Below are 111,799 nucleotides of genomic sequence, written 5' to 3'. Positions count from 1 at the left end.
CGACCAGACGGTAGAGGGGGGAGGGGAGGCCGTCAACGCTGCTGACGTGATTGGCCGGTGAGGATCCGTCGGACAGGCCGCCGTACCCGGCGCGCCCCTTCCGTCACTTGCCGGTCGTGCGGCCGATCGACTCCACCAGCGGCAGCAGGCGGTACGGCACCCGCTCGCGCAGGGCGACCTCGGTGCGGGTGCGGACCACGCCCGGGAGGCTGATCAGCTTCTGGATCACGTCCTCCAGGTGCGCGTTGTCACGCGCCACGACCCGGGTGAGGAGATCACCGCCACCGGTGATCGAGAACGCCTCGACGATCTCCGGTACGGCGGCCAGCGCGTCGCCCACGTCGTCGAGGTGGCCCTGGGTGACCTCGATGTGCACGAACGCCAGCACGGGGTGGCCGAGCGCGGCGGGGGAGAGCGAGGGCCCCGTCCCGGTGATCACGCCGTCGCGTTCCAGCCGGTCCAGGCGGGCCTGGAGGGTGCCGCGGGCGATGCCGAGGACCCGGGCGTACTCCCGCACGCTGGTGCGGGGCTGCTCGAGCAGCAGCCGCAGGATGCGGGTGTCGAGCTCGTCCACGGCCATGGTGCCCGGCCTCCTCGTGCCCTGGTGTGCCTGCGTCCGCGGGGGACCGTCGCCGACTGTACCAATGGCCCAGCCGTACGCGCTCCGGGTGGTCCGGTCGCTCACGGCCCGGTCTCCGACCGGTGCGCGGCGGCGGGGTGCGCCAGGGCGAGCGTGCCGTCCGCGTCCAGGGCGACGTGCGCCCCGTCGCTGATCCGGTCGAGCACGTTGCGCAGCCAGGCGCGGTCCCCGTCCGGCGCCGGCTCGAGCCGCATGCGCCGGGCCCGCAGCGGCAGCATGCGCAGACCGCTCAGCCGACCCGTGTCCCCCTCCACCGTGACGAGGTACGCGATCCGCAGGTCGTCGCGGTACTCCTCGTAGCCGGAGATGCCCTCGTAGTCGTCGATGAAGTCGCCGCAGCCGTGCAGCACGAGCCGGTCGCGGTACACCTCGACGGGGCGGGGGTGGTGCGAGGAGTGCCCGTGCACGAGATCGACGCCGCCGTCCACCAGGAGACGGGCGAAGCGGACCTGGTCGCGGGGCACCCGGTAGCCCCAGTTGGAGCCCCAGTGCACGGACACGACCGCGAGGTCGCCGGGGCGCCTCACCTCCCGCACGTGGCGCACCACCGAGGCGGCCGTGTCCGCCGACAGTTCGGGGACGTGGGCGACGCCGGCCGTACTCGGCGTGGCCGCCCACTCGAGCGGTACGCCGCCGGACCGCGCCCCGAGGGCGAACACGAGCACCCGGCCGCCACCGGGGACGGACACCGCGACGGGCGCGTAGGCCTCGGCGGCGCTCCGCCCCGCCCCCGCCGCCCGCAGCCCCGCACGGCTCAGGGAGTCGAGCGTCTCCTCCAGCCCCGGACGGCCGAAGTCGAGCACGTGGTTGTTGGCCAGGACGCACACGTCGGGGCGGGCGACGGTCAGAGCGGGCAGGTTGGCCGGGTGCATCCGGTAGTGGATCGCCTTGCCGGGCGCGAAGGCGCCGCCCCGCGTGACGGACGTCTCCAGATTCACGATCCGGACGTGCGGGGCGTACTCGTCCAGCCACCGCAGAGCGTCGCCCCACGGCCACGAGGGATCGACGGGGGCGGGGACGGGCCCGTTGACCGACTCCGCCAGCCGGACGTAGGCCCGGGCGTCGCGGACGTAGTCCTCTCGCAGTTCCGGACTGCCGGGATGCGGGAGGATCTGGTCGACACCGCGCCCCAGCATCACATCGCCGCACAGGAACAGCGTCACCGCGCCGCCACCCATGTCCCCACGGTAACCCTCGCCCGACCGGCGCGGACGCGGTGCCGCCGCACGGCCACCCGTCGACGCACGTCCTCGGGAGTCACATGTCGACGGTCACCGCGCACGACCAGCCGTACGGATCCGGCGCCATGCGCAGCTCGTGCCACGAGACCTCCCTCGGCACGGCGCCGACGATCTCCACGTCCGCCAGCCCGGCGACCGCCAGCCGCACGTCCATCCCGTCGTCCGTGGTCTCGGCCTCCACGTCGACGGGCACCTGACCGTACGCCTCCAGCCGGTGGGCCACCTCGTCCAGCAACGCGATCAGCAGATCCTCGTCGCTGCCCTCGCCCAGGTGGAACCGCTCGACGGCGGTGGGCCGCACCGCCGTCACGTCGGCGAAGCACTCCACCATCCCCAGCGCCGCCTCCACCAGACAGCGCTCACGACTCGTCCCCCAGGCGTCGATGCGGATGTCGTCCGCGTGCGGCACCGTCCGATGACCGCTCGAGCCCTGCCGTCGTGCCTGCCTGTCGTCGTCGGTGTCGCCGACCATGCCCACCATCCTCGGTCGCCTTCGCCGATACGGGTACCCGGGTCCCGGTGGACCAATGAGGCGAAAGCCACTCACGGCAAGAGGAAGAAGGTGAGGGCGACGCTCTCCCAGCTGGTTCGGGTGCCCGTCGCCGACGGGGCGCTCACGGGCGAACTCGTCGTACCGACGTCGGCGCGGGCGGTCGTGCTGTTCGCCCACGGCAGTGGCAGCTCACGGCACAGCCCGCGCAACCGCATGGTCGCCGCCGAGCTGCGCACCGCCGGCCTGGGCACCGTGTTGATCGATCTTCTCACCGAGCGCGAGGACCGGGAGGACGCGTCGACGGGCGTGCACCGTTTCGACATACCGCTGCTGGGCCGCCGGGTGGTCGCCGTCGCCGACTGGCTGACGGCACAGCCCGGCACCAGGGCACTTCCCGTTGTCCTGTTCGGCGCCAGCACCGGCGCGGCAGCGGCTCTCGTGGCCGCCGCCGAACGCCCCGACCGGATCCTGACCGTGGTGTCCCGGGGCGGCCGGCCCGACCTGGCGGAAGCCGCGCTGGGACGCGTACGGGCACCGGTGCTGCTCATCGTCGGCGGCCGCGATCCCGAGGTGCTGCGGCTGAACCAGGAGGCCGCGCGCCGACTGCGCGTCCCGCATTCCCTCCACGTGGTGCCGGGAGCCACCCACCTGTTCGAGGAGCCCGGCGCACTGGAGCAGGTCGCCGAAGCGGCGAAGGTGTGGTGCGACGACTGCCTGGAGCACGCACGTCAGCAGACCGAGGAGAGATGACCGGCGGCGCCTGCCCGGCGCACTGCCGTCGTGCCGTCGGGTACCGGCGAGGAAGGAGTGGCAGCCGCCATGCAGTTCCGTGATCGAAGGCAGGCCGGACGCAAGCTGGCCGACCTGCTGCGGACCCAGCAGGAGGAGGGCGCCCTGCCCGACCCCGTCGTCCTCGCCCTGCCCCGCGGTGGCGTCGCCGTGGCCGCGGAGGTCGCCCGGGTGCTCGACGCCCCGCTCGACGTGCTCGTCGTGCGCAAGATCGGCGCCCCGTTCCAGGAGGAGTTCGGCGTCGGCGCGATCGCCGGCGAGCAGGAGGCGCTCTTCGACGAGGACGCCCTCGACAGGCTCGGCATCAGCAAGAGCGAGCTCACCCCGGTCGTGGAGCGGGAACGCAGGGAACTCCACCGCCGTGAGCAGCTCTACCGGCAGGGCCGCCCCGCCCCCGACCTGCGCGGACGTACCGCGATCCTCGTCGACGACGGGCTGGCGACCGGCGGCACGGCCCGTGCCGCGCTGCACGCCGTACGGCGTCTGGGGCCCCGCCGGATCGTGCTGGCCGTGCCGGTCGGCTCGCCCGAGGCGGTGAACCTGCTGCGCGGTGAGGCCGACGACGTGATCTGCCTGCATCGTCCGGCGTCCTTCATGGCCGTCGGCCTCTGGTACGAGGACTTCGAGCAGCTCTCGGACAACGACGTGCTGGAAGACCTGCGCGCGGCCGCCGAGCGGCGCGCCAGCCGGACGTGACACGACCCGTACGACAACCCCGTCCGCGACCCTGCGGTGACCGAGACCTCCGGTGAGTGGTCCGTTGGCCACGCGGGGGAGATCGAGGACGTCTCCCGACTGTGCCAATGGACCAGGATTTCCGAGCTCTGTTGAACCAACAGCCGTCCAGGTGCTGAGATGGTCGTGTCGATGGCGCTGCGGACTCCGCGGCGCCTTTTTCATGCCGGTGTAGCAGAGGGGCGGGAAGCAGTGCTGAAGAGGGTGTTCGTGGCTCCGGACCCGGGGCGGGCGCGGCTGCGGTTCGCCGCGCGGGCCGTCCTTGGCGTCGGACTGGCGGTCGCGGCCTGCGGCCTCGCCGGGCACTCCCTGGTCGGCGCCGTCACCGGCGGGCTCGCCGCGCTGCTCGCCCTGTTCACCGTCACCGACAGCGCCGTGCGCGGCCAGGCGGTCACCACCGCGCTGCTGCCCGCCGTCGGCATGCCCGTACTCGCGGCCGCCGCCGTGCTGCACGACCACCCCGTGGCCCGCGACCTCACCTTCCTCGCCGTCATCGGCGCCGGCGTGTACGCGCGCCGCTGGGGGCCGCGCGGGCACAGCCTGGGCGTGTTCGCGTTCATGATGTTCTTCGTCGCGCAGTTCCTGCACGCGACGAGGGCACAGCTGCCCGAGCTGTACGCGGCCGTCGCGCTGTCCGTGCTGGCCGCGGCGGTGGTGCGGTTCGGGCTCTGGTGCTACGAACGCCGGCTGCCCCCGGCCCCGGTGCCCGCCCCGCCGGGCGGCCGCGGCCTCGCCCGCGTCACCACCCGGCAGGCGGTCCAGGCCACCGCCGGCGCGGGCTTCGCCCTCGTCGCGGGCCAACTGGTGTCCGGGCAGCGCTGGTACTGGGCCGTCGGCGCCACCTGGTGGATCTTCGTCAACACCACCTCGCGCGGCGAGACGCTGGTGCGCGGCTTCCGCCGGGTCCTCGGCACGGTCATCGGCATCGGACTCGGCCTGCTCGTCGCCGTCCCCGTGCACGGCGCCGGCCTGCCCACCGCCGCCCTCGTCGCCGTCTGCGTCTTCGGCATCTTCTACACGGCCGCGGTGTCCTACACCTGGATGATGCTCTGGGTGACCCTGCTCGCCGAGCTGCTCTACGGCCTCCTCGGCGTCCTCAGCCCCGGGCTGCTGGCGCTGCGGCTCGCGGAGACCGGCGTCGGGGCGGTCGGCGCCGTCCTGGCCGTGCTGTTCGTGCTGCCCGTCACCACGCACACCGTCACCGACGCCTGGATCCAGCGCGCCCTGCGCTGCGTCCACGCGTGCACCGCGGAGGCCGCCGCACGCCTCGCGGGCGACCCGGCCGCCGACCCCGCCGCACGCGTCACCGAGCTGGAGCAGCTCCTCGGCCGGGTACGGCTCTCCGTCGCCCCGCTCGTGCACCCGCTGAACCCCGCGCTCGGCCGCAAGCGGCGGGCCCGCCGGGTCCTCGCCCTGCTGGACGACTGCGCCCGCGAGATCCGCGGCCTCGTCGCCGTGGCCGCCGACCCCGAGGCCTCCCACGACGCCCGCCTCGCCGCCGCCTGCTGGCGGGTGCAGGGCGCGGTGGAGGCGCTGACCGAGGGCGGACCGGAGCCGATGACGCCCGCCGAGCTGCCGTCGGAGCACACCGAGCGCCCGCCGGCGCACGGCGAGCCCGCGCTGGCCCATCTGCACGGGCTGGAGCGGGCACTGGCGGAACTGGCACAGCCGTTGCGGGCGACCCCGGGCTCGCCGCTGGTGGGCGCCTGACGGCAGGTGGGGGCCGGGGGCCCGGGGGATCGTGCGAGGTCTGTGGTGGCAAGGGGAGCGGGGTGCCGGGCGGCCGTCGCCACGCCCGGACCGGCGATGCTGCGGACCCGCTCCCGACTCCCCGCATGCCGCCGAAGAGCCCTCGATCCGGGGCGGTTCCGGTGCCTTCCTTGGTCTAGACCGATCGTGATCGACTGCTACCGTCAGCCGGACAGCGGCGACACGAGAGGGGACAGCGGTGGCAGACGTCGGCAGACGGCGGAAGCGGGCGTTCATCGGGTCGTTCACGGCGGCCGGCGGGCCCGGGATCGTGGCGGCGGCCGTGGATCCGGTCAGCGGCGCGCTGACCGTCCTGAGCAGCGTCAACGGCATTCCCGACCCCTCGTACCTGGCGCTCTCGCCGACCGGGGAGACGCTGTACGCGCTGAGCGAGACCGCCGAGGGTGCGGTGGCGGCGTACAACGTGGCCGGGGACGTGCCCGAACCGGTGGGGCCGCCCGTGCCGGTCGACGGCAGCGGGCCCACGCACCTCAGCGTGTGCGACGGCCACGTCCTCACCGCCAACTACGGTTCCGGAAGCGTCAGCGCCATCCCCGTCCGGACGGACGGCACCCTGGCCCGGGCCGCCTCCGGCGTGCTGCGGCACAGCGGCTCCGGCCCGCACACCCGGCGCCAGCAGGGGCCGCACGCCCACCAGGTGCAGCCCGACCCCACCGGACGCTGGGCGGTCAGCGTGGACCTCGGGACGGACTCCGTGCGTGTGTGCGACCTGCGCGACGGCATCCCCGTCCTGCACGGCGAGTTCGCCCTGCGCCCCGGGTCCGGCCCGCGCCACCTGGCCTTCCATCCGGGCGGCTCCTACGCGTACGTGGTCAACGAACTCACGCCGACCGTCACCGTCTGCCGCTGGGACGCCCCGGAGGGCTCGCTGAAGCCGCTGGCGGAGATCCCGGTACTGCCCGGGGCGCCCGCCGCGGACGCCTACCCGTCGGGCATCGTCGTCTCGCCCGACGGCCGGTTCGTGTGGACGGCCACCCGCGGCGAGGACGTGCTGTCCGTGTTCACCGTGCAGGGCGACGGCGAGGGGCTGCGGCTGATCGGCACCGTGTCCTGCGCCGGCCACTGGCCGCGGGCGCTCGCCGAGTCCGCGGGCCACCTCTACGTCGCCAACGAACGCTCCGGAGACGTCACCTGGTTCGCCCTCGACCCGGCCACGGGGCTGCCCCACCGCACCGGTTCGATCGAGGTGACGGCGGCGTCGTGCGTGGTGTTCGGCTGACGGCGCCTGCCCGGTGCGGACGCCGCTGACGGCGTCACCGGGGGTGGGCTGCGGGCCGGTCCGGTGCCGCCTTTCCTGCCCGGTGAGGCACTTGGGGTGAGCGGCGGTGGGGCTTCGGTGGGTCGGCGTTTGCGGGGGTGGGCTGCGGGCCGGTCTGGTGCCGTCTTTGCCTGCCCGGTGAGGGGCGGTGGGGCTTCGGTGGGTCGGCGTTTGCGGGGGTGGGCCGCGGGCCGGTCCGGTGCCGTCTTTCCCTGCCCGATCAGGCACCCGGGGTGACCGGCCGCAGCGCCTCGGCTGGCCGCCGCCCGCAGGGCTCGGGGGCTGATCCGGAGGAGCAGGCCTGATCACCCCGGCCCGTCGGCCGGCTCGGCCAGCGCCCGCGCTCGGCCAGCGCCCGCGCTCGGTGAACAGCGGGTCCGCCGTGCTGCCGACGACCGCAGCGCCTGTCGGCTTGCCCTGCCGGCAGTCGTGGGGGCGACGTGGGCAGACCCTGGGAGGGCGCTCAGCCGACGCGGTGTCGGGAGACCCGGCGCGACCCGCGTCCGACCCAGCCCACCCGTGTCGCCCGGTCGTGACGGCCCTGCCCGGCCCGTACGACCGGCTGCACAGCCTCGGTCGGTCGGCGCTCGCAGGTGGGGCGGCTGGTCCGGAGCGGCCCGCCTGATCGCCGGCCCCGGCCCGCGTCCGAGCCCGGCAAGCGGCGTCCCCGGCAAGCGGCGTCCCCGGCAAGCGGCGTCCCCGGCAAGCGGCGGTTCCGGCAAACGGCGGGCGCGGGCCCGGCGTGCCGTCGACGAACCGCAGGTCGTGCCGGTGCCCTGCCCGTGGTCGCGGGGAGGAAGGCGAGGCGGCGATGCACAAGGCGCTAAGTCGACCGGACGTCGGCTGCGCGCTCCCCTCGACCGGCCCCGCACCCCCGTCCCGGCCGGTCGTGACGCCCCGGCCCGCACGACGAAGGGCCCGCTCCTCGTCGGGAGCGGGCCCTTTCGTGGTGCTGCGGGCGCGCACGGCGTCGTGCTGCGGGCTTGTGCGCGCGTCGTACGGCCGCCGGTCCGGCTGGGGCTAGCGGACCGGCGTCCCCTGCGGCTGCTGCGGGGCGATGCCCAGGGCCGTCGTGTACTTGGCCAGGGCGAGCTTGCCGATGGCCGGGTACGGGCCGAGGGCCTCGGCGGCGGGGCAGCCCGCTTCCCTGGCCGCCTCCTCGAGCAGCGTGGCGTCGATCTCCGGGCCGATGAGGTACGGCGCCAGGGCCAGTTGCTGGGAGCCGGAGGAGCGCAGCTGCTCGGCGACGGAGGTGATGGAGCCCTCCTGGTCGAGCGCCGCGGCCATCACCGGCACGGCGAGGCGCGCGGCGAGCAGCATGCCGGTGATCCCGGCGGCCTGCACGGCCTCGTCGCCGCCCACGGAGGCCAGGATGATGCCGTCCGCGGCCGTGGCCACGGTGAACAGCCGGGCGCGGTCCGCGCGCGCCAGGCCCGCCTCGGACAGCCGCACGTGCAGCGCCTCGGCGAGCAGCGGGTGCGGGCCGAGGACATCGGTCAGGTCGGCGGCGACCCGGCTGTCCATGACGGCCTGACGGACCTGGCGCAGCAGCGCGCTGTCCGGGCCGGCCAGCAGCGGCACGACGACGGCGACGGGGCCGTCGGGCTCCCTGACGTCCATCCCGGCGGCCAGGGCCTGCTCGTAGCGGGCGGTGCGCTCGTCGGCGGCGTACGCCAGCACGGACTGGAGGGTGGGGAAATCGGTGTTGTCCCCGTCGAGGTACCCGATGCGCGCGTCGAGGCCGGGGAGTTCGGAGCGGGCGATGCTCACGATCTCCTCGGCGAGGCCGCGGGTGGCGGCGCTCGGCGTGCCAGGCACCGCGAGGACGAGCGCGGGCGCGCCCTCGGGAGCCGCCAGCGGCTCGGGTCGGCGGTGCCGCCCGGGCTGGCGGGGGCGCGGCATTCGTACAGGCAGGCCGGACGCGGGCCCAGTGGGGGAGCTCATGGCGCCGCATGTTACTGGCTTCCTGGGCTCTGCTGTTCGGGGAGGGTGCAGGTGAGCGGTATCCGTCCGGTTTTGTCTGATGAGTTACGTACGGATCAGAAGTGATCAGCATGTTTTCCGGGCGACTTGCCCTTGAAGGGGTCAATCCCCCCTTTTGCGGGACGGCGGATTGTTCACCACGTACAGCATCGAATCGTCACGCGGGAGGGTGAGCGTGCCCACCGCCAGCTGAAGGGCGATACGGACCGCGCCGTCCACCGGATCGCCGGCGGCCGCGACCCGTCGCGCGTACGGCAGCCGCTGGGTCAGTTCCTCTGCCAAGGGCACGAGCAGAGGGCCGCCCAACTCGCACAGGCCCCCGGTGACGGCGACTTGGGGTTCTCCGTCGGCCGGGCAGACGGCGGCGGCCGAGTCGGCCATGTGCCGGGCCGCCGCCCGCAGGATGCCGGCGGCGACCGGATCGTGCGGTGCGCACGCGGCGACCTGGGGCGCGAAGGAGGCGAGGACGGCCGGGCGGTCGGGGCGTGGGTAGAGGCGGCCGGGCAGGCCGGGCATCGGCCCGAACCGCTCCTCGGCGCGGGTGAGAAGAGCCACCGAGCCGCCGGGCCGGCCGTCATGGGCGCGCAGTGCGGCTTCCAGTCCCGCCCGTCCGATCCAGGCGCCGCCACCGCAGTCGCCCAGCAGATGTCCCCAGCCGTCGGCCCGGCGCCAGGCCGTCAGGTCCGTGCCGATCGCGATGAGGCCCGTGCCGGCGGCGATCACGGCACCCGGCCGCGACCCGAGGGCGCCGACGTAGGCGGTGACGGCGTCGGCGGCGAGGGCGACGGTGCGCACGCCGAACTCCCGTGCCAGAGCGGCCGGGAGCTCGGCGCGCAGTGCCCCACCCAGGGTGCCGAAACCGGCCGCGCCGACCACCGCGGTGAGGGGTCGGCCGATACCGGTCTCGGCCGACAACGCCCGGACCATGGGCGTCAGTTGCTCCATCAGATGCTCTGGGTCGATGCCCCGCGCGCCGGTGCGTACGGGCACCCGGGACGAGCGATGTGCCGGCGCGCGCCGTTCGGTGGTGCCGAGGGCGACCCGCAGGCCGGAGCCGCCCGAGTCCACGGCGAGGATGCCGGGCGAGGGCTCCGGAGGCGCGGGAACGGTCACGGCAGGCGCCGGTCCAGGGGTTGGCCCTCTTGACGGATCGGCAGGTCGTCGGCCCGCCCGAAGGGGCGCGAGCCGAAGTCGCGCGCGGCGGGCGCCCGGATCGCCTGCTGGCCGCCGTGGGACGGCTGGGGCAGGCCCGGGCTGATGTCCGGCTCCCGGTGCCAAGGGTGGAGACCACGGCGGAGTGGCTTGATCGCTGGACGCAACAAGCTCCCCTCCTTTCCGGCGACCGGCTGCGCGATCTGCGCGATCTGCTCGACCGGCTCGCGGACCACGAACGAGGAGGAAGACTAGCGCCTGAGAGGCGGCCCCTGTGCGAAGGATTCCCTGCGTAGGGAGGCGCCTGTGTGTGCCAGTAGAGTGACGCGCCGTGGCACCACGACCCTTGCATGAACTTGTCGAAGCAGGCTGGGCGAAGGCTCTCGACCCCGTGTCCGAACGCATCGCGGCCATGGGGGACTTCCTCCGGGCCGAGATAGCGGCCGGCCGGACCTATCTTCCGGCCGGAGCGAATGTCCTGAGGGCCTTCCAGCAGCCCTTCGACGACGTCCGCGTCCTGATCGTCGGCCAGGATCCCTACCCGACGCCGGGAATGGCGATCGGGTTGAGTTTCGCGGTCTCGCCAGAGGTGCGTTCCTTGCCGGGCAGTCTGGAGAACATCTTCCGGGAGATGCACTCCGATCTCGGGCTGCCCAGGCCGTCGACCGGCGATCTGACGCCGTGGACGCAGCAGGGCGTACTGCTGCTCAACAGAGCGCTGACGACCGCGCCGCGCAAGCCGGGCGCGCATCGGGGCAAGGGCTGGGAGGAGGTCACCGAGCAGGCCATCCGGGCGCTCGCCGCGCGCGGGAAGCCGCTGGTGTCCATCCTGTGGGGGCGTGACGCCCGCAATCTGCGGCCGCTGCTCGGGGATCTTCCGGCGATCGAGTCGGCCCATCCCTCGCCGATGTCGGCGGACCGGGGCTTCTTCGGCTCGCGTCCGTTCAGCCGGGCCAACGACCTGCTGCTGCGGCAGGGTGCGCAGCCGGTGGACTGGCGACTGCCGTAGGCCGGGGACGAGAGCCGGCGACGTACAGAACGGCTCTCCGTGTGGTGGCCCGCGAGGGTCGCGCGCCGCAAAAAAGGGCGGCACCGGCCGGGATCCGTGGTTCTGCGGTCCCGGCCGGCGCCGCGTGGTGCGGTCCGCCCACTGTCGTGGTGGCCGTGGGCGGTCCGCCTGTGACGAGGTGAACGGACTGCAACCGTCCTCCTGCGCCCCCGATGCTCCGCAGATGGTCGGCGGTGCCGTTGCGGCATGTTCACCCACGTGCCGTCCTTGACGTACTCGTACTGGACGGTGCGGCTCGCAGGGACGCGGCTGTTGGCGCCGTAGCCGTGTCATCCGCTGGGGCTGCGCGGGCGTGATGGGTGCGGGCACCTTGACCGTGGTGCTGCCCAAGGTCGAGGACCGCTCGACGCGTTGGCCGTCCTGAAAGATCTGCTGGTCGCTGCCCTTGCCGTCGGGCCTTCCGTGAAGGTCCCGGTGCGAGGGCGTCATGGCCGGCCACGTGCGACCGGAGCCCGGTGCACGTCGGTGGCCGGAACCCGCCGGTGACCGCTTCGGCATCCTCGTCACGTTCACACCCTTGACACGCATCCGCCACAGGCAGTCTGATGTGCGACGCCGTTGGAATCAGTCATTTTTTGCTCGTTCTCGGGCAGTTCTGTCGTCCTGTCGTGGGTGACGGCGCGGGCGGCCCGGAGTGAAGGGAACCTCCCTCATGCGTCGCGTCTGGCTCTTGGTGCTTGCCGTGCTGACAGCGCTACTCCCGCAAACCCTTCTGATGGGTACCGCACACGCGGCCACCGTCACGGTCCCCAACGCCACCCAGTTCACGGACACCACGGGTGCGGTGGTGCACGCCCACGGCGGTGGCGTGATCAAGGTCGGCTCGTACTACTACTGGTTCGGCGAGAACCGCAACGAGGACAACTCCTTCCGGTACGTGTCCGCCTACCGCTCGACCGACCTCAAGAGCTGGGAGTTCAGGCGTCATGTCCTGACCCAGGCCAGCGATCCGGAGCTGGTGTCCGCCAACATCGAGCGTCCCAAGGTCATCTTCAACAAGGCCACCGGCAAGTTCGTCATGTGGATGCACAAGGAACTGGCCACCGACTACACCCAGGCCCGCGCCGCCGTCGCCGTCTCCGACACCGTCGACGGCGACTACACCTGGCAGGGCAGCTTCCGTCCGCTGGGCCACATGTCCCGCGACATCACCGCCTACGTCGACGACGACGGCACCGGCTACATGATCTCGGCCGCCCGCGAGAACCGAGACCTGCACATCTACCGCCTCAGCCCCGACTACCTCACCGTCGAGAGCCGCGTACAGCTGCTCTGGGCGGGGCAGTTGCGCGAGGCTCCGGCGCTGTTCAAGCGCAACGGTGTCTACTTCCTGCTCACCTCCGGCGCCACCGGCTGGAATCCCAACCAGCAGAAGTACGCCACCGCCGCCAGCATCACGGGAACCTGGAGCGACCTGCGGGACGTGGGTGACGCCACCGCATACGGCTCGCAGACCACCTTCGTCCTGCCCGTCCAGGGCAGTACGGGCACCGAGTACCTGTACATGGGCGACCGCTGGGGCAACTCCTTCAAGCAGAACGTCAACGCCTCCAAGTACGTCTGGCTGCCGCTGGAGTTCCCCACCGACACCACGATGACCATGGACTGGTTCCCGCAGATCAGCATCGACACCGCCGCGGGCAAGGTCGACGGCGTCGGCGGACCCTGGGAGACGCTCACCGCGCGCCACAGCGGCAAGTGCGTCGACGTACCGGGAAAGTCGGTGGAGGACGGCGTCCAGCTCACGCAGTACACCTGCAACGGAGGGATGAACCAGGCCTGGTGGATCAGGGACCTCGGCAACGGATACGCGCAGCTCATGGCCAAGCACAGCGGCAAGTGCGTCGACGTGGCCAACAACTCCACCGCCAACGGCAACCCGGTCATCCAGTGGGCCTGCAGCAGCGGCTCCAACCAGCAGTGGCAGCTCCAGGACGCCGGTGACGGCCACGTCCGCCTGGTCTCCCGACTCAGCGGCAAGTGCCTGGACGTCAACGCCTCCTCCACCGCCGACGGCGCCAAGCTGATCCAGTGGACCTGCGGAACCGGCACCAACCAGCAGTTCAAGCGCGGAGCCTGACCACCCGGCCGCTTTACCGCATGGCCCGTGCATGCGCGGCGTCACGGTGACGCGGGAGAGGTCCGGGCGGTCCGCCGCCCGGACCTCTCCCGTCCCCGATCCGGCCCGCGGCGTCCACGCGGTGAGGGGGCCGGCCGCGCCCTCGGCGCGGTCGACGGTGATGGTGTGGCCGTCGCGTTCGGTGATGCCGGTCAGCCAGGCGGTTCCGGCGCGGGGGGACCGGATGCGGATGCGGACAGGTGGCCCGCGCGGCGCCGGCGGCCTCTGCCGTCACCAGTCACCGTAGTCCTCTACCAGGTTGGCGATGAGCGAGAGCAGGGCGTCGGCCCGGTGCCGGTCCCCGCGCCGGCTGCGCAGGGCCTCGTCGATTTCCCGGAGTCGGGCCAGGGCGGCAGGGTCTCGGCGTTTCACCTCGTCGAGCAGCGGTGTGGTGATCAGGTCCAGGCATGCGGTGAGCAGGAGCCGGGTGGCATGGGCGGGGGGAGCCGGGTCGGGGACGGCGAAGCCGGTGGTCAGGTATCGCGCCGGGTCGGTGAGGCTCCAGCCGACGACGGTGCCGTGCTGGACGAGGAGCGCCACGTCGGGGGCGATGCCGATGCGGGCGTCGAGTGGCTCGTCGAGGACGTCGAGGTCGCGCAGACAGGTGAGGACGGTGTCTGCCGGGGCGCGGCAGAGTTCCGTGGTCACCTCCAGGCGGAAGTCCCGGGCCTCGTCCGCGCGGAGGCCGCCCGGGTGGACGGGGGGTGTGGCGGGAAGGCGGGCGGAGTCCTCGGGGTCGGCGGCCTCACCGGCGATCTGGAACTCGGCGCCGACCAGGTCCCGGCCTTCCTTGTCGAACCGGAGCTCGTCAGGCGTGTCCCACAGCCACGGCCGGCTGCCGAAGGTGTCCAGAAGGAACCGGCCGCGTTCCTTGACGTTCGCGTACTCCGCGATGCGCACGCGGAAGTCCCGGAAGTCGAAACGCGGGGTGAGGCGCAGCGGATCGCCCGTCACCGTCGCGGTCCAGTCGTCGTCGAGGGTGATTCTCATGGTGGATGCCACCTCATCCCCGGCGCCTTCACGGCACGGAAACGCCCCCGTGCCGAACTCGGTCACCAGTTTCCGTAGTCCTCGACCATGGTGGCGATGAGGTCGAGCAGGGCGTCGGCCCGGTGCCGGTCCTCTTGTTGGTTACGCAGGGTTTCGTCGGCGGCCCGGAGGCGGGCCAGGGCGGCCGGTTCGCCGTCCACCAGGTCGTCGACCACCGGCGTGGTGATCAGGTCCAGGCACTCGGTGAGCAGCCGGCGCGTGGTGTCGGACGGCGGGGTGGGATCGGGTTCGGCGAACCCAGTCGTCAAGTACCGGACCGGGTCGGTCAGATTCCAGCCGACGACGGCGCCGTGCTGGGCGAGGAGTGCCACGTCGGGGGCGATGCCGATGCGGGCCTCCAGCGGCTCGTTGAGGACGTCGAGGTCGCGCAGACAGGTCAGCACGGCGTCCCCGGGAGCGCGGCACAGCACCGTGCACATCTCGTGCCGGAAGTCCCTGACCTCGTCCGCGCGAAGGCCGCCCGGGTGGACGGGGGGCATGACGGGAGCGCGAACGGACGTCTCGTGGTACGCGGAGACGTACGGCAGCTGGAGTTCGACCCCGACCAGCATCCGGCTGTCCGGGTCGAACCGGAGGGTGTCAGGGGCGTCCCACAGCCACTCCTGGCTGCCGAAGGTGGCCACGAGGAAGCGCTCACGTTCCTTCACGTTCGCGTAGTGCGCGACGTACACGGAGTTGCCCGCGAAGCGGGGGGCGATGTGCAGCGAATCGTCCGTCACTGTTGTGCGCCAGCCGCCGTCGAACGACAGTCTCATGGTCATTCCTGCCTCATCCGATCTGCACTGCTGGGGCCGGATAGCCGTCCTTGGCACGAATCCTGCCCTCCACGATGTCCTCGTGGGTCACCGGTGCACCGGGGTCTGTGGGTCTACCGCCGAGTGCCTCAGCCCCGGAATCGCCCTTGATGCCCGACCGTCAGCGGCAGGCCGTCCTCGGTGCGGTCGACGGTGGACGACGCCGATGGCGGCGATCTCCAGACGCTCGTCCACGGTGGACGTCCAGGCGGGCCCCGGGAAGCGGCCGACCGTGCAGCCGGACTCGGTGGGTGAGACCAGCGGCAGGATGCCGGGCAGTTCGACGTCGGTCTGGGGCAGGTACATCCGGCCCGTGGCCAGGTCCACCGGGTCGCGGGCGGCGGTGCGGTCGCCGTCCGGGGCGTCGTCGACCAGCTTGCGCAGCCGTGCGGCGTCGGCGGCCTCCTCCGTGATGCGGATGCCCTTCGCCGAGGCACCGCCCCCGCCGGTGGCTGCGGTCGGCGCGAGGTCGGGAATCAGTCGGCCGAAGCCCTCGGCGGGGTCCTGCATGAAGTCGCTGATCATCTGCTTGCCGGTGCCAAGTGCAGGTCACCGAGCAGCCGATCCGGGCGTTGGCCGCGCGCGGTGAACCGCCGGCAGGCCAGCCGGAGGAGGCCCCGACCCGTATCCGGCGTCCGAATTCCGGCCCCGCGGGAACGGCGCCGCGGGTACGGTCCCGGGGGCGTCGACCCGGCGGCGGCGTCGTCCCGGGGCCGACGCCGCCGGCGCTCCCCGTGACCCTCCGTCGGATACCGGTCCCACTGTGGTCCACACGGCGGCGATCAACCGGTGGCCGAGGCCGGACGGTCCCCCCGTCGCCGGTCCCGCTCAGCCGACCACCGCGGCTCGCACGCAGAGCACGTCCGGCAGGTGCGAGGCCAACTGCCGCCAGCTGTCGCCGTCGTCGGCGGAGGCGAACACCTCGCCGTTGCGGTTGCCGAAGTACACGCCCGCGGGGTCCGCGTCGTCCGTACAGAGCGCGTCACGCAGCACGGTGCCGTAGTGGTCCTCCTGGGGCAGGCCCGCCGCCAGCGGCTCCCAGCTCTTGCCCGCGTCCGCCGTACGGAAGACCCGGCAGCGGTGGTCGGCGGGCACCCGGTCCGCGTCGGCGTTGATCGGGAAGACGTACGCCGTGTCGCCGCGGTGGGGGTGCGCGGCGGCGGCGAAGCCGAAGGTGGACGGCAGGCCCTCGCCGATGTCCGTCCAGTGCCCGCCCGAGTCGTCGCTGCGGTACACGCCCCAGTGGTTCTGCAGGTACAGGCGGTCCGGGTTCGCCGCGTCCCGCGCGACCTTGTGCACGCACTGCCCGAACTCGGGGTTGGGGTCCGGCAGGAACACCGCGGAGACACCGGAGTTGGACGGTGTCCAGCTGGCGCCGCCGTCGGTGGTACGGAAGACGCCGGCCGTCGACACCGCCACCGTCACCGCCCGCGGGTCGCGCTTGTCGGTGAGCACCGTGTGCAGTCCCTCTCCGCCGCCGCCCGGCACCCACTGCGCGCGCGTCGGGTGCTCCCACAGCGGGCGGACCAGCTCGAAGCTCTCCCCGCGGTCCTCGGAGCGGTACAGCGCGGCCGGTTCCGTGCCCGCGTACACCACGTCCGGCTCGGCGGCCGCCGGGTGCAGCTGCCACACCCGCTCCAGCGAGGCCTTCGTGTCCTGCGGGAACTTCACGGCCGGCTTCGCCGGTTCGGTCCAGGTCCGGCCGAGGTCGTCGGAGTGGAACACCGACGGGCCCCAGTGCGCGCTGTCACCCCCGGCGAGGAGCCGCGGGCGGTCGCCGCGGGTGTCGATGGCGACCGAGTAGATCGCCTGAGCGTTGAAACAGGGGGATTCGTCGAACTGCCATGCGCCACCGTGCCTGCGCCCGATGAACAGGCCTTTGCGCGTGCCCACGGCGAGTAGTACCTCGGTCATGCCGGTCACCTCCGCGACGTCTTTGTCCCAGCACCGGCCAGTCTGCACCCCGCCACTGACAGTCACCCCTGGAAAGGGCATCGCCGCAGGTCACAGCGGCGGTGACGGACGGGAACCGGCGTCCGTCGGCCACTTTCGGCGGGACGCCTGCGCGGGCGGTGGGAGGCGTGCGACCGTCGGGACGGAGGACTCGCCCTGAGCATCCGGACCGCCCGCCGCGTATGGGAGGGCGCCGGGATGTTCACGCGCTCATGAGGAGGAAGCCTTCGATGGCGTTCCGTGGTCCGAAGGTGTGGCTGTGGCGCTGGCGGCGCAACCCGCTGAAGCGTCGCGCCGACACGGTGGAGGCCTGGGTCGTGCTCGGTGCCTGGGCGCTGACCGTCCTCGCCGGAGTGCTGGCCGGCTGGGCGGCGGCCCGTTCCGTCGAGCACGGGCTGGCCCGGGAACGCGTCGAGTGGCGCCCCACCACCGGGCGGCTCACCGAGCAGGCGCCCGGGAAGCCCCCCGCGCGCCTGGGCAGCTCCAGCGGGGACCATGTGTGGGCGAAGGTCGGCTGGACCGGCCCCGACGGCTCCGCCCACACCGGCCAGGTCCGCGTCGCCCCGGGCAGCGCCGCCGGGACCCGGGTCACGGTCTGGACGGACCGCGAAGGCCGCCTGGTCACCGAGCCGGCCGGTGTCGGCCAGGCCCGCCTGCGTGCCGCCCTGGTCGGCGGCCTGGCGGGCGTGACGGCGGCGGCCGTGCCCTTCGCGGGCGGCCGGATGCTGCGTGGACGTCTGGAGCGTCGCCGCGTGGAGCAGTGGGACACGGAGTGGGCGCGGTTCGACGCGCTGTGGGGGAGGCCGGCGGGGTGAGGGCCGGGCGGTCCGGTTTCGACGGCGACGGAGAGCCGGTCCTCGCTGCCTGTCAGGCGCCCCCGATGCTGCCTGTCAGGCGCTCACGATCCGGGTAGGGCGGAGGCCGTCTCCCTCTCCGCCGCGCCCCCTGTCAGGTGCGGCGAAACGCTCCGCAGCGGCCGGCATCGGCCATGACCACACCGTTGCCGGTCAACAGATCATTCGCCCAAGGCGATTGATCAGTCACCGCCGGGCAGTGCCCGTCCCAGGATCCCGTCGAGGTCCGCGCCGTCCGGAAGCGTGCCGAAGGCGTACCCCCCGTCGCCGCCGAGCCGGGTCGCGCAGAAGGCGTCGGCGACCGCGGCCGGGGCGTGCCGGATGAGGAGGGACGCCTGGAGGGTGAGGGCCATCCGCTCCACCAGACGGCGGGCCGCGGCCTGCGTCGCCTCGCCGAGCCGGGACTTCAGGCGGGTGACCGCCGCGTCCAGCCGGGGGTCGGCCCCCTGCGCCAGGGCCAGTTCGCCGAAGAGGGCGTCCACGGTGGCGGGCTCGCGGGTCACCGCCCGCAGCACGTCGAGCGCGTTGACATTGCCCGAGCCCTCCCAGATCGACAGCAGCGGGGCCTCGCGGTAGTGCCGGGGCATGCCGGAGTCCTCCACGTAGCCGTTGCCGCCCAGGCACTCCAGGGCCTCCGCGGTGAAGGCCGGACCCCGCTTGGTCACCCAGTACTTGCCGACGGCGGTCGCGATCCGCCGGAAGGCCTGCTCACCGGTGTCGCCGCGCACCGCCCGGTCGGCCGCCCCGGCCAGCCGCAGCGTGAGCGTGGTGGCGGCCTCCGACTCCAGCGCGAGGTCCGCCAGCACGTTGCGCATCAGCGGCTGGTCGAGCAGCCGCGCCCCGAAGGCGCTGCGGTGCCGCACGTGATGGCCCGCCTCGACGAGCGTCTTGCGCATCAGCGCCGCCGACATCATCACGCAGTCCAGCCGGGTGCAGTTGACCATCTCGATGATGGTCTTCACGCCCTGCCCCTCGGGCCCGACCAGCCAGGCGACCGTCCCGTCGAACTCCGGCTCGGAGGAGGCGTTGGAGCGGTTGCCCAGCTTGTCCTTCAGCCGCTGGATGCGGAACGGGTTGCGGGTGCCGTCGGGCAGGACGCGCGGCACCAGGAAGCACGACGGACTCCCTCCCGCCCCGGGCGGGGCCACCTGGGCCAGCACCAGGAACACGTCGCACATCGGCGCCGACGTGAACCACTTGTGCCCGCGCAGCGTGTACACCCCGGGCTCGGCCGTGGGCGTGGCCGTCGTCGCGTTGGTCCGGACGTCCGAGCCGCCCTGCTTCTCGGTCATCCCCATGCCCGCGAGCAGCCCGCGCTTCTCGGTCGGCACCCGCAGTCCCGGGTCGTACTCCCGGCCGGTCAGCAGGGGCTCGTACACCGCGGCGAGGTCCGGCTGCCGGCGCAGGGCGGGGACGGCCGCGTACGTCATCGACGTGGGGCAGCCGTGACCCGCCTCGGTGTGGCCCCACACCAGGCCGCCCGCCGTCCGGGCGACATGGACGCCGGGCCGGTCGTCCGCCCAGGGCGCCCCGGCCAGGCCCTCGGCAACGGCGACCCGCATCAGGTGGTGCCAGCTGGGGTGGAAGTCCACCTCGTCCACACGGTGCCCGTACCGGTCGTGCGTGCGCAGCACGGGCTCGTGCCGGTTGGCCAGCTCGCCCCACTCCTGCGCCTCGGGACCGCCGGCCCGCAGCCCGAGCCGCCGGACGTCTCCCTCCGCCCATCCGGCGCCCTCCCGCCGCAGCCCTTCCAGCAGGGCGGCGTCGTCGGAGGCGTCGTACGGGGTCAGGGGAGGTGGCTGGTTGGTGACCTCGTGCGTCGTGTGGGCGGCGACGGGTGACTGCCCGAAGGAGAGGGTCATGCGGTCAAATGTTGCACGGCTCCTACGGTCGCAGCAATAGTGCAATATCACGGGTCGACGTACAGTACGGCCTCATGCGCAGGAACGTGTCGGCGGAGCCCGGTGAGGTGGAGCTGCGGCCGCTGTCGGCCCGGTCGGTGGTGCTGAGCCTGCTGCTCGGCACCCATCCGCCGGAGCTGCCGGTGAAGGACCTGGTCCGCCTGGTGGAGCCCTTCGGAGTCGGCGGCTCCACACTGCGGGCCGCCCTCAGCCGGATGGTGGCGGCCGGCGACCTGCGGCGCACCGGGGCCGTCTACGGCCTCAGCGACCGTCTGCTGGAGCGCCAGCGCCGGCAGGACGACGCCGTCCATCCGGCGACCCGGCCCTGGGACGGCGACTGGGAGATGGCCGTGGTGACGGCCACCGGCCGCGGCCCGGCCGAACGCGCCGAGCTGCGCGCCGAGTTGACCCGGCTGCGGCTGGCCGAACTGCGCGAGGGGGTGTGGCTGCGCCCCGCCACCCTGCTCCGCCCCTGGCCGGCCGGGCTCGCCGGGGTCACCCGGTACTTCACCGCCCGTCCAGAGGCGTCGGCCCGCGAACTGGCCGCCGAGCTGTGGCCGTTGCGGGAGTGGGCCGCCACGGCCCGTGCCCTGCTCGCGCACATCGCGCGGGCCCGGCGGCCCGCCGACCGCTTCACCGCCTTCGCGGCCGTCGTGCGGCATCTCCTCGCCGACCCGGTCCTGCCGGCCGAACTCCTGCCCGCCGACTGGCCCGGTCCCGCCCTGCGCGCCGCCTACACCGACTACCAGCGCGAGGTGACCGACGCGGTGCGCGGACGGGAACACGCCTGACGGCCGGAGGAAGCGGGTGCGGGCCGCTTCCTCCGGCCGCCCGTGGGGGGAAGGGGGAGGAGGGGATCAGCGGTAGGTGATGTCCGAGGTGGAGTACAGGCAGTTGGTGCTGTCGGGGCCCACCCCGACCGCCGTGTTGTTGTTGTACTTCTGGCAGGGGACGACCTTGCGGCTCGCGTCGTTGCGGATCGTGATGTTGCGCAGCGTCGCCACGTCGTTGCGGTTGACGTTGATGCCGACGATCCGTGCCGTGGAGCCGGTGCCGGTCACCTCGATGGTGTTGAGGTTGACCTTGCGGGTGTACGACGTGGAGCAGTCACCGCAGGAGCGGTAGAGGGTCTTGAACTCCTGCACGGCGAAGTTGGAGATGTTGACCGTGCCGCCGCCGTTGTGCTGGAAGACCTTGTCGGTCGCCTTCTTGGCGCCGCCGCCGACGACGTTGTACGTCGCGCTGCTGCCGCCCCGGAAGGTCGCGGCGTCCTCGCCGACGTCCTCCCACCAGACGTTCTGCAGCGTGCAGCTGCCCAGGCAGTGGATGCCGTCGGCGCCGGGCGCGCCGATGATGACGTTCTTCAGCGTCACGCCGTTCGCGAGGGTGAGGATCGGCTGCTGGTCCTCGGCCTGGTCCCCGGTGCCCAGGGCGCCGCTGCCGTAGAGGCGCAGCATCCCGTAGTCCTTCGAGCTGGTCAGGTTGATGGTGGCACTGACCGGCTGGCTGCCGGAGGCGGACGGCCAGGTGGCGGCGCCGGCCGGAGTCGTTCCGGTGGTCATGATCATGCCAAACGAGAGGCCGAGGGTGGCCACCGCGCCGGTCAGTGCGCGCCCGCGGGCGCGCGGTCGTGTCGCAGAAGTCATGTCCCGTTGTCCTTCTGTCGTGGGGGTTGGCGTCAGAGCTTTCCGGCGCCCGCGCCGGACGTCACCGAGGCGACGACGGACGAGGCGGGCTCGGCGGTGCGGTTGTACGGCGGCTGCACCTCGGTAGCGGCTCCACCGAGGTCGTTGCCGGTCGGGTTGGCGTCACCGTCCACGCCGCTGCTGCGGTCGGTCGCCACCGCGACCCGGGGGTCGCGGAAGACGCTGTTCAAACTTTGCGCGTGTGTACATGGGGGGCCTGTACGCATGCGGTGCGATCCCTTCGAGAGGGAGTGGTTGATCAGATATGCAGATGATGTGCGCAGTGCTGAACAACACGGTGCGGGCAATGCGGCCTCTTGGGGTCAGGGTGAGCGGCTCGGTCACACTGCTGAACGGAACGTAGGGTGCAAGCGCTTTCTAGTCAACGCTTTGCGCAGATGACATTCGGCCACGCCGATTCACCGGCAAGGGCTTCCGGCAACGTCGTGTGGGAGCGCTTCCATGGAAGGCATGTGCATGCCACCATGCAGTGCGGACGTTTCCCCGGACCGGGCTTCGGTTTCGGAGCTCTCCGGGCTCCCAGAGCCCCGTGGGCCTCACGAGAGAGGCGAAGTCGATGACGCTTTCATCCGCTCCACCAACGTCACCTTCGCGGCGGGCCACGGCGAGATGATCCGCGCCGGCGTCGACCAGACCCTCACCATCGACCCCTGCCGCCTGCGCTTCCTCTATCAGGGCATGGACCCGGCCGCGAGCGGCGACTACTCCCAGCTGCCCTGGCGCCTGAGCCTGCTGACGCAGACGAACTCCCCCTGCTGAGCCACCTTTCGCGCACGACGAGCCGCACAGAAGGGACCAGCACGTGTACACCCCCCACTCCCCGAGGAGAGCCCCGCGCGCGGTGCTGACGGCGCTGCTGCTGCTCCTCGCCGGCGCCCTCCTCACCGCACCCCCCGCCTCCGCCCGTACGGAAGCGGCCGAGGCGGTCCCCGCCGCCACCCTCACCGAGGTCACCGGCTTCGGCACCAACCCCAGCAACCTCCAGATGTACGTCTACGCGCCGGCCAACGTCACCGCGCACCCGGCGGTCCTCGTCGCCGTGCACTGGTGCGGCGGCTCGGCCTCCGCCATGTACTCCGGCACCGAGTACGCCCAACTCGCCGACCGCCACGGGTTCGTGATCGTCTACCCGTCGGTCACCCGCAACAGCAAGTGCTTCGACGTCTCCTCGCCGCAGGCGCTGAAGCGTGGCGGCGGCAGCGATCCCGTCGGCATCAAGTCGATGATCGACTGGGTGACCAGGACGTACTCCGCAGACACCTCACGCGTGTACGCCACCGGCATCTCCTCCGGGGCGATGATGACCAACGTCCTGCTCGGTGACTACCCCGACGTGTTCGCCGCGGGCGCCGCGTTCGCCGGGGTGCCGTTCGGCTGCTTCGCCACCACCGACGGCTCCGAGTGGAACAGCGCCTGCTCCGGCGGCACCGTGATCCGCACCCCGCAGCAGTGGGGCGACCTGGTGCGCGGCGCCTACCCCGGCTACACCGGGCCCCGGCCGCGCATGCAGCTGTGGCACGGCACCGAGGACGACGTGCTGCGCTACCCGAACTTCGGCGAGGAGATCAAGCAGTGGACCGCGGTGCGGGGGATCGGACAGACCCCGGCCGCCACCGACTCGCCGCAGTCCGGCTGGACCCGGACCCGCTACGGCGGCACCGGTGACCAGGCCCCGGTGGAGGCCATCAGCCTCCAGGGCGTCGGACACAACCTGTACGCGTGGGGCATGGCCTCGCGGGTGATCACCTTCTTCGGCCTGGACTCCGGCGGTGGCCCCACGCCCCAGCCTCCCACGGGCCCGTGCAGGGTGACCGTGTCCACCAGCGCGTGGAACACCGGTCTGACCGCCTCGGTGACGATCACCAACACCGGTACCAGCACGGTGAACGGCTGGCAGCTCGGCTTCACCCTGCCCGCCGGGCAGACCATCACCAACGGCTGGGGCGCCACCTACGCGCCGGCCTCCGGCGCGGTGACGGCGACCAACGCGACCTACAACGGCACGCTCGCACCGAACGCGAGCGTCACCGTCGGCTACCAGGCGAACCACACGGGCAACAGCGCGCCGCCCGGTTCCTTCACGGTCAACGGGACCTCTTGCGCGGTGACCTGACGGACAGCCGGCCATAGGAGGCCGGGGGCCCGTGGGTGTGCACCCACGGGCCCCGCAGGCGAGAATCCCGGGCGCCGGTGGAGGCGGCGGGCAGCGTCGCCGGGACCGGGGAAACCCCCGTCCTCCGGGAGAACCAGGCACCCCCGTCCTGATGGATGGAGAGATGAGCATGACGTCCGACGACGTGGTGAGGCTGTTCGCCGACGAGACCCCGGTGCGCGCCTTCGCCGCCGTGACGCTGGGTGCCAGGAGCACCGCCGAGGTCGTCGAGCGCACCGGGCTGACGGCCAAGGACGCCGCCGGCGCGCTGCGCCGCCTCGAGGACCGCGCGGTCGTCGCGTCGGACGACGGCGGCCTCACGGTGTCGTACGACCGCTGCCGCGGCCTGGCCCGCGCGGCGGCCGGTCCCGGATCGACCTGCACCATCTCGACCGCCGGAGCGGTGTGTACCGGCGCTCGCCCGAGGACACCGCGCTGCTCGACTGACCCCGGCGGGCGCCGAACCGGACGAACGGCCTGTGCGGGGACGGCCTAGACGGCCTCCTCCCGGGACTTCCCGGCGCCCTCACCGGAGCCGCCCGCCGGGCCGTCCGCCTCGGCGAGCCCCGTGTCCCCCTTGGCCGGAAGGTGGTTGAAGAGCAGGTTCAGGGCGATCGCGGTCACACAGCCCGCGCTGATCCCGCTGTTCATCACCGTCTGGAACCAGTCGGGGAACTTCTCGTAGATCGCCGGGACGCCGACCGGCAGCACGCCCATCGCCACCGACACGGCCACGACCGTCAGATTGTGGTTGCCCCTGAAGTCCACCTCAGCCAGGGTCCGCAGGCCGCTCGCCGCGACCGTCCCGAACATCACCAGGCCCGCGCCGCCCAGGACCGGAGCCGGAATCGCCGCGACCACCGCGCCCAGCTTCGGCAGCAGACCGAGCAGGACGAGGATGCCGCCGGCGGTGGCGACGACCCAGCGGCTGCGCACCCGGGTCATGCCGACCAGGCCGACGTTCTGCGCGTACGCCGTGTAGGGGAAGGTGTTGAAGACGCCGCCGAGGACGGTGGACAGGCCGTCGGCACGCAGGCCGTCGGAGAGGGACCGCGGCTCCACCTTGCGACCGGTCATCTCGCCGACCGCGATCAGGTCACCGGTCGTCTCCGTCATCGTCACCAGCGCCACCACCAGCATCGAGATGATGGCCGACGCCTCGAAGGCGGGCGCGCCGAAGTGGAACGGCGTGCTGATCCCGAGCCAGTCCGCGTCCCCCACCCCGCCGAAGTCCGTGAAGCCGAAGGGGACGGCGACCGCGAGGCCCACCACGATGCCGATCAGCACCGCGATCCGGCTCAGGAACGCCGGTGCGAACCGCTGCACGCCGAGCACCACCGCCAGCACGAACGCGGCGAGCGCGAGGTTCCTCGGCTCCCCGAAGTCCGCCGAACCGGCGCCGCCCGCGGCCCAGTTGCCCGCGACCGGCAGCAGCGAGACGCCGATGACCAGGATCACCGTGCCCGTGACGAGCGGCGGGAAGAACCTCAGGAGCCGGCCGAACACCGGCGCCAGCAGCACGATCGCGAGCCCCGCGACGATCACCGAGCCGTAGATCGCGGGCAGTCCGCCGCCCGTCGTCCCGATCAGCACCATCGGCGACACGGCCGCGAAGGTACAGCCCTGCATGATGGGCAGCCGTACGCCGAAGCGCCAGAAACCCACGCACTGGATGAGCGTCGCGACACCGCAGATCAGCAGGTCCGCGGTGATCAGATACGCCAGGTCGGCGGGCGGGAGCTTCATCGCGCTGCCCACGATCAGCGGGACGGCCACCGCGCCCGCGTACATCGCGAGCACGTGCTGGAGGCCGAAGGCGGCCAACTGCCGTGCTGGAGGCACTTCGTCGACGGGATGGACGGGCGCGGGTGTGGTCGTGGGCGTGGCCATGGGCACTCCAGAGCGGCGGGGGGCGAGGGGACGGCGGGGGACGGCGACATCCGGACAGCACGAGACCGTACGAGACTTGAACAGTTTGTTGATGTCACGGATGTTGCGAGTGTGTGTCCCGTACACCGTCCTGTGCGCCGGCAGGGGTCACACCCGCCGCCGCCCGCAGCGACGCCCAGTCCGGCAGTTTCACCACACCCCGCCCCAGCGAGGCTCCCAGCTCCGCCTCGGCCCGCTCGATCGCCAGCCACCCGGCCCACTCGACCGGCTCGGCTCCGGCCTCCCGCAGCAGGGGCAGCGGATCACCGGGCAGCTCCCGCCGTGCGAGGGCGGGGGCGTCCTCGAGCAGGGACGTCACCGTCTCCTTCGCGCACGGCCGGTTGGTGCCGATGACACCGGTCGGGCCCCGCTTGATCCAGCCGGCCACGTACTCGCCCGGCGCCACGGCACCCGCGCGCAGCACCCGCCCGGCGAGATGCGGCACCGTGCCCCGCTCCGGGTCGAACGGCAGTCCCTCCAGCGGCACTCCGCGGTAGCCCACCGACCGCAGCACCAACTGCGCCTCCAGCTCCTCGTACCGGCCGGTCCCCGTCACCCCGCCGCGCCCGTCCGGAGCGGTCCGTTCGAAGCGCACCGTGCCCACCCGGTCCCCGTCGGCGAGCAGCGCGACGGGCCGCAGGAAGAACCGCAGGCGGATCCGGCGCCGCAGGCCCCGCGGCGGTGCGGCCGCCCAGCCGCGCAGCACCTCGATGTTGCGGCGCTGCGCCGCCGGCAGCGCGGACGGGTCGGCGTAGTCGGGGTCCAGGGCCAGCTCCGCCTCGTCGACGACCACGTCGGTGTCCGGCAGTGCGCCCAGCTCCCGCAGTTCCTTGGTGGTGAAGCGGGCCTGGGAGGGGCCGCGCCGTCCCACCATGTGGATCTCGGTCACCTCGCTCGCGGCCAGCGCGCTCAGCGCCGTCTGCGGCATGTCGGTGGGGCTCAGCTCGGCCGCGCCGCGGGCCAGGATGCGTGTGACGTCCACCGCGACGTTCCCGACGCCGACCACCACGGCCGAGCGGGCGCCGGACAGGTAGCCGTCGGCGACGGCGTCGGGGTGGGCGCTGTACCAGGCCACGAACTCGGTCGCCGACCAGCTGCCCGGCAGGTCCTCACCGGGGATGCCCAGCCGGCGGTCCGCCGCGGCGCCCACGCAGTACACGACCGCGTGGTACAGCTCCCGCAGCCGTTCGACGGGCACCGCGCCCGCCCCGACCCGCACCCCGCCGAGGAAGCGCACCCGGTCGTGCTCCAGCACGGTCCGCAGGTTCTGCTGGAGCGACTTGATCTTCTCGTGGTCCGGGGCGACGCCGTACCGCACGAGCCCGTACGGACAGGGCAGCCGGTCCAGGACGTCGACGAGCACCCCGGGGTCCTGCTGGACGAGGCTCTGGGCGGTGTAGACCCCACTCGGCCCGGAGCCGACGACGGCGACACGCAGCACGGCCGGACTCCTAACCCCCGACTGGCGCGGGAGAGCGCTGGTGCTTCCAGCATGGCACCGCCGCGGCTGCGGTGACAGCGTGCTGCGCGCCGGACACGCGTACGTGTCGGGTACGCAGGGAAGGTGACCAGGCGGTTGCGTTCCGTGGGTGCTGGGGGAGTGAGGGGCCGCTGTTCGAGCGACGCGGCGCGGCGTGGGCGGCCCCGGAGACGGAGCGCGCCGTGCCGCCCAGCCCGCCGTGCCGCCCAGCCCGCCGTGCCGCCCAGCCCGCCGTGCCGCCCAGCCCGCCGTGCCGCCCAGCCCGCCGTGCCGCCCAGCGCACCGCGCCGCCCACCCCACCGCGCCGCCGCGAGTGTCGCTCCGCCCGGGAGGAGGGCGTCGGCCCGTTCTCGCGGTGCTGTGCGCGACCGGCAACCCTCGGGGACGGTCACAGCCGGACGGTCACAGCATGTCCCGCATCCGGGTGATCTCCGTCGTCTGCTCGGCCACCACGTCGTCCGCCATCTCCTCGACGCGGATGTTGTTCCCCTGCGCCTTGACGTCCGCGGCCATGGTGAGGGCGCCCTCGTGATGGGTGATCATCAGGGTGAGGAACAGCTTGTCGAAGGCCTTCCCGCGTGCCGCCCGCAACTGCTTCATCTGCGCCTCGGTGGCCATCCCGGGCATCGAGGCGTGATCGTGTCCGCCGCTCGCCGCGCTCTCGCCGTCCTTGTCGTGCGTCGTCAGCCAACTCTTCATGGCCTCGATCTCCGGCCCCTGGGCGGCGGCGATCCGCGCGGCGAGGGCCTTGACCCCGGCCGACTCGGCCTGCTTTGGGGCGAGTCGGGTCATCTCCAGGGCCTGGGCGTGGTGCTCGATCATCATGCGGGTGAAGGAGACGTCCGCCGAGTTCGGCGTGTCGTCCTCGGCGCGATGCTCGGCCGCGTCCTCGGGGGACAGCGTCCGGTTCTCCTCGCCCGGCATCCCCGGTGCGATCACCGAGGGCCCGCTCTTCGCCCCCGACCTGGTGTCCGACCCGGAGTCACAGCCCCCGAGGACGAGCGCCAGCAGTGAGGCGGTGACGAGGGGAGCGCGGCGGACGAGCACAACGACCTCCTGGCGTAGCCGGGTTGACGACCTGTGAGGACCTGACAAGCACCTGGGACCGTCCTAGCACGAGTTTTCGCCCGGCTGATCAAAAACATTCATTACGAGTGCGTTGCCGTCTGTTGATCTGTGCATGATGAAGACGATACTTCGGAGGACCGTGAACCGTTCCCCGCGAACGGTAACTAGGGAGGACGCAGTGACCCTGTTGAACGATCCTCGAACGCGGCACAGACGGCTGGGAGTTGCCTCGGCCTGTGCCGGGCTCCTGGCCGCGCTGCTCACGGCGGTCCCAGCGGCCGCGACCCCCGACCCGGGGGACGGCCCGGCCGTCGAGCGAGAGGTGTCCCAAGGCGTGCAGGCCGAGGTGGCCGACGCGATCGCCGAGGGGGAGATTCCCGGACAGGACGAGATCGTCCACTCCGCCAACATCGAACACCTCGTCAACGTCCCCAAGAACGCGCTCACCGGCACCAACTCGGACCTGGCCTTCCAGGGCAAGTACGCCTTCGCCGGCAACTACGACGGCTTCCGCATCTTCGACATCCGCGACCCGAAGGCGCCGAAGTCCGTCGCCGAGGTGCTCTGCCCGGGATCGCAGAACGACATCTCCGTCTCCGGCGACCTGCTCTTCCTCTCCACCGACTCCTCGCGCAGCGACTCCAGTTGCAACAGCACCACGCAGCCCGCGACCGAGAAGTCCTCCTGGGAGGGCATGAAGATCTTCGACATCAGCGACAAGAGGAACCCGAAGTACGTCGCCGCCGTCGAGACCGCCTGCGGCTCGCACACCCACACGCTGGTGCCCGAGCGCCGGAACGTCTACGTGTACGTCTCCTCGTACTCGCCCAACGCCGCCTACCCCGACTGCCAGCCCCCGCACGACGGCATCTCGGTCATCAAGGTGCCGCGCAAGTCCCCCGAGAAGGCCGCGATCGTCAACTTCCCCGTCCTCTTCCCCGGTGAGGGACCGGACGGCGGCGGCAACCCGGGCGGGCCCACCAACCCGGGCGTGTCCAAGACGACCGGCTGCCACGACATCACGGTACTCCCGGAGAAGGACCTGGCGGCCGGCGCCTGCATGGGCGACGGCATCCTGTTCTCGATCAAGGACCCGGAGAACCCGAAGATCATCGACCAGGTCCAGGACAACGTGAACTTCGCGTTCTGGCACTCGGCGACCTTCAACCTGAAGGCCGACAAGGTCGTCTTCACCGACGAGCTGGGCGGCGGCGGCGCGGCCACCTGCAACGCCGAGACCGGTCCGAACCGGGGCGCCGACGGCATCTACGACATCGTCGGCAAGGGCGACCACCGCAAGCTGGTCTTCCGCAGCTACTTCAAGATCGACCGTCACCAGGCGCCCACCGAGGTCTGCGTGGCCCACAACGGCTCGCTGATCCCGGTCAAGGGCAAGGACCTCATGGTCCAGGCCTGGTACCAGGGCGGTGTCTCCGTCTGGGACTTCACCGACTCCGCCCGCCCGAAGGAGATCGCCTACTTCGAGCGCGGCCCGGTGACCACCGAGCGGCTGACCACCGCCGGCTCCTGGTCGGCGTACTACTACAACGGCTACATCTACTCGAACGACATCGCCAAGGGCCTGGACGTGCTGAAGCTCAACGACCGGCGCACGGATCCGGCCAAGTACGTGCGGCTGCCCGAGCTGAACGTCCAGACGCAGCCGGACTACTTCGACTGATCGGCGGCCGGCACTCCCGTCGCGAAGAACCGCGACAGGTCCGTGTCGCCACTCCCGCCGGGCGCCTCGGCGTCCGGCGGGACCCCCAGCTCCCAGTCGAGCCGGTAGCGCGTGAACAACTCGGCGCGCACCAGAGGCAACGGCATCCCCGCGTTGGGCAGCACCATCGCGTAGACGGACCCCATGAGCAGGGCGCGCAGCACGGGATAGTCGGTGTCGACGTCCCGCGAGCCGTGCCGGGCCACCGTGTCCCGCAGCAGCTCCGCCAGCCGCCGCTGCTCCGGACACTGCACGAAGCCCTCCCCCTGGAGCAGCCCCGCCATGTGCTGGCGCATCAGCACCGTCCGGTCCCGCGCCAGGCCCAGGATCGCGTCGATGGCCCGCGCCATGCGCTCCCGGCCGTCCTCGGTGCGCGGCTCCCGCTCCAGCGCCTCCTCCAGCGTGCGGTGCATCAGCCGGTGCACGGCCGACTGCACCAACTGGCGCTTGCCGGGGAAGTAGTACGACACCAGACCGCGTGCCGAGCCCGCCCGGTCCGCGATGTCGCCGAGCGTCGTCGCCTCGTACCCGCGCTCGCTCACCAACTCGACCGCGGCCTGCAGGAGTCGCTCCCGGGAACGCCGCCGCAATTCTTCATTGACCGAGGCGCTGCGCGGGGACATGCTGTAACTCCTGCGTTGACTGGCTGCCAGCCAACTATACTCAGCGCATCCCGGCCGGCTCCGCTTGGAGCGCGCCGGGCGGCCGCCTGCTCTGGGCGACGCGGGGGATCGTCCAGAGTGGGCGTGCTTTTTCCCCGATGGTGGCCTGAGGCTCCTTTCCGACCGTTTCACTTCCGGTTCTGTGCCGATCGCGGTTCCGGTGGGCCGGGCTCAGCCGACCAGGTCCAGCACCGGCCGCAGCCCGTCCGGCCGTTCGGCCGCCGGCAGGTGGTCCACGAAGTGCACCCCGCAGCCCAGCGCCGCCGCCCCGCCGTCCGCCCTCCGGTCGTCGCCCACCATCAGCGTCGTCCGCGGGTCCACCCCGAGCGCCTCGCACGCCGTCTCGAACAGCCGCGGGTGCGGCTTCTGCACGCCGTGCTCGTACGACAGCGCGTACGCGCCGACGAACGGGTCGAGGCCGTGCTCACGGAACACCGGCCGCAGATCCCAGCCGATGTTGCTCACCACGCCCACGCGCACCCCGCGCTCGCGCAGCGCGCTCAGCACATGGAGAACGTCCGGGTACGGGGCCCAGGCGGCCGGCGTCATGTGCCGCTCGTAGAGCGCGTCGTGCAGGGCCGGATCGGGCAGCGGCACCCGACGGGAGAGCCCGGTGTACGCGGCGCGGTGCAGCTCGGCGCTCTGGTCGCGCACCCGCCACAGGTCGGCCACCTCCTCGGGCACCCGCAGCGGAGCCGCCCCGCCGGGCAGCGCGCCGGCGGTCTCGAGCGCCCGTGCCGTCGCGCCCAGCTCCGCCTCGGACAGTTCGACGCCCGCCGCGTCGAGCACGGCCCGCAGCCAGGACTCGGCGGACTCGATGCGGAAGAGGGTCCCGGAGAAGTCGAACAGCACGGCGGCGGTCATGCGGTTGATCCTAGGGACCTCGAGCGGCGCCGGGCCGAGCCGGCGCCTCCCGGGCGGGCGCGGGCGTGCCCGGCCCGTTCAGGGCCGAAGCGGGGGCTGGGAGCGGCAGTCACCGGAACGGGGCCGGCGGTCGGCTCGGCATGGCGGGACCGCCGTACCGGCAGGCTCACGGCCGCCACCGCAGGTGGGCCGCGATCGCCAGCGCCACCACCGTCGTCCCCATCAGCCAGCCGCCGAGGACGTCCGAGGGCCAGTGGACGCCCAGCCACACCCGGGTCAGGCCCACGCCCACCACGGAGACGGCGGCCACCGCGACCGCCGTACGCCACACGGCGGGGCCGGCTCCGTGGCGGCGCAGGAGCCACAGGAGGAGGCCGAGGACCACCGTGGCCGTGAGGGCGTGGCCGGAGGGGTAGGACGCGTAGTGGGCGGAGTCGACGGGGTCGGGCCACACGGGGCGTTCGCGGCCGACCGCGGCCTTGAGGCCCTGCTGGAGGACGGTGCCCACGGCCGAGGCGGTGACCAGCCACACCGCCGTCCACCACGCCGAGCGCCGCCACACCAGCCATGCGGCGACCGCCGCGCACAGCAGGCGCATCGTCAGGGGATCCCAGACCCAGTCGGTGAGGATGCGGCAGGCGTGCGTGACGTCGGGGTCGGCGACGGCCCAGCGGTGGGCCGTGCGGGAGACGTCGCCGTCGGCGGAGGTCAGGGGGTGCCACCCGGCCCACACCAGGACCAGGAGCAGGAGGGAGCACAGTCCCAGTACGAGGCCGGTGCGGACGGCCGTGCGGTAGGGCGCAGGGGCGGGCGGGGAGTCGACGGACGGGGTGTGCATGGTGTGATCCTTGCCGAACTGCGGTGCCCGAAGCCAACCCGGGGGCTGCTTCCGGCCCCGGGTTGGCTCAGCCGAGCGCCCGCAGGCCCGGCACCAGCGTCACCAGCACCGGGATCCCCGGCACCAGCGCGGCCGCGGCCGTCAGCCGGAGTCTGCGGGCCGCGGTGAGCCGGTCCGGGGGCGTGAGCAGCCGGTGCACGCGCTGCGGGACGTGCGCCTGGGGCGTGGGGGAGGGGCCGAACACGCCCCGGTCCTCGTTCAGTTCCACCAGCGCGAGCGCGGTCGTCAGCCGGCCGAAGCGGCGGGAGGCCATGTCGTCGGCGGCGAGCTCGACCAGCCGGTGCATCTCGTCGCGGAACGCGGCGAACACCGGTACCTGCGGGAACCCGTTGGCCAGCGCGGCCGAGCAGTGCAGCAGCCAGTCGTGCCGGGCCCGGGCGTGCCCCTGCTCGTGCGCGAGGACGGCGTCCAGCTGACGTCCCTTCAGTCGCCGCAACGCGGCGGTGGTGACCACCAGTCGGGGCGCCCCGCCCGGCAGCCACCAGGCATCGGGCCGCTCGCCCTCCAGCACCACGAGCGGTTCGGCAGCGGGTTCCTCGCCCGGCAACAGCGGGGCACGCGACCGCAGTTCGGCCCGCCGGTGCCGGCCGCGGGTCCGGGCCGAGGTGATCTCCCGCACCAGCATCGCCCCGCTCCACAGCCCGGCGCCCGCGAGCGCCACCGCGGTCGCCGCCGCCCAAGGGCCCGTCGCACTCAGCGCATAGGCCTCCACGACCGCGCGCGGGGCCGGCGCGAAGACGTGTCCGCGCACCGCCTGCCAGGCCGCCGCAGCGCTGAGCGTCATCGACAGCGCGCAGCACAGCAGCACCGCCGCCACCACGCACTGCCACGCCCACAGCGCGACCACCGGTTCACGATCCGGCCAGTCGGCCCTGGCGAGCAGCCGGGGGCCGACGACGGCGGTCAGGGCACCGAGCAGGAGCAGGACCGCGGGGACCATCATGGGCAGCACCCTATGAGCGGCGAACCGCTCAGGGGTACGGCACATCGCGGCAAAGTGACGCAGACCACGACCGGCGGCCGGGCGGCACGGGCATCACATCGTCAACAGCATCGCGAGCATCCCGATCCCCATCGACAACCGGCACGCCCGCGCCAGTTCGGGCCGGTCGCTCCATGCCACGGCGCTCCCCGCCGCCGTCGCGCCCGCCGGCAGCAGCCGGACGCCGGACGCGAGGACGTACCCCGCGAAGTACAGCAGCAGCACGCCCGTCAGCAGCGGCACCCCGGACCCCCCGTGGGCGTGCCCCGCGCCGGGGGAGGCGGCCATCACGACCGCCATGTAGACCATGGCCGACGCCCCCACCAGATGGTGCAGATGGTGAGCGCTCGCGCGGGCCGCCCACAGGGCCCGCAGCGCGGCCGTGCCGAAGACCACCGCGTACGCCGCCCAGGCCCATCCCGGCGGGGAGAACGCCGCCGCGGGCACGGCCATCACCGCCATGCCGAAACCCATGAGCGCCTCGCCGCCCGCGGCCCGGCGCCGCTCCTCGTCCGCGCTGCGCATCCGCAGCAGGCAGTAGGCGCCGGTCGCCGCACACAGCGCGACCAGCAGCCAGCCGGTCGAAGCCGGTCCGTGCACGGGCACCTCCCCGCTCGACGGTCGGTCGAGGAATCCGATGCCCGGGACAGGCGGAGCGCACGCGAGCGCAAGGGTGTACACGGGGAGCGTTCGGTGGAGCACAGCGGGTGACGGGACTGCGGGGGTGGAGTGACCTGGACCGCAGGAGGACCGGAGAAAGTGTTTTACAAGTAAAACACATGCTAAATTGACGCCTATGAGTAGTGCGACCCGATTCCCGCTCGCCGGCGTGCTGCGCCTCGGCCGCCCCTCCGACATCTGGTTCAAGCCGGCTCTGAGCGTGGTCGCCGCGGTCGCCCCGCCGAACCTGACCCTGCTCGCGCTCGGCCGCCTCGACCTGGCGATGTACACGATGGCCGGGTCCCTGTGCGCGCTGTACGCCCACAACCGCCCCTACGCCGCCCGGGCCCGCGCCCTGGCCCGGGTGGTGCTCGGCATGACCGGCGGGCTGGCCGTCGCCCTGCTCGCCGCCTCGCTCACGGCGAACGCCGTCGTCCTCGTCACCGTCGGCGCCCTGCTCGCCGCCGCGCAGAAGGTGCTCTGCGACGCGACCCGCGTCGGCCCGCCCGGCAACGTCGTCCTCACCTTCATCAGCTCCGCCTCCCTGTTCGCGCCGCAGACCCTGGGGCAGGTCCCCGGCCATCTGGGCCTGGCCCTCGCCGCGGGCGCCTGGTCCTGGATCGTCGGGATGGCACCGGGTCTGCTGCGCCCGCACGGCCCGGAGCGCCGGGCCACCGCCCGGGCCCTCGACGCGGCCGCCGCGTACGCCGCCACGCGCGGCACCGGCGACGGTCACGCCCGCACCCGTGCCGCCGCGGCCGCCGCCGTGCACGCCGCCTGGCAGACCCTGCTGTCGGCCCGTGACGGAGACACGAGCCGCGCCCTGGAACGGCTCGTGGTCCGCGCGGAGGTGGCCCTCGCCGCGCCCGCCGACACGGACCCGGCCCGCCTGCGCACCTGGGCCCGCGACCTGCGCGGCACGGGAACGCTCCCGCGCCCCGACGGCCTCCGGGACGACGACGAGCTTCTCGGCGTCGACGTCGAGCGTGCCGCCGGACAGCCGCCGCTGTGGCGTCGGCTCGGCCCGCTCACCCCGCTCGCCGTGCGCACCGCCCTGGGCTGCGCCCTCGCCGGACAGGCCTCCCTCGCGCTCGGCATCGGCCGCCCCTACTGGGCCCTGGTCACCGCCGCCTCCCTCTACCAGGCGAACGTCACCCTCACCTGGAGCCGCGGCGTCCAGCGGGTCGTCGGCAACCTCGTCGGCGTCCTCGCCTTCGCCGCGATCGTCCCGCTCGCCCACCTCCATCAGGCGGCCCTGGTCCTCGTCTGCCTCGCCCTCAACTTCGGCGCGGAGGCGCTGATCAGCCGCAACTACTGGCTCGGCAGCGTCTGTGTGACCCCGATGGCCCTGCTCATCACCGAGTTCACCCGCTTCCAGGACCCGGGGGAGTTGATCAGGGAGCGGGTCGTGGACACGTTCGTCGGTGCCCTGGTCGGCTTCGCCGCCGCCGTCGCCGTCACCAACCGCCGGGCCGGCGACCGCCTCGGACACGCCCTGACGGCCGTCGAACGGGCCCGCGAGCACGCCGCCCGCCTCCTGACGGAGCCGAGCCCGGCCCCCGGCGCCCTGGAGAGCGCCCGCCGTGGCCTCGCCGCCGCCCTGGCCGACCTGCGCGCCACCGCCGACGCCGCGTCCGGCGAGTGGTGGCAGCGGGCACTGCCCGAGGAGCGGGTCGTCGCGGCCGAACAGTCCGGACACCGTACGCTCGCCGCGACGGTACGGCGCCAGGGACTCCTCCCGGCCCGGGACACCAGCGCGAGAACGGAGGGCGTACGGCCATGACGGCGACGCAGGGATGGCCTGTCGGCGGGGACGGTGGAACGCGGGAGCGATCCGGAGCTCCCGGAGACGGAGTCCCCGGAGACGGAGCCCCCGGGGAATCGGCCGTCGAGGGGGGAACTCCCGGAGACGGCACCCCCCGACGCCGTGCTCCCGGGGAGGCGACCCGGGGCGACACCGTCGCCGCGGTCGTGGGGCAGTGGCGGACCGTCCACCCCGACCTCGACACCGCCCCCATGGAGATCATCGGCCGCGTCAACCGCTGCGCCGCCCTCCTCCAGCAGGCCGAGGACGCCCCCCTGCGCCGCGCGGGCCTGAGCCGCCCCGAGTTCGACCTGCTCGGCGCGCTGCGGCGCACCGGCCACGAGCTGACCCCGGGCGACCTGGCCCGTGAGACCTTCTCCTCGGGCGCCGCCGTCACCAAACGCCTCAAGCAACTCACCGAACGCGGCCTCGTGGAACGTCGCGGCGACACCCGCGACCGCCGCGTCGCCCACGTCCGCCTCACCGACGCCGGCCGTGACGTGGTCGACGGCATCCTGCCCGAGCAACTCGCCTACGAGAGCGCCGTGCTGTCCGCCCTGGACGCCGACCGGCAGGGACAGCTCGCCGGGCTGCTGGGCGAGTTGCTGAGCCGTCTGGAAGGACACATGCGGGGGCTGCGGGTCTGACGCGCCCCCGCCCGCCTCTCCGTAGGCCGCCGCGGGCCACTCCTCGCCGCCGGCCGCGGGGGCCACTTCCCGTCGCCGGGCGCGGCGGCTACCTCTCGTCGCCCGGCCGGTACACCCCGAACACCGCGCCCTGCGGGTCCCGCAGGACCGCGATCCGGGGACCCTCCGGCACCGAAGTCGGTTCCATGAGCGCCGTGCCGCCCGCCCGGAGCGCCGTCGCCGCGGAGTCGTCGACGTCGGCCACCGCGAAGTACGGCAGCCAGTGCGGCGGCACCTCGTGGGGGAACTTGTCGCCCATCGTGACCATGCCGCCGAAGTCGGCGCCGCCGACGCCCCACTGCGTGTAGCGCTCCAAGGTAGTTCACGGTCCAGCCGAACACCGTCGTGTAGAAGGCCTCCGCCCGCCCGGGCTCGCGGGACATCAGCTCCACCCAGCCCAGCGAGCCGGGCGCGTTGAACAGCCCGGCGCCCGGAAAGGTCCGCGCCTGCCACAACTGGAAGGCGGCGCCGCCCGGATCGACGGCGACCACGAAACGGCCGATGTCGAACACGTCCATCGGCCCGACCAGCACCCTGCCCCCGGCCTCGTCGATCATCCGCGCGGTGACGTCGGCGTCCGAGACCGCGAACGACACGTTCCAGGCGACGGGCTGCCCCTCCTGGTACAGGGGGCTGAGCGCGGCGACCGCCGCGTCACCGAGGTGGGCGACGGTGTAGCCGCCCGCCTCCTGCCGCGGATCCGTCTCGCACCGCCAGCCGAACAGTTCCGTGTAGAACCGCTGGGCCGCCGCCAGGTCGCTGGTGCCCAGCTCGGCCCAGCAGGGACCGCCGGGCACGGGCGCGTCGAGCTTCATGGCGTTCCTTCCGAAGGGGGCACCCCCTCCAGCACGCTAAGCCCGGGCCCGTGCCCCGGCATCCGCTGGCAGCGACAAGGCCTCAGATCCCCGGCCGGTACCGCAGCGGATGGTCCGCCGGCACCTCCACCAGCACGATCGGGGTCCCGTCCGGGTCCGCGATCCACATCTCGAGCAGGCCCCACGGCTCCTTCACCGGCGGCCGGACGATCTCGACGCCCTTCGCCCGCAGCTCCTCGTGGGCCGCCGTCACGTCGGGGACCTGCGCCCACAGCCGTACGGCGGGCTCCGCCGGGGCCTCCGCGCGCCCCGAGAGCTCCAGGAAGCCGCCGCCGAGGAAGTAGACGGTGCCCCGCTCCGGTCCCGTACCGAACTCGCGGTAGACGGCCAGGCCGAGTTGCTCACCGTAGAAGGCGCGGGAGCGCTCGGGGTCGGTGGGGCGGAGCAGGGTCCTGCTGCTGAGTACATGCACCATGCAAGCGGAGCCTAGGGCAGGGTTAGGCTCTGCGATGTCCCAGCCGCGCCGCAGACCGGAGAGCCCCGTATGGACGCCATCGCCACCGACCTCAGCTTCCGTGACGCCACCGAGGACGACGTGGACACGCTCGTCGCGCTCATCGAGTCGGCCTACCGCGGGGAGTCCAGCCGGGCCGGATGGACCACGGAGGCGGACATCCTGCGGGGGCAGCGGACCGACCCCGAGGGCGTCCTCGACGTCATCAGGGCGCCCGCCGCACGGCTGATCACCGCGGAGCGGGACGGCCGGATCGTCGCCTGCTGCCAGCTCGAACACCGCGGTGACCACGCCTACTTCGGCATGTTCGCGGTCGACCCCACGGCACAGGGCGGCGGCCTCGGCCGGACGGTCCTGGCGGAGGCCGAGCGCCGGGCCCGGGAGGGCTGGGGCGCCACCGAGATGCACATGACGGTGATCTCGGTGCGCGACGACCTCATCGCCTGGTACGAGCGCCGCGGCTACCGCCGTACGGGACGGATGACCCCCTTCCCGTACGGCGACGAGCGCTTCGGCATCCCCCAGCGCGACGACCTCCGGTTCGAACTGCTGGTCAAGCCCCTCGTCTAGGACCGCTCACGCCGTGAAGCGGCCGGTGCGCTTGATCTCCGGATGGTCGGTGGTCGCGCCGTCCAGCTCCAGGGCACGCACCAGCCGCAGGTGGTCCGGCGTGTTGACCACCCAGCCGATGATCCGCAGGTCGTGCTCGCGGGCGTGCTCGACGATCTCCAGGGTCAGCCGCCGGATGTTCAGGCACACGGTCGCGGCGCCGACGGCCACGGCCCGCTCCACGATGTCGAGGCCGTAGCGGCTGCCGATGAGTGCCGTGCGCACGCCCGGCACCAGCCGGGCGATCTCGGCGACGGCCTCGTCGTGGAACGAGGACACCTCGACCCGCTCCACGAGCTCCCGCTCGTGCATCACCGCCGCGAGCGCCCGCGCCGCCTGCACGTCCTTGATCTCGGCCTGGAGCGGCACGGACACGGCCTCCAGGACCTCCTCGAAGACCGGCACCCGCTCCCCTCGCCCCGCGTCGAGGGCGCGCAGCTCGGCGAGCGTGTGGTCCGCGATCGGCCCGCTCCCGTCGGTCGTACGGTCCACGTCGGCGTCGTGCATGACCACGAGCGCGCCGTCCTTGCTCAGGTGCAGATCGAGTTCGACGACGTCGAGGCCGGCGTGCTCGGCGGCGACGAACGACCGGAGGGTGTTCTCGGGTTCGACACCCATGACTCCGCGGTGACCGATGGTGAGAAGGTTCTTCAAGACTCGACTCGCTTCCGTCGACGGCGGCGCAGGAAGAGCCCGCAGCCTAGTGGCCCCGGGCCCACATGGACATGTGCGTGCACCACGAGTTCCCCTACCCACGACCCCATAGCGAAAGTCGTCGCGTATCCGGTAGCACACAGGAAAAACCTCGGTGACCATGGGGGGTGTGCAGGATTATTTCCCGATGATCCTCTTGCTGGAGGAAACCCCGTATGCATACGGTGTCCCTACGAGAGGTTCTCTTGTGGAGGATGGGACATGACGGAAATTCTTGTGCAGGTGGGTATGGAGGAACAGGTTCCTCCCGCGTCCAGGGTGGTGGAGCACCCGGCGTGGCCCGTGCTCAAGGATGCCGTGGAGCGGATCCGCCCCTGGCAGTCGAAGGACGGGTCGATCGACTTCGCGGCCGACGGTGCCCCGGACCCCGCCGACGCCGAGCAGGCCGTGCGGCGCGTGATCGAGGCGGTCGAGGAACTCTCCCCGCTGCTCCCGCACGACGCGGACTACCACCGGGCCCTGGCCGAGGACCTGCGCCGCTGGGCCGAGGGCGGCTTCCAGGTGCCGGACTTCCTCGACTCGCTGCTGGCCTTCCAGCCCGCCGCCCACCGCGCGGACGGCCTCCAGCACCTGGTCGTCTTCCCGATGTACACGCAGAACGGCAACCCGGACCGCAACCTCGAGGCGGTCGTGCTGCGCATGGTCTGGCCCGACTGGCTGGCCGAGCTGGAGCGCACCCGCTACGACAACCCGCTGTTCTGCGGCATCACGTTCGAGGACTTCACGGCCGGCTACGACACCAACTCGGCCGTGCTCTTCCCGGAGACCATCGCCGTCCGCGAGGCGCCGGAGCGCTTCTCCTGGGGCGGCATCTTCTGCGACCGCGAGGCCGCCCGCTTCCGGCGCGTCACCGCCGCCGCCGTCGACATCCTGGGGCTGGAGCTGCCCGAGGACATCGCCGCGATGGTCCACGACCAGAAGCGCTGCGAGGAGGCCTTCGTCCTGTGGGACATGGTCCACGACCGCACCCACAGCCACGGCGACCTGCCCTTCGACCCGTTCATGATCAAGCAGCGCCAGCCGTTCTGGATGTACGGCCTGGAGGAGCTGCGCTGCGACCTCACCGCCTTCAAGGAGGCCGTCAAGCTGGAGGCCGACGGCGTCCCGCAGGCCCGTGACGTGCAGTACGCGGTGCTGTTCGACCGCATGTTCCGCTTCCCCGTGACCGGCGAGCGCGTGCGCAACTACGACGGCCTCGGCGGCCAGCTCCTCTTCGCCTACCTGCACCGGCACGACGTCGTCCGCTGGACCGACAACAAGCTGTTCATCGACTGGCAGCGCGCCCCGCAGGTCACCAACGAGCTGTGCGCCGAGATCGAGAAGCTCTACCGCGACGGCATCGACCGCCCGAAGCTCGTCCACTGGTTCGCCGGGTACGAGCTGGTCTCGACCTACCTCCCTCCGCACCCGGGCTCCAGGTGGGCCAAGGGCCCCGACGCCCTGGACCTGACCCAGCCGCCGCGCAAGCTCGTCGACGACGTGCTTCCCGACGAGTTTCCGCTGAGCATGTTCTATGAGGCACTGGCCAAGAAGCTGAAGAACGTGATCGCCTCCACCAAGGGCATCACGGCGGACGGCGCCGAGCGGATCGCCGCATGAGCGACCGCCGTACCGAGAACACGGCTCAGGAGGCGAAGACCATGGGGAACGGGGCTCTCAGCGGTGCGGTGATCGCGGTGGCCGGCGCGGGCGGACCCGCCGGCCGGGCGGCACTGCTCCGGCTCGCCGAGGCGGGGGCGACCGTCGTCGGCTCGGACAACGACCCGGAGCGGCTGTCGGAGGCCGTGGACGCGGCGAGCTACGCGCACGGCGGCGCGACGGTCACCGGTGACACGGTCGACCTGCTCGACCTCCAGGCCACCCGGGACTGGGCCAACCGCATCGAGAAGGACTTCGGCCGCGTCGACGGGCTGGTCCACCTCGTGGGTGGCTGGCGCGGCAGCGAGACCTTCACCAGGACGAGCCTCGACGACTGGGACTTCCTGGAGATGCTCCTCGTCCGCACCGTGCAGCACACCTCCCTCGCCTTCCACGAGGCGCTCCAGCGCAGCGACCGCGGCCGCTACCTCCTGATCAGCGCCGCGGGCGCCAGCAGGCCCACCGCGGGCAACGCGGCCTACGCCGCGGCCAAGGCCGCCGCCGAGGCGTGGACGCTGGCCATGGCCGACTACTTCCGCAAGGCCGGGGGCGCCGAGGGGCCGACGTCGGCGGCTGCGATCCTGGTGGTGAAGGCACTGGTGCACGAGGCCATGCGCGCCGAGCGCCCCAACGCGAAGTTCGCGGGCTTCACCGATGTCAAGGACCTCGCCGAGGCCATCGTCGGCGTCTGGGAGAAGTCCGCCGCCGAAGTGAACGGACACCGTCTGTGGCTCACCGAGAAGCCGTGAACCCACCCAAGACCGACGCTCGTCGCCACCACGACCCGCAGGTCCGGGGTTTCGCCAGCGACAACTACGCCGGGGTCCACCCGGAGGTGCTGGCCGCCCTGGCCCTGGCCAACGGCGGCCACCAGGTCGCGTACGGCGAGGACGTCTACACCGAGAACCTCCAGCGGATCGTCCGCAGCCACTTCGGGCCCACGGCGGAGGCCTTCCCGGTCTTCAACGGCACCGGCGCCAACGTCGTCGCGCTCCAGGCGGTCACCGACCGCTGGGGCGCGGTGATCTGCGCCGAGAGCGCCCACATCAACGTCGACGAGGGCGGCGCGCCCGAGCGCATGGGCGGCCTGAAGCTGCTCACCGTCCCCACCCCCGACGGCAAGCTCACCCCCGAGCTGATCGACCGGCAGGCGTACGGCTGGGAGGACGAGCACCGTGCGATGCCGCAGGTCGTCTCGATCACCCAGAGCACGGAGCTGGGCACGCTGTACACGCCCGACGAGATCCGCGCGATCTGCGAGCACGCCCACGCGCACGGCATGAAGGTGCACCTCGACGGCTCCCGGATAGCCAACGCGGCCGCCTCGCTGGACGTGCCGATGCGGACGTTCACCAACGCGGTCGGCGTCGACATCCTCTCCCTGGGCGGGACGAAGAACGGGGCGATGTTCGGCGAGGCCGTCGTGGTCATCAACCAGGACGCCGTCCGCCGCATGAAGCACCTGCGCAAGCTGTCCATGCAGCTGGCCTCGAAGATGCGTTTCGTGTCGGTGCAGTTGGAGGCCCTGCTCGCCAAGGACCTGTGGCTGCGCAACGCCCGCCACGCCAACGAGATGGCCCAGCGGCTGGCCGAGGGCGTGCGGGCCGTGCACGGCGTCGAGATCCTCCACCCGGTACAGGCCAACGGCGTCTTCGCCAGGCTCCCGCACGACGTGAGCGAGCGGCTGCAGAAGCGGTTCCGGTTCTACTTCTGGGACGAGGCGGCCGGCGTGGTGCGCTGGATGTGCGCCTTCGACACGACCGAGGAGGACGTGGACGCCTTCGTGGCGGCGTTCAAGGAGGAGATGGCGCGCTGACGGCCGGGGCACCCCGGCCACGTCATGCATAGATATGCGGTCACCTGAAAACTCATTGACTCTCGGGTGATCGCATTCCTATGCTCTCCAGGCATGGAGCTGATCCAGGAGAACCCCGACCTGTCCGCATATTTGGCCGCCGACGAGGTCATCGACCATGACCATCCACGGGTGCGCGACACCGCCGCACGCCTGGCCAAGGACGCGGCAGACTCGTATGCCTATGCACAGCTGGCCTTCGAATTCGTACGCGACACCATCCCCCACTCGCAGGACTCCGGCGACCTGCGCGTCACCTGGCGCGCCTCCGACGTGCTGGAGCAGCGGACGGGCATCTGCTACGCCAAGGCCCATGCGCTGGCCGCGCTGCTGCGGGCCGAGGACATCCCGACCGCGCTGTGCTACCAGACGTTCGACGTGGTGCACGGACTGGTCGCCGTCCGCTTCAACGGCGCCTGGCACCGACAGGACCCCCGGGGCAACAAGCCGGGCGTGAACGCCCGGTTCTCCCTGGACGGGGAGCAACTGGCCTTCACTCCCGACCCCGGGGCCGGCGAGCTGGACCACCCCGTCCTGTACGCCGCACCGCACCCGGCCGTCCTGAGCGCGCTGAAGGCCGCCCCCGACCGGCCGTACCTCTGGAAGACGCTGCCCACCACACTGTGAGGCCCCCGCCGCCGACGCGGCCGGTCGCGGTCGCTAATCTCCCCGGCATGCGCGATGGGGGAGAGGGCCGGGAGGCCGGTGCGGACGGGAACGCGGACCTGAGCCGGGACGATCGCCCGGAGGCCGGCCCGCAAGGGCGGCACACCGGGCAGCCGGACGGCGACGACCGACAGCGGGAGGAACAGCCGGAGGGCGACAAGCAGCCGGAGGGCGACGACCGACAGCCGGAGAGGCAGCCGGATGGCGGTCCGTCCGGACGGGAGCCCGACGCTCGGCCCGACCCCGCGTCTCCCGGGCCCCTCGCCCGCCTGCGCGAGCACTGGCTGCTCTCCTCCGCCGTCGCCCTCGCCCTCCTGGCGGCCGCCACCGCCGTGCCGATCGTGCTGGTCCGCTCCGGGGACGACACCCCCTGCCAGGAGATCCCCGCCGCCACGCGCGCCCTCGCCGAGAACCCTGCGGCCGCGACCCGCGCCCTCGACCCGGGCGACGACCTCGCCCGCTTCGACGCCGTCCGCGCCCTCCTCGCGCACGAGCACCCGTGCGGCGACGGCGGCGAGGTCCTCGGCGAGGTCGTGGACGCGGCCACCCGGGCCACCGGAGCCGAGAACCCGCACACCCCGGCCCAGGCGCGCAGCGCCTTCGCGGTGGCCGCCGCCCTCGACGACGTCGAACTGCCCGACGGGATGGCGCCGGGCGTGGCCCGCATGCTCGCCCAGTACGTCGTCGACCAGAACCGCTACCTCGGCTCCGACGACGACGCGATCCGCCCCGCCGTCCCCGCCGAGCTGACCCGGCTCGACGACCAGGGCTGGACGAGGTACGGCCGCTTCCTCGCCCCCGGCGAGGCCCACGCCGACTTCGAACACACCCAGCCCTACTCGGACGTCCGGGCCGACCCGGAGCAGCTCATCGCCGAACTCGCCAAGGACCCCGAGGCGTTCGCGATCCTCTACAGCGCCGAGCGCGCCTGGCTCGCCTACTACCTGGAGCGGCTCGACGGACAGGGCCGCGACCCCCACTACCACCCCAAGCCCAGCGAGCACGGGTTCGAGACCCGCGAGACCTACTGGGTGGACAGCGACCTGGAGCACATGGCCGACCGGGTCGGCGCCCTGATGAAGTACCGGGCCCGCTACGCCCGCGACGGCACCATCCCGGACATCACCGCCTTCGACGAGGCCGTGCGCCGGCACACACGGGGCGTCTACCTCGCCCACACCAGGCAGGTGACCACCCGCCCGCCGATGGCCTCGATCGCCGCCCGGTACCCCTCGGGACGGGTGCGCGGCGACCTGATGGACGCCCGGCACCAGCTGCTCGGGGTGGTGGACGCCTGGGCGGCGGCGCGGAAGGTCCCGGCGTCCCGGGCCCTCGTCATGCGGCAGTCCATCGACGACCGGTACGTACGGGCGCTCTGGCTGATGATCTGACGCGCGTCAGCCGCCCATGCTGAGGTCCGTGCAACCCCGTCGTTTCACCTGCTCGGCGGCGAAGGCCTGCAACAGGGCCCGTTTCTTCGCCTGGTCGACGCCGGGGACGTCCTTGGCGGCGTCGAGCGCGAAGTGGGCGGCCTCGCCGGCGCAGCGGGCGCTCGCGGTCAGGGACGGGCGGACGATGTCGTCGCCGGAGACGAGCCGGGTGCTCCAGTCGCCGAACCAGGCGACGAAGTCCATCCCCGCGGAGCCGCCGTCCGCGAGCCCGTCGCCGAGGGTGACGTCGCAGAAGCCCGTCGGCGCCGCGTCGTTGAGCTGGGCGTCGACCTTCCAGTGCGTCGGGTCGGGCAGCCCCGCGCCGGCCAGCCAGCCGCAGGCGGTGTCGCGGGCGGCCGCCAGGGAGACCCTCTTCCGGTCGTCCTCCTCGGGGTGGGCCGGGCTGACGCCCTTCGGCGCCGTCAGCGGCTTCGCGCCGCATCCCAGGCGCTTCGAGGCGGAGTTGACGAACGCGACGGCGACCTCGTAGGAGGCGGGCTGGCGCCAGGGGGCGTTGTCGCTGATCCCGGCGCGCACCAGCATCGTGCGCTGTCGGCCGTCCGCGTCCCTGCCCAGGTCGGGGCAGGGCAGCAGGAAGTCGAGGGCGCCGGACCGGGTGATGAAGCCGGGCAGGCCCTCGGGCAGGGCGGCCTGCGCCGCGAACCCGCTCTCCGGGAACGCGGACATGAACTCGCGGTCCTGGTCGTCGCGCCGGGTGTAGGCGTGCAGGGACAGCAGCCGCCAGTCGGCGCTGTGGTCGCTCGTGACGCTCACCGAGCACCCGTGGTCGCCGAGCGCCTTCACCCCGCCCGACTCGGTGCCGACGACGCGCGAGTCGTCCGGGAGCAGGTCGCGCACGGCGTCGTCGGGCAGCACCCCGTCACAGGCGGTGCGGAGCAGCCACCACTGGTGGACGTACGGCTGGGCGATCCAGCCGCCCAGCCCGAGTACGGCCGCAGCCGTCACCGACACCTTGATCCAGCGCCGCATCCTCGCCCCCGTAGCGCGTTCGGCAGTCAACAGCCGGACCGTGGGCGACCGTCAGGGCGCCGACACCCGGCTTACGTTTTCCTGCCGGACCCTATCGGCTGTCACGACACGCCGGGGTGCGGGGGCGGGGGAGGGAATGGTCAGCGGGTCTCGGCCTGGCGGACCTGCTCGGGCGTGGGTGCCGTGCCGCCCAGATGGGCCGGCATCCACCAGGTGTCGTTCGCGTCCTTGGGGCGCACCGGGTAGGCGCGCTGGGCGGCCTCCAGCAGCTCCTGGACGCGCTCGCGCAGCTGCCGGGTGATCGCGCCCGCGTACTTGTCGCGGGAGGCCTCGATCGCCTCGCCGACTCGGATGGTGATCGGCGTGTGGCTGCGCTTGAAGTTGCGCGGGTGCCCCTTGGTCCACAGCCGCTGCGTGCCCCACACGGCCATCGGGATGAGCGGGACGCCCGCCTCCTGGGCCAGCCGGGCGGCACCCGACTTGAAGCTCTTCAGCGTGAACGACTCGGAGATCGTGGCCTCGGGGAAGACCCCGACGATCTCCCCGGACCGCAGGGAGTCCAGGGCGTGCGCGTACGCCGCCTCGCCCTGCTTGCGGTCCACGGGGATGTGCTTCATCCCGCGCATCAGCGGACCGGAGATCCGGTGCCGGAAGACGGATTCCTTGGCCATGAACCGCACGAGACGCTTCTGCGGGAGCGCGGCCAGGCCGTTGAAGACGAAGTCGAGGTAGCTGATGTGGTTGCTCACCAGCACGGCTCCGCCCGAGCGCGGGATGTTCTCCGACCCCTTGCAGTCGATCTTGAGATCCCAGACCTTGAACAGCGTCTGGGCGAGGCCGACAACGGGGCGGTAGACAAGCTCTGCCATGGGCGGGGCGGACCCTTCCTCTCTCTGCCCGGGACAGGGAATCCCGAGGGCAAAGTTACGCAGCCGTAGGTTTACGGCATCTCGCAGATCGTGCCCCAAGAACGGCCGGGGAGCCAGTCCTGGTGCCGCCGAACCGCGAGATCCTCGTCACGTCACTCCGATGCACCTCGGACCTTCAGATCACCTTTACTCCGCCCGTACCGCCATCCGCCGTACAAGCCGCTACATTTCGCACCCCGGGCAGTACCCGAAAGCGGCGGTGAGGAACGCGGCCCCGAGCGCCGCCCCGGTCGCCGCGAGCCCCAGCCGGTCGGGGCCCAGGGTGAAGCCGACCAGGCCCACGCCCGCGAAGACCAGCCCCACCGCCTGGGCGAAGCGGGGCGGCCCATGAATCAAGCATTCCGCAGCGGGAAGGCGCCCGGGAGACGGGAATCTTCGCGGTCGCGGGAATGCTGTGCGGGTGATGACCGGACTTCTGGTGTGCGTGGGGGTGCTCGCGGCGGCGAGCGCCTACGGAGTGCTGCACCAACGGCGAAGCGGGAGGGTGCGCGTGCGCGTGCGCGACGAAGGACAGCGGCTCGGAGCCGACCGGCTGGGCGGCGAACTCGGCGAACGGGCCACGCTCGTGCAGTTCTCCAGCGCCTTCTGCGCCCCCTGCCGGGCGACCCGCCGGATCCTCGGCGAGGTCGCCGGCATGGTCCCCGGCGTCGCCCATCTGGAGATCGACGCCGAGGCCCGCCTGGACCTCGTCCGCGAACTCGGCATCCTCAAGACCCCGACCGTGCTGGTGCTGGATCAGGACGGCCGCGTCGTGCGCCGCGCCACCGGGCAGCCGCGCAAGGCCGACGTCATCGCGGCGCTGGGGGAGGCGGTGTGAGGCCCGTGCCGGGGACGGTGAGGCGTCTCCCAGATGCCGGGACGCACTTGACTGTGCGCGCCACCTATCGTCAACCTGACCGTATGCCTGAGGAACTCCTTCTCCACGGACGGGTCCACGTCGACCTCGCCCGTACCGCGAGCGCGTGCTGTCCGGACCGTTGAGCGACCACGGATCTCCACGCCACTCCCCGCAGAAGGACAACTCCATGACGGCCACGTCCGGCCTCGGCACCCCTCGGCTCGCCTCCCCCGACCTGCTGCGCTCCGTCTTCCGCCGTCACGCGGCCGGAGTCGCCGTGATCACGGCGTCCGGCGAGGCCGGTCCGGTCGGCTTCACCGCCACCTCCCTCACCTCGGTCTCCGCCGAGCCCCCGATGCTGTCGTTCGGTGTGGGCACCGGCGCCTCCAGCTGGCCGGCGCTCTCCCGGGCCGACCACGTCGGGGTGCACATACTCGGCGAGCACCAGCGCGAGCTGGCCGTCACCTTCGCGCGCAGCGGCGCCGACCGGTTCGGTGCCCCGACGGCGTGGCGGGAGGGTCCGCAGGGGGTGCCCGTCCTCGACGACGTGCTCGCCTGGCTGGTGTGCCGGGTCGTCGCGCGGGTGCCCGCGGGGGATCACCGCATCGTGCTGGGGGAGGTCGTCCTGGGGGATCCGGCCGGCGCCGGCCGTCCCCTCCTCTACCACCAGGGCCGGTTCACCGCTCTGCGCGATTGATCACTGCCCGGCTCCCGTGCGGGATCGTCGGATTCCGATTACGCTGCGTTGCGAAGGTCACAGTTCAAAGCGCTTGCTTAGCGGGAACGAACTGGGTGTACTGACGAGTAATATTTCGCTCGGAGCGCAGGCCGCCCCGACCGGGATCGGCCGCTTGTGGCGCCTATGCTGCCTGCAAGAGAAGGCAGCCGATAACTGACGATGCGTGTAGGAGAGCCGGCGTGAGCTTGAGGATCGTTGTCACTGTGAAGTACGTGCCCGACGCCACTGGCGACCGGCACTTCGCCGATGACCTGACCGTCGACCGGGACGACGTGGACGGTCTGCTCTCCGAGCTCGACGAGTACGCGGTCGAGCAGGCGCTGCAGATCTCCGAGAACTCCGACGACGACGTGGAGATCACCGTCCTGACGGTGGGCCCCGAGGACGCCAAGGACGCCCTGCGCAAGGCGCTGTCCATGGGCGCCGACAAGGCGATCCACGTCGAGGACGACGACCTGCACGGCACCGACGCCATCGGCACCTCCTACGTGCTGGCCAAGGCGATCGAGAAGGCCGGCTACGACCTGGTCATCTCCGGTATGGCCTCCACCGACGGCACCGGCGGTGTGGTCCCGGCCCTGCTGGCCGAGCGCCTGGGCGTCCCGCAGGTCACCCTGCTCTCCGAGGTCTCCGTCGAGGACGGCACGGTCAAGGGCCGCCGCGACGGCGACGCCGCCTCGGAGCAGCTGGAGGCCTCCCTGCCGGCCGTCGTGTCGGTCACCGACCAGTCGGGCGAGGCGCGCTACCCGTCCTTCAAGGGCATCATGGCCGCCAAGAAGAAGCCGGTGGAGTCCTGGGACCTCGAGGACCTGGAGATCGACGCCGACGAGGTCGGCCTCGACGGCGCCTGGACCAAGGTCGACTCCGCCGCCGAGCGCCCGGCTCGCACCGCCGGCACGATCGTCAAGGACGAGGGCGAGGGCGGCAAGCAGCTCGCTGAGTTCCTCGCGAGCCAGAAGTTCATCTAAGGCTCTGCACGCTTACCGCCCCTCAAGTTTCGTACGCAGGAGAGCAATCCCATGGCTGAAGTCCTCGTCTACGTCGACCACGTGGACGGCGCCGTCCGCAAGCCCACCCTGGAGCTGCTGACGCTCGCTCGTCGTATCGGTTCGCCGGTCGCCGTCGCCCTGGGCGCCGGCGCGGAGAACACCGCCGCCACGCTCGCCGAGCACGGTGCGGAGAAGGTCCTCACGCACGACGCGTCCGAGTACGCCGACTACCTGGTCGTACCGAAGGTGGACGCGCTGCAGGCCGCCTACGAGGCCGTCTCCCCGGCCGCCGTGCTGGTGTCGTCCTCCGCGGAGGGCAAGGAGATCGCCGCCCGTCTGGCGCTGCGCATCGGCTCCGGCATCATCACCGACGCCGTCGACCTCGAGGCCGGCGACGAGGGCCCGGTGGCCACCCAGTCGGTGTTCGCCGCGTCCTTCACCACCAAGTCCCGGGTCGTCAAGGGCACCCCGGTCATCACCGTCAAGCCGAACTCGGCCGCGGTGGAGGCCGCTCCGGCCGCCGGCGCGGTCGAGGCCCTGTCGGTGACCTTCGGCGCGCTCGCCACCGGCACCAAGGTCACCGGCCGCACGCCGCGTGAGTCGACGGGCCGTCCGGAGCTGACCGAGGCCGCGATCGTGGTCTCCGGTGGCCGTGGCGTCAACGGCGCGGAGAACTTCGCGATCATCGAGGCCCTCGCCGACTCCCTCGGCGCGGCCGTCGGCGCCTCGCGCGCCGCGGTGGACGCGGGCTGGTACCCGCACACCAACCAGGTCGGCCAGACCGGCAAGTCGGTCTCGCCGCAGCTGTACATCGCCAACGGCATCTCCGGCGCGATCCAGCACCGCGCCGGTATGCAGACCTCGAAGACGATCGTGGCCGTCAACAAGGACGCCGAGGCCCCGATCTTCGACCTGGTCGACTACGGCGTCGTCGGCGACCTGTTCGACGTCGTCCCGCAGCTGACCGAGGAGATCAAGGCCCGCAAGGGCTGATCACCCGATCGCTCACCCCCTCACCTGATCGTCCGGTCCTCCGGTCGCCGTCAGGCTGTACGAGGCCCCCGTGACCGCACCGGTCACGGGGGCCTCGGCTCGTCCCAGGCTCAGCGTGGCGCACACCGGCAGATGGTCGCTCGGGAACTGCCCGCCCGGTGCGCGGGTGTCGATCCAGGCGCGGCGGACGGTGACGTCGGGCGTGGCCAGGATCCAGTCGATGCGGTCGCCGTCCGGTACCGGGGGCCGGTAGTTCGAGAACGTGCCGTAGGCCGGACCGCGCCGGGCCGCCGTCTCCCAGGTGTCCACGAGGCCGGCGTCGAGCAGCGTGTCGTAGACCTCGTTCTCGTGGGCGACGGCGTTGAAGTCGCCGGTCACCACCACGGGCAGCGAGGGGTCGAACTCCTTGATCCGCTCGGCGATCAGGGCGGCGGCCCGCACGCGTGCGTACTGGCTGGCGTTGTCGAGGTGGGTGTTGAGGACGCAGAACGCCCGTCCTCCGTCGAGGAGATCGCGGAAGCGGACCCAGGTCACCATGCGCGGATGCGCCCCGCCCCAGGTGTTGGAGCCCGTCACTCCGGGGGTGTCGGACAGCCAGAAGTGCGCGTAGGAGGTGGGGACGAGCCGCCGGTTGTCGTAGAGGACCGCCATCGACTCGTCGTCGCCGCCACGGCCGGTGCCGATCCAGTCGTAGTGCGGGCCCAGGTCGGCCTCGACGTCGCGCACCTGCGGTAACCGGCCTTCCTGGGTGCCGATCACGTGCGGGGCCGCGCGGCGGAGCAGGTCGCGCATCGCCGGGCGGCGGTCGGCCCAGCTGTTCGGCTCGGCCGTGCTCGCGAAGCGGAGGTTGAACGTCATGACCTTCAGCGGCGGGGCGGGTGCCGCGCCGGGCGAGGCCCGGTGCGCGGGCCGCGGGCTCTCCAGCCGCGGGGCGGAGGCCCGCACCGTCCCCAGCACGGGGACCGCCGCGACGGCCGCCAGCGCGGTCCGCAGCCCGTTGCGACGCGTGATCCTTCCGTTGCCCGGCATGTGCTCCCCTCCCCTTCGGAGACAGGATGAAGGAGTGAACGGTGATGCGAAAGGCATGCCTGCGCGGACGGGTCGCGACCAGGGCATGGACAGGGTGTTGACCGGCCGGAAGATCCACGGATAGCTTCGTTCTACGGATTGTTGATTCCGTAAAGCGGAAAACAGGAGGGTGTGGGATGGGTCAGGGTCAGCAGGAGACGGTCGCGACGAGCCTCGCCGGCGCCGTCAGCGAGGAGATCAGCGCCTCCCTCGCCCCGGTCGACGCCGCACTCGAGCGCCGCTACCCCGGCGACCCCGGCACCCGCCAGCCCGTCCACACCGTCTACGTCCCGGGCGACGCCTTCACCGCCGACACCGTCCGTTCCTGGGGAGACCGGGCCCTGGCCGCGCTCGACGAACACGCGCCGGACGCCGCCTCCTTCGCCGCCGTCCTGGGCCTCTCCGACGAACTGGCCGAGCCGGTGTACGCGCGCGTGCGCGCCAAGCTGGAGCGCGAGCCGATCGAGGACCTGCGCGTCGACTTCGAGGACGGCTACGGCCCCCGCCCGGACGCCGAGGAGGACGAGACGGCCGCACGCGCCGCCCGGCTGATCGCCGAGGCGTACGCGAACGGCACGGCGGCCCCGTACATGGGCATCCGCATGAAGTGCATGGAGGCCGCCGTCCGCGACCGGGGCATCCGCACCCTGGACATCTTCCTCACCGGCCTGATGGAGGCCGGTGGCCTGCCGGACGGGCTGGTCCTGACCCTGCCGAAGGTGACCTACCCCGAACAGGTCGGCGCGATGGTCCGGCTCCTGGAGGCCTTCGAGAAGACCCGGGGGCTCGCACCGGGCCGGCTCGGCTTCGAGATCCAGATCGAGACCAGTCAGGCCATCCTCGCCACCGACGGCACCGCCACCGTCGCCCGCATGATCCAGGCCGCCGAGGGCCGCGCCACGGGCCTGCACTACGGCACCTTCGACTACAGCGCCTGCCTCGGCGTCTCCGCCGCCTACCAGGCCGGCGACCACCCGGCCGCCGACCACGCCAAGGCGGTCATGCAGGTCGCTGCGGCCGGCACCGGCGTACGCGTCTCGGACGGCTCCACGAACGTCCTGCCGGTCGGGCCCACCGAGAAGGTGCACGACGCCTGGCGCCTGCACTACGGCCTCACCCGCCGCGCCCTCGCCCGCGCCTACTACCAGGGCTGGGACATGCACCCCGGCCACATCCCGACCCGGTACGCGGCCGTCTTCGCCTTCTACCGCGAGGGGTTCGCCCAGGCCGCCGAGCGCCTGTCCCGCTATGCCAGCCGGGCCGGCGGCGACGTGATGGACGAACCGGCCACCGCCAAGGCCCTCGGCGGCTACCTGCTGCGCGGACTGGACTGCGGTGCGCTCGACCTCGCCGAGGTGACCGGGGCGACCGGTCTGACCCGGGCCGCCCTGGAGGGCTTCGCGGCGCCCCGCCGGGGCGACCTGACGGCCTCGGCACAGTAACCGGCAGACCGGCCCGGGGGGTCCGGAAGGACAGGGCCCAGCCGCCCCCGGGCCGACCGCCGGTACTCAGTGCCGGCTACTGCTCGGGAAAGGTGTACGGGGTGGTGATGATCTCCATCCCGTGCCCCGCCGGGTCCAGGAAGTACAGACCCCGGCCGCCGTGGTGATGGTTGATCTCACCCGGCTGCTTTCCGTGCGGATCGGCGTAGTACGTGATCCCCGCCCGCACGAGCCGGTCGAACGCCGCGTCGAACTCCTCGTCGGAGACGAGGAACGCGTAGTGCTGCATGACGATCGACTCCGCCGGGATGGTGGCGAAGTCCAGGGTGACGCCGTTGCTCACGTCGACCGGAACGAACGGGCCCCACTCGGCCCCGACTTCGAGTCCCAGGATGTGGGCGAGGAACTCGGCGGACTCCCGGTTGTCACGGGAGTGGATGATGGTGTGGTTCAACTCGACTGACATGTGTGGAATGCCTCCGTAAGGCAATCTCACGGGCACCTCCATGCCTCACCCGGCCGGTGACCGACACGCGATGCCGTGTGATCACCCTAACGGGTGAGGAGATGTTCGAGTCGGGATTTTGTCACCGGCTTCCGCCCGCGGGCAGCCGGGCACCGCGCTCGCGGGCGCCGCGCGTCCGCCCGGCACGGGGGCAGAACTCCTCCGGTTTCCCCCGAACGAACAGCCGCCTCAACTCCGCTGATCGCAACGGCGGTTCGCGGATCACGGCACACGCCGTCCCGGAATGCGAGCCGGTCGCCGTGCACGAACCCGCCGGGGAGCGTCCCGGCGTTCTCCCGCTCGATCCGCATCTCCGGGGCGGTCGCGGGGACATGGACACAGGCGCCGTCGAGGCGCCGCACGCACTCGCCGGCGTCCGTCACGGCCGGCTGTCGCGCGGCGAACCGGACGGGGACCAACTCCGTCGTGGCGGTTGGGACGTCGACCGGCGAGGCGGACGCGTGTCCCGTCCGGCTGACGTGTGCGCAGACGCCGACGTCGATGCCGGTGGGGGAGAGGCTTGACCCTCGGGATCGGTGAGGTGATCCGGAACTCGTCCAGCGCGCGGCGCAGTTGACCAGAAATAGGCGCGGGAGCCGACGGCCGGGACCGGCGTCCGGTAGCGGAACGTCGGAGGGTCCCGAGGTCACAGCCGGTCCCGGTGCAGCGGAGCGGAGTCCGCCGGCCGGGCGCCGGGACAGGTCGGCGGACGGTCGCGCGGCGCGCCGGCGGGACCGAGCACCTCCGGCGTGCGGCGTACGGCGCCCGGCGCCTGCGTACCTGCGCGGCTCAGTCCGCCGGGGGCAGTTCGCCCGAGCCGCGGGTGATGAGCCGGGTCGGCAGGTCGATGCGCTCGGGGATCAGCAGGGTGCCGTCCAGCTGCTGGAACAGGCGCTCGGCGGCGGTGCGGCCGATGGCGGACGCGTCCTGGGCGACCACGGTGACGCCCGGCTGGAGGAGGTCGGCGAGCTCCAGGTCGTCGAAGGCCACGAGGGCGACCCGCCGGGCCTGCTCGGCGAGCACCCGGATGACGGTGACGGTCACCCGGTTGTTGCCGGAGAAGACGGCCGTGACCGGCGCGGGGCCGGACAGCATCTCCTCGGTCGCCCGGCGCACCCGCCCGGGATCCGTGATCCCGAGGGACATCCAGGCGTCCTCGACGGGTATGCCCGCGTCCTCCATGGCCGCCCGGTAGCCGCGCAGGCGTTCCGCCGCGGTGTGGATGCGCGGCATGTCGCCGATGAAGCCGATCCGGCGGTGCCCGTGCGCGATGAGGTGGGCGACCCCCTCCCGGGCGCCCCCGAAGTTGTCCGACAGGACGCAGTCGGCGTCGATCCGCCCGGCCGGCCGGTCGACGAAGACCGTGGCCACACCTGCCTTGATCTCGGGCTCCAGGTACCGGTGGTCGTCCCCGGCCGGGATGACCACCAGGCCGTCCACCCGCCGCGCGCACAGCGCCAGCGCCAGTTCCTGCTCGCGGCCCGGGTCCTCGGCGCTGGAGCCGTTGATCAGCAGGGCGCCGTGGGCGCGGGCCACCTCCTCCACGGCGCGGCTGAGCGGACCGTAGAACGGGTCGGCGAGGTCCTCCAGAATCAGGCCGATGCTCGCGGTACGGCCCTTGCGCAGCACCCGCGCGCTGTCGTTGCGGCGGAAGCCGAGCGCGTCGATGGCCTCCTGGACGCGCCGCTCCGTCTCCGGCGTCACTCCCGGCTCGCCGTTCACCACCCGGGAGACGGTCTTCAGGCCGACCCCCGCGCGTGCGGCGACGTCCTTCATGGTGGGACGGTTGCCGTAGCGAGTTCCGGAGAGGCCGACGGGGCGGCGGGGCGTCTCGGGCACGATGCGGTGTCCTGTCCTGTTGTCCACGGGTATGTGCGCGTCCCGGGAGATGTATGAGCAAGTGCCGTCGAGCATAGGCCCTGGACAACGTTGTCAGGTGCGGGGGAGACTGTCCCCCGCGATCTCCGGCCCACGTCCCCCACCGCTGGACCGGCCAGCCCTTTTCCACTGGTTGACGGGGAGAACCGAGACCTTGATGCACACCGACCTCGTGGCCGCGCTCGACATCGGCGGCACCAAGATCGCCGGAGCGCTGGTCGACGGCGACGGCACGATCCTCGCCCGCGCCCAGCGGCCCACGCCCGCGCGGGAGGACGGCGACACCGTGATGCGGGCCGTCGAGGAGGTGCTGGGGGACCTGACGGCGTCGCCGCTGTGGGAGCGCGCGCACGCCGTGGGCATCGGCAGCGCGGGCCCGGTGGACGCCTCGGCCGGCACGGTGAGCCCGGTGAACGTGCCCGGCTGGCGCGACTATCCGCTGGTGGAACGGGTGCGCGCGGCGGCCGGGAGCCTCCCCGTCGAGCTGATCGGCGACGGCGTGGCGATCACGGCCGCCGAGCACTGGCAGGGCGCCGCGCGCGGCCATGACAACGCCCTGTGCATGGTGGTGTCCACCGGCGTGGGAGGCGGTCTGGTCCTCGGCGGACGCCTGCATCCGGGCCCCACGGGAAATGCCGGTCACATCGGCCACATCAGCGTCGACCTCGACGGCGATCCGTGTCCGTGCGGGGCGCGGGGCTGCGTGGAGCGCCTCGCCAGCGGCCCGAACATAGCCCGCCGCGCCGTGGAGAACGGCTGGCGGCCCGGCCCCGACGGCGACACCTCCGCCGCCGCGGTGGCGGCGGCGGCCCGCGCGGGCGACCCGGTCGCCGTGGCCTCCTTCGAGCGGGCCGCCCAGGCCCTGGCCGCCGGTATCGCGGCGACCGCGACCCTCGTGGAGATCGACATCGCGGTGATCGGCGGCGGCGTGGGCAAGGCGGGCGACGTGCTCTTCACGCCCCTGCGACGCTCGCTCGCCGACTACGCGACCCTGTCGTTCGTCCAGCGCCTGACCGTGGTGCCCGCGCAGATGGGCACCGACGCGGGACTGGTGGGGGCGGCCGCCGCGGCGGCCGCGAGGAAGCCCGGGGTGACGGCGGCAGGGGTGTGAGAGGGCGACTGGCGGAACGTTCCGCCGTCGGCGGGGGGAGGCACCGGGCAGGAGTGCGGTGCGGGGCCGCTCGTTTGCCGCGTGACCTCACGCGGACTGCGCAGTTGATCCCGGCATGAAGAAGCGCAGCATGCTCGCCATCGCCTCCCTCGCCACCGGCTTCGTCGTCGCGGCGATCACCCCCTCGCACGGTCTGGGGGGTGACGACCTCGACGGGCTGAACGTGGGGGACACCCTCAGCACGCTCGACCACACCATCGCCGAACACAACCTGTCCGGCGTCGACGCGAGCGCCCTGGGCGGCGACAGCGACTGACGGATTCCGCACGAGGTTGTGGCGCCGGTCCCCACCGTGAGGGGGCCGGCGCCACGCCGTTCAGGCGCCCTCAACGGATCGTGGTTTCCGTGGCAGGGTGGAGCGGGCAAGCCACAGGGGGCCAACAGAAGAGGGGGAAACGTGATCGTCTGGGTCAACGGCGCGTTCGGGGCGGGGAAGACCACCACCGCACGCGAACTGATCGACCTGATCCCGAACAGCACGCTCTTCGACCCCGAGGTCATCGGCGCGGCGCTCCCGTACTTGCTGCCGCCCAAACGCCTCGCCGAGGTCGGCGACTTCCAGGACCTGCCGATCTGGCGACGGCTCGTGATCGACACCGCGGCCGCGCTGCTCGGTGAGCTCGGCGGCACCCTCGTCGTCCCCATGACCCTGCTGCGCCAGGAGTACCGTGACGAGATCTTCGGCGGCCTCGCCGCCCGGCGCATCCCCGTCCGGCATGTGCTCCTCGCCCCGGCGGAAACGATCCTGCGCGAGCGAATAGCCGGGCGGGAGATCCCGCCCGACCTCCCCGACGGCGAGATACGCGTACGGCAGTGGTCGTACGACCACATCGAGCCGTACCGCGCCGCCCTCGCGGCCTGGCTCACCGCCGACGCCCACCCGGTCGACACCAGCGACCTCACCCCGTACGAGACCGCCGTGCGCATAGCGGAGGCCGTCGGCAGCGGTGACGTACCCGCCTGTGACATCGTGCAGACCCCCGAGCCCACCGCCGAGACGCTGGCCGCCGGAGTGCTGCTCTTCGACGAGCGGGACCGGGTCCTGCTCGTCGACCCGACCTACAAGCCCGGCTGGGAGTTCCCCGGCGGCGTGGTGGAGCCCGGAGAGGCGCCCGCGCGTGCGGGCATGCGCGAGGTCGAGGAGGAGACCGGCGTCCGGCTGGACGACGTTCCCCGGCTGCTCGTCGTCGACTGGGAACGGCCGACGCCTCCCGGATACGGCGGTCTGCGCCTCCTCTTCGACGGCGGCCGGCTCGACTCGGCGGCGGCCGAGGGGCTGCTGCTGCCCGGGCCGGAGCTGCGCGCCTGGCGCTTCGTCACCGAGGAGGAGGCGGCCGACCTGCTGCCGCCGGTCCGCTATCAGCGGCTGCGCTGGGCGTTGCGGGCCCGCGAGCGGGGGGCCGCCCTCTACTTGGAGGCCGGGATGCCGGTCGGCTGAGCCACCAGGCGCCAGGCGCGGTGCAGTGCCTCCGCCGGGTACGGGGCCGATCTGTTCTCCTCCCACAGCCGCTGCTCGAAGTCGGTCATGACGGTGGCGACCGGGGCGTAGCGGCTGAGGAGGGCGGCGGCCCCGTCCGGGATCCCCTCGGGCCGCAGGCCCTCGGCGCAGGCGCGCACGAAGGCCGCGCGTTCCTCGCCGCGCAAGCCGTACAGGTCGGTGGCCAGCCACTTCACCAGGTAGGTGGCGGTGTAGTCCCGGTCGTAGCCCCGGTGGCGGTCGAGGAAGTCCCGCTCCTGCGCGGTGAGCCGGAAGCGGGGGGAGAGCGCCAGGCCGTGGTCCGCGAGGTACAGGCGCCGTCCGTCCGTGAGGATGTTGCGGAAGTGGGCGTCGAAGTGCAGCAGCGGTGCCTCGCGGAGGAAGGCGGTCAGGGCCGCCAACTCCCGTTCCACCAGGGCGCACGCTGCGTCCGCGGCATCCGTGCGCAGTCGCGCGCTCAGCCAGTCGTGGAGGGTCGAGGGAAGGTACTCCTGGAACACCGTCAGCCTCGCCGACGCCGAGCGCAGCCCCTCGATCCGCTCGCGCAGCCCCGGATGTCCGCCCCAGTACGCCACGGCCCGGTCCACGTCGGCCAAGTCCTCGTACAGCGGCTCGGGTTCGGCGGGCAGCACCCGCCAGTGGTGCGTCAGCGGGAAGCCCGGGAACCGGCCCGACAGCACCCAGCGCGTCGTCATCCCGTGTACGGCCAGTTCCCGCCAGGCCCCGAGGCCCGGGCTGGCGATCTCGCCGATGCCGTAGTGGCAGGACGGCGGGAGCTCGAAGAGGTTGGCGGTGGAGCGGGCGTGTTCGGGGCGCCGTTCGGTGTCGGTGAGCCGGATCCGCTTCACGAAGACCGGTCTGCCGTCGACGTCGACGCGCAGCACCTGGCCGCCGATTCCGGTGCCGAGGGGCGTTCCGGACGCCACCAGGTCCGCGAGGTCGCGGTCGCTCAGCAGGTCGAGGACGGTGGCCAGGTCGTGATGCTCGGTGAGGCGTGCGGTGGCGGTCATGATCCCCATCCTGGGCGCGCGGCACCGCGCTTGTCCGCGTCTTGGACCATCGGGCACTGCCTCTCTCCCCGTGCTCACCGCGCGGCACTGCCTCTGTCCCCGTGCTCACTGCGCGGAACCGCCCTTGCCCGCGTCTTCACCGAGGGGCGCGGTACTTGTCCGCCGCTTCGCGCAGGACCGTCGAGGCGCGCTGGGTCACCGGGTCGCCGTGTCCGAAGCAGGCCACGTCCGTGTCGAGGGCCGCCAGCCGCTGCAAGGCGGTGAGCACCAGTGTCCGGTCGAGATTGAACACGCCCGGCATGACGGCGCCGTCGACGGGTGAGGCGGCGATCGTGTCGCCGGTGAACAGCACGCGGTGACGGGGCAGGTGGAGCGCGATGCTGCCGTGGGTGTGGCCGGGTACGTGGATCACCCGGGCGCCGTCGCCGAAGTCGAGGACGTCGCCGTCGGCCACCTCGGTGATCTCCGGAGGGCGTGCGAAGTCGCCCTGGGGCAGCTGTCGCAGCGCGGCGGTGTGCAGCGGACGTTCCCAGTCCTCCAGTACCGGTGGTGGGGCGGGGACCCGGCGCCGCAGGACGGCCGCGTCCGCCGCGTGCGCCAGGACCTCCGCCCCGGACAGGGCCGCGAACTCGGCGGCACCGCCCGCGTGGTCCTCGTGGAAGTGGGTGAGCACGACACGCCGTACGGTCTCGGGCGCGTGTCCGAGGGCCCGGACCGTGTCGGCGATCGTCCTGCCGGAGCCGGGGGGTCCGGCGTCGACGAGCGTCAACTCGTCGGCGTCGCGCCAGAGATAGGCCTGGCCGACCGGGAAGCGCAGGAGGTGGAGGCGGGGGAGGAGCTCTACGACGTCCATGGCACGACCGTAGAGAGGGCCCCGCCCGGCGGGCGAGGCCCTCTGCCGACGGCAGAGCCGGTGGATCAGCTCGCCGCGTAGGCGCGCAGGAACAGGGCCTCCGCGACCGAGAGGCGCTCCAGCTCCTCCGGGGAGACGCTCTCGTTGACCGCGTGGATCTGGGCCTCCGGCTCGCTCAGGCCGATGAGGAGGATCTCCGCCCTCGGGTAGAGGGCGGCGAGGGTGTTGCACAGCGGGATGGAGCCGCCCTGGCCGGCGTACTGCATCTCCTGGCCGGGGTAGGCCACCGCCATCGCCTCGGCCATCGCCGCGTACGCCGGGCTCGCGGTGTCGGCGCTGAACGGCTGGCCCTGGCCGATCTGCTCGATCCGCACCCGCGCGCCCCACGGCGTGTGCGCCTCCAGATGGGCCTGGAGCAGCTTGGTCGCCTCGGCCGCGTCCACGCCCGGCGGCACCCGCAGGCTGATCAGGGCGCGGGCGCTCGCCTGCACGGACGGCGTGGCGCCGACGACCGGCGGGCAGTCGATGCCGAGGACGGTGACCGCCGGGCGGGCCCAGATGCGGTCGGCGACCGTGCCCGAGCCGATCAGCCCGACGCCGTCGAGGACCTTGGCGTCGCGCCGGAACTGCTCCTCGTCGTACTGCAGGCCCTCCCAGGACGAGCCGTCGGTCAGACCGTCGACGGTCGTCGAGCCGTCCTCGGCGCGCAGCGAGTCCAGGACGCGGATCAGCGCGCCGAGCGCGTCGGGGGCGGCGCCGCCGAACTGGCCGGAGTGCAGGTTGCCCGCCAGCGTGTCGATCCGTACCCGCACCATGGTCATGCCGCGCAGGGTGGAGGTGACGGTGGGCAGGCCGACCCGGAAGTTGCCCGCGTCGCCGATGACGATGGTGTCGGCCGCCAGCAGCTCCGGGTGCTGCTCGGCGTAGCGCTCCAGGCCGCCCGTGCCCTGCTCCTCCGAGCCCTCGACGATCATCTTCACGTGGACCGGGACCCCGCCGTTCGCCTTGAGGGCGCGCAGGGCCAGCAGGTGCATGATGAACCCGCCCTTGCAGTCGGCGGTGCCGCGCCCGTACCAGCGGCCGTCGCGCTCGGTCAGCTCGAACGGCGGGGTGACCCAGCCGGCCTCGTCCAGCGGCGGCTGCACGTCGTAGTGCGCGTAGAGCAGGACGGTCCTGGCGCCCGCGGGTCCGGGCAGGTGGCCGTACACGGACTGGGTCCCGTCCGGGGTGTCGAGCAGGGCCACGTCCTCGAAGCCCTCGGCGCGCAGCGCGGCCGTTATCCAGTTCGCCGCGGCCTCGCTCTCGCTCCTGGGGAACTGGTCGAAGTCCGCCACCGACCTGAAGGCCACCAGTTCGGTGAGCTCCGCCTTGGCCCTGGGCATCAGGGAGGCGACGGTCTCGGCGACCGGATTCGACGACATGGCACGCTCCTTGTGGGTGCGACGTGGTACCGATGAGTGCCGTCGATCCTCCCACAGCGGGCTGTGGCGATCTCGGTCGTAGGATGCGGGGGACAGGTGCGGCAGGCGGCTTGATCGGGAGCAGTAGACCATCGTGAGCAGCGAGAACTCTTCGGCGGACGACGTGCGGCAGGTGTGGGACGTCGTCGTGGTGGGCGCGGGACCCGCGGGGGCTTCGGCCGCCTACGCGGCGGCGGTCACGGGGCGGCGCGTGCTGTTGCTGGAGAAGGCGGAGCTGCCCCGCTACAAGACGTGCGGCGGCGGCATCATCGGGCCCTCGCGCGACGCGCTGCCCCCCGGCTTCGAACTGCCCCTGCGGGACCGGGTGCACGCGGTGACGTTCTCCAACAACGGGCGTTTCACCCGTACCCGCCGCTCCCGGCAGATGCTGTTCGGGCTGATCAACCGGCCCGAGTTCGACCAGCAGCTCGTGGAGCACGCCCAGAAGGCGGGCGCCGAGGTGCGTACGGGCGTCACCGTGCAGCGCGTCGAGCAGCACGGCTCGGCGGTGCCGGACCGGCGGACGGTCGCGGTCGTCCTGCAGGGCGGCGAGACCCTGCTGGCGCGGGCGGTGGTCGGCGCCGACGGCAGCGCGAGCCGCATAGGAGCGCACGTCGGCGTGAAGCTCGACCAGGTGGACCTCGGCCTGGAGGCGGAGATCCCGGTGCCGGAGACGGTCGCCGAGGACTGGAAGGGACGGGTGCTCATCGACTGGGGCCCGATGCCCGGGAGTTACGGCTGGGTGTTCCCCAAGGGCGACACGCTGACGGTCGGGGTGATCTCGGCGCGCGGTGAAGGCGCCGCCACCAAGCGGTACCTGGAGGACTTCATCGGGCGGCTCGGCCTCGCCGGCTTCGAACCGAGCATCTCCTCCGGCCACCTGACCCGCTGCCGCGCCGACGACTCCCCGCTCTCGCGCGGGCGGGTGCTGGTCTGCGGGGACGCGGCGGGTCTGCTCGAGCCGTGGACCCGGGAGGGCATCTCCTTCGCGCTGCGCTCGGGCCGGCTCGCGGGCGAGTGGGCGGTCCGTATCGCGGAGGCGCACGACGCGGTGGACACCCGCCGCCAGGCCCTGAACTACGCGTTCGCGGTCAAGGCGGGTCTCGGGGTGGAGATGAGTGTCGGCAAGCGGCTGCTCGCCGCGTTCGAGCGCCGCCCGGGCCTCTTCCACGCCGCCCTGACCGGCCTGCGCCCCGCCTGGCGGGCGTTCACGGACATCACCCGCGGCCGGACGACGCTGGGCGAGCTCGTCCGCACCCACCCGCTCGCCCAGCGCGCGCTGACCGCGATGGACCGGCGGCAGACGGTGGAGAAGAGCGACTCCTGAGAGACACGGGGCTCGGACCGTGTCCTTCGGATCATCCGGGGACCGCGTGGCTCGGCACGCACGTCCGCCGCGTTGTCGTCGGTCGCCCGTGCTCCGCAGGGGCGCCCTCCGCGCCCTCCTCCGCCTCACCACCGCACGCACCGAGCCCCGCTCACCGGCGTCAGCCGGGCGCCGCAGCCCCGAGTCGGCCGATCCGAAAGACACGGCTCAGCTCTCGACGGTGATCCGGAACACCGGGTGGTCGGGGGCCGCCGCCACGATCTCCTCGTCGGTGGACCTGGCCGTGACCCCGTTGAAGTACTGGTTGACCTCCCAGCCCCACTTCTCCAGGTAGGTCCGCAGAACCGGGAGCTTCTCCGCGTCGGAGAGCTCCACGGTGGAGAAGGTGCGGACCTTGCGCCCCACGCGCAGTTCGCCGCCGCCGGCGACGCGCATGTTGCGCACCCACTGGGAGTGGCCGCGGGCCGAGACCAGGTAGCGGCCGCCCTCGTACGTGTGCGGGTTGACCGGGATGCGCTGCATCCGACCGCTCTTGCGACCCCGTACGGACATCTCCGCGGTCCCCGCGATGCTGAGCCCGTGCCGGGCGAGCCAGCCGATGACGCTGTTGAGGCGGACGTTGAGGGGGCTGCCCTTGAGGTAGTACGGCGACGACGACATGGTGGATTCCCCGGCTGTTTGGGAGAGCGGCGCTCTCGCTTGCCGGAAGTCTGCACCGGATCGGTGATCGCTGCAAGAGCGCCGCTCTCTTTTTTGTTCACCGCTCTCGATTGTGTGCACCGCTCCCTTCGCATGGGACCCTGACCTCATGAGCAGCACCACACGAGGCGCCCGTGCCCGCGCCAGGATCGAAGTCACCGCCGCCATCAAGGACGAGGCGCGCAGACAACTCGCCGCCGAGGGCGCCGCCAAGCTCTCCCTGCGGGCCGTGGCCCGGGAGCTGGGCATGGTCTCCTCCGCCCTGTACCGCTACTTCCCGAGCCGCGACGACCTCCTCACCGCGCTCATCATCGACGCCTACGACTCCCTGGGTGAGAGCGCGGAAGCCGCCCACACGGCCGTCGCGGACGCCGACCCCGTCCGGCGCTGGGTCGCGGTCTGCGACGGGGTCCGCGGCTGGGCGCTGGCCCATCCGCACGAGTACGCCCTGATCTACGGCTCGCCGGTGCCCGGCTACAGCGCACCCGAGACGACGGTCCCCGCCGCCGCCCGCGTCGGCACCCTCCTCATCGACATCGCGCGCGACGCGCGGCGCGGGCGGACCCGGCCCGTCGAGCCGCCGCTCCCCGCCGACCTGCGCCCCGAGGCCGAGCGGATGACGGCCGACCTCGCCCCCGATCTGCCGCCGGAGGTGGTCGCGGCGCTGGTCGCGGCCTGGGCCCAGCTGTACGGCCTGGTGGGTTTCGAGCTGTTCGGGCAGTTCCACCGGGTGGTCGAGGAACGGGACGCGTTCTTCCGGCACGCGGTGACGCGGCTCGCCCACTCGGTGGGGCTGGACTAGGCCGGGCCTTTCGGACCATCCGGTGCCGCGGGGCCTGGCACGCACATCCGCCGCGTTGTCGCCGGATGTCCATACTCCGTAATGGACGCCCTCCTTCGCCTTGCAGCTGCTCGCGCCAAGCCCCGCGCACCGGGGTCGGGCCGGGCGCCGCGGCCCCGAGTCGGGCCGAGCGGGAACACACGGGCCGGGAGCGGCTCCCGCCGGCCTGCCGGGCCTTCGGCGAACGGCTCGACCGGGACTCCGCGGCCCGGCCCGGTGTACTGCGCGGGGAGTACGCCCGACCACCCCGCCCGGTGGACGCCCGTCGAGGCGAGGGACGTCTAGCGTGGCGGACATGGACGAAGACCGGGTGCGTGAGCGCGGCGGGCCGGCCCGGTGGCGGCGGCACGGGCCGCCGTGGGCAGGCCACCCGCAGGACGCGGAACCGGGCAGCCGGTGGCCCTGGCGGTCCACCCTGCTGCTCACCGTCCTGGTCCTCGTCGGCTCGGACTTCGCCGCCCACCAGCAGCAGGGCGAACGGGCAGCCCTCGACCCGTTCGCACGCGTGCTGCTGCTCGTCGCCGCCGCCCTGCTGTTGTGGCGGCGACGGCACCCGGTGCCCGTCGTGTTCGGCACGGCCGCGGCCGCCGCGCTCTACCTGGGCGCCGGCTACCCGTACGGGCCGGTCTTCCTGACTGTCGCCGTGGCCTGCTTCGCCGCCGTCGTCGCCGGGCACCGCCGGGCCGCCTGGACGGCCCTGGGCATGCTGTGGGCCGTGCACCTGCTGGTCGCGCACTGGCTGTACCGGTGGCTTCCGCCGTCGGGGGACCGCCCGGCGTCCTTCGGGCAGGAGATCGTCGTCGCCACCTGGGCCGTGGTGATCGTGGCGGTCGCGGAGCTGGCCCGGACCCGGCGCGAGCAGTGGGCGCGGGAGCGGGCCGAGCGCGCCCAGGCCGCCCGGCGGCGCGCCGACGAGGAGCGCCTGCGCATCGCCCGCGAACTGCACGACGTCCTCGCCCACAGCCTGTCCGTCATCAACGTCCAGGCGGGCGTCGGCCTGGCGCTCCTCGACTCCGACCCGGAGCAGGCGCGCACCGCGCTCACCACCATCAAGTCCGCCAGCAAGGAGGCCCTCGGCGAGGTGCGCCAGGTCCTGAACACCCTCCGCACGCCCGGCGACGCCCCGCGCGCCCCGGCGCCCGGCCTGGACCGGCTCCCCGAACTGGTGGAGCAGGCGGCGCGCGCCGGCCTGACCGTCGAGGTGACGGGGGAGCCGCCCCGACTGCCGCCCGGTACGGACCTCGCCGCGTTCCGGATCGTCCAGGAGGCCCTCACCAACGTCGTACGGCACTCGGGCTCGCGACGCGCGCGCGTGCACCTCGACCGGGCGGGCGGGACGCTGCGGCTGCGGATCGACGACGACGGGCCGGCGACGCACGCCGACGCGGGCGGCGGCGGCAACGGGCTCGCGGGAATGCGGGAGCGGGCCGCGGCCCTGGGTGGCACGATCGAGGCGGGACCGCGCGACGACGGCGGCTTCCGGGTGCTGGCCGTCCTGCCGGCCGGGACCGGGGAGGAGCAGCCGTGAGCCGCGCGCTGCCGTCGAAGGTCAGGGAGGGCCGGTGATCCGCGTACTGCTCGCCGACGACCAGTCACTGGTCCGGGCGGGGTTCCGCGCGCTGCTGGACGCCCAGCCCGACATCGAGGTGGCCGGGGAGGCCGCCGACGGTGAGGAGGCGGTCCGCGAGGTGCGCGCACTGCGGCCGGACGTCGTCCTGATGGACATCCGCATGCCCCTGCTCGACGGGCTGGCCGCGACCCGCCGTATCACCGGGGACGAGGCGCTCACCGAGGTGAAGGTGGTCATGCTCACCACCTTCGAACTGGACGAGTACGTCTTCGAGGCGATCCGCTCGGGCGCCTCCGGCTTCCTCGTCAAGGACACCGAGCCCGATGAACTCCTGCGCGCCGTGCGGGCGGTGGTGGCCGGTGACGCGCTGCTCTCGCCGGGGGTGACCCGCCGGCTGATCGCCGAGTTCGCCGCGCGGTCCAAGGAGCCCGCGGCCGCCGGCGAGTTGGCCCGGCTCACCGAGCGGGAGCGGGAGGTGATGGCGCTGGTGGGGATCGGCCTGTCCAACGAGGAGATCGCCCGCCGGCTGGTCGTCAGCCCGCTCACCGCCAAGACCCACGTCAGCCGCACGATGGTCAAGCTGGGCGCGCGCGACCGGGCCCAACTGGTCGTGCTCGCCTATGAGTCGGGGCTGGTCCGGCCGGGCTGGCTGGGCTGACCGCCGTCGGTGCGGAACCGCACCAGCACACTCACCACCCGGGCCGCGAACACCACGGCCGCAAGCACGCTCCCCGTCCGCAGCGACCACCTCTCGACGAGGTCCGGGAGGTGGAACAGCAGCGCCGGGCCGGCGACCACCCCGAAGAAGAGGGCCGCGGCGAAGGCCGCGCTGAAGAGCGCGTACCCGATCTCGACTGTGACGGCATCCCGATCGGCCTGCGTGCGCCGTCCCCCGTGAACGCTCATACCGCGAGTCTCACAGGCGTGCGCCCGGCGGGCAACAGACCTCACCGGGCGCACGCGGAGGCGTTTTCCTCGGGCCGTGTCGTACGGATCGTTCCGGGGCCGCGGCGCCGGCGTCGGCCGGGCGCCGCGGCCCCGAGTCGGGCTGATCAGAAGAACACGGTCTAGTCGCGGACCGGCACGCGTTCCGCGTTCGTCTCCTCCACGGTGGACCGGGCGACCACGACCGACCGCCGGGCGCGTCGGGTGCGCAGGCCGGGCAGGGTGATCAGGAGTCCCAGGGCGGCGATCGCGGTGACCACCGTCAGGCCGGGCCGGTAACTGTCCAGGACGGCCTGCGGGGTGGGGTCCGCCGGGGCGCCCGCGGTGACCACCGCCGTCACCACGGCCAGGAAGATCGCGCCGCCCACCTGGACCGAGGTGTTCAGCAGGCCCGAGACCATGCCCTGCTCGTGGTCCTCCACGCCGTTGGTGGCCTGGATGTTGAGCGAGGGGAAGACCAGCGCGCAGGCCGCGCCGATGAGCAGCATGCTGGGCAGGATCACGGCCGCGTACACCGGGTTCAGGTCGACGCGCAGGAACAGCGCGTATCCGACGACCATCAGGGCGAAGCCCACCGCGATCAGCCGCGGGGTGCCGAACCGGTCGACCACCGAGCCCACCTTCGTCGAGGACAGCGCCACCAGCGCCCCCGCCGGCAGGAAGGCCAGCGCCGTGTGCAGGGCCGACCAGTTCAGCAGTGTCTGCATGTAGAGCGTGGCGAGGAACTGGAAGCCGACGTACGAGCCGAAGAAGGTCATCGCGCCGAGCTGGGCGCGGATCTGGCTGCCGGAGCGCAGCACGCCGAGCCGGATCAGCGGGCCTGCCGAGCGCCTCTCGACGAGGACGAAGACGGTCAGCAGGACGGCGACGGCGACGAAGGACAGCAGTGTGCGGGCGGATGTCCAGCCCGCCTCCGGCGCCTGGACGACGGTGAAGACCAGCAGCAGCATCGAGGCGGTGCCGAGGACGGCGCCGGGGATGTCGTAGCCGTTGTGTCCCTTTTCGCGTTCGCTGCGCGGCAGCAGCTTCAGGCCTGCCAGCAGGGCGATCAGCGCGATCGGGGCGGGCAGCAGCATGGTGAGGCGCCAACTGGCCTCCGTGAGCAGGCCGGAGAGGACGAGGCCCATGGAGAAGCCGGTGGCGGCGCAGGTGGTGTAGATGGAGAGCGCGCGGTTGCGCAGCGGGCCCTCCGGGAACGTCGTGGTGATGATCGACAGGCCTGCCGGGGCGGTGAAGGCGGCGCTCAGGCCCTTGATGAACCGGCTGGCGATCAGCAGCGGTCCGGAGTCGACGAGCCCGCCGAGCAGCGAGGCCAGCGCGAAGACCGCCAGGGCGACCAGGAAGACCTGGCGGCGGCCGAGCAGGTCCGCCGTGCGGCCGCCGAGCAGGAGCAGACCGCCGTAGCCCAGGATGTAGCCGCTGACGATCCATTGCAGCGTCGAGGTGGACAGGCCGAGGTCGGAGCCGATGGACGGCAGGGCGACGCCGACCATCGACACGTCCAGCGCGTCCAGGAACATCGCCGCGCAGAGCACCAGCAGGGTGCCCCAGAGCCGCGCGGTCCAGCGAACCTCCGAGAGGGGGGACGCGGGGGAGGAGAGCGGAGAGGTCATGCCGCAGACAGTACATGCGCTTGCATCGAATGCAAACGCATTTAATTCCGGTGCAATAAATGCGGTTCTCTGCTACGGTGCGGCCCATGGCGGCGAAGAAGGCCGAACAGGCGCTCGTGGAACAGTGGCGGGGCATCCTGGCGCTGCACGCGCGGACCCAGTGCGAACTGGACCGTGCGCTGCACCGACACGGCCTGTGCGCAAGCGACTTCGAGGTGCTCGACGTCCTCGCCGCAGGAGCGCACCCGGACGGCTCCTGCACCTTCCGCGTGCAGGAGATCGCCGAGCGCGTCCATCTGAGCCAGAGCGCGCTGTCGCGGCTGATCGCCCGGCTGGAGAAGGAAGGCCTCGTCGAGCGCGGTCTGTGTCCCGAGGACCGCAGGGGCGTCAAGGTGGCGCTCACGGGGAAGGGACGCGCGCTGCACGACGAGGTACTGCCGGTGCAGCGCGCGGTGCTGACGAGGATGCTCGCGGACTGACGACCCCCCGCGGACTGACGACCCGCTCGCGGACTGACGCCCCCCGGCGAACCGGCTTCGTGGGCCGGGGTCGGTTTCACACCACGGCGGACTTCTCGCGCCACAGGCCGGCGAGCGCGGCGTCCCCCGTGACGGCGGGGAACGGCAGCCTGTTCCACAGCGCCAGATAGAGCTGCGCAGCCGTCCCCGTCACCTCGCAGTCGGCCTCTCCCGCACCGCCCCGCTCCGCCACGGGCGGCTCGGGCGACAGGCGTACGGTCCACACGGCGTCGTCGGAGTCGGTCGCCCGTGCCCGCAGGACCCGGGGCGTCTCGGTGCGGACCTTGCTCTTGGCGCGCGCGTGGAAGCCGCGCAGCAACTCGTCGATGCCGTCCGTCGCGAAGCCGCGGGCGAACGAGGCGGTGCTCTCCTCGGGCGTCGTACCGCGCGCCGACTCCGCGTCCACGCGGTGCACGGCCGTCTCGTGCGCCTGCCGCCGGGCCCAGAAGGCGAGCGGCGAGGGCGCGGGCAGGAAGTGCCAGCACTCCAGGTCGGGCGGGGCGGAGGCCAGGGTGTCGACGAGTCGTCGGTGCCCTTCCCGGTACCAGTCCAGCAGCGCGGTGCCGTCGAGGTCCGGCAGTCCGGCTTCGGGGTGGGGGGAGGTACGGCGTTCGGCGACGAACGACGTCGCCCAGCGGTGCACCGTCCCCGTGTGCCGCAGCAGATCCCGGACCTGCCAGTCCGGGCAGGTCGGGACCTTGGCGTCGGGGCCCGCCGCGGCCGCGGCGGCGGCGAGCGACCGGCCCTCCTGGTCGAGGATGCGGAGGAACTCGGCAGTGTCCATGCGGTGAGTGTGCCGCATGGAGTGCGCTCCATGCGGTGGCGGTGGCTGATCCGTCCGGGGTCCCGGTGTTGAGGTGCCTTGCCGGGTACCTCCCGCTCAACTCGACGACGCGCGGCGGATGGTGAGGCCGATCAGCGCCGCGACCGCCGCCAGTGCGGCCACGCTCGTGAGGGCGACGGGCAGGGAGAACCAGTCCGCCATGAAGCCGATGGCCGGCGGTCCGAGCAGCATCCCGCCGTAGCCGAGGGTGGAGGCGACGGCGACCCCGGTGGGGCCGGCGAGGGCGCCGGCGCGTTCCACGGCGACGGGGAAGATGTTGGCGAGCCCGAGCCCGGTGACGGCGAAGCCGAGCAGGGCCACCCACGCCACGGGCGTCAGCGAGGCGACCAGCATGCCGACCGCCGCGGTCGTACCGCCCGCCACGACCGTACGGGTGCGGCCGAGGCGTTGGAGCAGTGTGGTGCCGGTGAGCCGGCCGACGGTCATGGCGAGCGCGAAGCAGGAGTAGCCCGCGGCGGCGAGCCCGGGCGAGGCGTCGAGGTCCTGCTGGAGGTGCAGGGCGCCCCAGTCGGCGAGGGCCCCCTCGCCGTAGGCCGTGCAGAGGGCGATGAGGCCGAAGACGATGACGAGACGGCGGGTGCGCGGGGTGAGGCGGCGGGGCAACGGTTCGCTGGAGGGCGTACCGCTTTCGGTGGAGGGCTTACGGCTCTCGGGGGCCTGTGGGGTGGAGCCGGCGACTCCGGCGGCGTCCCCTGCCGAGTCCTCCGCGGAGGCCGCGTCGTGCGGGGACGCCTGCTTGGGGGTGCTGCCCGGCGGCCCGGGCGGCGCCTCCCGCAGCAGCGTCGGCCCCGCCAGCGCGGTCACCAGCAGGCCGATGACGCACAGCCCCAGCAGATGGTGCGTGGGGGAGAGGGAGTCCGCGACCAGCCCGCCCAGACCGGCGCCGATCATCCCGCCCAGGCTGAAGGCCGCGTGGAACGTGGGCATGACCGGCCGGTCCAGGGCGGCGACCAGGTCGACGGCGGCGCTGTTGAAGGCGACGTTGATCCCGCCGTACGCGGCACCGAAGAACAGCAGGACGGCGCCGAGCGCGGGCGCGGAGTGGGTCAGTGGGGGGAGCGTGACGCTGAGGGAGAGCAGGACCGCGCAGACGACGGTGACCCGGTGGTTGCCGTAGCGGTGGCAGAGGCGGCCGGTGAGCATCATCGTGACGACCGCGCCGGCGGAGACCCCCAGCAGGGCCAGGCCGAGGGCGCTGGCGGAGGCGCCGGTCTGTTCCTTGATGGCGGGGATGCGCACGACCCAGCCCGCGAACACGAACCCGTCGAGGGCGAAGAAGACGGTGAGGGCGATGCGGAGCCGACTGAGCGTGTCGCCCGGCACGGCGTTGTGCGTTCGGGCTTTGTTTATTAGCGGCACAAAGTCAGGCTAGGTGGCGGCCGATGGCCGGGCAAGGGAGTTGTCGGAGGCCTAGGCCGGTCGGAGCGGCGTCGGTGGGGCGCTCGAGCGCGGAGCCGCCGGGGCGTGCGTCGGGGCGCCCGGCGGGGGTTCACCAAGGGGCGGTCACCTTGGATTCTTCACGCCGCACACACCAAAAGCTCTACTTGCTTAAGATCAAGGGGATCTAGAGTCGGGGGGTCGCGCACACCGCATCCCCCACGGAGGCCCGACCCATGTCGCACGCGCAACCCGGCCCCGACCGTACCGAGAAGGTCCCCGCCTCGCGGGCCGGTCTCGTCGTCGCGGTGCTGGCCTTCGGCGGGATCGTGGTCTCGCTGATGCAGACCCTGGTGATCCCGATCGTCCCCGAGCTGCCGAAGCTGCTGGACGCGTCGGCGTCGGACGCGGCGTGGGCGGTCACCGCCACGCTTCTGGCGGCCGCCGTCGCCACCCCCGTCATGGGCCGGCTCGGCGACATGTACGGCAAGCGCCGGATGCTGCTGGTCAGCCTGGTCATGCTGGTCGCCGGGTCGGTCACGGCCGCCCTCAGCGACACACTGGCCCCGATGGTCGCCGGCCGGGCGCTGCAGGGTCTGGCGGCCGGGGTCATCCCGCTCGGCATCAGCATCATGCGCGACGAACTGCCCGCCGAGCGGCTCGGCTCGGCCACCGCGCTGATGAGCGCCTCGCTCGGTGTCGGCGGCGCGCTGGGGCTGCCCGCCGCCGCGCTGATCGCCGACCACTTCGACTGGCACACGCTGTTCTGGACGTCGGCCGCGCTCGGTGTCGTCGCCGCCGTGCTCGTGCCGCTGATCGTGCCCGAGTCGACGGTGCGCACCGGCGGGCGGTTCGACCTGGTGGGTGCCGTCGGGATGGCGGCCGGGCTGGTCTGTCTGCTGCTGGGGATCTCCCAGGGCGCCGACTGGGGCTGGACCAGCGTCACCACGCTCGGTCTGTTCGCCGGCGCGGTCGTCGTCCTGCTCCTGTGGGGCTTCTTCGAACTGCGCGTCGGCGAACCACTGGTGGACCTGCGGACCAGCGCCCGCCGCCAGGTACTGGTGACCAACCTCGCCTCGATGGCCTTCGGGTTCTCCATGTTCGCCATGTCCCTGGTCCTTCCGCAGCTCCTGCAGTTGCCCGAGGCGACGGGCTACGGTCTGGGCAGGTCGCTGCTGGACGCCGGCCTGGTCATGGCCCCCACCGGCCTGGTGATGATGGCCATGGCGCCGGTGTCCGCCGCGATCTCCAGGGCACGGGGTCCGAAGGTGACCCTGATGCTCGGCGCCGTGATCGTCGCCGTCGGGTACGGCCTCAACATCGTGCTGATGGACGCCGTGTGGCAGCTCGTCCTGGTGTCCTGCGTCATCGGTGCCGGTATCGGCTTCTCCTACGGCGCCATGCCCGCGCTGATCATGGGCGCGGTGGACCCTTCCGAGACGGCCGCCGCGAACAGCCTCAACACCCTGATGCGGTCCATCGGCACCTCCACCGCGAGCGCCGTCGCAGGCGTGTTCCTCGCCCAGATGACCACCACCTTCGGCACCACGGCCCTGCCCTCCGAGAACGGGTTCAAGGTCGTCATGGCGGTCGGCTCGGGCGCCGCGCTGCTCGCCCTCCTCGTCGCCGCCTTCATCCCGCGGCAGCGGACGGCCGCCGCCCCGGCGGCGGAGCCCGTGGAGGAGAACGCGGCCGCCGGCGGTGCAGAACCGGTCACCGACGAGAGGAGCGCGGACACTTCGGAGACGGTCGCCGGCGACAGGGGCGCTGGCGGTGCGGAGACGGCCGCCGGCCAGAAGGGCGCGGGCACTCCGGAGACGGTCACCCGCCCCGTGGGGGAGCAGGCCGTGGGTGCCGCCGTCGCCGTCCCGCTGGCCCGTGCCGTCGCGGAGCTGGTCGCCACTGTCCCGGGGCTCACGGACGACGGGCCGGCCGGGGGCGGGTACCCGGTGCGCGGCCGGGTGCGGGGTGCGCAGGGCGTGCCGGTGGGCGGTGCCGCGGTCACGCTGATCTCGCTGGGCGGACGGCAGTTGGGCCGCTCGGTCGCCGGGCCCGACGGCTCCTACGCGGTCGAGACGCCGGGGGAGGGGACGTACGTCCTGATCGCCTCCGCCGACGGCCATCAGCCGCAGGCGACGACCGTCGTGGCCGGCGCCGAGCCGGTGACGTACGACGTGCTGCTCACGGGCGGCAGCGGACTCGCCGGTGTCGTGCGGTCGGCGGACGGCGGGGTGCCGGTCGCCGGGGTGGTCGTCATCGTCACGGACGTCCGGGGCGATGTGCTGGCGACCGCGCGGACCGACGGCGGTGGCGAGTTCGCCGTCGCCGACCTGGTGCCGGGGCCGGTGACCCTCGCGGTCAGCTCGCCCCAGCACCGCCCGCTGGCCCGGTCCGTCGAGATCGGTGCGACGGGCGTCACCCGGGTGGATGTCGAGCTGCGGCCCGGCGCGCAGGTGCGGGGCACCGTGCGCGGCTCGGGCGCGCCGCTGGGCGACGCGCGGGTGACCCTGGTGGACGCCGTCGGCAACGTCGTCGCCACCACCACGACCGGCACCGACGGCGCGTACGCCTTTTGCGACCTGGACGGCGGGCAGTATACGGTCATAGCCACCGGCTACCCGCCGCGCGCCGAGGGCGTGAGCGTGTCCGGCGGGGACATCGACGGCCACGACATCGAACTGGCCCACGCGGCCGACCAGGTCCTGTCCGGCGCATCGTGTGACTGGTCCGGGCGGGGGTCGTCGCGCCCGTCGGGGGACGGGGAGATCCGGCGAACGACGAGTGGGCCCGGCTGAGGCCACATGTGCCAAGGCGGGTCGGCGGGGCCGGTGTTGGAGGCCCGGACCGCGGGCCGGGCCGTGGCCACGAGGTACGACAAGCGGGCCTACGTCGTCCACGGGCCTACGTCGTCCACGGCACCGTCACCGTCGCCGCGAGCTGACTCCGGCTTCGTCCCTGATCCGCCGGACAGGACCTGGCGGTGGGCGCTCGAAAACCAGTGGAACGGCGCCGCTGTGCGCCATTACCGTGCTGCCGAACCACGTCGTCCAGGCAAGGACCTGCCGTTGTACACCCTGTGAGACCTCCCGAGTGCTGAATCGTCGCGCGTCGCGCATGTGCGCCGCGCTCCGTTTTGCTGCGGACTTCTCACTGAAACCGGTGTACTTCTGTGCTCGAAAACTGGGTGGTCGTGCCCACCTGCCTGCCGCTCGTTCTCCGTCGTTGCCACGCTTGCGCGTCCGAGCGCTTCCGGGCAAGCGGTAAATTCCGCGTCAACGCGAACCACAAGCTCATCGACGCCTGGCTCCTCGTGCTCTGTACCGCTTGCGGGGAAACCGCGAAGCTCACGGTCCTGGAGCGGATGAACGTGCGCTGCGTACGGCCTGAGTTGCTGGACCGGCTGCATGACAACGACCTCGGTCTGACAGCCGAGCTGCTCCAGGACCCGGTGGTGCGGCGCCGTAATCGCATCGCCCTCGACTGGGACGACGCCTGGCGCCTCGACACCGGCGGATCGGATCACCTGGACCGCGAGGTGATCGACGTCTCGGTCCGCTTCGCGGCGAGGATCCCTGTCCGGCCGGTGCGGCTGATCGCTGAAGGTTGCGGTCTCTCGCGGGCCGAGGTCGAGAGACTGATCACGGAGGGGAATCTCGTTTCGGCAGTCCGGCTGAGCGGCAAGCTCTCCGGTGACTTCACCTTCACGCTCAAGCGCTGAGCCCTCCTCGGGACCGACCAGGGGCCTGTCCGGCACGATCCGCCGGACAGGCCCGGTTCACCGGCGCCGGTCCCTCCAAAAGCGCCTCGCGGCGGGCGACTCCGGTGGGCGACTCCGGCCGGGCCGGCCCGAGGTCACGTCCGTGTCCACGTCCGTGTCCACGTCCTGGACACGGGCGTGGAGACGCCGCGGAAGGAATCCGTACCGTGCGGCGCGGGAGGTGTACGCGGGGCCGGTCCGTCTGGCAGTACAGCAGGGAGCCGGAAGCCCGGGGTCCGCCCCTCCGGCGCCCAGGTCCGTCCACCAACCCCCAGGAGTCGTCCATGGCCCGCTCGGAAGCCCGCGTCCTCACCGACCGCCCCCACCGCTACGCCAAGCAGCTCGCCGCCCACCTCGGCCGCCGCGCCGAGTCGGCCTGGGACGAGGAGAAGGGGGAGGGCCGGATCACCTTCCCGCAGGGCACCGGCACCCTCACCGCGACCGAGGGCGCTCTGCTGCTCACCCTGGAGACCGATGCCGAACACCTCGACCGGCTCGAGGACGTGATGGGCCGTCACCTGGTCCGCTTCGGTACGCGCGACGAGCTGGTCGTCGAGTGGCGGCGGGACACCGGGGAGACCGGGAGCGTCCAGCGCGGCGAATCCGACTGACCACAGCGCCCGGCCGGCCGACGGACCTCGGCAACGGGGCCACGTTGCGCCGTCCTGGCCCCGGTGCAGCTCCGGACGGGCGGGTTGATGCCGCTGATGGCCTGCCCCACCGCTGATGGCCTGCCCCGCCTCCCCGGCGAGCGGTGCGGTGCCGGCCGCCTGTTCCCGGGTGGGCCGGGACTTCGCCGAGGAAGACAGCCTGGACTTCTGGGGGGTGCCTGCCCTCCTGACGTCGCGGCCCGGCCGGCACTCGCGCCACGGTACGGCCACAGTGGCGCACCAGGCGCGGAATGCCTTCTGGTCGCCGTAGGTCACCGGGAGCGGCCGGCCGTCCCTGAGGAGGCCCCGGCCCACGACAGTCCCGCCCGCCGACCTCCCCTTCGACCAGGAGACGGTCGGCGTGTGCTTCACCTCGCCCTCCGAGGTGAACCGGTCTCCCCGGCGCCCGCGCGGCCCGCGTCCGGTCGACCGCCCGGTGCACCACCGCCCCGCCCCCGTGCGCACGAGCATCCGCTGCCCTATCTTGCAGGAACCATCACCGTCGGGAAGAGGTGGGGCATGACCCACGTCGAGGACGAGCTGACCGGCCAGCCGGAGTGCTGGATCCGCGCCGCGACCGAAGTCGCCCGATACCAACGCGAGTTGCCGAAACCTGGCGAGCGGGTCGCGATCGTCGGATGCGGTACCTCCTTCTTCATGGCCCAGGCGGCCGCCGGCCTGCGCGAGGGCGCGGGGCACGGCGAGACGGACGCCCACGCCGCCTCCGAGTTCCCGTACCACCGCGCCTACGACCGGGTCGTCGCCCTCACCCGCTCCGGCACCACCACCGAGGTCCTCGACCTGCTCGCGCGGCTGCGGGGACGCACACGCACCACCGCGATCACCGCCGCCCCGGACACCCCGGTCACGAAGGCAGCCGACCACGTCGTCGTCCTCGACCACGCCGACGAACGCTCCGTCGTCCAGACCCGCTTCGCCACCACCGCGCTCACCCTGCTCCGCGCCCACCTCGGCCTGCACACCGACGCCGTGGTCACCGACGCCCGCACCGCGCTCACCGAGCCGCTGCCCCAAGGCCTGGTGGAATGCGGTCAGTTCACCTTCCTGGGACGCGGCTGGACCGTCGGACTGGCGAACGAGGCGGCGCTGAAGATGCGCGAGGCGGCACTGGCCTGGACCGAGGCGTACCCCGCGATGGAGTACCGGCACGGGCCCATCAGCATCACCACCCGGTCCAGGGCGACCTGGATGTTCGGCGAGGCACCCGAGGGGCTGGCCGAACAGGTCCGCGCCACCGGAGGGCTGTGGATCCCCGGCGCGCTGGACCCGCTCGCCGAACTGGTCCGCGCCCAGCGCCTCGCCGTCGCCGTGGCCGCCGCCCGCGGACTCGATCCCGACCGCCCGCGCCACCTCACCCGCTCGGTGATCCTCACGCCCTGAGCCCCTGCCCGCGCCCCCTGCCCGCGATGCCCGCCTTCGTCGACGAGGAGACGCCGTGCCCCTCACCACCACCGGCGAACTGGTCACCCGCGCCCGCGCGGCCCACACCGCCGTCGCCGCCTTCAACATCATCACGCTCGAACACGTCGAGGCGGTCATCACCGGGGCCGAGCGCGCCGACGCACCCGTAGTCCTCCAGGTCAGCGAGAACGCCGTCAGGTTCCGCGGAGGGCGTCTGCTCCCGCTCGCCCGCGCCGCCGTCACCGCCGCCGAACGGGCCGCCGTACCCGTCGCGTTGCACCTCGACCACGTCCGCGGCGTCCCTCTGCTCCGGCAAGCCGCGGACGCCGGCGTCAGCTCCGTCATGTACGACGCCTCGCACCTGCCGTACGACGAGAACCTCGCCGCGACCCGCGCGGCCGTCGACTGGGCGCACGCCCAGGGGCTGTGGATCGAGGCGGAGTTGGGGGAGATCGGCGGCAAGGACGGCCGGCCGCCGCGCGCCGCCCACGCGCCCGGCGCCCGCACCGACCCCGCCGAGGCCGACGCCTTCGTCACGCACTCCGGGGTGGACGCCCTGGCCGTCGCCGTCGGCAGCGTCCACGCGATGACCACCCGCACCGCGACCCTCGACCACGACCTCCTCGAGCGGCTCACCGCGACCCTCGACGTGCCCCTGGTGCTGCACGGCTCCTCCGGAGTCCCGGACGACGAGCTGAGGGCCGCCGTCGCGGGCGGCATCGCCAAGGTCAACATCGGGACCGCCCTCAACCAGGCCATGACCGCCGCGATCCGGGAGTACCTGGGCGCCCACCCGGACGCGGTCGACGCGCGCACCTACCTGAGCGCGGGCAGGGAGGCGATGGCCCGGACGGTCGAGCGGATCCTCACCCAGGTGGGACTCAGCCTCGCTTGACGGCCTTCAGCACCACGAACTTCGGCTCACCGGCGACCAGTTGACTGTTGCCGAACAGGCGCCGGAGCTTGACGTGGTAGCCGAGGTGCCGGTTGCCGACCACCCACAGCTCGCCGCCCGGCCGCAGCGCCCGCCGCGCCCCGGTGAACATCCGCCACGCCGTGGCGTCCGTCGTGGCCTGGTGGGAGTGGAACGGCGGGTTGTTCAGGACGACGTCCACACTGCCGTCCGGCACCCCCGCCAGCCCGTCCCCGACCCGGAACTCCGCGTGCCCGGGCACCCCGTTCGCCTTGTACGTCGCCTCAGCGGAGGCCACCGCCTGGAACGACTCGTCGGTGAACAGCACCTCCGCCTGCGGGTTGGCCAGCGCCACCGCCGTCCCGACGATGCCGTTGCCGCAGCCCAGGTCGACGATCCGCCGCGCGCCGCGCGTCAGTGGCAGGTGCCGCAGGAAGAACCGGGTGCCGATGTCGAGCCGGTCGGCGCAGAACACGCCCGCGTGGTTGACGACCGGACGGCCGGAGAGCGGCCCGATGCCGTCGGGGAGGTCGTAGCCGTACGGCCACGGATTGGCGGGGCGCTCCAGGGCCGGGTCGGGAGCGGAGAGTATCAGCCGGGCCTTCTGCCGGGCGAGGGAGGTCCGGGTCGGGCCGAGGATCCGCTCGAACAGCTGGAGCGTCGAGGTGTGGATCTCCTTCACCATGCCGGTGCCGACGACGACCGTCCCCGCGTGCACCGAGGGCGCCAGCCGCAGCAGCTGGTCCTCCAGGAGCGCGAGGCTCTTCGGCACGCGCACCAGCAGCACGTCCACCCGTTCGGGCGGCGGGTCCTGGGTGGTGAGCAGCCGGACGGAGCCGGGCTCGACACCGTTGCGGGCGAGGTTCGCCCGGGTGGCCTCCTGCCCCAGCCAGGAGTCGGTGATCTGCGTCGGCCGGTGCGCGGCGAGCGCCGTGACCAGCGCGCCCCAGCGGTCGCCGAGCACGACGACCGTCCCGGTCAGCGGCACCTCCTGCTCGGCGAGGTGCCGCAGCAGATACGCGTCGGAGGCGTCCCAGGCGCGCAGTGTGTCGCGCGGGTCCTCGGGGTGGCGGGCCAGGGCGAGCTCGCCCCACGGCGTCTGCATACGGTCGTTCATCGTGCGTCAAGGCTAGCCGAGCCGCAGCTCGGACCCGCTGGGGGAGGATGGTGCCATGCACACCGAGCTGTTTCCCCGGGAGCGCGCGGAGATCGCGCCCGGCGCGGTGCACGTCCCCGACTGGCTGGACGCGACCCTTCGGCGGGAGTTGCTGGAGGCCTGCCGGGAGTGGGCCCGCCCGCCCGCCGGCCTGCGCACGGTCCGTACCCCCGGCGGCGGGACGATGACCGCCCGGCAGGTCTGCCTCGGCTGGCACTGGTACCCGTACGCCTACGCCCGCACGGTCGTCGACGGCGACGGCACCCCCGTGAAGCCGTTCCCCGCCTGGCTGGGCGAGCTGGGCCGGCGCGCGGTGGCCGACACACTGGGCCCGGAAGCGGCCCGCTCGGCGGCGTACGACATCGCGCTGATCAACTTCTACGACGGCGACGCCCGGATGGGCATGCACCGCGACGCCGACGAGAAGTCCGACGCACCCGTGGTGTCGCTCAGCCTCGGCGACACCTGCGTCTTCCGCTTCGGCAACACCGGGACACGTGCCCGGCCCTACACCGACGTGGAGCTGCGCAGCGGCGACCTGTTCGTGTTCGGGGGGCCCTCGCGCCTCGCGTACCACGGGGTGCCGCGGGTGTACCCGGGGACGGCGCCGGACGGGCTGGGGCTGACCGGGCGGCTGAACGTCACCCTGCGGGTCAGTGGCTTCCCGGACGCCACCTGACGAAGCGGATCATGGGAGACTCCCCCTCATGAGCGGCAAGGCGGACCCCCGGTCGGCGGGGGAAGGGACCACCTCGAGGGCGCGGTTGGACCGGGGGCGCGGTGCGCTCGGTCCCGCGTTGGAGCTCGTGCACACCGGGCGGGCGCCGACCCGCGCGGTGCTCACCGCCGAACTCGGCGTCACCCGCGCCACCGCCGGCGCGGTCGCCGCCGAGCTGGAGGCGCTGGGCCTGATCCGGGTCGACGCGCGCCCCGGCGCCGCCGCCGGTTCCCAGGGCCGCCCCTCCCACCGGCTCCGACTCGCCGAGGACGGGCCCGTCGCCCTGGCCGCCCAGGTGCACGCCGACGGATTCCGGGCCGCGCTGGTCGGCCTCGGCGGGCGGATCGTCGCCACCACGCCCGGCTGCGAGACCGTCGACGCCGACCCGGCCAAGGTGCTCGCCACCGTCGTGGAGGCCGGCGCCGAACTGCTGCGCGCCACCGGCCGCCGCTGTGTGGGCGCCGGACTCGCCGTACCGTCCGCGGTCGCCGAACCCGAGGGCCTGGCGCTGAACCCCCTCCACCTGGCCTGGCCGGTCGGGGCGGCCGTCCGGGAGATCTTCGCCGAGCGGGTCCGCGCGGCCGGGATCACCGGCCCCGCCTTCGCCGCGAACGACGTCAACCTCGCCGCGCTCGCCGAGCACCGGCACGGCGCCGGGCGCGGCGCCCGCGACCTGCTGTGCGTGGCCACCGGGCACCGCGGGGTCGGCGGCGCGCTGGTGCTCGACGGGCGCCTGCACACCGGCAGTTCGGGACTCGCCCTCGAAGTCGGCCACCTCACCGTCAATCCCGAGGGCCGCCCCTGTCACTGCGGCAGCCGCGGCTGCCTCGACGTCGAGGCGGACCCGCTGGCCCTCCTCACCACCGCAGGCCGCGAACCCGGCCCCGAGGGCTCCCTGCTCCAGCAGGCCAACGACCTGATCCGCGAGGAGTACGCCGACCCGGTCGTCCGCACGGCCACCGAGGCCCTGATCGACCGGCTGGGCCTCGGGCTCGCCGGGCTGGTGAACATCCTCAACCCCGACCGCATCATCCTCGGCGGCCTGCACCGCACCCTCCTGGACGCCGACCCCGACCGTCTCCGCGCGGTCGTCGCCGACCGCAGCCTCTGGGGCCGCAGCGGCGGTGTGCCCATCCTCGCCTGCTCCCTCGACCACAACAGCCTGGTCGGCGCGGCGGAGCTGGCCTGGCAGCCGGTGCTCGACGATCCGCTGGGAGCGCTCGGCGGGGTCTGAGCGCTACAGGGCGGACCCGCCGTCGACGACCAGGTCCGCGCCGACCACGGACGCCGCCTCGTCCGACGCCAGGTACAGCACCGCCCGGGCCACCTCCTCCGTCGACGAGACCCGGCCCAGCGGCGACGCCTCCTTCATCCGGACGGCGCGTTCCGCCTCGGTCTCCCCGGACAGCAGCGACATGGGCGTGTCGGACGCGCCGGGACTGACGGCGTTGATGCGGACCCCGTCCCCGATGTGGTCCAGCGCGGCCCCACGGGTGAGGGCGGTGACGGCGGCCTTCGTCGCGGCGTACGCGGTCGCGCCCCGCACCTGCCGGTGGACGCCGAGGTTGGACGAGACGTTGACGATCGCGCCGCCGCCCGGCTGGGCGCGCATCTGCCGGACCTCCTCGCGCAGGGCGAGGAGGACGCCGGTGACGTTGGTGTCGAGCACCGTGCGCCAGTCGTCCTCGGTGAGTTCGGCGACCGGCCGGCCGCCCCGGAAGACGCCGGCGTTGTTGACGGCGACGTCGAGGGAGCCGAAGCGCTCCACGGCCGCCCGGACGAGCCCCTCGACATCGGCGGCGCGCGTCACGTCGGCCACGTGCGCCGCCGCGGTGCCGCCGGCCCGCTCGACGAGGGCGACGGTCTCGTCGAGCGCCGCCCGCCTCCGGCCGGCGACGACGATCCGGGCGCCCTCGGCGGCGAACGCGAGGGCGAGGGTGCGTCCGATGCCGGAGCCGCCGCCGGTGACGAGGGCGGTGCGGCCGGAGAAGCGATTCCGAGACATGCCAGTCCTTTCCAGACCGATCGTTCCACTATGAAGGCAGGGATGAGGCAGGGATGGGGCAGGGGTGAGGCAGACAGGAGTCGGGGGAGAACCGCAGGAGGGCTGCCCCGGAGGCCGCCCGGAACCACCTAGTCCAACAGCGCCAGCGCCTGCTCCGCCGCGTCCCGCACCCGCGCCGGGTCCGAGGACGCCTTGCCGACCACCCGCACCCCCTGGAGCAGCACGAGGAGCATACGGGCCAGCGCCAACGGCTCCCGCCCGTCGGGCAGTTCCCCCTGTGCCCGCGCGCGCACGAGCGCCGAGTGCAGCAGCGTCTCCAGGTGCTCCCAGCTCACCTCGACGCGGCGGGCCGCGGCCGGATCGTGCGGGGCGAGTTCCGTGGCCGTGTTCGTGACGAAGCATCCGTGCGCCCGACGCGTCCCGTCCATGGCCTCCGCCGCGAACCGCCGCACCACCGCCCGCACCGCGGGCAGCGCCGGCCCCGGCTGCGACAACTCGCGTACGAGCAGCGGTTGGTGCGTCTCCCCGTACCGGTCCAGCGCCTTGAGGTAGAGGTCGTGCTTGTTGCCGAAGGTCGCGTACAGGCTGGCGCGCCCGATGCCGAGGTGCTCGACGAGGTCCGCCATCGACGTGGCCTCGTAGCCGCGCCGCCAGAACAGTTCCAACGCCGACTCCAGGGCCGCGTCCGGATCGAATTCCTTGGTTCTGGCCATGAGCTGACGCTAAATCAATCTAGAACGATCGGTCAAGTAAGCAGGGCGATCCGGTCGGAAGCCGTACCGGAACACAGCCGAACTCCCTCCGTGGCAGGGGTCGGAGGGGGAGTACGGGGAGCACTCCTTCAGTGCGATCGCCTCGCGCCGCCCCCCAGTAGGTTGACGTCATGACCGACAAGCTCACTGTGAGTGTCCTGGGTACCGGCATCATGGGCGCCGCGATGGCCCGCAACCTCGCCCGCGCCGGGCACGACGTCCGCGCCTGGAACCGCACCCGCGCCAAGGCCGAACCGCTGACCGCCGACGGGATCACCGTCGCCGACACCCCCGCCGACGCCGTGCGGGACGCCGACGTCGTCCTGACCATGCTCTACGACGGCCCCGCCGCCCTGGAGACCATGCGGGAGGCCGCTCCCGCCCTGCGCGCGGGTGCCGCCTGGGCGCAGTCGACCACCGCCGGGATCGAGGCGATCGGCGACCTGGCGGCCTTCGCCCGCGAGCACGACCTCGTGTTCTTCGACGCGCCGGTGCTGGGCACACGCCAACCCGCTGAGGAGGGGCGGTTGACGGTCCTGGCGGCCGGCCCCGAGGCGGGGCGGCCGGTGGTGGCGCCCGTCTTCGACGCGGTCGGCGCGCGGACGGTGTGGACCGGCGAGGACGGCGGCGCGGGCAGCGCCACCCGGCTGAAACTGGTGGCCAACAGCTGGGTGATCGCGGCCACCGCCGCGGCCGGTGAGGTGCTGGCCCTGTCGCGGTCCCTGGACGTCGACCCGGATGCGTTCTTCGCGCTGATCGAGGGCGGCCCGCTGGACATGGGCTACCTGCGCGCGAAGGCCGGTCTGGTCCTCGAGGGCCGGCTGTCGCCTCCGCAGTTCGCGGTGGCGACGGCGGCGAAGGACGCACGCCTGATCGTCGAGGCGGGGCGGCGGAGCGGTGTCCGGCTGGACGTAGCGGCCGCGAGTGCCGAGCGCCTCGAACGGGCCGCGGCCCAGGGTCACGCGGACGAGGACATGGCCGCCGCCTACTTCGCCAGCTTCGAGGAGGACGCCTGACTCCCGAGGGGCGATGCCTTACAGTAGGTAGACCTACCTACCTATTCAGTCGGAGTGCGCGATGACCGAGACCGGCGCGGGGACGGCCGGGCCCACGAGGCGGCGGCCGGCCCGGGAACGGTTGCTGGCCGCCGCGGCGCGCCGCTTCTACGCCGACGGCGTGGCGGCGACCGGGATCGACACGATCACGGCCGAGGCGGGCGTGGCGAAGATGAGCCTGTACAACAACTTCTCCTCCAAGGCCGACCTGGTGAAGGCGTACCTCGACGCCCGGCACGAGGAGTGGCTGGGGCTGTACAGGTCGCGGCTGGAGCGGGCCCAGGGGCCACGCGGCGGCGTACTGGCGGTGTTCGACGCCTACGCCGATCACGCCGCGTTCGCCTACGAACACGGCTTTCGCGGATGCGGCCTGCTGAACGCGGCGGCCGAGCTGCCCGCCGGAGACGAGGGGCGGGCCGTGGTGCGCCGACACAAGGAGGAGGTCGAGGGCCTGATCGCCGGCCACCTCGCGGACCTGCTGCCCGCGCGGCCCGAGCAGGCGCGCGCGACGGCGGAGCACCTGGCGTTCCTGCTGGAAGGCGCGATGGCGCGCGCCGGCCTGGAGGGCGAGGGCACCCGACTGCGGCACGCTCGCGCACTGGCGGCGGACCTGCTGGACCGGCTGTGAGGCGGCCCGCCGGACGCGCCGCCCGGTCGGTGGGCGCGGGATCCCTGTGCGTCCTCGCGGCGTCCGTGCTGTGGGGCACCACCGGCACCGCGGCCACCTTCGCCCCGGCCGTGGGACCGCTGGCCATCGGGGCCGTCGCGATGGGGCTGGGCGGACTGCTCCAGGCCCTGACGGCCGTTGCCCCGATCGCCCGCCAGGGCCGGAAGCTGCGGGCACAGTGGGGTGTCGTGCTGCTGGGCTCGGTCGCCGTGGCGGTCTATCCGCTGGCCTTCTACAGCTCGATGCGTCTGGCCGGGGTGGCCGTGGGCACGGTGGTGTCGCTCGGCACCGCCCCGCTGGCCTCCGCCGTCATCGAACGCGTGCTGGACCGGCGCCGACTGTCGCGGCGCTGGACGCTCGGCGCGGCCCTCGGCCTGCTGGGCACGGTCCTGCTGTGCGTGGGCGAGGCCACGCGGGACCACGGTGACCGGGAAACGGCGTCCGTGGGCGCCACGGTGCTCGGGGTGGGACTGGGCCTGATCGCCGCCGCGACCTACGCCCTGTACTCCTGGGCGGCTCACCGGCTGATCACCCGCGGGATCACCTCCCGCGCGGCGATGGGCGCGGTCTTCGGGGTGGGCGGTCTGCTCCTGGTGCCCGTCCTGCTGGCCACCGGGGCCCCGCTCATCAGCTCCTGGTCCAACGCGGCCGTCGGCGTCTACATGGCGCTGGTGCCCATGTTCGCCGGCTACGTCCTGTTCGGCTGGGGTCTGGCGCACGTGCCCGCCAGCACGGCGACCACGCTGTCCCTGCTCGAACCGGCCGTCGCGGCCGTACTGGCCGTGCTGGTCGTCGGCGAACGCCTCCCCGCGGTCGGCTGGATCGGCATCGCGCTCGTCGTGGGCTGCCTGGCCGTCCTCACCGCCCCGGCGCGCCGCACCCGGCAACCGCGACAGCGGGAAGACGACGGCGCCTCGGCACAGGTGGGTGCGGCACATGGCGGTACAGCACATGGGGATCCACCACATGGCGATGCAGCACATGGGGATCCGCCACCTGGGGATGCGCCGCCCCCGGCTGCGGCTGCGGCTGCCGCTGCCGCTGCCGCTGCCGTGTCGCTCGTCGCTCGTCCCGAAGCGGATCGGTGAGTTCCCGCACCGGCTCGTCCGCTCAGCGCCACTCCACGCCGAAGGCCCGCCAGGCGTTCTCGGTCAGGATCCGCGCCACGAGCTCTTCGCCCACGGTGAGCTCCAGTCGTGGCCGCACCCGCCGCAGCAGATACGGCATCCCGGGCCCACCGTCGACCGAGCGGGCCGCGGCGGTCGTGGTGTCGCCGCCCAGCAGCAGCCGGTCGCCGAACCCGGCCTCGGCGAGCGCCCGTACGGCGTCCGGCATCCGCCAGTCCGTGGCGTGGTGGGCCCGGGACGGGCCGTCGAACGCCAGGTAGCAGCCCGACTCGGCGGCCTGGCGGTGCGCGACGACGTCGGGGGAGCGGTTGAGATGTCCCAGGATCACCCGGTGCGGCGGCACGCCCAGCTTCCCGCACAGCAGGTCGAGGACGTCGAGCGCGCCGGTCCCGAGTTCGAGGTGGACGGCGATGGGCGCGCCGGTCGTGTGGTGCGCCTCGGCAGCGGCGGCCATGGTGCGGCGGGCGTGCGCGTCGAGGCCGTGGAAGCCGCCCGCGACCTTGACGAACCCGGCCCGGACGCCCGACGTGCCGATGCCCTCGGTCAGTTCGGCGACGAACACCTCGGCCAGCTGCCCGCGTAACGCGGCCGGCGTCGCCTCGTCGTAGTGCACGTCCTGGTGCAGTCCTGTCGCCGCCACGATGTGCACCCCCGTCTCCCGGGACAGCGGCGGCAGATCGGCCGCACGCCGCCCCAGCCCGTACGGCGTCCACTGGACCACCGCACCCCCGCCCTGCGCGCGGAACGCGGCCAGCTCGGCCCGCGCCGCCGGCACACTCCGCAACTCCTGCCCGGGCAGCCGCGGACTGCCGAAGAAGAGGTGGTCGTGCGCGTCGCACACGCCGAGGTGCTCCGGCGGTACGTCCCCGAGCACCGTACGGACGGAGGTCACCACTGCCGGCCACCGGGCAGGGCGGCCCGCCCCGGCGCCGACACGTGCAGCACCTGGAACAGGTCGCCGTCGGCCTTCACCGAAGCGAACTCCGCGTGCTCCCACAGCGAGAAGTGCACGGTCTCCCACCGGCTCGTGTCGACGGCCGCCGCCGCCAGCACCGCCCCGTCCTCCCGGGCGAGCCGTCCGGCCTCCTCCGCCGCCTCCCGCATGGCCTTCCCGTACACCGCCCCGTCCGGCACGGGCCGTCGCCGCCGTACCGCGAACCGGGCGGGGGAGCCGGCGGCCACGCCCTCCTCGTACGCGAGGCCCGTCCACTGCCGCACCGCCGGGCGCCCGAAGTCGTCGCTCAGGCCCTGGAAGGGCCCGCCCCACAGGAAGGCGTTCATGCCCTCCACGGTGTTCCACAGGTAGAACGGGGCGTACTGGCTGACCGGCGAGCCGTGCACCCCGCGCTCGCGCAGCAGGTACGTCTTGACGCCGAGGCCGGCCCAGTCGTCGAGCCGGTGCCCGACGCGGGACACACGCGCGCGGATGATGCCCGTGTCGTAGTCGGCGGGCAGCGTCAGTTCGTACTGCATGGCGTGCATGTGCGGCTCCTCGGGCGGTGGGGTGGTCGTGCGGGTCGACGTACCTGTCGGAAGGACGGGGAGGTCAGGACGTCCCGGGAGTTCCGGAAGCCCGGGAACCCGCTGAAGCCCGGGACGTTCGCGGGGCAAGGAGGGACAGCAGCCCCTGGACCCCGGCGTCGAAGGCGGCCGGCGAGCCGGAGGCGCGGGCGAGCACATAGCCGCCCTGCACGGTGGCGACAACGGCCGCGGCGATCTCCTCGCCGTCCACCTCGGGCCCGAACTCGCCCCGCGCCTTGCCCTCCTCGACGATTCCCGCGAGCCGCCCGCGCAGCCAGCCGATCGTCGCGTCGACCGGCGCGCGCAACTGCTCGTTCGCGACGACGTCCGGATCCATGGTCAGCCGCCCGATCGGACACCCGCGCAGCACGTCACGCTCTCGCAGCAGATACGCCTCGATCCGCTCGTACGGCGTGCCCGGCCCCCCGAGTACTCCCTCGGCGGTGGCCCGCATCTCCTCGGCGGTCCGCCGGATCGCCGCCAGGGCGAGATCCGGCTTGCCCTGGAAGTGGTGGTACATGCTGCCCTGCCCGGCACCGGCCCGCTCCAGGATCGCCCTGGGGCTCGTGCCCACGTAGCCGCGCTCCCAGAGCAGCGCGCGGGTGGACTCGATCAGTCGCTCCGAAGTGCTCATGCCGACACTGTACATACTAGTAGTTACAGAAGCGTGTCCGCGGCCGTCCCTGATCGGCGCCGTGACGCTCGCTCCCGCGCCGTACGGCTGGCCGCGGGCGCGCAGGGGAGCCGCCTGCCGGCGGACCGTCGGCTACGCCCCTGCCACTGTGGGCCGTGGCCTGCTGGGAGCCGGTCCCGCCCACCGCGTCCGGCCCGGCGGCCGGCCTGCTCCTCGGTGCCTGCCTCGGCGGGGTCCGTGAACGCGCGTCTTCTCACGGAGTCGCAGCGGAGGGGTCGCAGCCGAGTGACCCCTCCGTTCCGTACGAGGAGGGGTCACCGCCCGGTCAGCCGGCCACGGCCGACCGGGCGGGAGCGTGTGCCGGAGTGCGGCCGTCGACCGCGACGACCTCCGGGAACAGACGCGCGCCCTGGCCCGCGGTCGCACGGCGCGGCGGACGCGCCACACGGTCGCGCGCGGCGAGGGTCGTCGGCAGGGTGAACCACACGACCTTCCCGGACTCGCCGTCCGGTCTCGCGCCCCAGCTCTCGCTGACCGCGGCCACCATCGCGAGCCCGCGCCCGCATGTGGCGAGGGCGTCGGCGTTCGTGATGTCCTCCACCACCGGAAGCCGCGGGTCGTGGTCGCGCACGGAGACGGTGAGCCGGTCGAGCAGCAACTCCATCTCCACCGTGCACGTCTTGTCGGGCTGGGCGTGCAGGTGGACGTTGGTCAACAACTCCGTCACACCGAGCGCGGCCCGGTCTATCAGGGGATCCAGATGCCAGTAGCGCAACTGCGCCGATACGATTCTGCGGACCTGGCCGATCCGCGACGGCAGGGCTTGAAGCTCCACCGTGCAGTGCCTGCTTGGGTTGCTGATCACGGCTGCGACTCCCCGACGTGAGGTCCGGAAGAACACGGAGTTCGGATCGATCGGAGCAGTGCGTCTGCGCGAGGCGGCCGCCTGCTGTCGTGGCCGGCGGGCTGGTTCGCAGCGTTATCGCCGGTAAACCCAGAGTGACGTGAGACTAGCGTGACGCAAGGGGTCCGGGACCGCAACTCGCCGTCAGGTCCCGACCACCCTGCGCGGCCGGCTCAGTCCCCGCGCCCGGCCGCCCTGCGCACGGCCTCGATGAACCGGCGCGCCGCGGGCGGTCCCGGCTCGCCCGGCGCGGGATCGTGCTCCCCGAGGGTCAGCAGGTACCGCTTGCCGTTCAGATCGGCAAGTGCTCGGTCCTCCGGCGCGAACCAGGGCTTGGAGGCGCGGACCGCCTGCACCGGCGCGCTGTCGATCTCGCTGCCGTAGCTCGTGAGCAACTCCAGCCGACCGTCGCTGATCCGGACCTGTCCGGCCCGGGTGAGCGAGCGCAGTCGCTTCCCGATCCGCACGCCCGTCGCCGTGAACTCCGGCTCCGCCATGCCCCGCCCCCTTGCCCGTGGGTGTGCCGGCCCGGGTGTGTCCCCCTCGGCCGGGCAACCAGCTCGTGTCGCGATCCAGTGTGCGCCCCCGTCCGGGACCTCCGTCCCGCCGGGTGCAGTCTGCCCGCGCACGGCGTCGAGCACCAGTACGCACCCCACGCGGTCCGGGGCGGTCGGAGCACTCACGCGAATGCGCCCCCACTCCGTGCGCCCCTCGCCCCCAGAACCCTCTTTGAGCCCCTCAAAGATGCGTTTATGCAGGTGGGAAGCGGTGCGGAGGGTGCTTATGATCGAAGCGTCGGCCGCGTGAGGCGCCGTCGGCGCGAAGCACGAAGGAGCCCCGCCGTGACCACACACCAGCAGACCCCGACCGGCGCCACCCTCGACGTCGACCGCAGCGACGCCGCCTACCGAACGTGGCTCAAAGAAGCCGTGCGCAAGGTCCAGGCCGACGCCAACCGTTCGGCCGACACCCACCTGCTGCGCTTTCCGCTGCCCGAGCGGTGGGGCATCGACCTGTACCTCAAGGACGAGTCGACCCACCCCACCGGCAGCCTCAAGCACCGCCTCGCCCGCTCCCTCTTCCTCTACGGCCTGTGCAATGGCTGGATCCGGCCGGACCGCCCGGTGATCGAGGCGTCCAGCGGTTCGACGGCGGTCTCCGAGGCGTACTTCGCCAAGCTGGTCGGCGTGCCCTTCATCGCCGTCATGCCGGGTACGACGAGCGCCGAGAAGATCCGCCTGATCGAGTTCCACGGCGGCCGGTGCCACTTCGTGGACGACTCACGGAAGATGTACGAGGAGTCCGCCCGCCTCGCGGTAGAGACCGGCGGTCACTACATGGACCAGTTCACCTACGCCGAACGGGCCACGGACTGGCGCGGCAACAACAACATCGCCGAATCCATCTTCCGCCAACTGGAGTTGGAGCGGTTCCCGGAACCCGCGTGGATCGTCGCCACGGCCGGCACCGGCGGCACCTCCGCGACCCTCGCGCGCTACGTCCACTACATGCAGCACGACACCCGCATCTGCGTCGCCGACCCGGAGAACTCCTGCTTCTTCGAGGGCTGGACCACCGGCGATCCGGACGTCACCTGCGACTGCGGCTCCCGTATCGAGGGCATCGGCCGGCCCCGTATGGAACCGAGCTTCGTGCCCGGCGCCGTCGACCGGATGATGAAGGTCCCGGACGCCGCCAGCGTCGCCGCCGTCCGCGCCCTGGAGCGGGCCATCGGCCGCAAGGCGGGCGGCTCGACCGGCACCGGCCTGTGGAGCGCGCTGAAGATCATCGCCGAGATGGTCGCCGCGGGACGGCAGGGCAGTGTGGTCACCCTCTTGTGCGACCCGGGCGACCGCTACCTCGACAAGTACTACTCCGACGCCTGGCTCGCCGAACAGGGCCTGGACATCGCTCCCTACACCGCGGCGATCGACACGCTGCTGGCGACGGGCGTGTGGCCGGACTGACGGAGCCGCCGGGGGACACCCGAAGGCACCGAGGCAGCCGCCGCGGGATGGATGCCCGAGGGCCTGACGGAGCCGCAGTGGGTGGATGTCTTCACACACGGTCCATCCCCGCCGTCCCTGGTCGGCCACGACCGAGGGCGTGGAGGAGCCGCCGTGGCATGGATGCCCGGCGCTGCTGAAGGAACCACCGAGGTGTGCATCTACGACGCTTCCGACGCGCGCCGCCGGACCGGACGCCCTGCCGTACCCGACGCAGCCACCGCAGGTCGGATGCCCTGCCGTACCCGACGCAGCCGCCCCGCAGGTCGGATGCCCTGACGCCGTACGGACGCGATCGGGCGCGACGGCCCGCCGGAGCTCGGCCGAAGCGTTACGACGGTGTCGCGAGCGTCCGGTCCAGCCGTGTCACCGCGTCGCGGAAGGTCCGCCCCATCCCCGCCCGGGCAAGCCGCATCACCCCCCGGAAGGCCGCCGTCCCGTCCGCGGCGAACGTCCACTGCACACGCGTCCCCGCCCCGGCCGGAGCCAGGCGCCACTCCTCGACCAGCGCCCGGACGCCCGGCGCGTCGGTGACGTCGACCCGGTAGGCGTACACCTCCGGCGCCTCCGCCACCAGCACCGTCTCCCGGAAACGCGTCCCGCCCCGCAGCCGTACCTCGCGCCCCGCGCCGCCGTCGACCGGCCGCGCCGATGTCACCGCGGGGAACCACGCGGCCCAGCCGGGCACGTCCTCGGCGAGGGCCCGGAAGACCCGGTCAGGGGGAGCGGACACCTGCTGTGCGAAGACCAGCCGCACGGGCGCGGCTCCGACGAAGCCGAGCCCCTCGGGCCGTAGCCGACGAGCCATGCGCGCAACCTCCTCAGCACCGAGGAAACGGGTGCGTCACCCTAGCTGGCGCCCTGTCAGATGTCTGCACCCTCGCCGGCCTCGCCCGCGACCACCAGCCGCCGCAGGTGCTCGGAGATCTCCGCGCGTGCCTCGGCCGGCAGACCGGAGTCCGTCACCAGCGTGTCCACCTGCTCCAGCGCCGCGAAGGAACTGAGTCCGACCACACCCCACTTGGTGTGGTCGGCGACCACCACCACCCGGCGCGCCGACTGCACCAGACGGCGGTTTGTCTCGGCCTCCGCCAGGTTCGGCGTCGACAGGCCGGCCTCCGCCGATATCCCGTGCACGCCGAGGAACAGCATGTCGAAGTGGAGCGCCGCGATGGCCTGGTCGGCCACCGGGCCCACCAGCGAGTCGGACGGCGTGCGCACCCCGCCGGTCAGCACCACCGTGGCGGCGCCCTGCCGGGGGCCGGAGGCGCGCTGCGCCACGTGGAAGACGTCGGCCACCCGCACCGAATTGGTCACCACCGTCAGGTCCGGCACGTCGACGAGCTGGTGCGCCAGCGCGTACGTCGTCGTACCGCCCGACAGCGCGATGGCGCTGCCCGGCGCGACCAGCTCCGCAGCGGCCCGCGCGATGTCCTCCTTGGCGGTCAGCTCCAGGCCCGACTTCGCTTCGAAGCCCGGCTCGTGCGTACTCGCCTCCACCACGGGCACCGCGCCGCCGTGCACCTTCTCCAGGACGCCCTGCCGGGCCAGCGCGTCGAGATCGCGCCGCACCGTCATGTCCGACACGCCGAGCTTGCGGGTCAGCTCGTTGACGCGGACGCCGCCACGGCGCCGGACCTCGTCCAGGATCAGGGCGCGGCGCTGCTCCGCGAGGAGGTTCTGATTCTCACTCACGTACGCTCCGGTCCTCTCGCCTCAAGCCGATCCACTCCGTCCGACACGCCCGCACACCTGCGACGACGAGGACATTGTGCCGGTCGGCGGGTGTGGGCGTCCCATCCTCGCACGGGCCGGCACCGGTCGCGCCACCCCCCACCCGACGCGTGCATGCCACATCCCCGTCATCCGCCGGTCCCGTTCGTCACACGGATCGGGGGAGATTCGGTGACAACCGGTGTGCAGGGGCCGTCCAGCGGAGATCCTGGTGGCCGCACGCACACACATATTCGGCAGCGCGTCACGGGGGAAGTGCGAGAACAGTGGAACGTGCACAGGAACGTGCCGTCACCGGCCGGCAGGCCCGAGCCGCCCTGGAACTCCTGGTCCACGGCGTGGGCGGGACCACGCCCGAGAAGATGCTGAACGATCCACGCACGGTGCGGATCACCGGCGACGACACGGCCGCCGTGTTCCGCCGCGCCGACGAGGTGGACGCCGACCACGCCGACGGGACCGCCACCGGCGGCCCCCGGGACCGGCCGGTCCCCGAGGCCTACGTCTGGTGCAACCTGACCTCCGGCAACGGCACCCGAGCCCTGTGGCTGCTGTTACTGCCGTTCATGGTGGTGAACCTCGCCCACTGGATGCGTCCCGCGGCGAGGGAACGCACCCGCGCCGTCCGCCTCTACGGCCTGCTGGTGCGGCTCGCGGGCCTCAGCCTGACCGTGCTGCTCGTCGCCGCGGCCTGCGAGGTCGCCCTCGACCTGACGGCCTGGCAGTGCGCGGGCACGCGCGCGTGCGCCGAGCGGCACTCCTGGCTGGGCTTCCTGTCGCCCGCCGTGAGGGACGACGGCTGGTGGACCCTGCCCGGCCGCCGCCTCGCCCTCGCGGCCCTGATCCCGGCCGCCCTCACCGGCCTCCTGTGGTACCTCTCCCACCGCACCTGGCGGGCCTACGAGTCCCAGGAGCCCCCGAACGGCAAGCCCGAGCGGGAGGACGTGCTCGGCCACACCGCCCTGGGCCGCCCCGGCTTCTGGTACGGGCGCCGACTGGTGGCCCGGCTGCGCGCGGCCCACACCGCGGCCGGCCTGCTCACCGTGGCCGCCGCGGTCGGCACGGCCGCCGCCCGCGAGGACCGCCGGCCGGGCGGCCCCGCCCTCCTCGACACCCTCGGCCGGCTCCTGGAAGTCTCCCTGGCCGCCGGCGCGCTCGCCACGGTCTGGGTGGTGTGCCGCCGGGGCCGCAGCGAACGCCGTCTCGACCGCGAACTCGACACCCACCTCGTACGCCACCTGCCCCTCGGCTGCCTCGCCCTGCTCGCCCTCACCCTGGTGTACGCCGGCTGGCAGCGCCCCGGCTGGGAGTCGGCCGGACGTCTCCCGGGCGACGTGACCTTCGGCGGCATCGCCCTGACCCAGGGCGCCCTGGTGATCGCCCTGGCCGTCGTCGCCTCCGTCCTGCACCACCGCTCCGCCCGCGAGCCGGAAGCGCGAGCCGCACTGCGGGGCCTGGGCGGGCCCGCCGTCGCGATGCTGGCCTGCGCGCTCGGCGGCGTGATGTCCGGCGGCGTCTCCCAGCGCGTCTCCGACTGGCTGGACGGCACCGGCACCTCCCTGCCCGGCCCGCCGGTGCTGCTGACCTGGCAGGCGTCCGTGATCCCGGTGGTGCTGATCGTGCTGCTCGTCCTGGGCGGTCTGCTCGGCCGCGACGCCTGGCGCCTGGCGCGGGCCGAGCGCGTGACGGTGGCCCGTGAGTACGGCGTCGACCCCGGCGACCCGGCCCGCACCGGGCGCATCGCCCGCGCCCGCGCGATGGCCACGCTCACCGACCGCGCCCCGCTCCTCGTCGCGGTCACCTCCACCGCGACCCTGCTGCTGGGCGCGGGCGCCCTGGTCGGCGCCTTCGCCACGGGCCGGACGCCCACCGGGGCCACCGAGGGCGCCCACCCCTTCGTCCAGGGCGCCGCCCAGACCGGCCACGCGCTCGGCTCCTGGCTCATCGGGCTCGGCTTCCTCCTGTTCGTCACCTGGGGCAGGCGCGCCTACAAGGACGCCTCCGCGCGGCGCACCATCGGCATCCTCTGGGACGTCGGCACCTTCTGGCCGCGCGCCGCCCACCCCTTCTCCCCGCCCTGCTACGCCGAACGCGCGGTGCCCGACCTGACCTGGCGCATGGTCACCTGGACCCGCGCCACCGGCGGCCGCCTGGTGATCTCCGGCCACTCCCAGGGCAGCGTCCTCGCCGCCGCCGCGGCCTGGCAGCTGAAGGCCGCCGACCGCCGACGCGTCGCGCTGCTCACCTACGGCTCCCCGATCGAGCGCCTCTACGGTCGCTGGTTCCCGGCCCACTTCGGTCCGGCCGCGCTGAACGCCCTGCACGAGGACGTCGACTGCTGGCGCAACCTCTACCGGCTCACCGACCCCATCGGCGGCCCGGTCCGGCTGTCCGGCGACAGCTGCGGTCCCGAGGTCGACCGCGAGCCCCTCGCGGACCCGCTCGAGTACGGCCGCACCGCGGACCACCCCCTGCCCGCGCCCATCCTGGGCCACTCCGACTACCAGGCGGACCCGGCGTTCGCGGAGGAACGCGAGCGCCTTTTGATGCGACTGCGGTCCGCGGTCCCGGCGCAGGGCGGCGGCGACCCGCGGTGCTGAGCCGTGCCTCCCGGATCAGCACGACCCGGGGCCGCGGCGCCTGGCCGACGCGCAGGTGCGCGCCAGGCCCCGCGGCCCCGGGACGATCCGAAGGACTCGGCCTACGGCAGCTCCGGCAGGTCCTCCGCGTACAGCAGCGTCAGATCGTCCGTGCTGGGCTCGGCCACCTGCGCGACCCGGCTCGCGTGCCGCTCCACCATCGCCTCGAAGGTCTGGCGCGCGGTACGGCCGTTGCCGAAGGCGGGGCCCTTGGGGATCTCCGTGAAGTACTTCACCAGCGCCTCGGCGGTGCCCGGCGCGAGCCGGTACTCGTGCTCCTCGGCCTGCTGCTCCACGATCCGCAGCAGTTCCTCGGGGCCGTAGTCGCCGAAGGTGATGGTCCGTGAGAAACGGGACGCCACACCGGGGTTCACCGAGAGGAACCGCTCCATCTCGGCGGTGTACCCGGCGACGATCACGACGACGGCGTCCCGCTGGTCCTCCATCAGCTTCACCAGCGTGTCGATGGCCTCCTTGCCGAAGTCCCGCCCGGCGTCCTCCGGCGACAGGGCGTACGCCTCGTCGATGAACAGCACACCGCCGCGCGCCCGCTCGAAGGCCTCCTGGGTGCGGATGGCGGTGGAGCCGATGTGCTCGCCGACCAGGTCGACGCGCGACACCTCGACGAGATGGCCCTGCTCCAGAACGTCCAGCGCGGCGAGGATCTCGCCGTACAGGCGCGCGACCGTCGTCTTGCCGGTGCCGGGGGAGCCGGTGAAGACCAGGTGGCGCTTGACGGACGCCGCCTTCAGGCCCGCCTGTTGCCGGCGTCGGCCCACCTCGATCATGTCGGTCAGCGCCCGCACCTCGCGCTTGACGCTCTCCAGACCCACCAGCGCGTCGAGTTCGCCGAGGACGTCCTTCGAGGTCCGCACCGGTCTCCCGGGTGCATCGGCGGCCGGTGGCACCTCGGGTACGCCGGTCCGCTGCTCGGGGACCGCGCCGAAGAGCCCCGCCGACGGCGGTGTCGTCTGGACGGCCGTCTCCCGCCCCGTCGCCGGTGTGCGCGCGCCGGCGCTCTCGTCGCTCGTGCAGTCCTCGACCACGGGACCCGAACCGGCCGTCGCCTCCGCGCCGCCGTCCGCGAACTCGTAACCGCCGCGGGCGCACCGCTCGGTGCGGCACTTGCGCAGCGTCGTACGGCAGCCGTCTATCACGTGGAAGCCGTAGCCGCCGCTGTTCGTCACCCGGCAGTTCAGGAAGCTGCCGCGGCCCCCGGCGGACACGTAGAAGCCGGCTTCGGCGGGCGAGTCGACCGTGCAGCGCTCGACGGTGGGGTCGGCGCCCTTGGTGACGATCACGCCGGTCTGGGTGGCGTCCACGGTGCAGTTGCTGAGGGTGCCGCCGCTGCCGTGGTCGCGGAACCAGGCGCCGGTCGCCGCGTCCCGGATGCGGCAGTCGTCGAGCTGGGCGGTCGCGCCGTCGCTCACCGACACGGCCGTGTTGCGCACCTGGGACAGGTCGCTGTCGACGACGTCCGCGCGCGAGCCGCGGTCGAGGACGAACAGCGCGTCCGGCACGTCGTGCACCCGGCAGGAGTCGAGCACCATGGTGGCGCCGTCGCTGACCCAGACGGCCGGGTAGTCGCCCGTGCTGTCGAAGATCTCGCACTGGTTGGCGTCCACGTGCGTGCCAGGATCCCATACCGACAGGCCGTTGCGCCCGAACTGACGCACCGTCGTCCGTGTCAGCGTCAGAACCGAGCGCGAGCGCAGGTCGATCGCGTTCTCCGGGATGTCGTGGATACGGCAGTCGGCCAGGGTGAGCACGGCGTCCGTGTCGAGCGTGACGCCGTCGGCGGTGGTGCGGTGGACGTCGCAGTCGATGAGGTGCGCGGTGGCCCGGGCGGTGATCTGCACGCCGCTGCCACGGACCTCGTAGACCTCGCACCCCACCGCTTCCAGCGCGGAGTTGTCGCCGGTCGCGCTCAGTCCGGCACCCGAGGCGTGGTGCACCCGGCAGCGCTCCAGACGGGGATGGGCGCCCCCGCGCACCGCGACGCCCGCCTGTCCGGCCGCGACGACCTCGCACTCCTCGAAGACACCGCCGCCGCCGTCGACCACGGCGATGCCGATGCCGGCCGGGTTGTCGACGGTGCACCGCCGGGCGGTCGGGCGGGCACGGCCGCGCACCTCGATGCCGGCCGCGGACCGCGTGACGATCCGCAGATCGAGCAGTTCCGGCGCGCCGTCCTCGACGAGCACCGCGGGCGCGGCCGCGTCCTGGCCCTCCACGTGCAGGTCCTGGAGGATCGCGGAGGCGCGTACGGTGAGCGGCACCCCGTCCAGGGGTGCGATGCGTACGGAACCGGGCGAGCCCTCGGGCCCGCGCAGGGTCACGGCCCGCTGCACGACGAGGTTCTCCCGGTAGGTGCCGGGAGCGATGGTGAGGACGTCGCCCTCGGCCGCGGCCTCCAGGGCGGCGGCGAGCGATGCGTACTCACCCGTGCGGCGCCGCCACCGCGATGTGCCGGTGTGCGTCACCTGGACCGTGCCCTGTGCCATGGCGTTGCTGTGCCCCCACCTCGGTCGTGCTGATGGCTCGTTCGCCTGCGGGGCGCTGAAACCGGTGTCGGGACCGTGACCGTGGTCAGCCCCTCGGGCTTCCGCGCGCTCACGCTCTCATCACCGGCGCACCCTACGGCTCCCTCGCGCGCGGGTTGATGCCAAATGCTTCGGCCGGTCCACCGTAGCGTGCGCGCGGGCGGTGGGTTGACCAGAGACGCGACGCTGTCAGCTGCCGGTCCCCGTACGGCCCCAGTCCGGCCCCGCACGGTCCCATGCCTGGTCCCAACGGGCGTACCGGCGGCGAACCATCCGCCAGACGATCAGTCTTCGGCCGCCCTCGACGGCGCCCGCGGTGAGCAGGGCGGCGCCGAACCCGGCGAGGACGGCGTGTGTCGTCGCCGTGGCGGAGTCGAGCGGGCGGGCCACCAGACGGCCGTGCCCGTCCGTCCATATCGCGAAGTGGTCGCCGGGCTGCGGGGACTCGAGGCCCGCCAGGACCGCGCCGTGGCGCGCGGTGCCGTCCGGGGCGGTCCAGTCGGCGATCACCCGGGTGCGGGCTTCCCGCCCGGAGGCGCTCTCGGGGTCCGCCTCCAGCAGCGAACCGTCGAGCCTGCGCACCACGGTGGCCGTGACCTGGTGGCGCGACTCGCGCTGTTCGCGGACCGACTGCTGCAACGCGTCCTGGGCGGCGGCGCCGACGAGCGCGCCCACCACGGGCGCGACGAGGAGGATCAGGAGCAGCGCCGACAGCGCGACCCACGCCTCGACCACATCCGTCGTGCGGCACAGCGGGTTGTGCCGCCAACGCCAGAGTCCACCGATCGCTCGCACCGTCCCGCACCCCCTTTCCGCTCCGTGATAACCCCCCGTCGAGCCGTTCACGCGCGGGACCGGTCGAAGAGAGAGCGAAATCACCTGCGACCGGGATGTCCCATGAGCGTCTCAGAACGGCGAACGGCCAAGGCACGAGCGGAGGTTCCGCATCCGACGGTCCGTCGGACTCGGCCGGAACTACCCGGCGATCGTGACGGGATCGCCGACCCGGATGGTGCCGCGGGACAGGGGCACCAGGTTCTGTCCGAAGATCAGCCTGCCGTCGAGGCGACGGTGCCGGCCCAGCGTGTACAGGGGTTCCTTGCCGCGGCCGGCGGTGGCCTGGTCGGTGGTGGTCACGACACACCGCCCGCAGGCCTTGGCGACACGGAAGACGACCTCGCCGATCGTCAGCCGCGACCAGCCGTCCTCGGCCCACGGCTCGGTGCCCGTCACGACCACGTTGGGCCGGAAGCGGTTCATCGGCAGCGGACCCTCCGCGGCGTGTCCGCCCTGTGCGACCAGGGAGTTGAGGGCGTCGAGGGACGCGCTGCTGGTGACCAGCAGCGGATAGCCGTCGGCGAACGTGACCATCTCGCCGGGCAGCGCGTACTCCGGGTCGACGGCGCGTCGCGTCGCGGGGTCGTCCATGTGCACCAGACGGACGTCCGTGCCGAGGTGGGCGCTGCACCAGGCGTGCGCCGCCTCGTCGGCGAGGACCCCCTCCACCTTGTCGCGGAACATCTCCAGCGAGACCGTCCCCACCGGCTCCGGCACCCGCACGGTCAGCGGCTCGAGTCCGGGCGCGGACAGACGGAGGCCGCCGCCGGGCAGGAGCTCGGCGGCGGCCAGCGCGAGGCGCGGCTGCTGGCGTTGCGTGACGACCTTTCCCCCGTCGTCGATCAGCGCCCAGCGTCGGTCTCCGGCCAGCCCCCAGGGCTCCACGACGGCCTCCCGGGGCGACTGGCCCCGGAACGCCTTGACCGGATGAACGTGAATCGACAGCAGCTGCGCATTCCCCATGCGGTCATCCTGCCAGGCGGCACGGACGACCTCCGGGTCGGCTCAGTAGCCGCGGTACTGCTGGTTGTTGTACGGGTCCTGGTACTGGGGAGCGGCGGGCCGGGGAGCCGCGGGGCGCATCGCCTCGTAGCCCGTGCCGGGCGCCGCCGGGCGCGGTTGCTGATGCGCCTGCGGACCGGGGTAGCCGCGCGGCGCGGTGGCCTGCGGCGGGATGTAGGCGGCCGGGGCGTGCTGCAGTGGGGCGGGCTGTTGAGCCTGCGGGTAGCCGTAGGAGGGCTGGGACGGGGCCGCCGGGAGGGCGGGCAGCGCCGACGGCAGGGCGGGCAGGCTGCTGCCCGTGTCGTAGGCGGCGGGGACCCGGATCGGGGCGATCTGCGGGGTACCCCGCTCGGCCACGAGTGAGTCGTAGATCGGAGTGTCCGGGAAGGAGGCGGAGTAGTAGCCGCCGCCATAGGTGGAGCGGGGGGAGGTCATGGCACATAAGTTAAGCCCACGATGTGCTGGTTGGGGAGACCGATAAGAGGGTTGATTTCCGTGTCGGCGGTGACTCCGGACCCTCAATGCGAGCGAACGTGGGAAAAAGGGGCGGCAATCGTGGCCTGGATCGTGTAAAGGCCGAGTTCCGGGCGGGTTACCGGTGGTTGGGCGGGCGTGTTCCCGCGGTACGGGTGAGGTCGCCGTGCGGCCGGACAGGTTGACCGGGTAAACAACCCGAACGGGTGCCGGGGCTCGCGGCCCGGCGCGAAGACACGTGATGGGGGCGGACATGTCAATGTCGAAGGGATCCAACGCTGCGGTGCCGACGGCGCCGCTACGGGTCGAGGTGGCCTGGCGTTCCGGACCGGGCGTGCCCGACGCGGACGCCTCGGCGCTGCTGCTCGCCGGCGGAAGGGTCCGGTCCGACGGTGACTTCGTCTTCTACAACCAGCCGGCACACGCCTCCGGCGCGGTCCGCCACGAGGGCAAGCGGGACGTGGGGGGCCGGGTGACCGACACCTTGCTCGTCGATCTCGCGCGCGTGGAGCCCACGATCGAGACCGTCGTCCTGGCCGCCTCGGCGGACGGCGGCGCGTTCGGACAGGTGCCGGACCTCTCCGTCGAGGTGCGGGACGCGGCACGGAACACCGTGGTGGCCCGGTTCGACAGCACCGGCGCGACCGTCGAGACGGCGTTCGTGCTGGGCGAGTTCTACCGCCGTCAGGGCGCCTGGAAGTTCCGTGCCGTCGGCCAGGGCTACGACAGCGGCCTGGCGGGCCTGGCGACGGACTTCGGCATCACCGTCGACGAACCACGGCACACGGCGCCCCCGGTGACCGCGTCGCCGCCTCCCCCCGTGACGATGCCCGCCACGGTTCCCCCGCCCGTCCACCACGCCCCGCCGCCGCCTCCCGCACCGCCCACCGCACCCGTCCGCCTGACGAAGGTGACGCTCACCAAGGCCGCCCCGTCGGTGTCGCTGACCAAGCAGGGCGGCACCTCGGGCACCCTGCGCGTGAACCTCAACTGGGAGGTGCGCAAGCAGTTCTCCGGCTGGGGCGGCAAGCGCGGACGCGCCGTCGCGCTCCACAACGACCTCGATCTCGACCTGTGCGCCCTGTTCGAACTGGCCGACGGCCGCAAGGGCGTCGTCCAGTCCCTCGGCAACGCCTTCGGCGCCCTGCACCAGCCGCCGTACATCCACCTCGACGGCGACGACCGCACCGGTGCCGTGGCCGTCGGTGAGAACCTCACCGTCAACCTCGACCACAAGGACGACTTCCGGCGCATCCTCGTCTTCGTGACCGTCTACGAGGGCGCCCGGTCCTTCGCCGGCCTGCACGCCACGGTCACGCTCCAGCCCCAGCACGGCGCCCCGATCGACTTCTCCCTGGACGAGTGCACCGTCCCCTCGACGGTGTGCGCCCTGGCGCTGATCACCCACCACGGCGGCGACCTCATCGTGCGGCGCGAGGCCCGCTACCTGGTGCCCGAGCGCGGGGTGAGCCCGCAGCGGACCGTCGATCACGCCTACGGCTGGGGCATGAACTGGACGCCCGGCCGCAAGTAGGCCCCTCCGGGGTTCAGCCCTCGTCGGCCATCGCGTCCGGACGTGGGTAGGTGCGGCCCTTCCAGGCCGCACCCCGCCCCCGCTGGTGCTGCACCGCGGAATCCACCGTCATCAGGAGATAGAGGAACGCGGTGAACGGCAGCAGCGGAGCGAGCCACAGCGGCTGGCGGTAGTGGCGGAGCATCGGGACGTACGTCCCCGTCATCACCAGCCACGCGGCGCCGCCGAGCGCCGACGCGGCCGGGTCGCCCAGGGCGAGCCCGGCGAGGAGGGCGAGCGGCGGCACCAGGTACACCAGAGCCAGGCCCAGCACCGTCCCCGCCAGCACGAACGGGTTGTGCCGCAGTTGCGCGTAGGCGCTGCGCGAGACCATCCGCCACAGATCGCGCAGCCCCGGATACGGGCGCACGCTGTCCACGCGGTCGGCCAGCCCCAGCCAGACGTGACCGCCGCCCGCCTTCACGGCGCGCGCGAGCGCCACGTCGTCGATGACGGCGTGCCGGATGGCGTCCGGGATCCGGGCCCGCTCGGCCGTCTCCGCGCGCAGCAGCACACAGCCGCCCGCCGCGGCCGCCGTTCGCGCACCGCGCCGGCCGATCCGGCGGAACGGGTACAACTGCGCGAAGAAGTAGACGAAGGCCGGCACGACCAGCCGCTCCCACCGGCTCTCCACCCGCAGCCGCGCCATCTGCGAGACGACGTCGAAGCCCCCGGTGCGTGCCGCCGCCACCAGGTGCCGCAGGCTGTCCGGCGCGTGCGCGATGTCGGCGTCCGTCAGCAGGAGGTATTCGGGGCCACGCGCGCGTGCCAGGCCGATGCCGTGCCGCACCGCCCACAGCTTCCCCGTCCAGCCCGCGGGCGGCTCACCCGGCGAGTCCACCGTCAGCGGCAGCCCGCGGTGCCGCCGTGCGAGCTCGCGGGCCAGCTCCGCGGTGCCGTCGCAACTGCCGTCGTCGACGAGGAAGACCTCCGCCCGCCCCGGATAGTCCTGCGCGAGCAGCGCCGGCAGACTCGCCGGCAGCACCGCCGCCTCGTCGCGCGCGGGCACGACGACACAGACCGGCGGCCACTCGCCGGGCTCGCGGCGCGGCGGCAGCCGGACGTCCGTGCGCCAGAAGAAGCCCTGACAGAGCAGCAGCCACAGCCAGGCGGAGAGGGATACGGCGGCGGTCCACGCGATGGCGCTCACGCGCGGAGTCTGCCCCACCGGACCGGGCGGTAAGGGCACATCGTCTAAGGTGGCCGGGTGAAGATCGCGCTCATGGACTCCGGAATCGGGCTGCTGGCGGCCACCGCCGCGGTACGGCGCCTGCGACCCGACGCCGATCTCGTGCTGTCCCTGGACCCCGACGGCATGCCCTGGGGACCGCGCACCCCACAGGACCTCACCGCGCGCGCGGTGGCCGTCGCCGAGGCCGCCGCCGCTCATCGCCCCGAGGCCCTCATCGTCGGCTGCAACACGGCCACCGTGCACGCCCTGTCCACCCTGCGTGCCCGCCTCGAACCGGGCATCCCGGTGATCGGCACCGTCCCCGCGATCAAGCCCGCCGCGGCCGGTGGCGGCCCGGTGGCGATCTGGGCCACGCCCGCCACCACCGGAAGCCCCTACCAGCGGGGACTCATCCAGGACTTCGCCGACGGCGTCACCGTCGCCGAGGTGCCCTGCTGGGGACTGGCCGAGGCCGTGGAACACGCGGACGAGGCGGCGATCGACGCCGCCGTCGCCGCGGCCGCCGCGCTGACCCCCGACGACGTGACGACCGTCGTCCTGGGCTGCACCCATTACGAACTGGTCGCCGACCGCATCCGCGCCGCCGTCCAACGCCCCGGCCGCCCGCCGCTCGTCCTGCACGGCTCGGCCGGTGCGGTGGCCGCGCAGGCACTGCGCCGCATCGGCGCCCGCCCCGAGCCCGGCGCATCGGCCCGGGGCGCCGTGACCGTGCTGCTCAGCGGCCGGGAGGGCGTACTTCCGGCGCCCGCCCTCGCCTACGCGGAAGGCCGACTCCTCCAGGCGGTCAGCCCCGCTCAGTGACCGCCGGCCGGTGACCGGACCCGCCGGTTCCCGCCGTCGTCCGGCCGGCGCAGTCACCCTCCGCGACCCGCTACCGGCGGAGCGAAACGTGAGTAGTCTCATCAATATGAGGGACCACCACCCCCACGACGAGAACGCCCCACATCCCGACGTCTGGCACGGACGCGCCACCAACCGCTTCCAGTGGCTGCTCGCGCTCGTCGGTGCGGCCTGCATGGCGCTCGGCATCCAACTGGCGGTCGACTCCGCGTGGACGTCCGGTGCCGCGCCGCTGGTCATGTCCGTCGTCGGCTGCATCGCCGCCGGACTGCTGGTCCTCTTCGGCACCCTCGCCTTCGTCCACGTCGACCTGAAGCTCGACAAGGAGTCCCTGGAGATCCGCTGCGGCCACATCGGTCTGCCGCGCCGCCGCATCCCGCTGGCCCATGTCGCCGGAGCCGACTTCGAACCGCACGTCACCCCCCGCCACTGGGGCGGCTGGGGCTACCGCTGGCGACCGGAGAGGGGCACCGCCGTCGTCGTACGGCGTGGTGAGGGCGTGGTGCTGCGGCTCTGGGACGGCCACACGTTCACCATCACCGTGGACGACGCCGAGTCGGCCGTACAGGTCATCAGGGACCGGCTGCGGCAGGGCACGCCCGGCGCGGCGCGCTGACTCAGACGGCCGGACGGTCGTGACGCGGGCGCGGCTCCCTCCCGATCCGCGCGGGCGCCTCGGTCGCCGTCGGCTCGCCGGTGAGCGGACGGGCCGTGGCGAGGCCCGCCAGCAGACCGGCGCCGACCGACACGGTGGTGAAACTGAGCGCGTTGCCGACCGCGGCGACGGTGGCCAGCGCCGTGAGCGCGGCACCCGCCGTGAGCACGACCGGCGTCGGCCGCGCGGCACGCCACAGGGCGAACAGCACCCAGCAGAAGGCCGCCGCGAGGAGCAGCACACCCACGACCCCTTGTTCCGCGGCCATCTGCAGCGGCGCTGAGTGCGGCTTGCCGTCGGACAGGGTCGACTGCGCGGCCGTCGCGCTCAGCTCCCCGAAACGTCCGGGGCCCGCGCCGAGCCCGATGTCGTCGTGCGCCAGGCGCAGGGCGTCGCGCCACAGGGCGACCCGGTGGGGCGTCAGCTGGTCCTCCAGGGCGGCGGCGAGTCCGCCGGACAGCGCGTTCCCGGCGACAGCCCAGGTCAGGCCGGTCACGGCGGCCGCCGCCAGGGCCAGTCCCGCGAGGCCCGGCCCGCGGTGCCGCGTGCGGCCGGCGGCCAGGGAACACAGCAGCACGGCGCAGCAGGTGACCACCGCCGTCGTCGAGCCCAGTGCCGCGCCGGCCACCGCGATGCCACCGGCCAGCAGGCGCAGGGCGAACCGCAGGACGGGCAGGGGCGTGGCCCAGGCGGCGCAGCACGCGGCACCGGCCGACAGGGTCAGCACCGCGGCCGTGGCACCCGCGTGGCCCAGCGGCGCGGCGATCTCGGGCCCTGGGGCCAGCCGGGGCGGGGCCGTCGTCAGGGCGAGCCCGGCCAGTGCCGCCGCACAGGGCGCGGCGACGGGCAGGAGCACGCCGAGGATCCGGCCCGCCGCGTACCCGGCGGCCACGGCCAGCACCGCGAGCAGGACGCCCTCGGGGCGCCCGCCCTGCGCGGCGGCGGTGATCAGCGACCAGGTGGCACAGGCGCCGAGCACCATCGCACCCGCCGCGTCAGAAACGTTTCGTCTTTCCCCGTCCGCGTCCTGACCGGACGCGGACGTCATCCCCGTGGACCCCACGCCGTCCCCCTGAATCCGGTCGCCCCCCGACCGTGACATGCCCCGGACGCCCCGCGCGACAGGAGCTCTGGCACACCGTAACGGCTGATGGACGGTTTGTGGATGTGTCGCACCGGGTTGCGCCCGACGAGGGGGCGGCCGCCCCGTGGACCGTGCTGTCGGCCAAAAGGTCACCCGCCGTACACTCCCGGAGTGACCGTCACCGCAACTTCCGTGGGCCGGCAGGACCAGCTGGAACCCCCCACCGCGCCGTCGCGCGGCGCCCGGTTCCTGCGCCTCCTCCCGGCCGCCGCAGCGGCACTCTCCGGAGTGCTGCTCTACGTCAGCTTCCCGCCGCGCACCCTGTGGTGGCTGGCCCTGCCGGCCTTCGCCGTCTTCGGCTGGGTGCTGCGCGGCCGTGGCTGGAAGGCGGCGCTCGGTCTCGGTTACCTCTTCGGCCTCGGCTTCCTGCTGCCACTGCTGGTGTGGACGGGCGTCGAGGTGGGCCCCGGCCCCTGGCTCGCCCTGGTCGCCATCGAGGCGCTCTTCGTCGCGCTGGTCGGCGTCGGTGTCGCCGCGGTGTCGAAGCTGCCGGCCTGGCCGGTGTGGGCGGCCGCGGTCTGGATCGCCGGCGAGGCGGCACGCGCGCGTGTGCCCTTCCGTGGCTTCCCCTGGGGCAAGATCGCCTTCGGGCAGGCGGACGGCGTCTTCCTGCCGCTCGCCGCGGTGGGCGGCACCCCCGTGCTCGGCTTCGCGGTCGTCCTGTGCGGTTTCGGCCTGTACGAGGCCGTCCGCGTGGGCCTGGACTGGCGGCGCACGCGTGAGCTGCGGCGGTCGGCCGCCGCCCTGGCCCTGCTCGGCGTGGCCGTCCCGGTCGTGGCGGCCGTGGCCGCCCGGCCGCTGGTGAGCGACAAGGCGGAGAACGGCACCGTGACGGTCGCCGCCGTCCAGGGCAACGTCCCCCGTCTCGGCCTGGACTTCAACTCCCAGCGCCGGGCCGTCCTCGACTACCACGCGCGCGAGACGGAGCGGCTGGCCGCCGAGGTCAAGGCGGGCAAGGTGCCCCAGCCCGACTTCGTGCTGTGGCCCGAGAACTCCTCCGACATCGACCCCTTCGCCAACGCGGACGCGGCCGTGGTCATCGAGAAGGCCGCCGAGGCGATCGACGCGCCCATCTCGGTCGGCGGGGTCGTCGAGCGCGACGGCAAGCTCTACAACGAGCAGATCCTGTGGGACCCGGCCAAGGGCCCCACCCAGACCTACGACAAGCGGCAGGTCCAGCCCTTCGGCGAGTACCTGCCGCTGCGCTCGTTGATCGGGGCCATCAACGACAACTGGACCTCGATGGTCCACCAGGACTTCAGCCGGGGCGGCAAGCCGGGCGTCTTCGACATCGACGGCACCAAGGTCGGCCTCGCCACGTGCTACGAGGCGGCCTTCGACTGGGCCGTGCGCGACACCGTCACCCACGGCGCCCAGCTGATCTCCGTGCCCAGCAACAACGCCACCTTCGACCGCAGCGAGATGACCTACCAGCAGCTCGCCATGTCGCGGGTGCGCGCCGTCGAACACAGCCGGACCGTCACGGTGCCGGTGACCAGCGGAGTCAGCGCGATCATCATGCCGGACGGGAAGATCACCCAGAAGACCGGCATGTTCGTCCCGGACTCCCTCGTCCAGAAGGTGCCGCTGCGCTCCTCGGAGACGCCCGCGACACGCCTCGGGATCCTCCCCGAGATCGCCCTGGTGCTCGTCGCCGCGGGCGGCGTGGGCTGGGCGATCGGCGCGGGGGTGCGCGGACGCCGGGCCTAGGCCGTGGGGCCTGCGGAGCGCGCGGGGGAGGGGGTACGGCCAGGCTGTGAGCCCTCGTGCGTCCCTCCACGAGCCCCCGGGCGAGGGAGGCCGGGCCGGTTAGGGTCGGGGCATGTCGACTCCTGACTTCATCCGTGAGATCCGGGCCAGCGCGGGCCACCAACTGCTCTGGCTCCCCGGCGTCAGCGCCGTCGTCTTCGACGACGCGGGCCGGGTGCTGCTGGGACAGCGCGCGGACAACCACCAGTGGACCGTCATCACGGCCATCCCCGAGCCGGGCGAGCAGCCCGCCGACTGTGCCGTGCGGGAGGTGTACGAGGAGGCGGGCGTGCACTGCGTGCCCGAGCGGGTCGTCCTGGTCCGCTCCGGGAGGCAGGTCGAGTACCCGAACGGCGACCGGTGCCAGTTCATGGACATCACCTTCCGCTGCCGGGCCGTCGGCGGCGAGGCGCGGGTCAACGACGACGAGTCCGTCGAGGTCGGCTGGTTCGACGTGGACGCCCTGCCGGTGATGCACGAACGGCAGCTCTTCCGCATCAAGCAGGCACTGTCCGACGAACCCACATGGTTCGAAACCACGAGTTCCGAATGAACTGTGGGGTGTGACCACATGGGGCGGAGGTCGGGCGCTGCCTAGGGTCGAACCATGACCACGCCCCCCGCCGCCCCGGGTCCCCACGCCCCATCGCTCGACCTCGGCGGTCGCACCGCCCTCGTCACCGGCGCCGCCGGCGGCATCGGCCGCGCCTGCGCGCTGCGGCTGGCGGCCGCCGGGGCCAAGGTGCGGGCGGTCGACCGGGACGCCGAGGGCCTGGAAGCGCTCGCCGAGAACTCCGCCGGCCTGCCGGGTGCCGTCGAGCCGCACGTCCTGGACCTGACGGACCTCGACGCCGCCGAACACGCCGCCGCGGGCACCGACGTCCTCGTCAACAACGCCGGGCTGCAACTCGTCCGTCCTCTGGAGGAGTTCCCGCCCGACGTCTTCCACACGGTGCTCACCGTGATGCTCGAGGCGCCGTTCCGGCTCATCCGCGGCGCCCTGCCCCACATGTACGGGCAGGGATGGGGCCGTATCGTCAACGTCTCCTCCGTGCACGGGCTGCGCGCCTCGGCCTACAAGTCGGCGTACGTGGCCGCCAAGCACGGGCTGGAGGGCCTGTCCAAGACCGCCGCCCTCGAAGGCGCCCCCCACGGCGTGACCTCCAACTGCGTGAACCCCGCCTATGTGCGCACCCCCCTCGTGGAGAGGCAGCTCGCCGACCAGGCGCGGGCACACGGCCTGCCCGAGGAGCGGGTGCTGGCCGAGGTGCTCCTGCGGGACAGTGCCGTCAAGCGGCTCATCGAGCCGGCGGAGGTCGCCGAGGCCGTCGCGTATCTGTGCGGCCCGCAGGCGTCCTTCGTGACCGGCACCTCGCTCGTCCTCGACGGCGGCTGGACCGCGCACTGAGCGGCCCGCCACACGGCGGATCCGGAGTTTTCCACAGGGCTGACGGGCCGGCCCGGTGATGAGGAATCCTGTGAGCATGTCCCGCGATCACGTGGAGCCCGTCGAGCGCTCCGTCAGCGATGCCGAGGCGCCCCTGGGCGCCGAGGCGGCCCCGGGCGCTCCCGACGGCGTCGAGGCGCCGTACCTCGAGCTGCTCGCCCGGGGCGCGGCCGCCGAGGCGTACGAGCGTCCGGTGCTGCTCGCGCGGGCCGAGGGACGGCCCGCCGAGCGGATCGCGGCGCTCGAACACGCCAAGCTGCTCGCACTGCGCGTGCGCTCGGAACTGGAGGGCCGCCGTCGGCGGGAGGCCGAGCTGTCGGCGCTCTTCGAGACCGCCCACGACCTGGCGGGCCTGCGCGACGTGGACGCCGTCCTGCAGGCGATCGTGCAACGGGCCCGCTCACTGCTCGGCACGGACGTCGCCTACCTCAGTCTCAACGACCCGGTCAGGGGCGACACCTACATGAGGGTCACCGAGGGCTCGGTCGCCGCCCGTTTCCAGCAGTTGCGCCTCGGGATGGGGGAGGGGCTCGGCGGCCTGGTCGCCCAGACGGCACGCCCGTACGTCACCGACGACTACTTCCGCGACGACCGCTTCCTGCACACGGCGACCATCGACGCGGGCGTGCACGACGAGGGCCTGGTGGCCATCCTCGGCGTACCGCTGACCCTGGGGGCGAACGTCATCGGGGTGCTGTTCGCCGCCGACCGGCGTGCGCGGGTCTTCGAGCGGGAGCAGATCGCGCTGCTCGGCTCCTTCGCCGCGCTGGCCGCGGCCGCCATCGACACCGCCAACCTGCTCACCGAGACCCGCTCGGCCCTGGCCGGCCTGGAGCGCGCCAACGAGATCATCCAGGACCGCAGCGCGGTCATCGAGCGTGCCTCCGACGTCCACGACCGGCTCGCCGAACTCGTCCTGCGCGGCGGCGGGGTCCACGACGTGGCGGCCGCGGTCGCCGAAGTCCTCGACGGCACGGTCGAGTTCACCGAAGCCGCCGCCGCACCGGCCGACGCCCTGGAGACGTCCCGCGCCGAGGGGCACGCGGTGCGGCACGAGGACGACTGGATCGCCGCCGTCGCCGCCGGCGGAGAACTGCTCGGCGCACTCGTCCTGCGCGGCCACCCCGGCCTCGACCCCGTGGACCAGCGCACCCTGGAACGCGCCGCGATGGTCACCTCCCTGCTGCTGCTCGCCCGGCGTTCCGCCGCAGAGGCCGAACAGCGCGTGCGCGGGGAACTGCTGGACGACCTCCTCGACGCACGCGACCGCGACCCGCGCCTGCTGCGCGAGCGCGCCTCCCGGCTGCACGCCGACCTCGACGCCACCCACGTCGTGCTCGCCGCCCGCCTGGACTGCGCAGCGGCCGACGCCGACCAGGAGGCAGCCGCCCGCCGGCGTCTGTGGGCCGCCGCCTCCCACCTCGCCGCCACCCGGCACGGTCTGGCCGCCGCCCGCGACGGCGGCACCGTCCTGCTGCTGCCGCTCGACCCGGGCGACACCGCGACGGAGGTGGCCCGCCGCACCGCCCGCCACCTCGGCACCGCCGTCCACGAGGCCGTCACCGTCGGCGCCTCCGCACCGGTCCGCGGCCTCGCCGCCCGCCCGGACGCGGTGGTCGCCGCCTACGAGGAGGGCCGCCGCTGCCTGGACGCCCTGCGGCTGCTGGGCCGCTCCGGGGACGGGGCGGCCGCCGAGGACTTCGGCTTCCTCGGGCTGCTGCTCGCGGGGGACCGGGACGTGACCGGCTTCGTGGACCGCACGATCGGCCAGGTCGTCGCCTACGACGAACGGCGCGGCACCGACCTGGTGCGCACCCTCGACGCGTACTTCGCCTGCGGCATGAGCCCGGCCCGCACCAAGGACGAACTCCACGTCCACGTCAACACGGTGGCCCAGCGCCTCGAGCGCGTCGGCCGTCTCCTGGGCGACGACTGGCACAGCCCCGCCCGCGCCCTGGAGATCCAACTCGCCCTGAGACTCCACCGACTGGCGTCCCCCATACCGCACTGACCCCCGGACGCGCGGCGGGCGTCCGGGGGCGGGACGTGCGGGCGGTCGGGCAATCGGGCCGCCGGGCGTACGGGGGCGGCGCGGGCCGACGGGATGAGACCCGACGGGATCAGACGGCGCGCACGTCCGCCGCCGGGGCAGGCGCCCGCTCCGCGTCGGCGGAGGGCTCGACGTCGGTCAGGTCGCGGTGGCGGGTCTCCTTGGCCACTCCCACGGCGACGACCGTGAGGAGGGCCGCGGCGATCACGTACAGGGCGATCGGGGTGGAGCTGCCGTAGTCGGCCAGCAGCGCGGTGGCGATGAGGGGCGCCGGCGCGCCCGCCGCGACCGAGGCGAACTGGGCGCCGATGGAGGCGCCGGAATAGCGCATCCGGGTCGCGAACATCTCGGAGAAGAAGGCGGCCTGGGGCGCGTACATCGCCCCGTGCAGCACCAGACCGACGGTCACGGCGAGGACGAGGCTGCCGAAGCCGCCCTTGTCGACGAGCGCGAAGAAGGGGAACATCCACAGGCCGACGCCGACCGCGCCCATCAGGTACACGGGACGCCGCCCGATCCGGTCCGACAGCGCGCCCCAGGCCGGGATCACCGCGAAGTGCACGGCGGAGGCGATCAGTACGGCGTTGAGGGCGGTCTGCTTGGAGACGCCCGCCGAGGTCGTCGCGTACACGAGGATGAACGCGGTGATCACGTAGTAGGAGATGTTCTCCGCCATACGCGCCCCCATGGCGACCAGCACATCACGCCAGTGGTGGCGCAGCACGGCCACGAGCGGCAGCTTCTCGGCGGCGGCCGTCCCGGTCGCCCTGCGGGCCTCGGCCTGTGCCAAGGCCGCGCGGAAGACGGGGGATTCATCGACAGACAGACGAATCCACAAACCGACGATCACCAGCACACCGGAGAGCAGGAACGGAATCCGCCAGCCCCAGCTGCCGAAGGCGGCGTCCGACAGCACGGCGGTGAGCAGCGACAGCACACCCGTCGCGAGCAACTGCCCCGCCGGGGCCCCGGTCTGCGGCCACGAGGCCCAGAACCCGCGCCGTCGCGCGTCCCCGTGCTCTGACACCAGCAGCACGGCCCCGCCCCACTCGCCGCCGAGCGCGAAGCCCTGCACCAGACGCAGCACGGTCAGCAGCACCGGCGCGGCGGTCCCGATGGTCGCGTGCGTGGGCAGCAGCCCGATCGCGAAGGTCGCGCCCCCCATCAGCAGCAGGCTCAGCACCAGCAGTTTCTTGCGCCCGAGCCGGTCCCCGTAGTGACCGAAGACCAGCGCCCCGATCGGCCGCGCCGCGAACCCGACGGCGTACGTCAGAAAGGACAGCAGCGTGCCGACGAGCGGGTCGGAGTCCGGGAAGAACAGCTTGTTGAAGACGAGGGCGGCCGCGGAGCCGTAAAGGAAGAAGTCGTACCACTCGATGGTGGTGCCGATGAGACTGGCGGCGACGATGCGCTTGAGGTTGGCGGGGGGTGGGGGAGCGGTTGTTGCGGAGGTCATGCGCGCCACTTCCTCGTGTGTGGTGGGGACGGGTGGGTGTTCGCACACGGTAGGAATTTGCTGGTCAGGGGCACATGTGGTGGTACTACACAGTTCGGGGGCGGGGTGTGCGTGTTGCGCCTATGTCAGTGCTTGGGGGGCCACCTTGAGGGCTTGGGCGGCGGAACGAACCTGTCCGTGTTGCGTACTTCGGGTGATTTGGCGGGGGCGTGCTGACTCCCGTGCTGACTTGGTGCTGACTACGCTCCGTTGAACTCGGACATGTGGTGGTCAACCGCGGAGCGTCGTTCTGCCACGGGTGAGCGGGACGCCCCGGATGAGGGTGAGGCCCTCTACTGCGGCCTTGCTGGCGACTTAGAGGTCCTAACAAAGGCGTTGGACGTGTCGGTGGGTGATCAGGCAGGCGGCGAGGCCGAGGAAGGCCTCGTGGATGTCGTCGCGGCGTTCC

General features: G+C 73.1%; 103 protein-coding genes and 5 pseudogenes. 53 read left to right on the top strand and 55 right to left on the bottom strand.

Going from position 1 to position 111,799, the window contains the following annotated elements; all coding sequences use genetic code 11:
• Positions 1-103: 103 nt before the first annotated feature.
• The 3 genes from ACF1A1_RS29705 to ACF1A1_RS29695 form a co-directional block, all read right to left on the bottom strand.
• Entirely contained in the window at positions 104-580 is a 477-nt protein-coding gene (locus ACF1A1_RS29705; protein ID WP_392004089.1) for an Lrp/AsnC family transcriptional regulator, read from the bottom strand.
• Between the two features lie 101 nt (positions 581-681).
• A complete protein-coding gene (locus tag ACF1A1_RS29700; RefSeq protein WP_392004088.1) occupies positions 682-1,818 on the bottom strand; it encodes a CapA family protein in 1,137 nt (378 codons plus the stop codon).
• A 79-nt stretch (positions 1,819-1,897) separates the two neighbouring features.
• Positions 1,898-2,353 (bottom strand): archease, encoded by a 456-nt coding sequence (locus tag ACF1A1_RS29695; protein WP_392004087.1) that lies wholly within the window; start codon positions 2,351-2,353, stop codon positions 1,898-1,900.
• Positions 2,354-2,443: 90 nt separating this feature from the next.
• Between ACF1A1_RS29695 and ACF1A1_RS29690 the strand changes: the two genes are divergently transcribed.
• The 4 genes from ACF1A1_RS29690 (at position 2,444) to ACF1A1_RS29675 (ending at position 6,887) form a co-directional block, all read left to right on the top strand.
• Positions 2,444-3,124, top strand: a complete 681-nt coding sequence (locus ACF1A1_RS29690; protein ID WP_392004086.1) for a dienelactone hydrolase family protein — start codon at positions 2,444-2,446, stop codon at positions 3,122-3,124.
• A 69-nt stretch (positions 3,125-3,193) separates the two neighbouring features.
• Complete coding sequence (locus ACF1A1_RS29685; RefSeq protein WP_392004085.1) at positions 3,194-3,859, top strand: phosphoribosyltransferase; 666 nt, start codon at positions 3,194-3,196, stop codon at positions 3,857-3,859.
• Between the two features lie 231 nt (positions 3,860-4,090).
• Positions 4,091-5,608, top strand: a complete 1,518-nt coding sequence (locus ACF1A1_RS29680; RefSeq protein ID WP_392004084.1) for an FUSC family protein — start codon at positions 4,091-4,093, stop codon at positions 5,606-5,608.
• Positions 5,609-5,846: 238 nt separating this feature from the next.
• On the top strand, positions 5,847-6,887 hold the full coding sequence (locus ACF1A1_RS29675; RefSeq protein WP_392004083.1) for a lactonase family protein: 1,041 nt from the start codon (positions 5,847-5,849) through the stop codon (positions 6,885-6,887).
• A 1,059-nt stretch (positions 6,888-7,946) separates the two neighbouring features.
• Here ACF1A1_RS29675 and ACF1A1_RS29670 read toward each other — a convergent pair.
• The 3 genes from ACF1A1_RS29670 to ACF1A1_RS29660 all read right to left on the bottom strand — a co-directional run bounded on the left by ACF1A1_RS29670 (position 7,947) and on the right by ACF1A1_RS29660 (position 10,297).
• On the bottom strand, positions 7,947-8,870 hold the full coding sequence (locus ACF1A1_RS29670; RefSeq protein ID WP_392004082.1) for a sirohydrochlorin chelatase: 924 nt from the start codon (positions 8,868-8,870) through the stop codon (positions 7,947-7,949).
• Between the two features lie 141 nt (positions 8,871-9,011).
• Complete coding sequence (locus ACF1A1_RS29665; protein WP_392004081.1) at positions 9,012-10,022, bottom strand: N-acetylglucosamine kinase; 1,011 nt, start codon at positions 10,020-10,022, stop codon at positions 9,012-9,014.
• On the bottom strand, positions 10,019-10,297 hold the full coding sequence (locus tag ACF1A1_RS29660) for a hypothetical protein (RefSeq protein ID WP_392004080.1): 279 nt from the start codon (positions 10,295-10,297) through the stop codon (positions 10,019-10,021). Before ACF1A1_RS29660 ends, ACF1A1_RS29665 begins: the two co-directional genes overlap by 4 nt.
• 95 nt (positions 10,298-10,392) lie before the next feature.
• On the opposite strand from ACF1A1_RS29660, the gene ACF1A1_RS29655 reads away from it, so the two are divergent.
• Positions 10,393-11,070, top strand: a complete 678-nt coding sequence (locus tag ACF1A1_RS29655; RefSeq protein ID WP_392004079.1) for a uracil-DNA glycosylase — start codon at positions 10,393-10,395, stop codon at positions 11,068-11,070.
• Between the two features lie 712 nt (positions 11,071-11,782).
• Positions 11,783-13,210: an RICIN domain-containing protein gene (locus ACF1A1_RS29650; RefSeq protein ID WP_392004078.1), complete on the top strand. Its 1,428-nt coding sequence runs from the start codon at positions 11,783-11,785 to the stop codon at positions 13,208-13,210.
• Between the two features lie 270 nt (positions 13,211-13,480).
• On the opposite strand, the gene ACF1A1_RS29645 is transcribed toward ACF1A1_RS29650, so the two are convergent.
• The 4 genes and pseudogenes from ACF1A1_RS29645 to ACF1A1_RS29630 all read right to left on the bottom strand — a co-directional run bounded on the left by ACF1A1_RS29645 (position 13,481) and on the right by ACF1A1_RS29630 (position 17,007).
• On the bottom strand, positions 13,481-14,239 hold the full coding sequence (locus ACF1A1_RS29645; RefSeq protein WP_392004077.1) for a hypothetical protein: 759 nt from the start codon (positions 14,237-14,239) through the stop codon (positions 13,481-13,483).
• A gap of 62 nt (positions 14,240-14,301) precedes the next feature.
• Entirely contained in the window at positions 14,302-15,054 is a 753-nt protein-coding gene (locus ACF1A1_RS29640; protein ID WP_392004076.1) for a hypothetical protein, read from the bottom strand.
• A 192-nt stretch (positions 15,055-15,246) separates the two neighbouring features.
• Positions 15,247-15,636 (bottom strand): annotated as a pseudogene (locus ACF1A1_RS29635) (DUF6531 domain-containing protein); the annotation flags it as partial.
• Positions 15,637-15,921: 285 nt separating this feature from the next.
• Complete coding sequence (locus tag ACF1A1_RS29630) at positions 15,922-17,007, bottom strand: WD40/YVTN/BNR-like repeat-containing protein (RefSeq protein ID WP_392004075.1); 1,086 nt, start codon at positions 17,005-17,007, stop codon at positions 15,922-15,924.
• A 269-nt stretch (positions 17,008-17,276) separates the two neighbouring features.
• On the opposite strand from ACF1A1_RS29630, the gene ACF1A1_RS29625 reads away from it, so the two are divergent.
• Positions 17,277-17,861 (top strand): hypothetical protein, encoded by a 585-nt coding sequence (locus tag ACF1A1_RS29625; protein ID WP_392004074.1) that lies wholly within the window; start codon positions 17,277-17,279, stop codon positions 17,859-17,861.
• Positions 17,862-18,082: 221 nt separating this feature from the next.
• On the opposite strand, the gene ACF1A1_RS29620 is transcribed toward ACF1A1_RS29625, so the two are convergent.
• The gene (locus ACF1A1_RS29620) at positions 18,083-19,762 is read right to left on the bottom strand and encodes an acyl-CoA dehydrogenase family protein (protein WP_392004073.1); all 1,680 of its coding nucleotides are present in this window, start codon (positions 19,760-19,762) and stop codon (positions 18,083-18,085) included.
• 74 nt (positions 19,763-19,836) lie between these two features.
• Here ACF1A1_RS29620 and ACF1A1_RS29615 point away from each other — a divergent pair, with 74 nt between their 5' ends.
• The gene (locus tag ACF1A1_RS29615) at positions 19,837-20,592 is read left to right on the top strand and encodes a PaaX family transcriptional regulator C-terminal domain-containing protein (protein ID WP_392004072.1); all 756 of its coding nucleotides are present in this window, start codon (positions 19,837-19,839) and stop codon (positions 20,590-20,592) included.
• Positions 20,593-20,658: 66 nt separating this feature from the next.
• On the opposite strand, the gene ACF1A1_RS29610 is transcribed toward ACF1A1_RS29615, so the two are convergent.
• The gene (locus tag ACF1A1_RS29610) at positions 20,659-21,447 is read right to left on the bottom strand and encodes a pectate lyase (protein ID WP_392004071.1); all 789 of its coding nucleotides are present in this window, start codon (positions 21,445-21,447) and stop codon (positions 20,659-20,661) included.
• Between the two features lie 32 nt (positions 21,448-21,479).
• A pseudogene (locus ACF1A1_RS29605) lies at positions 21,480-21,674 on the bottom strand (pectate lyase); the annotation flags it as partial.
• A gap of 454 nt (positions 21,675-22,128) precedes the next feature.
• Here ACF1A1_RS29605 and ACF1A1_RS29600 point away from each other — a divergent pair.
• The 3 genes and pseudogenes from ACF1A1_RS29600 to ACF1A1_RS29590 form a co-directional block, all read left to right on the top strand.
• A pseudogene (locus ACF1A1_RS29600) lies at positions 22,129-22,266 on the top strand (glycosyl hydrolase family 62); the annotation flags it as partial.
• 43 nt (positions 22,267-22,309) lie between these two features.
• Positions 22,310-23,620 carry a PHB depolymerase family esterase gene (locus tag ACF1A1_RS29595; protein ID WP_392004070.1) on the top strand — a complete coding sequence of 437 codons (1,311 nt, stop codon included), beginning with the start codon at positions 22,310-22,312 and terminating at the stop codon, positions 23,618-23,620.
• Between the two features lie 169 nt (positions 23,621-23,789).
• Positions 23,790-24,155 (top strand): hypothetical protein, encoded by a 366-nt coding sequence (locus ACF1A1_RS29590; RefSeq protein WP_392004069.1) that lies wholly within the window; start codon positions 23,790-23,792, stop codon positions 24,153-24,155.
• Here ACF1A1_RS29590 and ACF1A1_RS29585 read toward each other — a convergent pair.
• From ACF1A1_RS29585 to ACF1A1_RS29575, 3 genes are all read right to left on the bottom strand, one after another.
• Positions 24,152-25,549: a nucleobase:cation symporter-2 family protein gene (locus ACF1A1_RS29585; protein ID WP_392004068.1), complete on the bottom strand. Its 1,398-nt coding sequence runs from the start codon at positions 25,547-25,549 to the stop codon at positions 24,152-24,154. The two genes, ACF1A1_RS29590 and ACF1A1_RS29585, sit on opposite strands and share 4 nt — an antisense overlap.
• Positions 25,550-25,643: 94 nt before the next feature.
• The gene (locus tag ACF1A1_RS29580) at positions 25,644-27,029 is read right to left on the bottom strand and encodes an FAD-dependent oxidoreductase (protein ID WP_392004067.1); all 1,386 of its coding nucleotides are present in this window, start codon (positions 27,027-27,029) and stop codon (positions 25,644-25,646) included.
• Positions 27,030-27,470: 441 nt separating this feature from the next.
• A complete protein-coding gene (locus tag ACF1A1_RS29575; protein ID WP_392004066.1) occupies positions 27,471-28,115 on the bottom strand; it encodes a DUF305 domain-containing protein in 645 nt (214 codons plus the stop codon).
• Between the two features lie 199 nt (positions 28,116-28,314).
• On the opposite strand from ACF1A1_RS29575, the gene ACF1A1_RS29570 reads away from it, so the two are divergent.
• Positions 28,315-29,817, top strand: coding sequence for an LVIVD repeat-containing protein (locus tag ACF1A1_RS29570; protein WP_392004065.1), 1,503 nt, complete (start codon positions 28,315-28,317; stop codon positions 29,815-29,817).
• Here ACF1A1_RS29570 and ACF1A1_RS29565 read toward each other — a convergent pair.
• From ACF1A1_RS29565 to ACF1A1_RS29545, 5 genes are all read right to left on the bottom strand, one after another.
• Positions 29,805-30,479: a TetR/AcrR family transcriptional regulator gene (locus ACF1A1_RS29565; protein WP_392004064.1), complete on the bottom strand. Its 675-nt coding sequence runs from the start codon at positions 30,477-30,479 to the stop codon at positions 29,805-29,807. The genes ACF1A1_RS29570 and ACF1A1_RS29565 overlap by 13 nt on opposite strands.
• 210 nt (positions 30,480-30,689) lie before the next feature.
• Entirely contained in the window at positions 30,690-31,382 is a 693-nt protein-coding gene (locus ACF1A1_RS29560; RefSeq protein WP_392004063.1) for an HAD family hydrolase, read from the bottom strand.
• 166 nt (positions 31,383-31,548) lie between these two features.
• Entirely contained in the window at positions 31,549-32,220 is a 672-nt protein-coding gene (locus tag ACF1A1_RS29555) for a phosphatase PAP2 family protein (RefSeq protein WP_392004062.1), read from the bottom strand.
• A 67-nt stretch (positions 32,221-32,287) separates the two neighbouring features.
• Positions 32,288-33,223, bottom strand: a complete 936-nt coding sequence (locus tag ACF1A1_RS29550; protein ID WP_392004061.1) for a M56 family metallopeptidase — start codon at positions 33,221-33,223, stop codon at positions 32,288-32,290.
• 93 nt (positions 33,224-33,316) lie between these two features.
• A complete protein-coding gene (locus tag ACF1A1_RS29545) occupies positions 33,317-33,862 on the bottom strand; it encodes a DUF5134 domain-containing protein (protein ID WP_392004060.1) in 546 nt (181 codons plus the stop codon).
• A 196-nt stretch (positions 33,863-34,058) separates the two neighbouring features.
• On the opposite strand from ACF1A1_RS29545, the gene ACF1A1_RS29540 reads away from it, so the two are divergent.
• Positions 34,059-35,705, top strand: coding sequence for an FUSC family protein (locus ACF1A1_RS29540; RefSeq protein WP_392004059.1), 1,647 nt, complete (start codon positions 34,059-34,061; stop codon positions 35,703-35,705).
• Positions 35,702-36,373: a MarR family winged helix-turn-helix transcriptional regulator gene (locus tag ACF1A1_RS29535; protein ID WP_392004058.1), complete on the top strand. Its 672-nt coding sequence runs from the start codon at positions 35,702-35,704 to the stop codon at positions 36,371-36,373. The genes ACF1A1_RS29540 and ACF1A1_RS29535 overlap by 4 nt, the downstream gene beginning before the upstream one ends.
• 88 nt (positions 36,374-36,461) lie before the next feature.
• Here the strand turns inward: ACF1A1_RS29535 and ACF1A1_RS29530 are convergent.
• Together ACF1A1_RS29530 and ACF1A1_RS29525 are read right to left on the bottom strand one after the other, a co-directional pair.
• Positions 36,462-37,227 (bottom strand): annotated as a pseudogene (locus ACF1A1_RS29530) (VOC family protein).
• Positions 37,228-37,309: 82 nt separating this feature from the next.
• The gene (locus tag ACF1A1_RS29525; protein ID WP_392004057.1) at positions 37,310-37,702 is read right to left on the bottom strand and encodes a VOC family protein; all 393 of its coding nucleotides are present in this window, start codon (positions 37,700-37,702) and stop codon (positions 37,310-37,312) included.
• Positions 37,703-37,771: 69 nt separating this feature from the next.
• Here ACF1A1_RS29525 and ACF1A1_RS29520 point away from each other — a divergent pair, with 69 nt between their 5' ends.
• Positions 37,772-38,311 (top strand): GNAT family N-acetyltransferase, encoded by a 540-nt coding sequence (locus ACF1A1_RS29520; RefSeq protein WP_392004056.1) that lies wholly within the window; start codon positions 37,772-37,774, stop codon positions 38,309-38,311.
• A gap of 6 nt (positions 38,312-38,317) precedes the next feature.
• Here ACF1A1_RS29520 and ACF1A1_RS29515 read toward each other — a convergent pair whose 3' ends face one another.
• On the bottom strand, positions 38,318-38,968 hold the full coding sequence (locus ACF1A1_RS29515; protein WP_392004055.1) for a glycerophosphodiester phosphodiesterase: 651 nt from the start codon (positions 38,966-38,968) through the stop codon (positions 38,318-38,320).
• A gap of 297 nt (positions 38,969-39,265) precedes the next feature.
• On the opposite strand from ACF1A1_RS29515, the gene ACF1A1_RS29510 reads away from it, so the two are divergent.
• The 5 genes from ACF1A1_RS29510 (at position 39,266) to ACF1A1_RS29490 (ending at position 44,614) form a co-directional block, all read left to right on the top strand.
• Positions 39,266-40,663: a DUF6421 family protein gene (locus tag ACF1A1_RS29510; protein ID WP_392004054.1), complete on the top strand. Its 1,398-nt coding sequence runs from the start codon at positions 39,266-39,268 to the stop codon at positions 40,661-40,663.
• Positions 40,664-40,704: 41 nt separating this feature from the next.
• A complete protein-coding gene (locus tag ACF1A1_RS29505) occupies positions 40,705-41,451 on the top strand; it encodes an SDR family NAD(P)-dependent oxidoreductase (protein WP_392004163.1) in 747 nt (248 codons plus the stop codon).
• Positions 41,448-42,518: a threonine aldolase family protein gene (locus ACF1A1_RS29500; protein ID WP_392004053.1), complete on the top strand. Its 1,071-nt coding sequence runs from the start codon at positions 41,448-41,450 to the stop codon at positions 42,516-42,518. The genes ACF1A1_RS29505 and ACF1A1_RS29500 overlap by 4 nt, the downstream gene beginning before the upstream one ends.
• A gap of 93 nt (positions 42,519-42,611) precedes the next feature.
• A complete protein-coding gene (locus ACF1A1_RS29495) occupies positions 42,612-43,184 on the top strand; it encodes a transglutaminase domain-containing protein (RefSeq protein WP_392004052.1) in 573 nt (190 codons plus the stop codon).
• Between the two features lie 47 nt (positions 43,185-43,231).
• Positions 43,232-44,614: a hypothetical protein gene (locus ACF1A1_RS29490; RefSeq protein WP_392004051.1), complete on the top strand. Its 1,383-nt coding sequence runs from the start codon at positions 43,232-43,234 to the stop codon at positions 44,612-44,614.
• A 6-nt stretch (positions 44,615-44,620) separates the two neighbouring features.
• Here ACF1A1_RS29490 and ACF1A1_RS29485 read toward each other — a convergent pair whose 3' ends face one another.
• The 3 genes and pseudogenes from ACF1A1_RS29485 to ACF1A1_RS29475 form a co-directional block, all read right to left on the bottom strand.
• Positions 44,621-45,673 carry a hypothetical protein gene (locus ACF1A1_RS29485; RefSeq protein ID WP_392004050.1) on the bottom strand — a complete coding sequence of 351 codons (1,053 nt, stop codon included), beginning with the start codon at positions 45,671-45,673 and terminating at the stop codon, positions 44,621-44,623.
• Positions 45,674-45,783: 110 nt separating this feature from the next.
• Complete coding sequence (locus ACF1A1_RS29480; protein WP_392004049.1) at positions 45,784-46,512, bottom strand: lysophospholipid acyltransferase family protein; 729 nt, start codon at positions 46,510-46,512, stop codon at positions 45,784-45,786.
• A 222-nt stretch (positions 46,513-46,734) separates the two neighbouring features.
• A pseudogene (locus ACF1A1_RS29475) lies at positions 46,735-46,896 on the bottom strand (DUF4395 family protein); the annotation flags it as partial.
• Between the two features lie 79 nt (positions 46,897-46,975).
• On the opposite strand from ACF1A1_RS29475, the gene ACF1A1_RS29470 reads away from it, so the two are divergent.
• The 4 genes from ACF1A1_RS29470 to ACF1A1_RS29455 all read left to right on the top strand — a co-directional run bounded on the left by ACF1A1_RS29470 (position 46,976) and on the right by ACF1A1_RS29455 (position 50,131).
• Positions 46,976-47,389 carry a thioredoxin family protein gene (locus tag ACF1A1_RS29470; RefSeq protein ID WP_392004048.1) on the top strand — a complete coding sequence of 138 codons (414 nt, stop codon included), beginning with the start codon at positions 46,976-46,978 and terminating at the stop codon, positions 47,387-47,389.
• Positions 47,390-47,597: 208 nt separating this feature from the next.
• Positions 47,598-48,107 (top strand): flavin reductase family protein, encoded by a 510-nt coding sequence (locus ACF1A1_RS29465; protein ID WP_392004047.1) that lies wholly within the window; start codon positions 47,598-47,600, stop codon positions 48,105-48,107.
• Positions 48,108-48,328: 221 nt separating this feature from the next.
• Complete coding sequence (locus tag ACF1A1_RS29460) at positions 48,329-49,117, top strand: electron transfer flavoprotein subunit beta/FixA family protein (protein WP_392004046.1); 789 nt, start codon at positions 48,329-48,331, stop codon at positions 49,115-49,117.
• Positions 49,118-49,168: 51 nt separating this feature from the next.
• A complete protein-coding gene (locus ACF1A1_RS29455) occupies positions 49,169-50,131 on the top strand; it encodes an electron transfer flavoprotein subunit alpha/FixB family protein (RefSeq protein WP_392004045.1) in 963 nt (320 codons plus the stop codon).
• A gap of 12 nt (positions 50,132-50,143) precedes the next feature.
• Here ACF1A1_RS29455 and ACF1A1_RS29450 read toward each other — a convergent pair whose 3' ends face one another.
• The gene (locus tag ACF1A1_RS29450; RefSeq protein ID WP_392004044.1) at positions 50,144-51,160 is read right to left on the bottom strand and encodes an endonuclease/exonuclease/phosphatase family protein; all 1,017 of its coding nucleotides are present in this window, start codon (positions 51,158-51,160) and stop codon (positions 50,144-50,146) included.
• Positions 51,161-51,336: 176 nt separating this feature from the next.
• On the opposite strand from ACF1A1_RS29450, the gene ACF1A1_RS29445 reads away from it, so the two are divergent.
• Entirely contained in the window at positions 51,337-52,641 is a 1,305-nt protein-coding gene (locus tag ACF1A1_RS29445; protein ID WP_392004043.1) for a DUF6986 family protein, read from the top strand.
• Between the two features lie 76 nt (positions 52,642-52,717).
• Here ACF1A1_RS29445 and ACF1A1_RS29440 read toward each other — a convergent pair whose 3' ends face one another.
• Both ACF1A1_RS29440 and ACF1A1_RS29435 read right to left on the bottom strand, forming a co-directional pair.
• Positions 52,718-53,107 (bottom strand): VOC family protein, encoded by a 390-nt coding sequence (locus ACF1A1_RS29440; protein WP_392004042.1) that lies wholly within the window; start codon positions 53,105-53,107, stop codon positions 52,718-52,720.
• Positions 53,108-53,935: 828 nt separating this feature from the next.
• Positions 53,936-54,985: a LacI family DNA-binding transcriptional regulator gene (locus ACF1A1_RS29435; protein WP_392004041.1), complete on the bottom strand. Its 1,050-nt coding sequence runs from the start codon at positions 54,983-54,985 to the stop codon at positions 53,936-53,938.
• A 196-nt stretch (positions 54,986-55,181) separates the two neighbouring features.
• Between ACF1A1_RS29435 and ACF1A1_RS29430 the strand changes: the two genes are divergently transcribed.
• The 3 genes from ACF1A1_RS29430 (at position 55,182) to ACF1A1_RS29420 (ending at position 57,633) form a co-directional block, all read left to right on the top strand.
• Entirely contained in the window at positions 55,182-56,135 is a 954-nt protein-coding gene (locus tag ACF1A1_RS29430) for an ROK family protein (protein WP_392004162.1), read from the top strand.
• A gap of 115 nt (positions 56,136-56,250) precedes the next feature.
• Positions 56,251-56,451: a hypothetical protein gene (locus tag ACF1A1_RS29425; protein WP_392004040.1), complete on the top strand. Its 201-nt coding sequence runs from the start codon at positions 56,251-56,253 to the stop codon at positions 56,449-56,451.
• A 141-nt stretch (positions 56,452-56,592) separates the two neighbouring features.
• The gene (locus ACF1A1_RS29420) at positions 56,593-57,633 is read left to right on the top strand and encodes an NUDIX domain-containing protein (protein WP_392004039.1); all 1,041 of its coding nucleotides are present in this window, start codon (positions 56,593-56,595) and stop codon (positions 57,631-57,633) included.
• Here ACF1A1_RS29420 and ACF1A1_RS29415 read toward each other — a convergent pair.
• The 3 genes from ACF1A1_RS29415 to ACF1A1_RS29405 form a co-directional block, all read right to left on the bottom strand.
• Complete coding sequence (locus tag ACF1A1_RS29415) at positions 57,603-58,682, bottom strand: protein kinase family protein (RefSeq protein WP_392004038.1); 1,080 nt, start codon at positions 58,680-58,682, stop codon at positions 57,603-57,605. The two genes, ACF1A1_RS29420 and ACF1A1_RS29415, sit on opposite strands and share 31 nt — an antisense overlap.
• A 136-nt stretch (positions 58,683-58,818) precedes the next feature.
• Positions 58,819-59,535 carry an MBL fold metallo-hydrolase gene (locus ACF1A1_RS29410; protein WP_392004037.1) on the bottom strand — a complete coding sequence of 239 codons (717 nt, stop codon included), beginning with the start codon at positions 59,533-59,535 and terminating at the stop codon, positions 58,819-58,821.
• 65 nt (positions 59,536-59,600) lie between these two features.
• On the bottom strand, positions 59,601-60,956 hold the full coding sequence (locus ACF1A1_RS29405) for a dipeptidase (protein ID WP_392004036.1): 1,356 nt from the start codon (positions 60,954-60,956) through the stop codon (positions 59,601-59,603).
• Positions 60,957-61,089: 133 nt separating this feature from the next.
• On the opposite strand from ACF1A1_RS29405, the gene ACF1A1_RS29400 reads away from it, so the two are divergent.
• Complete coding sequence (locus tag ACF1A1_RS29400; protein WP_392004035.1) at positions 61,090-62,322, top strand: geranylgeranyl reductase family protein; 1,233 nt, start codon at positions 61,090-61,092, stop codon at positions 62,320-62,322.
• Positions 62,323-62,529: 207 nt separating this feature from the next.
• Here ACF1A1_RS29400 and ACF1A1_RS29395 read toward each other — a convergent pair whose 3' ends face one another.
• The gene (locus ACF1A1_RS29395; protein WP_392004034.1) at positions 62,530-62,982 is read right to left on the bottom strand and encodes a nitroreductase/quinone reductase family protein; all 453 of its coding nucleotides are present in this window, start codon (positions 62,980-62,982) and stop codon (positions 62,530-62,532) included.
• Positions 62,983-63,130: 148 nt separating this feature from the next.
• Here ACF1A1_RS29395 and ACF1A1_RS29390 point away from each other — a divergent pair, with 148 nt between their 5' ends.
• The 3 genes from ACF1A1_RS29390 (at position 63,131) to ACF1A1_RS29380 (ending at position 66,090) form a co-directional block, all read left to right on the top strand.
• Positions 63,131-63,823: a TetR/AcrR family transcriptional regulator gene (locus ACF1A1_RS29390; RefSeq protein WP_392004033.1), complete on the top strand. Its 693-nt coding sequence runs from the start codon at positions 63,131-63,133 to the stop codon at positions 63,821-63,823.
• 334 nt (positions 63,824-64,157) lie between these two features.
• Positions 64,158-65,390 carry a sensor histidine kinase gene (locus ACF1A1_RS29385; RefSeq protein WP_392004032.1) on the top strand — a complete coding sequence of 411 codons (1,233 nt, stop codon included), beginning with the start codon at positions 64,158-64,160 and terminating at the stop codon, positions 65,388-65,390.
• Positions 65,391-65,424: 34 nt separating this feature from the next.
• On the top strand, positions 65,425-66,090 hold the full coding sequence (locus tag ACF1A1_RS29380) for a response regulator (RefSeq protein ID WP_392004031.1): 666 nt from the start codon (positions 65,425-65,427) through the stop codon (positions 66,088-66,090).
• Here the strand turns inward: ACF1A1_RS29380 and ACF1A1_RS29375 are convergent.
• Both ACF1A1_RS29375 and ACF1A1_RS29370 read right to left on the bottom strand, forming a co-directional pair.
• Complete coding sequence (locus tag ACF1A1_RS29375; protein WP_392004030.1) at positions 66,051-66,338, bottom strand: DUF6332 family protein; 288 nt, start codon at positions 66,336-66,338, stop codon at positions 66,051-66,053. The genes ACF1A1_RS29380 and ACF1A1_RS29375 overlap by 40 nt on opposite strands.
• 161 nt (positions 66,339-66,499) lie before the next feature.
• Positions 66,500-67,990 carry an MFS transporter gene (locus ACF1A1_RS29370; protein ID WP_392004029.1) on the bottom strand — a complete coding sequence of 497 codons (1,491 nt, stop codon included), beginning with the start codon at positions 67,988-67,990 and terminating at the stop codon, positions 66,500-66,502.
• Between the two features lie 86 nt (positions 67,991-68,076).
• Here ACF1A1_RS29370 and ACF1A1_RS29365 point away from each other — a divergent pair, with 86 nt between their 5' ends.
• The gene (locus ACF1A1_RS29365) at positions 68,077-68,469 is read left to right on the top strand and encodes a MarR family winged helix-turn-helix transcriptional regulator (RefSeq protein ID WP_392004028.1); all 393 of its coding nucleotides are present in this window, start codon (positions 68,077-68,079) and stop codon (positions 68,467-68,469) included.
• Between the two features lie 76 nt (positions 68,470-68,545).
• On the opposite strand, the gene ACF1A1_RS29360 is transcribed toward ACF1A1_RS29365, so the two are convergent.
• Entirely contained in the window at positions 68,546-69,292 is a 747-nt protein-coding gene (locus ACF1A1_RS29360; protein ID WP_392004027.1) for a maleylpyruvate isomerase family mycothiol-dependent enzyme, read from the bottom strand.
• 96 nt (positions 69,293-69,388) lie between these two features.
• Positions 69,389-70,675, bottom strand: coding sequence for an MFS transporter (locus tag ACF1A1_RS29355; RefSeq protein ID WP_392004026.1), 1,287 nt, complete (start codon positions 70,673-70,675; stop codon positions 69,389-69,391).
• Positions 70,676-70,965: 290 nt separating this feature from the next.
• Here ACF1A1_RS29355 and ACF1A1_RS29350 point away from each other — a divergent pair, with 290 nt between their 5' ends.
• From ACF1A1_RS29350 to ACF1A1_RS29330, 5 genes are all read left to right on the top strand, one after another.
• Positions 70,966-73,524: an MFS transporter gene (locus ACF1A1_RS29350; RefSeq protein ID WP_392004025.1), complete on the top strand. Its 2,559-nt coding sequence runs from the start codon at positions 70,966-70,968 to the stop codon at positions 73,522-73,524.
• 374 nt (positions 73,525-73,898) lie between these two features.
• On the top strand, positions 73,899-74,447 hold the full coding sequence (locus ACF1A1_RS29345) for a DUF1062 domain-containing protein (protein ID WP_392004024.1): 549 nt from the start codon (positions 73,899-73,901) through the stop codon (positions 74,445-74,447).
• Between the two features lie 323 nt (positions 74,448-74,770).
• A complete protein-coding gene (locus ACF1A1_RS29340; RefSeq protein ID WP_392004023.1) occupies positions 74,771-75,097 on the top strand; it encodes a DUF2218 domain-containing protein in 327 nt (108 codons plus the stop codon).
• A gap of 558 nt (positions 75,098-75,655) precedes the next feature.
• Positions 75,656-76,537, top strand: coding sequence for an SIS domain-containing protein (locus ACF1A1_RS29335; RefSeq protein WP_392004022.1), 882 nt, complete (start codon positions 75,656-75,658; stop codon positions 76,535-76,537).
• Positions 76,538-76,592: 55 nt separating this feature from the next.
• Positions 76,593-77,453 carry a ketose-bisphosphate aldolase gene (locus tag ACF1A1_RS29330; protein ID WP_392004021.1) on the top strand — a complete coding sequence of 287 codons (861 nt, stop codon included), beginning with the start codon at positions 76,593-76,595 and terminating at the stop codon, positions 77,451-77,453.
• Here ACF1A1_RS29330 and ACF1A1_RS29325 read toward each other — a convergent pair.
• A complete protein-coding gene (locus ACF1A1_RS29325; protein WP_392004161.1) occupies positions 77,440-78,576 on the bottom strand; it encodes a methyltransferase in 1,137 nt (378 codons plus the stop codon). The genes ACF1A1_RS29330 and ACF1A1_RS29325 overlap by 14 nt on opposite strands.
• Before the next feature lie 67 nt (positions 78,577-78,643).
• On the opposite strand from ACF1A1_RS29325, the gene ACF1A1_RS29320 reads away from it, so the two are divergent.
• Together ACF1A1_RS29320 and ACF1A1_RS29315 are read left to right on the top strand one after the other, a co-directional pair.
• On the top strand, positions 78,644-79,306 hold the full coding sequence (locus ACF1A1_RS29320; RefSeq protein ID WP_392004020.1) for an alpha-ketoglutarate-dependent dioxygenase AlkB family protein: 663 nt from the start codon (positions 78,644-78,646) through the stop codon (positions 79,304-79,306).
• A 28-nt stretch (positions 79,307-79,334) separates the two neighbouring features.
• Entirely contained in the window at positions 79,335-80,579 is a 1,245-nt protein-coding gene (locus ACF1A1_RS29315) for an ROK family protein (RefSeq protein ID WP_392004019.1), read from the top strand.
• Positions 80,580-80,582: 3 nt separating this feature from the next.
• Here the strand turns inward: ACF1A1_RS29315 and ACF1A1_RS29310 are convergent, their stop codons facing one another.
• Entirely contained in the window at positions 80,583-81,350 is a 768-nt protein-coding gene (locus tag ACF1A1_RS29310; protein ID WP_392004018.1) for an SDR family NAD(P)-dependent oxidoreductase, read from the bottom strand.
• Positions 81,351-81,478: 128 nt separating this feature from the next.
• The gene (locus ACF1A1_RS29305; protein ID WP_392004017.1) at positions 81,479-82,063 is read right to left on the bottom strand and encodes a TetR/AcrR family transcriptional regulator; all 585 of its coding nucleotides are present in this window, start codon (positions 82,061-82,063) and stop codon (positions 81,479-81,481) included.
• 170 nt (positions 82,064-82,233) lie between these two features.
• Here ACF1A1_RS29305 and ACF1A1_RS29300 point away from each other — a divergent pair, with 170 nt between their 5' ends.
• The 3 genes from ACF1A1_RS29300 to ACF1A1_RS29290 all read left to right on the top strand — a co-directional run bounded on the left by ACF1A1_RS29300 (position 82,234) and on the right by ACF1A1_RS29290 (position 84,912).
• A complete protein-coding gene (locus ACF1A1_RS29300) occupies positions 82,234-83,118 on the top strand; it encodes an NAD(P)-dependent oxidoreductase (protein ID WP_392004016.1) in 885 nt (294 codons plus the stop codon).
• Between the two features lie 61 nt (positions 83,119-83,179).
• A complete protein-coding gene (locus ACF1A1_RS29295; protein ID WP_392004015.1) occupies positions 83,180-83,785 on the top strand; it encodes a TetR/AcrR family transcriptional regulator in 606 nt (201 codons plus the stop codon).
• A complete protein-coding gene (locus ACF1A1_RS29290; RefSeq protein WP_392004014.1) occupies positions 83,782-84,912 on the top strand; it encodes a DMT family transporter in 1,131 nt (376 codons plus the stop codon). Before ACF1A1_RS29295 ends, ACF1A1_RS29290 begins: the two co-directional genes overlap by 4 nt.
• Positions 84,913-84,934: 22 nt before the next feature.
• Here the strand turns inward: ACF1A1_RS29290 and ACF1A1_RS29285 are convergent, their stop codons facing one another.
• The 5 genes from ACF1A1_RS29285 to ACF1A1_RS29265 all read right to left on the bottom strand — a co-directional run bounded on the left by ACF1A1_RS29285 (position 84,935) and on the right by ACF1A1_RS29265 (position 88,507).
• Complete coding sequence (locus ACF1A1_RS29285; protein ID WP_392004013.1) at positions 84,935-85,843, bottom strand: phosphotriesterase; 909 nt, start codon at positions 85,841-85,843, stop codon at positions 84,935-84,937.
• Positions 85,840-86,433, bottom strand: a complete 594-nt coding sequence (locus tag ACF1A1_RS29280) for a DUF4865 family protein (protein WP_392004012.1) — start codon at positions 86,431-86,433, stop codon at positions 85,840-85,842. The genes ACF1A1_RS29285 and ACF1A1_RS29280 overlap by 4 nt, the downstream gene beginning before the upstream one ends.
• 64 nt (positions 86,434-86,497) lie before the next feature.
• Entirely contained in the window at positions 86,498-87,121 is a 624-nt protein-coding gene (locus ACF1A1_RS29275; RefSeq protein WP_392004011.1) for a TetR/AcrR family transcriptional regulator, read from the bottom strand.
• A gap of 310 nt (positions 87,122-87,431) precedes the next feature.
• Positions 87,432-87,971 carry an ATP-binding protein gene (locus tag ACF1A1_RS29270; protein WP_392004010.1) on the bottom strand — a complete coding sequence of 180 codons (540 nt, stop codon included), beginning with the start codon at positions 87,969-87,971 and terminating at the stop codon, positions 87,432-87,434.
• A 212-nt stretch (positions 87,972-88,183) separates the two neighbouring features.
• Entirely contained in the window at positions 88,184-88,507 is a 324-nt protein-coding gene (locus ACF1A1_RS29265) for a hypothetical protein (protein ID WP_392004009.1), read from the bottom strand.
• Positions 88,508-88,852: 345 nt separating this feature from the next.
• Between ACF1A1_RS29265 and ACF1A1_RS29260 the strand changes: the two genes are divergently transcribed.
• On the top strand, positions 88,853-89,977 hold the full coding sequence (locus ACF1A1_RS29260) for a PLP-dependent cysteine synthase family protein (RefSeq protein WP_392004008.1): 1,125 nt from the start codon (positions 88,853-88,855) through the stop codon (positions 89,975-89,977).
• A 370-nt stretch (positions 89,978-90,347) separates the two neighbouring features.
• Here ACF1A1_RS29260 and ACF1A1_RS29255 read toward each other — a convergent pair whose 3' ends face one another.
• The gene (locus ACF1A1_RS29255; RefSeq protein ID WP_392004007.1) at positions 90,348-90,824 is read right to left on the bottom strand and encodes an SRPBCC family protein; all 477 of its coding nucleotides are present in this window, start codon (positions 90,822-90,824) and stop codon (positions 90,348-90,350) included.
• Positions 90,825-90,880: 56 nt separating this feature from the next.
• Positions 90,881-91,711 (bottom strand): DeoR/GlpR family DNA-binding transcription regulator, encoded by an 831-nt coding sequence (locus ACF1A1_RS29250; protein ID WP_392004006.1) that lies wholly within the window; start codon positions 91,709-91,711, stop codon positions 90,881-90,883.
• A 305-nt stretch (positions 91,712-92,016) separates the two neighbouring features.
• Between ACF1A1_RS29250 and ACF1A1_RS29245 the strand changes: the two genes are divergently transcribed.
• Positions 92,017-94,350, top strand: coding sequence for a hypothetical protein (locus ACF1A1_RS29245; protein ID WP_392004005.1), 2,334 nt, complete (start codon positions 92,017-92,019; stop codon positions 94,348-94,350).
• Between the two features lie 101 nt (positions 94,351-94,451).
• On the opposite strand, the gene ACF1A1_RS29240 is transcribed toward ACF1A1_RS29245, so the two are convergent.
• The 4 genes from ACF1A1_RS29240 to ACF1A1_RS29225 form a co-directional block, all read right to left on the bottom strand.
• On the bottom strand, positions 94,452-96,893 hold the full coding sequence (locus ACF1A1_RS29240) for a right-handed parallel beta-helix repeat-containing protein (RefSeq protein ID WP_392004004.1): 2,442 nt from the start codon (positions 96,891-96,893) through the stop codon (positions 94,452-94,454).
• 228 nt (positions 96,894-97,121) lie between these two features.
• Positions 97,122-97,727, bottom strand: coding sequence for a hypothetical protein (locus tag ACF1A1_RS29235; protein WP_392004003.1), 606 nt, complete (start codon positions 97,725-97,727; stop codon positions 97,122-97,124).
• 180 nt (positions 97,728-97,907) lie between these two features.
• Positions 97,908-98,732, bottom strand: a complete 825-nt coding sequence (locus ACF1A1_RS29230; RefSeq protein ID WP_392004002.1) for an MOSC domain-containing protein — start codon at positions 98,730-98,732, stop codon at positions 97,908-97,910.
• Between the two features lie 42 nt (positions 98,733-98,774).
• On the bottom strand, positions 98,775-99,206 hold the full coding sequence (locus tag ACF1A1_RS29225) for a DUF6643 family protein (protein ID WP_392004001.1): 432 nt from the start codon (positions 99,204-99,206) through the stop codon (positions 98,775-98,777).
• Between the two features lie 292 nt (positions 99,207-99,498).
• On the opposite strand from ACF1A1_RS29225, the gene ACF1A1_RS29220 reads away from it, so the two are divergent.
• Positions 99,499-100,779 carry a TerD family protein gene (locus tag ACF1A1_RS29220; protein ID WP_392004000.1) on the top strand — a complete coding sequence of 427 codons (1,281 nt, stop codon included), beginning with the start codon at positions 99,499-99,501 and terminating at the stop codon, positions 100,777-100,779.
• A 13-nt stretch (positions 100,780-100,792) separates the two neighbouring features.
• Here ACF1A1_RS29220 and ACF1A1_RS29215 read toward each other — a convergent pair whose 3' ends face one another.
• Positions 100,793-101,986, bottom strand: a complete 1,194-nt coding sequence (locus tag ACF1A1_RS29215) for a glycosyltransferase (protein ID WP_392003999.1) — start codon at positions 101,984-101,986, stop codon at positions 100,793-100,795.
• Between the two features lie 39 nt (positions 101,987-102,025).
• On the opposite strand from ACF1A1_RS29215, the gene ACF1A1_RS29210 reads away from it, so the two are divergent.
• Together ACF1A1_RS29210 and ACF1A1_RS29205 are read left to right on the top strand one after the other, a co-directional pair.
• Positions 102,026-102,811: a glutamate racemase gene (locus ACF1A1_RS29210; RefSeq protein ID WP_392003998.1), complete on the top strand. Its 786-nt coding sequence runs from the start codon at positions 102,026-102,028 to the stop codon at positions 102,809-102,811.
• 106 nt (positions 102,812-102,917) lie between these two features.
• On the top strand, positions 102,918-103,466 hold the full coding sequence (locus ACF1A1_RS29205) for a hypothetical protein (RefSeq protein ID WP_392003997.1): 549 nt from the start codon (positions 102,918-102,920) through the stop codon (positions 103,464-103,466).
• Between the two features lies 1 nt (position 103,467).
• Here the strand turns inward: ACF1A1_RS29205 and ACF1A1_RS29200 are convergent, their stop codons facing one another.
• The gene (locus tag ACF1A1_RS29200; protein ID WP_392003996.1) at positions 103,468-104,487 is read right to left on the bottom strand and encodes an O-antigen ligase family protein; all 1,020 of its coding nucleotides are present in this window, start codon (positions 104,485-104,487) and stop codon (positions 103,468-103,470) included.
• A 273-nt stretch (positions 104,488-104,760) separates the two neighbouring features.
• Here ACF1A1_RS29200 and lnt point away from each other — a divergent pair, with 273 nt between their 5' ends.
• The 4 genes from lnt to ACF1A1_RS29180 all read left to right on the top strand — a co-directional run bounded on the left by lnt (position 104,761) and on the right by ACF1A1_RS29180 (position 109,856).
• A complete protein-coding gene (gene lnt, locus ACF1A1_RS29195; RefSeq protein ID WP_392003995.1) occupies positions 104,761-106,359 on the top strand; it encodes an apolipoprotein N-acyltransferase in 1,599 nt (532 codons plus the stop codon).
• A 112-nt stretch (positions 106,360-106,471) separates the two neighbouring features.
• Complete coding sequence (locus ACF1A1_RS29190; RefSeq protein ID WP_392003994.1) at positions 106,472-106,951, top strand: NUDIX domain-containing protein; 480 nt, start codon at positions 106,472-106,474, stop codon at positions 106,949-106,951.
• Positions 106,952-107,005: 54 nt separating this feature from the next.
• Positions 107,006-107,806 carry a 3-hydroxybutyrate dehydrogenase gene (locus ACF1A1_RS29185; protein WP_392003993.1) on the top strand — a complete coding sequence of 267 codons (801 nt, stop codon included), beginning with the start codon at positions 107,006-107,008 and terminating at the stop codon, positions 107,804-107,806.
• 76 nt (positions 107,807-107,882) lie between these two features.
• A complete protein-coding gene (locus tag ACF1A1_RS29180) occupies positions 107,883-109,856 on the top strand; it encodes a helix-turn-helix domain-containing protein (protein ID WP_392003992.1) in 1,974 nt (657 codons plus the stop codon).
• Between the two features lie 109 nt (positions 109,857-109,965).
• On the opposite strand, the gene ACF1A1_RS29175 is transcribed toward ACF1A1_RS29180, so the two are convergent.
• The gene (locus ACF1A1_RS29175; RefSeq protein WP_392003991.1) at positions 109,966-111,351 is read right to left on the bottom strand and encodes an MFS transporter; all 1,386 of its coding nucleotides are present in this window, start codon (positions 111,349-111,351) and stop codon (positions 109,966-109,968) included.
• Between the two features lie 249 nt (positions 111,352-111,600).
• On the opposite strand from ACF1A1_RS29175, the gene ACF1A1_RS29170 reads away from it, so the two are divergent.
• Positions 111,601-111,799, top strand: a 199-nt coding sequence (locus ACF1A1_RS29170) for a hypothetical protein (RefSeq protein WP_392003990.1), incomplete at its 3' end; no start/stop codon positions are given.

The sequence above is a fragment of the Streptomyces sp. NPDC014995 genome (assembly GCF_043080745.1).
Lineage (GTDB): Bacteria > Actinomycetota > Actinomycetes > Streptomycetales > Streptomycetaceae > Streptomyces.
The sequence above is the reverse complement of the archived record's forward strand: the minus strand, read 5'-3'. Positions and strand labels throughout refer to the sequence as shown.

What these genes read in the sequence shown, in the direction of transcription:
- ACF1A1_RS29370 (WP_392004029.1), bottom strand. Translation starts at nt 67,990, where the DNA reads ATGACCTCTCCGCTCTCCTCCCCCGCGTCCCCCCTCTCGGAGGTTCGC.
- ACF1A1_RS29590 (WP_392004069.1), top strand. Translation starts at nt 23,790, where the DNA reads ATGACGTCCGACGACGTGGTGAGGCTGTTCGCCGACGAGACCCCGGTG.
- ACF1A1_RS29490 (WP_392004051.1), top strand. Translation starts at nt 43,232, where the DNA reads ATGCGCGATGGGGGAGAGGGCCGGGAGGCCGGTGCGGACGGGAACGCG.
- ACF1A1_RS29360 (WP_392004027.1), bottom strand. Translation starts at nt 69,292, where the DNA reads ATGGACACTGCCGAGTTCCTCCGCATCCTCGACCAGGAGGGCCGGTCG.
- ACF1A1_RS29180 (WP_392003992.1), top strand. Translation starts at nt 107,883, where the DNA reads ATGTCCCGCGATCACGTGGAGCCCGTCGAGCGCTCCGTCAGCGATGCC.
- ACF1A1_RS29190 (WP_392003994.1), top strand. Translation starts at nt 106,472, where the DNA reads ATGTCGACTCCTGACTTCATCCGTGAGATCCGGGCCAGCGCGGGCCAC.
- ACF1A1_RS29670 (WP_392004082.1), bottom strand. Translation starts at nt 8,870, where the DNA reads ATGAGCTCCCCCACTGGGCCCGCGTCCGGCCTGCCTGTACGAATGCCG.
- ACF1A1_RS29505 (WP_392004163.1), top strand. Translation starts at nt 40,705, where the DNA reads ATGGGGAACGGGGCTCTCAGCGGTGCGGTGATCGCGGTGGCCGGCGCG.
- ACF1A1_RS29625 (WP_392004074.1), top strand. Translation starts at nt 17,277, where the DNA reads ATGGCGTTCCGTGGTCCGAAGGTGTGGCTGTGGCGCTGGCGGCGCAAC.
- ACF1A1_RS29200 (WP_392003996.1), bottom strand. Translation starts at nt 104,487, where the DNA reads ATGGTGCTCGGCGCCTGTGCCACCTGGTCGCTGATCACCGCCGCCGCG.
- ACF1A1_RS29585 (WP_392004068.1), bottom strand. Translation starts at nt 25,549, where the DNA reads ATGGCCACGCCCACGACCACACCCGCGCCCGTCCATCCCGTCGACGAA.
- ACF1A1_RS29315 (WP_392004019.1), top strand. Translation starts at nt 79,335, where the DNA reads ATGAGCGGCAAGGCGGACCCCCGGTCGGCGGGGGAAGGGACCACCTCG.
- ACF1A1_RS29365 (WP_392004028.1), top strand. Translation starts at nt 68,077, where the DNA reads ATGGCGGCGAAGAAGGCCGAACAGGCGCTCGTGGAACAGTGGCGGGGC.
- ACF1A1_RS29175 (WP_392003991.1), bottom strand. Translation starts at nt 111,351, where the DNA reads ATGACCTCCGCAACAACCGCTCCCCCACCCCCCGCCAACCTCAAGCGC.
- ACF1A1_RS29705 (WP_392004089.1), bottom strand. Translation starts at nt 580, where the DNA reads ATGGCCGTGGACGAGCTCGACACCCGCATCCTGCGGCTGCTGCTCGAG.
- ACF1A1_RS29325 (WP_392004161.1), bottom strand. Translation starts at nt 78,576, where the DNA reads ATGCAGACGCCGTGGGGCGAGCTCGCCCTGGCCCGCCACCCCGAGGAC.
- ACF1A1_RS29350 (WP_392004025.1), top strand. Translation starts at nt 70,966, where the DNA reads ATGTCGCACGCGCAACCCGGCCCCGACCGTACCGAGAAGGTCCCCGCC.
- ACF1A1_RS29425 (WP_392004040.1), top strand. Translation starts at nt 56,251, where the DNA reads ATGAAGAAGCGCAGCATGCTCGCCATCGCCTCCCTCGCCACCGGCTTC.
- ACF1A1_RS29630 (WP_392004075.1), bottom strand. Translation starts at nt 17,007, where the DNA reads ATGACCGAGGTACTACTCGCCGTGGGCACGCGCAAAGGCCTGTTCATC.
- ACF1A1_RS29615 (WP_392004072.1), top strand. Translation starts at nt 19,837, where the DNA reads ATGCGCAGGAACGTGTCGGCGGAGCCCGGTGAGGTGGAGCTGCGGCCG.
- ACF1A1_RS29320 (WP_392004020.1), top strand. Translation starts at nt 78,644, where the DNA reads ATGCACACCGAGCTGTTTCCCCGGGAGCGCGCGGAGATCGCGCCCGGC.
- ACF1A1_RS29550 (WP_392004061.1), bottom strand. Translation starts at nt 33,223, where the DNA reads ATGATGGTCCCCGCGGTCCTGCTCCTGCTCGGTGCCCTGACCGCCGTC.
- ACF1A1_RS29620 (WP_392004073.1), bottom strand. Translation starts at nt 19,762, where the DNA reads ATGACCCTCTCCTTCGGGCAGTCACCCGTCGCCGCCCACACGACGCAC.
- ACF1A1_RS29390 (WP_392004033.1), top strand. Translation starts at nt 63,131, where the DNA reads ATGAGCAGCACCACACGAGGCGCCCGTGCCCGCGCCAGGATCGAAGTC.
- ACF1A1_RS29645 (WP_392004077.1), bottom strand. Translation starts at nt 14,239, where the DNA reads ATGAGAATCACCCTCGACGACGACTGGACCGCGACGGTGACGGGCGAT.
- ACF1A1_RS29455 (WP_392004045.1), top strand. Translation starts at nt 49,169, where the DNA reads ATGGCTGAAGTCCTCGTCTACGTCGACCACGTGGACGGCGCCGTCCGC.
- ACF1A1_RS29555 (WP_392004062.1), bottom strand. Translation starts at nt 32,220, where the DNA reads ATGCACACCCCGTCCGTCGACTCCCCGCCCGCCCCTGCGCCCTACCGC.
- ACF1A1_RS29610 (WP_392004071.1), bottom strand. Translation starts at nt 21,447, where the DNA reads ATGACTTCTGCGACACGACCGCGCGCCCGCGGGCGCGCACTGACCGGC.
- ACF1A1_RS29465 (WP_392004047.1), top strand. Translation starts at nt 47,598, where the DNA reads ATGACGGCCACGTCCGGCCTCGGCACCCCTCGGCTCGCCTCCCCCGAC.
- ACF1A1_RS29560 (WP_392004063.1), bottom strand. Translation starts at nt 31,382, where the DNA reads ATGACCGCCGCCGTGCTGTTCGACTTCTCCGGGACCCTCTTCCGCATC.
- ACF1A1_RS29540 (WP_392004059.1), top strand. Translation starts at nt 34,059, where the DNA reads ATGAGTAGTGCGACCCGATTCCCGCTCGCCGGCGTGCTGCGCCTCGGC.
- ACF1A1_RS29335 (WP_392004022.1), top strand. Translation starts at nt 75,656, where the DNA reads ATGACCCACGTCGAGGACGAGCTGACCGGCCAGCCGGAGTGCTGGATC.
- ACF1A1_RS29280 (WP_392004012.1), bottom strand. Translation starts at nt 86,433, where the DNA reads ATGCACGCCATGCAGTACGAACTGACGCTGCCCGCCGACTACGACACG.
- ACF1A1_RS29510 (WP_392004054.1), top strand. Translation starts at nt 39,266, where the DNA reads ATGACGGAAATTCTTGTGCAGGTGGGTATGGAGGAACAGGTTCCTCCC.
- ACF1A1_RS29525 (WP_392004057.1), bottom strand. Translation starts at nt 37,702, where the DNA reads ATGGTGCATGTACTCAGCAGCAGGACCCTGCTCCGCCCCACCGACCCC.
- ACF1A1_RS29385 (WP_392004032.1), top strand. Translation starts at nt 64,158, where the DNA reads ATGGACGAAGACCGGGTGCGTGAGCGCGGCGGGCCGGCCCGGTGGCGG.
- ACF1A1_RS29495 (WP_392004052.1), top strand. Translation starts at nt 42,612, where the DNA reads ATGGAGCTGATCCAGGAGAACCCCGACCTGTCCGCATATTTGGCCGCC.
- ACF1A1_RS29225 (WP_392004001.1), bottom strand. Translation starts at nt 99,206, where the DNA reads ATGACCTCCCCCCGCTCCACCTATGGCGGCGGCTACTACTCCGCCTCC.
- ACF1A1_RS29305 (WP_392004017.1), bottom strand. Translation starts at nt 82,063, where the DNA reads ATGGCCAGAACCAAGGAATTCGATCCGGACGCGGCCCTGGAGTCGGCG.
- ACF1A1_RS29445 (WP_392004043.1), top strand. Translation starts at nt 51,337, where the DNA reads ATGGGTCAGGGTCAGCAGGAGACGGTCGCGACGAGCCTCGCCGGCGCC.
- ACF1A1_RS29405 (WP_392004036.1), bottom strand. Translation starts at nt 60,956, where the DNA reads ATGTCGTCGAATCCGGTCGCCGAGACCGTCGCCTCCCTGATGCCCAGG.
- ACF1A1_RS29300 (WP_392004016.1), top strand. Translation starts at nt 82,234, where the DNA reads ATGACCGACAAGCTCACTGTGAGTGTCCTGGGTACCGGCATCATGGGC.
- ACF1A1_RS29450 (WP_392004044.1), bottom strand. Translation starts at nt 51,160, where the DNA reads ATGCCGGGCAACGGAAGGATCACGCGTCGCAACGGGCTGCGGACCGCG.
- ACF1A1_RS29565 (WP_392004064.1), bottom strand. Translation starts at nt 30,479, where the DNA reads ATGTCCCCGCGCAGCGCCTCGGTCAATGAAGAATTGCGGCGGCGTTCC.
- ACF1A1_RS29295 (WP_392004015.1), top strand. Translation starts at nt 83,180, where the DNA reads ATGACCGAGACCGGCGCGGGGACGGCCGGGCCCACGAGGCGGCGGCCG.
- ACF1A1_RS29535 (WP_392004058.1), top strand. Translation starts at nt 35,702, where the DNA reads ATGACGGCGACGCAGGGATGGCCTGTCGGCGGGGACGGTGGAACGCGG.
- ACF1A1_RS29410 (WP_392004037.1), bottom strand. Translation starts at nt 59,535, where the DNA reads ATGGACGTCGTAGAGCTCCTCCCCCGCCTCCACCTCCTGCGCTTCCCG.
- ACF1A1_RS29470 (WP_392004048.1), top strand. Translation starts at nt 46,976, where the DNA reads ATGACCGGACTTCTGGTGTGCGTGGGGGTGCTCGCGGCGGCGAGCGCC.
- ACF1A1_RS29275 (WP_392004011.1), bottom strand. Translation starts at nt 87,121, where the DNA reads ATGTACAGTGTCGGCATGAGCACTTCGGAGCGACTGATCGAGTCCACC.
- ACF1A1_RS29255 (WP_392004007.1), bottom strand. Translation starts at nt 90,824, where the DNA reads ATGGCTCGTCGGCTACGGCCCGAGGGGCTCGGCTTCGTCGGAGCCGCG.
- ACF1A1_RS29440 (WP_392004042.1), bottom strand. Translation starts at nt 53,107, where the DNA reads ATGTCAGTCGAGTTGAACCACACCATCATCCACTCCCGTGACAACCGG.
- ACF1A1_RS29685 (WP_392004085.1), top strand. Translation starts at nt 3,194, where the DNA reads ATGCAGTTCCGTGATCGAAGGCAGGCCGGACGCAAGCTGGCCGACCTG.
- ACF1A1_RS29415 (WP_392004038.1), bottom strand. Translation starts at nt 58,682, where the DNA reads ATGACCGCCACCGCACGCCTCACCGAGCATCACGACCTGGCCACCGTC.
- ACF1A1_RS29695 (WP_392004087.1), bottom strand. Translation starts at nt 2,353, where the DNA reads ATGGTCGGCGACACCGACGACGACAGGCAGGCACGACGGCAGGGCTCG.
- ACF1A1_RS29185 (WP_392003993.1), top strand. Translation starts at nt 107,006, where the DNA reads ATGACCACGCCCCCCGCCGCCCCGGGTCCCCACGCCCCATCGCTCGAC.
- ACF1A1_RS29310 (WP_392004018.1), bottom strand. Translation starts at nt 81,350, where the DNA reads ATGTCTCGGAATCGCTTCTCCGGCCGCACCGCCCTCGTCACCGGCGGC.
- ACF1A1_RS29520 (WP_392004056.1), top strand. Translation starts at nt 37,772, where the DNA reads ATGGACGCCATCGCCACCGACCTCAGCTTCCGTGACGCCACCGAGGAC.
- ACF1A1_RS29230 (WP_392004002.1), bottom strand. Translation starts at nt 98,732, where the DNA reads ATGGGGAATGCGCAGCTGCTGTCGATTCACGTTCATCCGGTCAAGGCG.
- ACF1A1_RS29430 (WP_392004162.1), top strand. Translation starts at nt 55,182, where the DNA reads ATGCACACCGACCTCGTGGCCGCGCTCGACATCGGCGGCACCAAGATC.
- ACF1A1_RS29700 (WP_392004088.1), bottom strand. Translation starts at nt 1,818, where the DNA reads ATGGGTGGCGGCGCGGTGACGCTGTTCCTGTGCGGCGATGTGATGCTG.
- ACF1A1_RS29375 (WP_392004030.1), bottom strand. Translation starts at nt 66,338, where the DNA reads ATGAGCGTTCACGGGGGACGGCGCACGCAGGCCGATCGGGATGCCGTC.
- ACF1A1_RS29340 (WP_392004023.1), top strand. Translation starts at nt 74,771, where the DNA reads ATGGCCCGCTCGGAAGCCCGCGTCCTCACCGACCGCCCCCACCGCTAC.
- ACF1A1_RS29395 (WP_392004034.1), bottom strand. Translation starts at nt 62,982, where the DNA reads ATGTCGTCGTCGCCGTACTACCTCAAGGGCAGCCCCCTCAACGTCCGC.
- ACF1A1_RS29205 (WP_392003997.1), top strand. Translation starts at nt 102,918, where the DNA reads ATGAGGGACCACCACCCCCACGACGAGAACGCCCCACATCCCGACGTC.
- ACF1A1_RS29220 (WP_392004000.1), top strand. Translation starts at nt 99,499, where the DNA reads ATGTCAATGTCGAAGGGATCCAACGCTGCGGTGCCGACGGCGCCGCTA.
- ACF1A1_RS29240 (WP_392004004.1), bottom strand. Translation starts at nt 96,893, where the DNA reads ATGGCACAGGGCACGGTCCAGGTGACGCACACCGGCACATCGCGGTGG.
- ACF1A1_RS29265 (WP_392004009.1), bottom strand. Translation starts at nt 88,507, where the DNA reads ATGGCGGAGCCGGAGTTCACGGCGACGGGCGTGCGGATCGGGAAGCGA.
- ACF1A1_RS29650 (WP_392004078.1), top strand. Translation starts at nt 11,783, where the DNA reads ATGCGTCGCGTCTGGCTCTTGGTGCTTGCCGTGCTGACAGCGCTACTC.
- ACF1A1_RS29515 (WP_392004055.1), bottom strand. Translation starts at nt 38,968, where the DNA reads ATGGGTGTCGAACCCGAGAACACCCTCCGGTCGTTCGTCGCCGCCGAG.
- ACF1A1_RS29640 (WP_392004076.1), bottom strand. Translation starts at nt 15,054, where the DNA reads ATGAGACTGTCGTTCGACGGCGGCTGGCGCACAACAGTGACGGACGAT.
- ACF1A1_RS29480 (WP_392004049.1), bottom strand. Translation starts at nt 46,512, where the DNA reads ATGGCAGAGCTTGTCTACCGCCCCGTTGTCGGCCTCGCCCAGACGCTG.